This is a genomic window from Plantactinospora siamensis (assembly GCF_042434095.1).
Classification (GTDB): Bacteria; Actinomycetota; Actinomycetes; order Mycobacteriales; family Micromonosporaceae; genus KBS50.
Genome location: NZ_JBHLUE010000011.1, coordinates 44481 through 158668, shown reverse-complemented (window position 1 = coordinate 158668; position 114188 = coordinate 44481). Strand labels below are relative to the sequence as shown.

General features: G+C 73.1%; 98 protein-coding genes and 1 pseudogene (1 of these 99 only partly in view). 33 read left to right on the top strand and 66 right to left on the bottom strand.

Annotated features, from left to right (window positions below; genetic code table 11):
• The 21 genes from ACFFHU_RS13825 to ACFFHU_RS13725 all read right to left on the bottom strand — a co-directional run.
• A protein-coding gene (locus ACFFHU_RS13825; protein ID WP_377338836.1) for a nuclear transport factor 2 family protein crosses the window boundary here: on the bottom strand, positions 1 to 309 show its 5' portion. Its footprint begins 159 nt before the window's first position; 309 of the gene's 468 nt are visible here — the first part of the coding sequence; the start codon lies at positions 307 to 309; its stop codon lies off the left edge, out of view.
• On the bottom strand, positions 309 to 1196 hold the full coding sequence (locus tag ACFFHU_RS13820; RefSeq protein WP_377338835.1) for an SDR family NAD(P)-dependent oxidoreductase: 888 nt from the start codon (positions 1194 to 1196) through the stop codon (positions 309 to 311). The genes ACFFHU_RS13825 and ACFFHU_RS13820 overlap by 1 nt, the downstream gene beginning before the upstream one ends.
• Complete coding sequence (locus tag ACFFHU_RS13815; RefSeq protein ID WP_377338833.1) at positions 1193 to 2368, bottom strand: nucleotide disphospho-sugar-binding domain-containing protein; 1176 nt, start codon at positions 2366 to 2368, stop codon at positions 1193 to 1195. The genes ACFFHU_RS13820 and ACFFHU_RS13815 overlap by 4 nt, the downstream gene beginning before the upstream one ends.
• Before the next feature lie 28 nt (positions 2369 to 2396).
• On the bottom strand, positions 2397 to 3614 hold the full coding sequence (locus ACFFHU_RS13810; protein ID WP_377338831.1) for a cytochrome P450: 1218 nt from the start codon (positions 3612 to 3614) through the stop codon (positions 2397 to 2399).
• Between the two features lie 33 nt (positions 3615 to 3647).
• Positions 3648 to 4160: a hypothetical protein gene (locus ACFFHU_RS13805; RefSeq protein ID WP_377338829.1), complete on the bottom strand. Its 513-nt coding sequence runs from the start codon at positions 4158 to 4160 to the stop codon at positions 3648 to 3650.
• Positions 4161 to 4625: 465 nt separating this feature from the next.
• On the bottom strand, positions 4626 to 5336 hold the full coding sequence (locus ACFFHU_RS13800) for a PIG-L deacetylase family protein (RefSeq protein WP_377338827.1): 711 nt from the start codon (positions 5334 to 5336) through the stop codon (positions 4626 to 4628).
• Positions 5333 to 6655: a hypothetical protein gene (locus tag ACFFHU_RS13795; RefSeq protein WP_377338825.1), complete on the bottom strand. Its 1323-nt coding sequence runs from the start codon at positions 6653 to 6655 to the stop codon at positions 5333 to 5335. Before ACFFHU_RS13795 ends, ACFFHU_RS13800 begins: the two co-directional genes overlap by 4 nt.
• A gap of 289 nt (positions 6656 to 6944) precedes the next feature.
• Positions 6945 to 7901 carry a cytochrome d ubiquinol oxidase subunit II gene (locus tag ACFFHU_RS13790; protein ID WP_377338823.1) on the bottom strand — a complete coding sequence of 319 codons (957 nt, stop codon included), beginning with the start codon at positions 7899 to 7901 and terminating at the stop codon, positions 6945 to 6947.
• Between the two features lies 1 nt (position 7902).
• Positions 7903 to 9192 (bottom strand): cytochrome ubiquinol oxidase subunit I, encoded by a 1290-nt coding sequence (locus tag ACFFHU_RS13785; RefSeq protein ID WP_377338821.1) that lies wholly within the window; start codon positions 9190 to 9192, stop codon positions 7903 to 7905.
• 130 nt (positions 9193 to 9322) lie between these two features.
• Positions 9323 to 11182, bottom strand: a complete 1860-nt coding sequence (locus ACFFHU_RS13780) for an AfsR/SARP family transcriptional regulator (RefSeq protein WP_377338820.1) — start codon at positions 11180 to 11182, stop codon at positions 9323 to 9325.
• A gap of 231 nt (positions 11183 to 11413) precedes the next feature.
• Positions 11414 to 11701, bottom strand: coding sequence for an antibiotic biosynthesis monooxygenase family protein (locus ACFFHU_RS13775; RefSeq protein WP_377338818.1), 288 nt, complete (start codon positions 11699 to 11701; stop codon positions 11414 to 11416).
• A gap of 14 nt (positions 11702 to 11715) precedes the next feature.
• A complete protein-coding gene (locus ACFFHU_RS13770; RefSeq protein WP_377338816.1) occupies positions 11716 to 12015 on the bottom strand; it encodes an antibiotic biosynthesis monooxygenase family protein in 300 nt (99 codons plus the stop codon).
• Between the two features lie 35 nt (positions 12016 to 12050).
• Positions 12051 to 12782: an SDR family NAD(P)-dependent oxidoreductase gene (locus tag ACFFHU_RS13765; protein WP_377338814.1), complete on the bottom strand. Its 732-nt coding sequence runs from the start codon at positions 12780 to 12782 to the stop codon at positions 12051 to 12053.
• A gap of 187 nt (positions 12783 to 12969) precedes the next feature.
• A complete protein-coding gene (locus tag ACFFHU_RS13760; RefSeq protein WP_377338812.1) occupies positions 12970 to 13428 on the bottom strand; it encodes an anthrone oxygenase family protein in 459 nt (152 codons plus the stop codon).
• Positions 13425 to 13889, bottom strand: coding sequence for an SRPBCC family protein (locus tag ACFFHU_RS13755; RefSeq protein ID WP_377338810.1), 465 nt, complete (start codon positions 13887 to 13889; stop codon positions 13425 to 13427). Before ACFFHU_RS13755 ends, ACFFHU_RS13760 begins: the two co-directional genes overlap by 4 nt.
• Position 13890: 1 nt before the next feature.
• The gene (locus ACFFHU_RS13750) at positions 13891 to 14157 is read right to left on the bottom strand and encodes an acyl carrier protein (RefSeq protein ID WP_377338808.1); all 267 of its coding nucleotides are present in this window, start codon (positions 14155 to 14157) and stop codon (positions 13891 to 13893) included.
• Between the two features lie 65 nt (positions 14158 to 14222).
• On the bottom strand, positions 14223 to 15479 hold the full coding sequence (locus ACFFHU_RS13745; RefSeq protein WP_377338806.1) for a beta-ketoacyl-[acyl-carrier-protein] synthase family protein: 1257 nt from the start codon (positions 15477 to 15479) through the stop codon (positions 14223 to 14225).
• Positions 15476 to 15904, bottom strand: coding sequence for a cupin domain-containing protein (locus ACFFHU_RS13740; protein WP_377339757.1), 429 nt, complete (start codon positions 15902 to 15904; stop codon positions 15476 to 15478). Before ACFFHU_RS13740 ends, ACFFHU_RS13745 begins: the two co-directional genes overlap by 4 nt.
• Before the next feature lie 40 nt (positions 15905 to 15944).
• Positions 15945 to 16277: a TcmI family type II polyketide cyclase gene (locus ACFFHU_RS13735; RefSeq protein WP_377338805.1), complete on the bottom strand. Its 333-nt coding sequence runs from the start codon at positions 16275 to 16277 to the stop codon at positions 15945 to 15947.
• 29 nt (positions 16278 to 16306) lie between these two features.
• Positions 16307 to 17944, bottom strand: a complete 1638-nt coding sequence (locus ACFFHU_RS13730; protein WP_377338803.1) for a peptide MFS transporter — start codon at positions 17942 to 17944, stop codon at positions 16307 to 16309.
• An 85-nt stretch (positions 17945 to 18029) separates the two neighbouring features.
• Positions 18030 to 19427: an NAD(P)/FAD-dependent oxidoreductase gene (locus tag ACFFHU_RS13725; RefSeq protein ID WP_377338801.1), complete on the bottom strand. Its 1398-nt coding sequence runs from the start codon at positions 19425 to 19427 to the stop codon at positions 18030 to 18032.
• 215 nt (positions 19428 to 19642) lie between these two features.
• Between ACFFHU_RS13725 and ACFFHU_RS13720 the strand changes: the two genes are divergently transcribed.
• The 4 genes from ACFFHU_RS13720 to ACFFHU_RS13705 are packed head-to-tail and all read left to right on the top strand — an operon-like array spanning position 19643 to position 23440.
• A complete protein-coding gene (locus tag ACFFHU_RS13720) occupies positions 19643 to 21244 on the top strand; it encodes an FAD-dependent monooxygenase (RefSeq protein WP_377338799.1) in 1602 nt (533 codons plus the stop codon).
• A gap of 13 nt (positions 21245 to 21257) precedes the next feature.
• The gene (locus ACFFHU_RS13715; RefSeq protein ID WP_377338796.1) at positions 21258 to 21713 is read left to right on the top strand and encodes an anthrone oxygenase family protein; all 456 of its coding nucleotides are present in this window, start codon (positions 21258 to 21260) and stop codon (positions 21711 to 21713) included.
• Positions 21714 to 21742: 29 nt separating this feature from the next.
• Entirely contained in the window at positions 21743 to 22963 is a 1221-nt protein-coding gene (locus ACFFHU_RS13710) for a cytochrome P450 (RefSeq protein WP_377338794.1), read from the top strand.
• A 42-nt stretch (positions 22964 to 23005) separates the two neighbouring features.
• Positions 23006 to 23440: a SchA/CurD-like domain-containing protein gene (locus tag ACFFHU_RS13705; protein ID WP_377338791.1), complete on the top strand. Its 435-nt coding sequence runs from the start codon at positions 23006 to 23008 to the stop codon at positions 23438 to 23440.
• Between the two features lie 142 nt (positions 23441 to 23582).
• Here the strand turns inward: ACFFHU_RS13705 and ACFFHU_RS13700 are convergent, their stop codons facing one another.
• Positions 23583 to 24761, bottom strand: coding sequence for a nucleotide disphospho-sugar-binding domain-containing protein (locus ACFFHU_RS13700; protein WP_377338789.1), 1179 nt, complete (start codon positions 24759 to 24761; stop codon positions 23583 to 23585).
• Between the two features lie 132 nt (positions 24762 to 24893).
• Between ACFFHU_RS13700 and ACFFHU_RS13695 the strand changes: the two genes are divergently transcribed.
• The gene (locus ACFFHU_RS13695) at positions 24894 to 25604 is read left to right on the top strand and encodes an SDR family NAD(P)-dependent oxidoreductase (RefSeq protein WP_377338786.1); all 711 of its coding nucleotides are present in this window, start codon (positions 24894 to 24896) and stop codon (positions 25602 to 25604) included.
• 17 nt (positions 25605 to 25621) lie between these two features.
• Here the strand turns inward: ACFFHU_RS13695 and ACFFHU_RS13690 are convergent, their stop codons facing one another.
• The 7 genes from ACFFHU_RS13690 to ACFFHU_RS13660 all read right to left on the bottom strand — a co-directional run bounded on the left by ACFFHU_RS13690 (position 25622) and on the right by ACFFHU_RS13660 (position 33741).
• A complete protein-coding gene (locus ACFFHU_RS13690; protein ID WP_377338784.1) occupies positions 25622 to 27649 on the bottom strand; it encodes an AfsR/SARP family transcriptional regulator in 2028 nt (675 codons plus the stop codon).
• Positions 27650 to 27895: 246 nt separating this feature from the next.
• Positions 27896 to 29737 (bottom strand): acetyl-CoA carboxylase carboxyl transferase subunit alpha, encoded by a 1842-nt coding sequence (accA, locus tag ACFFHU_RS13685; RefSeq protein WP_377338782.1) that lies wholly within the window; start codon positions 29735 to 29737, stop codon positions 27896 to 27898.
• 96 nt (positions 29738 to 29833) lie between these two features.
• Positions 29834 to 30697, bottom strand: a complete 864-nt coding sequence (locus ACFFHU_RS13680) for an LLM class flavin-dependent oxidoreductase (RefSeq protein ID WP_377338780.1) — start codon at positions 30695 to 30697, stop codon at positions 29834 to 29836.
• On the bottom strand, positions 30697 to 31719 hold the full coding sequence (locus tag ACFFHU_RS13675; RefSeq protein WP_377338779.1) for a methyltransferase: 1023 nt from the start codon (positions 31717 to 31719) through the stop codon (positions 30697 to 30699). Before ACFFHU_RS13675 ends, ACFFHU_RS13680 begins: the two co-directional genes overlap by 1 nt.
• The gene (locus tag ACFFHU_RS13670; protein ID WP_377338776.1) at positions 31716 to 32633 is read right to left on the bottom strand and encodes an NAD(P)-dependent oxidoreductase; all 918 of its coding nucleotides are present in this window, start codon (positions 32631 to 32633) and stop codon (positions 31716 to 31718) included. Before ACFFHU_RS13670 ends, ACFFHU_RS13675 begins: the two co-directional genes overlap by 4 nt.
• Positions 32630 to 33004 (bottom strand): SchA/CurD-like domain-containing protein, encoded by a 375-nt coding sequence (locus ACFFHU_RS13665; protein WP_377338774.1) that lies wholly within the window; start codon positions 33002 to 33004, stop codon positions 32630 to 32632. Before ACFFHU_RS13665 ends, ACFFHU_RS13670 begins: the two co-directional genes overlap by 4 nt.
• Positions 33004 to 33741, bottom strand: a complete 738-nt coding sequence (locus ACFFHU_RS13660; RefSeq protein WP_377338772.1) for an SDR family NAD(P)-dependent oxidoreductase — start codon at positions 33739 to 33741, stop codon at positions 33004 to 33006. The genes ACFFHU_RS13665 and ACFFHU_RS13660 overlap by 1 nt, the downstream gene beginning before the upstream one ends.
• Positions 33742 to 33918: 177 nt before the next feature.
• Here ACFFHU_RS13660 and ACFFHU_RS13655 point away from each other — a divergent pair, with 177 nt between their 5' ends.
• Positions 33919 to 34770, top strand: a complete 852-nt coding sequence (locus tag ACFFHU_RS13655; protein ID WP_377338769.1) for a PIG-L family deacetylase — start codon at positions 33919 to 33921, stop codon at positions 34768 to 34770.
• Here ACFFHU_RS13655 and ACFFHU_RS13650 read toward each other — a convergent pair.
• Positions 34730 to 35176 carry an Ohr family peroxiredoxin gene (locus ACFFHU_RS13650; protein ID WP_377338767.1) on the bottom strand — a complete coding sequence of 149 codons (447 nt, stop codon included), beginning with the start codon at positions 35174 to 35176 and terminating at the stop codon, positions 34730 to 34732. The genes ACFFHU_RS13655 and ACFFHU_RS13650 overlap by 41 nt on opposite strands.
• Before the next feature lie 80 nt (positions 35177 to 35256).
• On the bottom strand, positions 35257 to 36879 hold the full coding sequence (locus ACFFHU_RS13645; protein ID WP_377338765.1) for a multicopper oxidase family protein: 1623 nt from the start codon (positions 36877 to 36879) through the stop codon (positions 35257 to 35259).
• 163 nt (positions 36880 to 37042) lie between these two features.
• On the opposite strand from ACFFHU_RS13645, the gene ACFFHU_RS13640 reads away from it, so the two are divergent.
• Positions 37043 to 38512, top strand: a complete 1470-nt coding sequence (locus tag ACFFHU_RS13640) for a sialidase family protein (RefSeq protein WP_377338763.1) — start codon at positions 37043 to 37045, stop codon at positions 38510 to 38512.
• A 224-nt stretch (positions 38513 to 38736) separates the two neighbouring features.
• Here the strand turns inward: ACFFHU_RS13640 and ACFFHU_RS13635 are convergent, their stop codons facing one another.
• Both ACFFHU_RS13635 and ACFFHU_RS13630 read right to left on the bottom strand, forming a co-directional pair.
• Positions 38737 to 39399, bottom strand: coding sequence for a response regulator (locus ACFFHU_RS13635; protein WP_377338761.1), 663 nt, complete (start codon positions 39397 to 39399; stop codon positions 38737 to 38739).
• Positions 39396 to 40703 carry a sensor histidine kinase gene (locus ACFFHU_RS13630; protein ID WP_377338759.1) on the bottom strand — a complete coding sequence of 436 codons (1308 nt, stop codon included), beginning with the start codon at positions 40701 to 40703 and terminating at the stop codon, positions 39396 to 39398. The genes ACFFHU_RS13635 and ACFFHU_RS13630 overlap by 4 nt, the downstream gene beginning before the upstream one ends.
• Positions 40704 to 40929: 226 nt before the next feature.
• Here ACFFHU_RS13630 and ACFFHU_RS13625 point away from each other — a divergent pair, with 226 nt between their 5' ends.
• Entirely contained in the window at positions 40930 to 43185 is a 2256-nt protein-coding gene (locus ACFFHU_RS13625; RefSeq protein ID WP_377338757.1) for an MMPL family transporter, read from the top strand.
• Positions 43186 to 43250: 65 nt separating this feature from the next.
• Here ACFFHU_RS13625 and ACFFHU_RS13620 read toward each other — a convergent pair whose 3' ends face one another.
• Entirely contained in the window at positions 43251 to 44864 is a 1614-nt protein-coding gene (locus ACFFHU_RS13620; protein ID WP_377338756.1) for an acyl-CoA dehydrogenase family protein, read from the bottom strand.
• Between the two features lie 312 nt (positions 44865 to 45176).
• Between ACFFHU_RS13620 and ACFFHU_RS13615 the strand changes: the two genes are divergently transcribed.
• From ACFFHU_RS13615 to ACFFHU_RS13575, 9 genes are all read left to right on the top strand, one after another.
• Positions 45177 to 46886, top strand: coding sequence for a fatty acyl-AMP ligase (locus ACFFHU_RS13615; protein WP_377338754.1), 1710 nt, complete (start codon positions 45177 to 45179; stop codon positions 46884 to 46886).
• A 145-nt stretch (positions 46887 to 47031) separates the two neighbouring features.
• Positions 47032 to 47334, top strand: coding sequence for an acyl carrier protein (locus tag ACFFHU_RS13610; RefSeq protein WP_377338753.1), 303 nt, complete (start codon positions 47032 to 47034; stop codon positions 47332 to 47334).
• Entirely contained in the window at positions 47331 to 49499 is a 2169-nt protein-coding gene (locus tag ACFFHU_RS13605; protein WP_377338751.1) for a beta-ketoacyl synthase N-terminal-like domain-containing protein, read from the top strand. Before ACFFHU_RS13610 ends, ACFFHU_RS13605 begins: the two co-directional genes overlap by 4 nt.
• A 5-nt stretch (positions 49500 to 49504) precedes the next feature.
• Positions 49505 to 51310 (top strand): FAD-dependent monooxygenase, encoded by a 1806-nt coding sequence (locus ACFFHU_RS13600; RefSeq protein WP_377338749.1) that lies wholly within the window; start codon positions 49505 to 49507, stop codon positions 51308 to 51310.
• Between the two features lie 373 nt (positions 51311 to 51683).
• Entirely contained in the window at positions 51684 to 52256 is a 573-nt protein-coding gene (gene accB, locus ACFFHU_RS13595) for an acetyl-CoA carboxylase biotin carboxyl carrier protein (RefSeq protein WP_377338747.1), read from the top strand.
• A 34-nt stretch (positions 52257 to 52290) separates the two neighbouring features.
• The gene (locus tag ACFFHU_RS13590) at positions 52291 to 53676 is read left to right on the top strand and encodes an acetyl-CoA carboxylase biotin carboxylase subunit (protein WP_377338745.1); all 1386 of its coding nucleotides are present in this window, start codon (positions 52291 to 52293) and stop codon (positions 53674 to 53676) included.
• Positions 53666 to 54658 (top strand): ATP-binding cassette domain-containing protein, encoded by a 993-nt coding sequence (locus ACFFHU_RS13585; RefSeq protein ID WP_377338743.1) that lies wholly within the window; start codon positions 53666 to 53668, stop codon positions 54656 to 54658. The genes ACFFHU_RS13590 and ACFFHU_RS13585 overlap by 11 nt, the downstream gene beginning before the upstream one ends.
• Positions 54655 to 55431 carry an ABC transporter permease gene (locus ACFFHU_RS13580; protein WP_377338740.1) on the top strand — a complete coding sequence of 259 codons (777 nt, stop codon included), beginning with the start codon at positions 54655 to 54657 and terminating at the stop codon, positions 55429 to 55431. Before ACFFHU_RS13585 ends, ACFFHU_RS13580 begins: the two co-directional genes overlap by 4 nt.
• Before the next feature lie 141 nt (positions 55432 to 55572).
• Positions 55573 to 57075 carry a multicopper oxidase family protein gene (locus ACFFHU_RS13575; RefSeq protein WP_377338738.1) on the top strand — a complete coding sequence of 501 codons (1503 nt, stop codon included), beginning with the start codon at positions 55573 to 55575 and terminating at the stop codon, positions 57073 to 57075.
• Positions 57076 to 57381: 306 nt separating this feature from the next.
• Here the strand turns inward: ACFFHU_RS13575 and ACFFHU_RS13570 are convergent, their stop codons facing one another.
• From ACFFHU_RS13570 to ACFFHU_RS13545, 6 genes are all read right to left on the bottom strand, one after another.
• The gene (locus ACFFHU_RS13570; protein WP_377338736.1) at positions 57382 to 59049 is read right to left on the bottom strand and encodes an outer membrane protein assembly factor BamB family protein; all 1668 of its coding nucleotides are present in this window, start codon (positions 59047 to 59049) and stop codon (positions 57382 to 57384) included.
• 144 nt (positions 59050 to 59193) lie between these two features.
• Complete coding sequence (locus tag ACFFHU_RS13565) at positions 59194 to 60468, bottom strand: cation:proton antiporter domain-containing protein (protein WP_377338734.1); 1275 nt, start codon at positions 60466 to 60468, stop codon at positions 59194 to 59196.
• Between the two features lie 236 nt (positions 60469 to 60704).
• Positions 60705 to 61292, bottom strand: coding sequence for a GTP-binding protein (locus ACFFHU_RS13560; protein ID WP_377338732.1), 588 nt, complete (start codon positions 61290 to 61292; stop codon positions 60705 to 60707).
• A 1-nt stretch (position 61293) separates the two neighbouring features.
• Positions 61294 to 61671 carry a DUF742 domain-containing protein gene (locus ACFFHU_RS13555; RefSeq protein WP_377339755.1) on the bottom strand — a complete coding sequence of 126 codons (378 nt, stop codon included), beginning with the start codon at positions 61669 to 61671 and terminating at the stop codon, positions 61294 to 61296.
• Between the two features lie 112 nt (positions 61672 to 61783).
• On the bottom strand, positions 61784 to 62188 hold the full coding sequence (locus ACFFHU_RS13550; protein WP_377338730.1) for a roadblock/LC7 domain-containing protein: 405 nt from the start codon (positions 62186 to 62188) through the stop codon (positions 61784 to 61786).
• Entirely contained in the window at positions 62185 to 66024 is a 3840-nt protein-coding gene (locus tag ACFFHU_RS13545; protein ID WP_377338727.1) for a nitrate- and nitrite sensing domain-containing protein, read from the bottom strand. Before ACFFHU_RS13545 ends, ACFFHU_RS13550 begins: the two co-directional genes overlap by 4 nt.
• 190 nt (positions 66025 to 66214) lie before the next feature.
• Between ACFFHU_RS13545 and ACFFHU_RS13540 the strand changes: the two genes are divergently transcribed.
• Entirely contained in the window at positions 66215 to 66922 is a 708-nt protein-coding gene (locus tag ACFFHU_RS13540; protein WP_377338725.1) for a uridine kinase family protein, read from the top strand.
• Here the strand turns inward: ACFFHU_RS13540 and ACFFHU_RS13535 are convergent.
• The gene (locus ACFFHU_RS13535; protein WP_377338723.1) at positions 66891 to 67976 is read right to left on the bottom strand and encodes an adenosine deaminase; all 1086 of its coding nucleotides are present in this window, start codon (positions 67974 to 67976) and stop codon (positions 66891 to 66893) included. The two genes, ACFFHU_RS13540 and ACFFHU_RS13535, sit on opposite strands and share 32 nt — an antisense overlap.
• A gap of 94 nt (positions 67977 to 68070) precedes the next feature.
• Between ACFFHU_RS13535 and ACFFHU_RS13530 the strand changes: the two genes are divergently transcribed.
• Positions 68071 to 69024: a putative RNA methyltransferase gene (locus tag ACFFHU_RS13530; protein ID WP_377338721.1), complete on the top strand. Its 954-nt coding sequence runs from the start codon at positions 68071 to 68073 to the stop codon at positions 69022 to 69024.
• Between the two features lie 66 nt (positions 69025 to 69090).
• On the opposite strand, the gene ACFFHU_RS13525 is transcribed toward ACFFHU_RS13530, so the two are convergent.
• The 9 genes and pseudogenes from ACFFHU_RS13525 to ACFFHU_RS13485 form a co-directional block, all read right to left on the bottom strand.
• Positions 69091 to 69771 carry a DUF4272 domain-containing protein gene (locus ACFFHU_RS13525; RefSeq protein ID WP_377338718.1) on the bottom strand — a complete coding sequence of 227 codons (681 nt, stop codon included), beginning with the start codon at positions 69769 to 69771 and terminating at the stop codon, positions 69091 to 69093.
• Between the two features lie 251 nt (positions 69772 to 70022).
• The gene (locus ACFFHU_RS13520; RefSeq protein ID WP_377338716.1) at positions 70023 to 71303 is read right to left on the bottom strand and encodes a thymidine phosphorylase; all 1281 of its coding nucleotides are present in this window, start codon (positions 71301 to 71303) and stop codon (positions 70023 to 70025) included.
• The gene (locus tag ACFFHU_RS13515; protein ID WP_377338714.1) at positions 71296 to 72015 is read right to left on the bottom strand and encodes a cytidine deaminase; all 720 of its coding nucleotides are present in this window, start codon (positions 72013 to 72015) and stop codon (positions 71296 to 71298) included. Before ACFFHU_RS13515 ends, ACFFHU_RS13520 begins: the two co-directional genes overlap by 8 nt.
• Positions 72016 to 72722: 707 nt before the next feature.
• Positions 72723 to 74003, bottom strand: a complete 1281-nt coding sequence (locus ACFFHU_RS13510) for an ABC transporter permease (RefSeq protein WP_377338711.1) — start codon at positions 74001 to 74003, stop codon at positions 72723 to 72725.
• 5 nt (positions 74004 to 74008) lie between these two features.
• Positions 74009 to 75423 (bottom strand): annotated as a pseudogene (locus tag ACFFHU_RS13505) (ABC transporter permease).
• Positions 75420 to 77042, bottom strand: coding sequence for an ATP-binding cassette domain-containing protein (locus ACFFHU_RS13500; RefSeq protein ID WP_377339753.1), 1623 nt, complete (start codon positions 77040 to 77042; stop codon positions 75420 to 75422). The pseudogene ACFFHU_RS13505 and the gene ACFFHU_RS13500 overlap by 4 nt, the downstream one beginning before the upstream one ends.
• Positions 77043 to 77232: 190 nt before the next feature.
• On the bottom strand, positions 77233 to 78297 hold the full coding sequence (locus ACFFHU_RS13495) for a BMP family lipoprotein (protein WP_377339751.1): 1065 nt from the start codon (positions 78295 to 78297) through the stop codon (positions 77233 to 77235).
• Positions 78298 to 78593: 296 nt separating this feature from the next.
• Positions 78594 to 78935 (bottom strand): hypothetical protein, encoded by a 342-nt coding sequence (locus ACFFHU_RS13490; protein WP_377338709.1) that lies wholly within the window; start codon positions 78933 to 78935, stop codon positions 78594 to 78596.
• Between the two features lie 79 nt (positions 78936 to 79014).
• A complete protein-coding gene (locus tag ACFFHU_RS13485; protein ID WP_377338707.1) occupies positions 79015 to 80106 on the bottom strand; it encodes a hypothetical protein in 1092 nt (363 codons plus the stop codon).
• Between the two features lie 94 nt (positions 80107 to 80200).
• Here ACFFHU_RS13485 and ACFFHU_RS13480 point away from each other — a divergent pair, with 94 nt between their 5' ends.
• The 3 genes from ACFFHU_RS13480 to ACFFHU_RS13470 all read left to right on the top strand — a co-directional run bounded on the left by ACFFHU_RS13480 (position 80201) and on the right by ACFFHU_RS13470 (position 82919).
• Positions 80201 to 80812 carry a TetR/AcrR family transcriptional regulator gene (locus ACFFHU_RS13480; RefSeq protein WP_377338704.1) on the top strand — a complete coding sequence of 204 codons (612 nt, stop codon included), beginning with the start codon at positions 80201 to 80203 and terminating at the stop codon, positions 80810 to 80812.
• A gap of 75 nt (positions 80813 to 80887) precedes the next feature.
• Positions 80888 to 82243 (top strand): TrkH family potassium uptake protein, encoded by a 1356-nt coding sequence (locus ACFFHU_RS13475; protein WP_377338703.1) that lies wholly within the window; start codon positions 80888 to 80890, stop codon positions 82241 to 82243.
• Positions 82244 to 82289: 46 nt separating this feature from the next.
• Positions 82290 to 82919, top strand: a complete 630-nt coding sequence (locus tag ACFFHU_RS13470; protein ID WP_377339748.1) for a potassium channel family protein — start codon at positions 82290 to 82292, stop codon at positions 82917 to 82919.
• Between the two features lie 154 nt (positions 82920 to 83073).
• Here ACFFHU_RS13470 and ACFFHU_RS13465 read toward each other — a convergent pair whose 3' ends face one another.
• The 7 genes from ACFFHU_RS13465 to ACFFHU_RS13435 all read right to left on the bottom strand — a co-directional run bounded on the left by ACFFHU_RS13465 (position 83074) and on the right by ACFFHU_RS13435 (position 92142).
• The gene (locus ACFFHU_RS13465) at positions 83074 to 84753 is read right to left on the bottom strand and encodes a protein kinase domain-containing protein (protein WP_377338702.1); all 1680 of its coding nucleotides are present in this window, start codon (positions 84751 to 84753) and stop codon (positions 83074 to 83076) included.
• Between the two features lie 111 nt (positions 84754 to 84864).
• Positions 84865 to 86358 (bottom strand): fused MFS/spermidine synthase, encoded by a 1494-nt coding sequence (locus tag ACFFHU_RS13460; protein WP_377339746.1) that lies wholly within the window; start codon positions 86356 to 86358, stop codon positions 84865 to 84867.
• Between the two features lie 102 nt (positions 86359 to 86460).
• Entirely contained in the window at positions 86461 to 87480 is a 1020-nt protein-coding gene (locus ACFFHU_RS13455) for a coiled-coil domain-containing protein (RefSeq protein WP_377338700.1), read from the bottom strand.
• A 352-nt stretch (positions 87481 to 87832) separates the two neighbouring features.
• Entirely contained in the window at positions 87833 to 88645 is an 813-nt protein-coding gene (locus ACFFHU_RS13450; protein WP_377338698.1) for an inositol monophosphatase family protein, read from the bottom strand.
• Positions 88638 to 89090 carry a response regulator gene (locus tag ACFFHU_RS13445; protein WP_377338696.1) on the bottom strand — a complete coding sequence of 151 codons (453 nt, stop codon included), beginning with the start codon at positions 89088 to 89090 and terminating at the stop codon, positions 88638 to 88640. Before ACFFHU_RS13445 ends, ACFFHU_RS13450 begins: the two co-directional genes overlap by 8 nt.
• Positions 89087 to 90922, bottom strand: a complete 1836-nt coding sequence (locus ACFFHU_RS13440; protein ID WP_377338694.1) for a sensor histidine kinase — start codon at positions 90920 to 90922, stop codon at positions 89087 to 89089. The genes ACFFHU_RS13445 and ACFFHU_RS13440 overlap by 4 nt, the downstream gene beginning before the upstream one ends.
• Positions 90919 to 92142: a PP2C family protein-serine/threonine phosphatase gene (locus ACFFHU_RS13435; RefSeq protein ID WP_377338692.1), complete on the bottom strand. Its 1224-nt coding sequence runs from the start codon at positions 92140 to 92142 to the stop codon at positions 90919 to 90921. Before ACFFHU_RS13435 ends, ACFFHU_RS13440 begins: the two co-directional genes overlap by 4 nt.
• 282 nt (positions 92143 to 92424) lie before the next feature.
• Between ACFFHU_RS13435 and ACFFHU_RS13430 the strand changes: the two genes are divergently transcribed.
• Complete coding sequence (locus ACFFHU_RS13430; protein ID WP_377338689.1) at positions 92425 to 94809, top strand: M28 family peptidase; 2385 nt, start codon at positions 92425 to 92427, stop codon at positions 94807 to 94809.
• A gap of 106 nt (positions 94810 to 94915) precedes the next feature.
• On the opposite strand, the gene ACFFHU_RS13425 is transcribed toward ACFFHU_RS13430, so the two are convergent.
• Positions 94916 to 97186, bottom strand: a complete 2271-nt coding sequence (locus tag ACFFHU_RS13425) for a glycoside hydrolase family 9 protein (protein ID WP_377338687.1) — start codon at positions 97184 to 97186, stop codon at positions 94916 to 94918.
• A 420-nt stretch (positions 97187 to 97606) separates the two neighbouring features.
• Between ACFFHU_RS13425 and ACFFHU_RS13420 the strand changes: the two genes are divergently transcribed.
• Positions 97607 to 97798 (top strand): hypothetical protein, encoded by a 192-nt coding sequence (locus ACFFHU_RS13420; RefSeq protein ID WP_377338685.1) that lies wholly within the window; start codon positions 97607 to 97609, stop codon positions 97796 to 97798.
• 64 nt (positions 97799 to 97862) lie between these two features.
• On the opposite strand, the gene ACFFHU_RS13415 is transcribed toward ACFFHU_RS13420, so the two are convergent.
• Both ACFFHU_RS13415 and ACFFHU_RS13410 read right to left on the bottom strand, forming a co-directional pair.
• A complete protein-coding gene (locus ACFFHU_RS13415) occupies positions 97863 to 98117 on the bottom strand; it encodes a Smr/MutS family protein (protein ID WP_007073137.1) in 255 nt (84 codons plus the stop codon).
• Positions 98114 to 98476, bottom strand: coding sequence for a tetratricopeptide repeat protein (locus ACFFHU_RS13410; protein WP_377338683.1), 363 nt, complete (start codon positions 98474 to 98476; stop codon positions 98114 to 98116). The genes ACFFHU_RS13415 and ACFFHU_RS13410 overlap by 4 nt, the downstream gene beginning before the upstream one ends.
• Before the next feature lie 182 nt (positions 98477 to 98658).
• Between ACFFHU_RS13410 and ACFFHU_RS13405 the strand changes: the two genes are divergently transcribed.
• Positions 98659 to 99063 carry a PPOX class F420-dependent oxidoreductase gene (locus ACFFHU_RS13405; RefSeq protein WP_377338681.1) on the top strand — a complete coding sequence of 135 codons (405 nt, stop codon included), beginning with the start codon at positions 98659 to 98661 and terminating at the stop codon, positions 99061 to 99063.
• 83 nt (positions 99064 to 99146) lie between these two features.
• On the opposite strand, the gene ACFFHU_RS13400 is transcribed toward ACFFHU_RS13405, so the two are convergent.
• Entirely contained in the window at positions 99147 to 99902 is a 756-nt protein-coding gene (locus tag ACFFHU_RS13400; RefSeq protein ID WP_377338679.1) for an ROK family protein, read from the bottom strand.
• Between the two features lie 80 nt (positions 99903 to 99982).
• Here ACFFHU_RS13400 and ACFFHU_RS13395 point away from each other — a divergent pair, with 80 nt between their 5' ends.
• The 3 genes from ACFFHU_RS13395 to ACFFHU_RS13385 all read left to right on the top strand — a co-directional run bounded on the left by ACFFHU_RS13395 (position 99983) and on the right by ACFFHU_RS13385 (position 102940).
• Entirely contained in the window at positions 99983 to 101620 is a 1638-nt protein-coding gene (locus ACFFHU_RS13395; protein WP_377338677.1) for an ABC-F family ATP-binding cassette domain-containing protein, read from the top strand.
• Between the two features lie 153 nt (positions 101621 to 101773).
• Positions 101774 to 102085 (top strand): hypothetical protein, encoded by a 312-nt coding sequence (locus tag ACFFHU_RS13390; protein WP_377338676.1) that lies wholly within the window; start codon positions 101774 to 101776, stop codon positions 102083 to 102085.
• A gap of 132 nt (positions 102086 to 102217) precedes the next feature.
• Complete coding sequence (locus ACFFHU_RS13385; protein WP_377338674.1) at positions 102218 to 102940, top strand: methyltransferase domain-containing protein; 723 nt, start codon at positions 102218 to 102220, stop codon at positions 102938 to 102940.
• A 114-nt stretch (positions 102941 to 103054) separates the two neighbouring features.
• Here ACFFHU_RS13385 and ACFFHU_RS13380 read toward each other — a convergent pair whose 3' ends face one another.
• Positions 103055 to 104122: a LacI family DNA-binding transcriptional regulator gene (locus ACFFHU_RS13380; protein ID WP_377338672.1), complete on the bottom strand. Its 1068-nt coding sequence runs from the start codon at positions 104120 to 104122 to the stop codon at positions 103055 to 103057.
• A 140-nt stretch (positions 104123 to 104262) separates the two neighbouring features.
• Here ACFFHU_RS13380 and arfA point away from each other — a divergent pair, with 140 nt between their 5' ends.
• Genes arfA through ACFFHU_RS13355 form a run of 5 tightly spaced genes read left to right on the top strand, consistent with a single transcriptional unit; the run spans position 104263 to position 110074 of the window.
• Entirely contained in the window at positions 104263 to 105777 is a 1515-nt protein-coding gene (gene arfA / locus ACFFHU_RS13375) for an arabinosylfuranosidase ArfA (protein ID WP_377338670.1), read from the top strand.
• Positions 105778 to 105814: 37 nt separating this feature from the next.
• Positions 105815 to 107152 (top strand): ABC transporter substrate-binding protein, encoded by a 1338-nt coding sequence (locus tag ACFFHU_RS13370; protein ID WP_377338668.1) that lies wholly within the window; start codon positions 105815 to 105817, stop codon positions 107150 to 107152.
• A gap of 5 nt (positions 107153 to 107157) precedes the next feature.
• Positions 107158 to 108126 (top strand): carbohydrate ABC transporter permease, encoded by a 969-nt coding sequence (locus tag ACFFHU_RS13365; protein ID WP_377338666.1) that lies wholly within the window; start codon positions 107158 to 107160, stop codon positions 108124 to 108126.
• Between the two features lie 11 nt (positions 108127 to 108137).
• Positions 108138 to 108965: a carbohydrate ABC transporter permease gene (locus ACFFHU_RS13360; protein WP_377338664.1), complete on the top strand. Its 828-nt coding sequence runs from the start codon at positions 108138 to 108140 to the stop codon at positions 108963 to 108965.
• Positions 108966 to 109015: 50 nt separating this feature from the next.
• On the top strand, positions 109016 to 110074 hold the full coding sequence (locus ACFFHU_RS13355) for a glycoside hydrolase family 43 protein (protein WP_377338663.1): 1059 nt from the start codon (positions 109016 to 109018) through the stop codon (positions 110072 to 110074).
• Between the two features lie 198 nt (positions 110075 to 110272).
• Here the strand turns inward: ACFFHU_RS13355 and ACFFHU_RS13350 are convergent, their stop codons facing one another.
• The 4 genes from ACFFHU_RS13350 to ACFFHU_RS13335 form a co-directional block, all read right to left on the bottom strand.
• The gene (locus ACFFHU_RS13350) at positions 110273 to 111820 is read right to left on the bottom strand and encodes an amino acid permease (protein ID WP_377338662.1); all 1548 of its coding nucleotides are present in this window, start codon (positions 111818 to 111820) and stop codon (positions 110273 to 110275) included.
• Positions 111821 to 112029: 209 nt separating this feature from the next.
• On the bottom strand, positions 112030 to 112938 hold the full coding sequence (locus ACFFHU_RS13345; protein WP_377338660.1) for a GlxA family transcriptional regulator: 909 nt from the start codon (positions 112936 to 112938) through the stop codon (positions 112030 to 112032).
• A 7-nt stretch (positions 112939 to 112945) separates the two neighbouring features.
• Positions 112946 to 113554 (bottom strand): cysteine hydrolase family protein, encoded by a 609-nt coding sequence (locus ACFFHU_RS13340; RefSeq protein ID WP_377338658.1) that lies wholly within the window; start codon positions 113552 to 113554, stop codon positions 112946 to 112948.
• Between the two features lie 68 nt (positions 113555 to 113622).
• A partial coding sequence (locus ACFFHU_RS13335; protein ID WP_377338657.1) for a sensor histidine kinase occupies positions 113623 to 114188 on the bottom strand: 566 nt, incomplete at its 5' end.

The window sequence follows — 114188 nt, the reverse complement described above, 5'->3', positions numbered from 1 at the left end:
CTCGGCCCGGAAGACCAGGCCGTGCACGCCGGCGCCGGTGCCGGCGCCGGCAACCGTCGCGAACGGCTCGGCGCCGTCGCCGGATCCATCGAGCGAGGCCACGTACCGGAAGTTTTGGAAGATCTCCAGCAGCGCGGTCAGCAGCTCGGCCACGTGTTCGCGGCCGACCACCGGACGGATCGTGGCCGGCCGGTGGAAGACCACGTCCGGGGCCAGCATGCCGACCAGCCGTGGCAGGTCCCGCTCCTCGACCGCCCGCCGTACGGCCTCGATGCTCGCGTCGGCTGTCCGCTCGGTGCGCCGGCTCATCAACGTACCTCCCGCTCGTACTCCTGGGTGGTGGCCGGCGGCCCGGCCGGGCCACCCGCCGGCGGCCCGGCAGCGCCGGTCCGTGACCGCACCGCTTCCGCGTTGCGGTGACCCCAGCCACGCTGGAAGATCCAGCGCACGACCGGGGCGGGGGCGTGCCGGTGCAGCCAGACCCGGGCCCGGTACTCGCGCCCCGGTATCTGCACGACCCGCCCGGCGGCCACCGCGGCCAGCCCCTCCCGCACCACCGGCCCGGGTTCGAGCACCGGACCCAGCCGGGTCCGGGCCCCGGTCATCGGTCCGATCCGCACGGAACCGGGGCACAGCGCCGTGACGTGTACGCCCAGCCCGGTCAACTCCAACGCCACGGTGCGGCTGAACGACGTGACGAACGCCTTGCCGGCGCAGTACGCGGCCCCACCCGGCGCCGCCAGGAACCCCGCCACCGACGACAGGTTGAGCACCCCGCCGTGGCCACGACGCACCATCCCGGGGATCGCCGCGCGGGTCAGCAGCACCACCGCCAGCGTGTTCAGCCGAACGCTGCGGTCCAGCTCGACCGGGTCCCGGTTGCCCAGCGGCGTGATGCCGCCGAACTCGCCGGCATTGTTCACCAGCAGGTCGACGGGGCGATCGGGATCGGCGAGCCGATCCCGGACCCGGTCCAGCCCGTCCGGCTCGGTGAGATCCGCGGCCAGCACCTCCACCGCGATCCCGTGGTCGGCCCGGAGCCGTGCGGCGACCTCGGCCAGCCGGTCCGCCCGCCGGGCCACCAGGACCAGGTCGGCGCCGCGGCGGGCCAGCTCCGTGGCAAAATGCTCACCCAACCCGTCCGACGCCCCGGTGACCAGCGCCGACCGGTACGGGTAGCCGCCCCGCTCGCTCATGCCGGGACCGCCGCGCCCCGGCCGGCCGCGGCCAGCTCCGCCAGCACCCCGGCGACCGCGGCCGGCGGCGGTTGCCGCTCGTTCTCCTCGATCAGCCGCTCGTTCGCGCGCCGGAAGGCGGCGTCGTCGATGAGGTCCGCCACCAGTTCCGCCAGTTGCCCGGGCCGGACGTCGAGCCACGGAACGTTGTGCCCCGCCCCGGCGGCCGCGACCTGCCGTCCATTGAGGAAGCAGTCGCCCACCGAGGGCAGCGTGAGCTGCGGCACGCCGCAGCTCACCGACGTCAGCGCGGTGCCCGCGCCACCCTGATGGATGATCACGTCACAGCTCGGCAGGAGCAGGTGCAGCGGCATGTCCTCGGCCAGCGACACCCGCTCCGGCAGCGGGCCGAGCAGGTCCCGCTGGTCGCCGAAGATGCCGAGCAGGATGTCCACGTCCAGCCCCGCGAGCTGGTCCAGCACCGCGTGCACGTGGCTCATGTGGCCGGCCACCTTGCCGATCAGGCTGCCCACGGTGAGGAACACCCGGGGTCGCCGGCCCGCCGCGGGGGCGGTCAGCGGCAGCACCGCCGGACCGGCGTACGGCACGAACCGCATCCGCTGCCGGGGCAGCGATCCGGGCAGTTGCAGGCCCGGTGGGCAGGGGTCGACGGTCAGGTCGCCGTGTGGGCTGAGGTCACCCAGGTCCCACCGCTGCCACAGATCGGCCAGCAGGGGCCGTTCCCGTTCCTCGCGCAACAGGGTGTAGTCGGGCCCGGGCACGAGCCGGACCGCGGGCACGTCCAGTTCGGCGGCCAGCCGCAGCGCCGCGTACACCCGCGGTTCGAACACCACCAGGTCCGGTCGCCAGTCCCGGCCGAAGGCCAGCAGGTCGTCCACCATGGTCTCGGCGCCGACCAGGAACATCCGGAGGGCACGATCGGCCCGCGCCGCCTCGTGGGCCGCCCGGTCGCCGCTGCCGTCGGGGATCGCCGTGAACCCCTGCCAGACGGCGCCGAGATCCGGCTTCGGACCGGTCACCACCAGCGGCAGGCCGGACCGCTCCACGGCCCGCTCGGAACCCGGCGGGCTGGCCACCCGTACCTCGTGCCCGTTGGCCCGCAGGCCCCAGCTGAGCACCACCATCGTGAAGTAGTGCGAGGATGCCGCCCAGGTGCAGACGAGGACGCGCACGATCACCTCCTAGGAATTGGCGGGCCCGTCAGCGCCACCGGACCGGCAGGCCGGCCAGGCCACGGGCCATCAGGTTGTCGCGGTACCGCAGCGGCTCGTCGGTCAGGGCGAGTCCCGGCGCGTTCCGGACCAGCGTGGTCAGGGCGGCCGATCCCTCGAGCCGACCGAGTGGGGCGCCCAGGCAGTAGTGGATGCCGGCGCCGAACGCGAGGTGCCGCTCGCCGCGCCGGCCCAGGTCGAGCCGGCCGGGATCGGCATAGACGGCGGGGTCGCGGTTGGCCGCGCCGATCATCAACAGCACCATGTCCCCGCGCCGCACGGGCACGCCGTCCACGTCGCAGTCGACCAGCGCGGTACGCATGATCATTTGCACCGGCGGGTCGTACCGGAGCAGTTCGTCGACGGCCACCTGCGGGTCCCGGTCCCCGTCGCGCAGCTCCCGTGCGGCCTGTGGATGCCGCAGCAGGGTCAGCGTCGCGTTGCCGAGCAGATCGACCACCGTTTCGTGGCCGGCCACCAGCAGCAGCGTGCAGGTGGCCACCAGCTCGTCGAGGGTGAGCACGTCGCCGCGCTCCTCGATCCGGGTCAGCTGGCCGAGCAGATCATCTCCTGGCCTGGCCCGCCGGTCCCGTACCAGCTCGGTGAAGTACGCGGCGACGTCCCGGAACGCCCGCCCGCGCTCATCGATCTCGGCGGGGCTGAGCACGAAGTCGGGATCGATGCCCCGGACGATGATTCCGGACCATCGCTGGATCAGCTCGCGGTCGCCGTACGGCACCCCGAGCAGGTCACTGATCATCGTCAGCGAGTACGGATAGGCCCAGTTCTCGATCAGGTCGCCCGGTCCGTCGGCCATCGCCGCGGCAAGCTGGCGCCGGGCCAGTTCCGCCGCGCGCGGGGCCAGCCCGGCGACGAGCCGCGGGGTGAACGCGTGACCGATGAGCCGGCGCAGCCGGGTGTGGTCCGGCGGGTCGAGGACCACGAACCACCGGGTCCCACCGCCGCCGCCGGATCCCCGGCGGAACGGCACCGGTCCCCTGACCCCGCTCTGGTGCCCGAACCTCGGATCCCGGAAGATCCGTGACACCATCCGGTGCGCGGTCGCCACGAGCAGGCCACCGGCGGTGCGGAACAGCGCCCCGCGGGCCCGCAGCGCGTCGTACCGGGGGTAGGGATCGAGCCGGAATCCGGGTTCGAACGGGTCGAAGCCGAGGATCTCCGCCGGCTCGTCCAGCACATCGGTCATCGCGTTCTCCTCGCGTGCTCGCCGCCGCGCCGGTCAGTAGAACTCGACTACGCGGTGGAAGCCCTCGTACACCCGTCCCACCCCGGTGTCCGGGTTGCGGTAGAACGACTGCACGCTGTACAGGCCCGGCGGGAAGTCGATGGTCAACTCCGCCCAGTGGTTCGGCGACATGGCCATCAGGCCGCCGACCCGGCTCACGAACGTCGGCTTGGGCATCTGCCCGGAGCGCAGCGCCGCGAAGTACGCCGAGACGTCCGCGTCGGTGGTCCCCGGCACCACCTGGCCGAACACCGCCTCGTTCGGCTGGTGGGTCAGGTTCAGGAACAGGTACGTGCCCTTGCCCTTGAGCCGCTTGGGCATGTCGTACTCGAGGTGACCGTTCCGCTCGACCATCGCGATGACGCCGTCGAACCGGAGCGGCCGGGCCGGTGCCCACGGGCCGGCCACGGTCAGCTTCTGCACATGGCTGACCGTGTCGGGCGGCGGCGACATCGCCTCGAGCTCCGACTTCGCGTAGTAGTCGCCCGGCGTCAGCGGGATCGTCACCGAGATCGGCGCCTTCGTGCCGAAGACACCAGCCCCCCCCGGCGAACTCGACCGACGCGTACAGCTCCCGCAGCGCCGGGATGGCGACCGCGGGATCCGGGCTGACCGCCAGCCGCTCCAACTCCTCGGCATGTTCATAGGTGACTCCGGGGCGTCCCTTCCCGATTCCCCAGTAGTAACCGTCGGGGTCGGTCGTGCTGGCCCGGAAGGTGACGATGCCCGGCCGGCGGGGGTTGGGGCCGGGAATGGTGAAGCCGTCGCTCGAGAGGTCGATCGGCAGCACCGGGGGGCGTGCGCCCGTCCGGTGCGATGCCGTCCACCTGGGCTCGGCCTGGGTGGGGGCGGCCAGTCCGAGCACTGACCCAAGGGTCAGCACCACGGTCACTGCCACCGCTCTGCTGCTGCGGGACATGCGTGCTCCTTTCCACACGCGCGTTCGCGCGTGCTGGACGATCGGGGGTACCGTCAGGACCGGATCAGCGCTGTCGGGTCGGCGACCTGCACCCGTACCAGCTGGAACGACTCGTAGTACTGGTCCTTTTCGACGGCGAACAGCCGGGCCTGCAACGCCCAGAACCGGGCCCGGGCCTGGACGAAGCCCTCATCCATGTAGGGCTTGGCAGACTCCGACTGGAACTGCGCGAGGGCGGCCAGCTTCTTCGGCATCGAGTCGGTGATGTCCACGAAGACGTCGGGTTGGAACCCGGAGATCACCACCGGCGGCTCGGCCTGCAGGATCATCTTCACCGACGGGTCCCGCTTGGCCAGCGTCAGCGCGATCCGGCCGGTGACCTGGTGATCCTGGTGGTCGTCGAGAAACGACGGGTCGGTGTAGTGGGTGATGACCGCGTGCGGCCGGATCCGCAGCAGGTGTTCCCGGACGAAGGCATAGCTGCTGGTGCGCAGTCCCACGGCGCCGTCCGGATGATCACCGACGATGAGCTGTACGCCGATCAGCGTGGCCGAGGCCTGCGCCTCCCGTACCCGGTCGGCGGCCCGCGGCGACACGCTGTTGGCGCCGTTCGTCATCGTGACGACGTACACCTCGTGCCCGGCCGCGCAGAGCGCCGCCAGCGTGCCGAAGCAGGCCAGTTCGGCGTCGTCCGGATGGGCGAACACGGCCATCACCCGGGTCGCGCCGGCGGCGGTGAGGTCGGCTGCTCCGAGGGTCTTCACGCGGGCTCCTTCCGCTCGTTTTCCAGGGCACGGCGGGCGGCGACCGCGGACCGGCTCTCGGGCAACCGGGACTCCACCCAGCCCTCGACGTTCACCTGGCTGACCCGGGCGATCGCCAGGGCGCCCGGCGGCACGTCGCGGGTCACCACGGTGCCGGCAGCCGTCATCGCGCCGTCGCCGAGCCGGGCCGGCGCCATCACCGCCGTGCCGGCCGCGACGAGCACGTCGTCACCGATCACCGCGCGGTGCTTCGCCACCCCGTCGAAGTTGGCCAACCCGGTGAACGCGGCGATGTTGCACCGACTCCCGATGTCGCCGTCGATCAGGCAGGCGAAGTGCGGAACCATCGTCCGGTCACCCACCACCGTGCCCTTCAGCTCGACGAAGCACCCCGCGCCGGCGTCCGCGCCCAGCCGGGTGCCGTGCCGCAGGTACGTCCACGGCCCGACGATCGCCCGCGCACCGATCTCCGCCCCCGTGCAGATCGCGTACCGCACCTCGGCTCCGGCGCCGACCGTGGTGTCGGTGAGCGAGACGTCCGGGCCGATCCGGGCGCCGGCGCCGATGCTGGTGTTTCCGGACAGCTGGGTTCGCGGGCCCAGCACGGCGTCGGGGGCGACGCGCACGCCCGGGTCGACCCAGGTGGAGTCGGGATCGGTGATGACCACCCCGATCCGCACCAGGTCGCGCAGCACGCGGTCCCGCAGCACCCGCGCGGCGTAGCCGTAGCCGGCCGCGTCGGTGATCCGTACCGCAGACCGCCAGTCCCGGGCGACCGCCTCGACGGCTGGCCAGCCGCCGGCGGCCAGCGTGGCGCCGACGCGCCGCACCGGATCGTCGCCGGCGTCCACCGCGGTGAGGGCCGCCCGGACCGCGGCGGCGGGTTCCGGGTCCAGCACCCAGGCCACCGAGCGGCCGTCGGCGTCGGCGTCGGCCAGCGCTTCCCGGCACAGTTCGGCCAGCAATGGCCGGTCCGCGGCGTCGGCCCGGTCGGTCCCGTCCGGCGCCGCCGTGGGGGGCAGCCCGCGCAGCCGGGTCACCGGCGACGCACCCGCGGCGTGCCGGGCCAGCAGCATGTCGAGCTCCGCGGCCGTGATCAGCGCCGCGTCGCCGGCGACCACCAGCACCGGACGATCCTCCGCCGGCCCGGCCGCAGCTGCGGCGAGGCCGGACACGGCGACGGCCACGTGCCGCTCCGGTGCGGAACCGGCCAGCGGCCGGTCCCGCAACCCGGGGGCGACGACGGCCGGAAGCACCAGCACCGGCGCGTGTCCCGGCCCGCCGGCTCCAGCGGCGAGCGCGTCCGCGGCTTGCGACATGCGAGCCCTCCCGTCTCGGCCGAACGCATTGGCCCGAGCATGCGCAGCGCGCATCGCAGGACTCTGGAGCCAAGCTGGTGCCACCGCCAGCGGCGACGCAGCCATCGAGACGGGCGCGGCGTACCGCGGAGAGAGCGCTTCCGCGGACGCCGCGGCGCGGCCGCGAAGGCCGGACGCGGGGCGACGGCGGCCGGGCGGTCGGACCGCCGCGGCCGGGACCCCCAGCAACGGCGCGGCGGGCCGCCCCCGAGGGGCGGCCCGCCGTGCGTGGGCCCGTGTGGCGGGCCGGTCAGAAAAAGGCCGGCGAGCGACCGTCGATCCGGCGACGGAAGGTCCACCAGACCACGAGCTGCACCAGCAGCAGCACCGGGACGACCGGCAGCACCACCACCATCAGGCGGTCCAGTGCCGCCGTGCCGGTGACCCCGGCCAGCAGCCGGTCGGCCACCCCGAATCCGGTGCCGAGCACCGGCGCCGCGGCCGCCACCGCGGTGGCGGCGAAGGCACGCCGATGACCGCCGCGGGCCAGCGACACCCGGGCCACCAGCAGGGCGCCGGCGCCGACGAGAGCGGCGACCACGGCCGGCACGGGATCCGAGACGGCGGCCCGGACGCCGCCCTGGACGGCGGCGGCCGGCACGCAGACCAGCAGCGCGACCGCGGCCGGCAGGGCGGTCCGGCGGGCCACCACGACGGCGGCGCCGGCCCGCTCGGGGGCGAGCCGGGCCGCGGCGAACGTGGCGCCGTGGGTGGCCAGCACCAGGCCGACGGTGACGGCCACGAGCAGCGAGAACGGGTCCAGCAGCGCGACCACGCCGGGACGGCCGGCACCGCCCTGCAACAGGTTGCCCAGCAGGAGTCCCCAGGAGATCACGAACAGCAGGCTGGCCCCGGTGAAGAGAATGTCCCAGAAGCCGCGCCAGCCGGGCCGGGCGAGCCGGCTGCGGAACCAGACCGCGGCGTCCCGCAGCACCCATCCGGCCAGCAGCGCCACCACCAGCGGGTAGTAGGCGCCCAGCAGATCCCGCTCGGCGTGCGGGAAGGCGCCGGCCAGCAGGCCGGCCGCACCGACCAGCCAGATCTCGTTGGCCAGGAAGAACGGGCCGAACGCGGTGAACACCTCGCGCCGGCCGTACGCGTCGCGCGCCAGCCATGGCAGCGTGATGCCGATGCCGAGGTCGAAACCGTCGAGGACGAACCAGCCGGCGAGGAAGAGTCCCAGCAGCAGCAGCCAGAGCACGTCCATGTCAGCTCCTCGCGGTCTCGGGGGTGAGTTCGGTGGCGAAGACGGAGATCGGCTCGCCCTCCGCCTCGGCGAGGCTGGCCCCGAACGCGGAATCCCGGGGGCCGCGCACCGCCACCCGGGCGATCAGGGCCCAGTCCAGGAGCACGAGTACGACGAAGAGGATCGTGAAGACCGTCAGCGACGTTCCCATCGCGGTGGCGCTCATCGGCGAGACGGCGTCCCGCACCGTGAGCACCTCGTAGACCGCCCACGGCTGCCGGCCGGCCTCCCGGAGCATCCAGCCGGCCAGGTTGCTGGCGAACGGAATCGGGAAGACCAGCATCAGTGGGATCAGCAGCGGCCGCCACCGGTCCAGCAGGTTCCGGATCAGCAGCAGCGCGCACACGAGGCCCAGCAGCAGCAGGACGAACCCGACGGTCTGCATGAAGGCGTACGGGACGCTGACCCAGGACGGTGGCTGAAAGTTCCCGGGACCGTGCCGGCTGGCCATCGCCGCCGCGAGGTCTCGGGCCTGTTCGGTCCGGCCGTTCGCCACGGCCATCTTGAGCGGTTGGTTCGGGGTCAGGAAGGCCATCTGCCCGAAGCCGAATCCGACCGCGCCGAGGGCTCCGAACACGCCGACGAGGACTCCCAACCGCAGCGAGCGCCGGAAGAAGTCCCGCTCGGCGGTGCGCCGGAACAGGTGCCAGGCGCTCACGCCCGCCATGAAGAAGCCGCCGGTGAGCAGCGCGGCCGGCACCACGTGCAGGAACGCGAAGATCGTGCCGGGGTTGAACATGAGGTCACGCAGGCTGGTCAGCCGGGCGCCGCCCGCGGTGAGCGTGTAACCGACCGGATGTTGCAGGAAGCCGTTCGCCACCATGATCCAGTACGCCGACAGGTAGGCGGTGAGGGTGACCACCCAGAAGATCCCGGCGTGCAGCAACCGGGGCATCCGGTCCCAGCCGAAGATCCACAGCCCGAGCAGCGTGGACTCCACGAAGAACGCGGTGATCGTCTCGGCGGCCAGCGGCACCCCGAAGACCTCCCCGGTCAACGCGGACAGTCGCGACCAGTTGAGTCCGAACTGGAACTCCAGCACCAGGCCGACGACGATGCCGACCGCGTAGTTGATGACGTAGATGAGGCCCCAGAACTGGGTCATTCGCTTGACCACGGCCTTGCCGCGCAGCGCGTACCGCGTCTCGAGGATCGCCACCAGCGGGGCGAGGCCGAGGGTCAGCGCCACGAACAGGTAATGGAAGCCCGCCGTCAGTGCAAACTGAAGTCGGGCGGTTTCTGTCAGGTCCACGAGACGGGCGCCTTCCGGATCGAGTCACGAGGATTGTGAGAATTGTCGGGGAACAATCTATCCGTTCCCCGCGGATCGGTGGGGAGCCGGTGACGGCGGATGGGGCGCCGCCGCCCGGCACGGGCGTTGCCTACATGGCCAGCCGGCGCTTCGCCAGCCGCCCGGCCGGGGCCGGATCGGCCTCCGCCCGCAACGCCGTCTCCAACCGCTGCCGGGCGAACGCCCGGACCAACCGGTGGAAGCCGTATCGAACGTCCCGTCGGGGCTCGTGCCATTCGACGCGCAGCAGGTGCTGCTCCGCCAGTCGTTCCAGCAGCAGCCGAGCATCTCCCGGCTCGCACCCGAGCAGGCCGGAAACCTCGGCCACCCCGAAGTTGCCCTGCCTGATCAGGCTGAGCAGCCGGAAGGCGCTGCGTTCCCACTCCTGGAGCCGCTGGTAGCTGATCTCGTACCGGGCCGGCACGTCGCAGTTGCTGACCCGCAGCTCCTCGAGCTGGGTCTCCGGATCCCGCAGTCGCGCCGCGAGATCCGCCAGTGGTCGCTCTGGTCGGGCGGCCAACCGGACACCCGCGGCGTACATCGCGAGCGGCAGGCCGCCGCACCGACCGACGATCTCGTGCGCGGCGGCCAGCTCGCGGCGCACCCGGTCGCGGCCGACCATCAGCTCCAACAGCTCGATGCCCTCCTGGGCGGCCAGCAGCGGGACCTGCATCCGGTCGGCCCCCGGCCGCGGATGTCCGCGGGTGGTGACGAGCACGGCACACGAGGCCGAACCGGGCAGCAGCGGGCCGATCAGGGTGGCCGACGGGGCGTCGTCAAGGATCAGCAGAACCCGGCGCCGGGCCACCAGGGTCCGGAAGAGCGCGCTGCGCTCATCGATGGACTCCGGCAACCGGTCGCCGGTGATCCCGAGCGAGCCGAGCAGGGTGGCGAGCGCCTCCGGCACCGGGACCGGGTGCGCCGTGCTGCCGCCGAGGTCCAGGTAGAGCTGCCCGTCGGCGAACCGGGATCGGACGTCGTGCGCCACCCGTACCGCCAGCGCGGTCTTCCCCACCCCGGGCATTCCGGTCAGCGTCACGAGCCGACCCGTGGTGCGCTGCGGAGGCGCCAGCAACGCCTCGGAGAGCCGCTTCACCAGGGCGCGCCGACCGCTGAAGTACGGCGGGCTCGCCGGCAGCTGGGCCGGCGACGTACGGGTCGCGGTGGCGCCGCCACCGCGGACGCCCGGGGCGGGCGGCGCGGAAGCCTCGGAGGTGAGCAGTGTCCGGTGCAGCTCCCGCAGCGAGACCGACGGCTCGGTGCCCAGCTCGGTGTGCAGAACCGCACGCAGGTGCTGGTAGGTCGCCAGCGCCTCGGACCGCCGGTTGGCCCGGTGCAGCGCCAGCATGAGCTGGGCGTGGAATTCCTCGTTCAGCGGGTGTTGCGCGGTGAGGGCCTTGAGCTCACTGATCAGTGTGTGGTGGCGGCCGAGCTCGAGGTCGGCCCGGATACGTAGCCGCAGCGCATCGAGCCGGGACTCCTCCAGGCCGGTCGCCCGGGCGGAGAGCAGTTCCCCGGCGCTGACGTCGGCGAGCGCGGCGCCACGCCACAACGCGAGCGCCTCACCCAGCTTCTGGCTCGCCGTCGCGTGATCGGCCTGCTCGAACGCGGCCTGCCCAGCGGCGGCCAGCCGGATGAAGCGGCGGGCGTCGACGCTCTCCTCCGGGATCACCAGCTGGTAGCCGTACGGGCGGGTGAGCAGCGGGTCCGGCAGCGCGACACCGTGCCCCCGCAGAGCCTTGCGTAGCTTGTAGATGTACGTCTGGACGGTTGGCAGCGCGCTCGGTGGCGGGTCCTCCCCCCACAACTCCGTGATCAGCTCGGACAGCCGGACGACCTCGTTGCATCGCATCACCAGCAGCGCAAGGACCTGGCGGGGCTTGGGCGCGGTAGGCGTGAGGTCCAGCTCGTCCACGGTGACCTGAAGCGGGCCCAGTACCTGGAAACGCATATGAGCACTCCCCGTTTGCTGAGTGGTCACTCAACTAGATTCATCCTGCCCGAGCTATCCACCGGGCAGCAAGAAATATTGACGTTATTTTTTAAGACCTCAGCAAGCGGGTCTGTCCGAATAGGCGGGGCATGTCTGTTTCGCCGGTCGTAAGACGCATCGACGGCGGCGAACGCACCGAAACTCGGTGCGTACGCCACCGCCGGACGGCCGGGACGAAATAGTGACCGCTCAGTAACTGGCCACCACCTCGTAAATCGCAAATGTTCCCGGGTTGGCTCGCTGGTGCGGGCGCAGGGGCGCGGTGGCGCCCCGATGGCCGGCGCCCACCTCCCAGGACCGGAAAGCCGCAAGATCGACCCATTCGCTGACGACCGCATAGTCGGCCGGGTCCATAACCGATCGCAGCAACTGATTGCCCCGCAAGCCGGGCGTTCCCGCCAGATCGCCGCTAATCACGTGGTAAGCACGCTCCACCGCGCTCGGGTCACCCTCCGGCGCGCTCGCGTAGACGATCACTCGGACGGAACCTGTCATCCCCGGGCACCGGCGCCCGTCATGGCGTACCGCACCCGCATGGTGACCATCGAGCCGCCGGAGCGGTAGGGGTGCAGTCGGGTCCGGTGGGCGAGGTGCGCCGCGCTGTGTTCGAATTCCCGGAATCGTTCCTCATCCACCCAGTCGCTCATTACATAGTAGACACCGGGTTCATCCTGGCTCCGCGACAGCCATTGTCCGAGATTTGCCGGATGATCGGTGATTACCTTGCCCACCCGGTGCCATGTCTGCTCGAATTCTTGCTCCATACCGGGGTGGATGTCCATCCGCAACATGACTCGGAAGTGTCCGTTCTTCGACTCCCCGGCCATCAGATTCCACCATCCACGTTGAGCGTCTCGCCGTTGATGAAGCTGGCGCCGTCACCGGCCAGGAAGCGCACCGCGGCCGCGATCTCCTCCGGCCGACCCAGCCGACCCAGCGGGATCATCTTCTGGTAGCGGGCAACCACCTCGGCGGGCACCTCGGCCTCGGTCTCCACCGGTCCCGGCGCGACCACGTTCACCCGGATGCGCCGGCCGCCCAGTTCCTTGGCCATCGACCGGGTGAGCCCGATCAGCCCGGCCTTGGCCGCCGTGTAGTGGCTGCGTAGCGGCACCCCCACCGTGGCCACCTTCGAGCCGATGTGGACGATCGACGCACCGTCCCGCAACACCGGCAGGGCCCGGCTCACCAGCAGGTACGCCGCGGTCAGGTTGACGTCGAGCACCCGGTGCCACTCCTGCTCGGTCAGCTCCGCGAACGGCACGTGGCTGATCACGCCGGCGTTGTGCACCACGACGTCCAGGCCGCCGAACCGGCTCGCCGCCTCCGCCACCAGCCGGTCGATGTCCTCGGACCGCGCCACGTCGGCCTGCAGCACCGCGTGCTCGTCGCCGAGCGCCTTGAGCTCACGCTGCAGGCTCTCGGCCGGCTCGCCGGCGGACCGGGAACAGGTCAGCACGCGGGCGCCGGCGCCGGCCAGGGCCAGCACGACGGCCCGGCCGATGCCGCGGGTGCCCCCGGTCACCAGGGCGTTCTTTCCGGACAACTCCAGGGTCATGTCCTTCTCCCAATCTTTGCCAGGCCACGTGCCGGGCGGGCGCCCGGCACGGCAGGACACGTACCGGGCGGGCGCCCGGCACGGGTGGGCACGGCGCCGGGCGGGCGCCCGGCACGGGTGGGCACGGCGCCGGGCGGCCGGCGCCGGTGCGTCGCGCACCCCGGTCTGGCCCGGGTGCGCGGCCGGCCTACGACAGCGCTGCCGCGGCGGCGTTGAGCAGCAGGGCCAGCAGCGCCAGCCCGGTCCGGAACTGGTTCCACGCCCGCCACCGCGGTCGTGGATCCACCCGCGCCCAGTCGGCGGGCTGGCTGGCCGGGTCGAGCGCCATCACGAACCGGTTCATCGGCACGTTCCGGACCACCGACACGGCCATGACGACCACCAGCAGCCCGCCCGCCAGGCCGAACAGCACGCGGGCCGGGCCCGCGTCGACGGTCAGGGTCAGCACCAGGTCCGCCAGCACGGTCAGCACGTGCACGATCGGCATGAACGGGTCGTAGCGGGGCCAGAGGAACTGGATCGTCTGCACGTACTGGCGGTACGGCAGGACGAAGGTCAGCGGCACGATGCCCAGGACGGTGGAGAGCATGATGCCGGCCGTGAGCCCGTTGGCCAGCAACGCCACCGCGACCAGGACGTCGGTCATGGCCGACCGGCCCGGGCCGCGGCGGCCTCCACCAGGCCCTTGATCCGGTCCATCTGCACCCGGGTGTTGCGGTTCAGGTGCTCGGTCATCCCGGGATCGTCGGTCGGCGCCTGCGGCTTCATGTGAAAGTCCTGCACCCAGCGCATCCGGACGCCGCCCTCGACGGGGGTGTACTCCCAGAAGATGTTCATGTATTCGAACGGCCCGGTCTCGACCCGGTGCGCCCGCACGGTACGGGCTACCGGGTCGGGCGTCCGCTCGGACACCCAGCTCCACACCCGGCCCTCCTCGTCGGGGTGCATGGTCAGCCGGAACACCACCGTGTCCCCCCGCCGATCGAGGATCTCGGCGGCGGCGTACTCGCTGAACAGGCTGGGCCAGCCGGCCACGTCGTTGGTCAGCTCCCAGACCAACTCGAGCGGGGCGTCGATCACCACGGAGTTGTCGGTGTGCCCGGCCATCTCAGCGACCCCCGGGGGCCGGCGCGAGCCGCTGGCCGACGTACTCGGTCACGGCCGCCGGGGTGGTCAGGTGCGCCACGGCGTCGTCCGGCATCGGCACGCCGTACTCCTGCTGCACCCGGGCGGCCAGTTCGAGAACGGCCAGCGAGTCGTACCCGAGATCGCCGAACGGCTGGTGGGCGATGTCGCCGTCCAGCGGGGTCGCCTCGTCCTCGCCGGCCGCCTCCCGCATGATCCGGCGGACGTCCTCGATGGTGAACTCGGTCATTGCTCCTCCGATTTCCGCCCCGGCGGCCTCGCGCCGCCGGGCGCTGCTCAACGTGCTGGTGCCGGTCAGCTCGGCGCGGTCAGCACCATCGCGGACTGGAACCCGCCGAAGCCGCTGCCGACGCTCAGGACGCCACGCACCCGCTGCTCCCGCGCGGTCAGCGGGACGTAGTCCAGGTCGCACTCCGGGTCCCGGGTGTGCAGGTTCGCCGTGGGCGGCACCACCTGGTGCTCGATGGCCAGCGCACAGGCCGCCACCTCGATCGACCCGATGGCGCCCAGCGAATGACCGACCATCGACTTGATCGAGCTGACCGTCACGTCGTACGCCCGCGGCCCGAGGCTGCGCTTGAACGCCGCCGTCTCGTGCCGGTCGTTCTGCCGGGTGCCCGAACCGTGCGCGTTGACGTAGTCCACGGCATCCGGGCCGAGCCGGGCCTGACGCAGCGCCACCCCGATCGCCTCGGCCATCTCCCGGCCGTCCGGCTTCAGCCCGGTCATGTGGTACGCGTTGCTGCGGTTGCCGTACCCGGCGATCTCGGCGTACACGTGCGCGCCCCGCCGCAGGGCGGCCGTGCGCTCCTCCAGCACCAGCACCGCCGACCCCTCGCCTAGCACGAACCCGGCGCGGTCCAGGTCGAACGGGCGCGACGCGCCACCCGGATCGTCGTTGCGCGGCGTGGTCGCCTTGATCGCGTCGAAGCAGGCCGACGTGATGGGCGAGATGGGCGCGTCGGTGGCCCCGGCGATCACCACGTCGGCCGCGCCGTCCCAGATCAGCTGGCTGCCGTGGCCCAGCGCGTCCAGCCCCGCCGTGCAGCCGGTGGAGACCAGCGACACCGGCCCCTCGGCGCCGGCCACGTGCGCGACCTCGACCGCCATCGTGCTGGGCACCATGTAGCCGTAGAGCTGCGGCACGCCGTACCGCCAGTCCACATTCCACATCCGGCCGCCGTCGCTGAGCACGACGTACTCCTGCTCCAGCCCCATCGTGCAGCCGACCGCGTTGCCGATGCTCACGCCGGTCCGCTCGGGCGCCAGCGCGGCCGGGTCCAGGCCGCTGTCGGCGATCGCCTCGCGCGCGGCCACCACCGCGAACTGCGCGGCCCGGTCCATCCGGCGGATCTCCTGCGGCGACAACCCCTCGGCGGCCGGGTCGAAGTCCACCTCCGCGCCCACCCGGGAGCGAAACCCGCTCGCGTCGAACAGGCTGATCGTCCGGGTCGCGGTCCGGCCGGCGGTGAGCAGTTCCCAGAACGCCTTCGTTCCGACGCCACCCGGGGCGACCACGCCGAGACCGGTGACCACCACCCGTCGGGTCATGGCGCACCGCCCACTCGCGGACCAGCCGCGCTCGGGTCGGCCGGCGGCTCGGTGTCGACGTGTCCGAGGTCGGGTCGCGGCGCCAGCGGGCTCAGGTGGAACACGCACCGGGACACGCCGTCGTGGACGTTCTCCAGCCGGTGCCGGACGTTGATCGGCACCATGACCGCGGTGCCGGGATGCAGGGTCAGCACCTGGCTGCCGTCCAGGCGCAACCGCACCGCGCCCTCGACCACGTACAGGAACTCCTCGGAATGCGGATGGTAGTGCTCCCGCACCACCTCGCCCGCGGCCAGCTCGACCGTGCCGAAGAAGCCCGAGGTGGCGCCCACCGTACGGGGGCTGAGCAGTACGCGGATGTCGCCACCGCGCCGCCGGTTCGACTCGACGGCGGACCCCTGGACGGTCCGGACCGGTTCGGTCAGCGGGGTGGGACCCGCCGCCGGGCCATCGGTGAGAGTCTGCTCAGCCACGGTTGGCACCCGCCTCCCAGACGTAGAACGGCTCGGCCATGGCGTCCCGTGGCTCCTTCCAGTTGGGGTCGTACGGCCGGATGTGCTCGGCCAGCTGCCGGTTGATCCGGTCGTACAGGGGATGGCTGCGCGCCTTGTACAGGCTCGGCGAGATGTCCTGGTCGGCCTCGACGAGGTGGAAGTACAGGTCGTGGAAGCGGAACAGGGTGCGCCGGGACACCCCGATCAGGTGGGGTAGATCGCTGGCGTCCGACTCCTTGAAGATGGCGGCGACGGCGTCGCTTTCGGCCGGATCCATCCGGGCGACGATCAGGGTCCGGTGCACGCGGGCCTCCTCGGGGCTCTGCTGTGGCGTCACGGTGACTGCGGGTCATGGTCGGCGGCTCCGCTCGCGGCACGGCGGAGTCGGGCTGGAGTTCGGCGCGGGCCGGCGGTCACCGCAGCGACCTCGACGACCGCCGGCGGAACTGGGCTGTCGGCCGCCCCGGACGGGACCGGGACCGGGCCCTCGGCCGTCCCGTCCGTGCGGGCCGGCGCGGCCCGCAGGCTGGCCAGGATGGACCGGCGGCGGGCCAGGAACAGCAGGCCGACCAGGGTGGTCACGGCGCCCAGTCCGAGGTAGTAGACCTGGTCCGGCAGCACGTCCACCAGGCGGACCAGGCCGCTGCCGAGACCGCCGCCCAGCGCGGCGAACAACCAGTACACGCCGAGGGCCTGGCCCAGGAAGGTCGGCGCCACCACGTCGGCGGTGGAGCTGATCCCGACCGCCGCGACGACCAGCTCGCCGCCCGCGTGCATGGCGTAGACCGCCAGCAGCCACAGCACCGAGACCCGCCCGCCGCCGGCGGCCAGGGTGGCTGCGACGGCCATCAGCAGGAAGCTCCCCCCGGCCAGCAGCAGGCCCGCGGCGAACTTCACCGGGGTGCTCAGCCGGGCGCCGAGCCGCGGAAACTGCCAGGCCAGCACCGGCGCCAGCAGCAGCATGCCGAGCGGCGTGGCCGCCTGCAGCCAGCTTGCCGGCACCAGGAAGCCCAGCACGTGCCGGTCGGTCGAGTCGCGGGCAAAGATGTTCAGCACCGAACCCGCCTGGCTGACCAGCATCCAGAACAGCCCGGATCCGAGGAACAACCACAGCATGCCGCGCAGCCGGCGGCGGTGCTCGGGCGTGAGCGCGGGGTTGCGAACCAGCCCCAGGTAGCAGACCACCGGTAGGACCAGCGTGAGCAGGCCCAGTAGGATGATCAACCGGCCGGCGGTGAGCACCCCCGCCACCGCGCCCGCGGCCAGGGCGACCGCCGCGACGGCGGCCACCGTTCCGGTACGCCGCACCACCCGGCGCCGCTCGTGGGCGGACAACGGCCGCCCGGCCCGGCGGCCCACCGGGCCGAGCGAGGGGCGCCCGAGCAGGAACGCCACGACCCCGAGCAGCATCGCCACGGCGCTGGCCGCGAACCCCAGCCGCCAGTCGACCCGCTCGCCGAGGTAACCGGTGACCAGCGGCGACAGCAGGGCGCTCAGTTGGATGCCGACATAGAAGATGGAGATGGTCGACTCCCGGCGGGCGGTGTCGTCGCCGCACAACATGTTCACCAGCGCCTGCTGGTTCGGCTTGAACAGGCCGCCGCCGACGACGGTCAACGCGAGCCCGACGGCCGCCCAGGCGGGACCGGCCGCCAGCACCAGGTAGCCGGCCGCGATCACGGACGCCCCCACGGCCACCGCCCGCTGCGGGCCGAGCAGCCGGTCACCCAGCCAGCCGCCGGGCAGCGCGCACAGGAACGTCAACCCGATGTACGCGCCGAAGAGCGCGGCCGCCTCACCGGCCGGCAGCCCGAGCCCGCCGCCGGTGGTGGGCGCCACCGCGTACAGCACGAGGATGGCCTGCATGCCATAGAAGCCGAACCGTTCCCACATGTCGGTCAGGAAGAGGGTGGCGAACCACCCGCGGAGCTGGAACCGGCCGGTCGGGCCGGTCGCGGTCGCGGTCGTCATCGTTCCTCCGGTACGGCGGGTGCGGATGGGACGTGCCCGGACGGCGCCGGCGGATGCCCGCGCCGATCGTCCGGGGTCCGGGCGCTCAGGACCGCAGCGCCGGCTCGCCGGCCCGGGCCAGCCCGAGCCGCGGCTCGGTCACCAGGTAGAGGCCGCCGACGGCGTTCGCCGGGTTGATCGGCGCCTGCTTGAGCTCGTGCTCGCGGTTGAGGTTCGCCAGCGGGTTCGGGTTACCGCTCGTCTGTCCCATGAGGTATCCGCTGACCCGGTCGTACGCGGCCTCCGCATCGTGCAGGTCCTCGATGCCGGTGATGATCCGGTCGAACGCCGACTGCAGGTGCAGATCGTCGCGGGACTCCTTGCTCATCCGCTGCGCGTTGTAGAAGTGGTAGTCCTTGCCGCGGTAGCTGTCGTAGAAGACCGACACGAGGACCAGCAGGCGCTCGTACGAGTGCCGGTAGACGGTGCGGAAGAAGTCCAGCGCCTCGTCCTCACCCGCCTCCCCGCGCAGCACGCTGCCCAGGGACGCCGCCGCCAGCATCGCGCTGTACGTGGCCAGGTGCACCCCGGTGGATAGCAGCGGATCCAGGAAGAACGCCGCGTCGCCGCTGATCAGCCAGCCTGGTCCGGCGAGTTGCTCGGTCCCGTACGAGTAGTCCTGCTCGACCCGCAGGTCGGTGGTCCGGGTCGCGCCGCGCAGCAGCTCCAGCACGGCCGGGCTCTGTGCCATGGCCTGCTCGTAGACCGCCTCCAGGCTGCCCAGTTCGGCGCGCTGCCGGTTGAACAGCTCCCGGTTGGTCACCAGGCCGACGCTGTGCGTCCCATCGTGCAGCGGGATCACCCAGAACCAGCCGCTCGGGATCGAGCAGACCGCGATGGCGCCGGCCGGGCCGCGGTCCAGCGGCCGGACGTCCTTCCAGTAACCCCAGGTGGCCACGTTCTTGAACATCTCGTGCAGCTTGCGGCTCTTGAACTGCTGGTTGGCCAGCACACCGGCCCGGCCCGAGCAGTCGATCACCCAGTCGAAGGCCATCCGCCCGGTCACGCCGTCCTCGTCCTGCCAGCGGGCGGCGACCGCACGCTCCCCGTCGAACTCGACGGCGCGCACCCCGACCCCTTCATGCGTCTCCACGCCCAGCTCACGGGCGTGCTCGAGCAGCAACTGGTCGAACTCGGACCGGACCACCTGCCACGCGTTCGGGGCGCCGCCCATGCGGTTGAAGACCACCTCCCACTCGTCCGGACCCCAGAAGAAGTAGGCGCCACCCTTGGGCTGGAAACCGTGCGCCTCCAGCTTGTCGAGCACCCCGAGCTGCGCGAAGATCGGCCGGCAGGAGGGCAGGATCGACTCGCCAATGTGATAGCGGGGGAAGTGGTCGCGTTCCAACAGCGTGACCTGGAAGCCCTGCCGGGCCAGCAGCCCGGCCGCGGTCGAACCCGCCGGGCCACCACCGATGACCAGGATCTGCGTGGCATCGCGCATGGAAATCTCCGTCCTGCTGGATTCGGGATATGCGGCGGCCACGGCCTGCCGCGCCGCAGGGAAATCTGGCAGCGGCCCTTGGAGGACGGCTCTAGCGCCGGTAGTACGTCCGGCCCGGTCGCTGGTCGACCCAGACGAGCGCCCCGCCAGCGGGCCTCGAGCGCGCCGCTCCACGCTCTGCACCCCGGAGAGTCATCGGTGGCAGGAAGGCAGACATGACCCAGATACCCGTACTGATCGTCGGAGCCGGGCCGGTCGGCCTGTCGACCGCGGTGTTCCTCGCCCGGCTCGGCATCGAACCGACGCTGGTGGAGAAGCGGGACGGCACCTCGGTGCTGCCCCGGGCGCCGGGGCTGCAGGCGCGCACCATGGAACTGTTCCGGTCCGCCGGCGTCGGCCCCGATGTGCGGGCGTTGGAGATGGGCAACTCGCACGAATACTTCGAGGGCGGCATCCTCCGGGTCAACACGTTCGCCGAGATCGACGACGCGGTGGTGCTGGAGTCGCCGTCCCTCGACGGCGAGCGGATCAGCCCGGAGCGGGTGATGGGCTGCGGCCAGGACCGGTACGAGAAGGTGCTGATGGCCAAGGCCAGCGAGGCCGGCGCGGACCTGCGGTTCGGGACCCGGCTGCTCGACCTGGCGCAGGACGCCGACGGGGTGACCGCCCGGGTCCAGGACAGCCGTACCGGCGAGGTAAGCGAGCTGCGCGCGAAGTACCTGGTCGGCGCGGACGGGGCCCGCAGCCGGGTCCGGGAGCTGCTCAAGGTCGAGCGCACCGGGCGGGGCAACGTGTTCAACGCGATGAGCATCTATTTCCGCGCCCCCGGCCTGGACGAACTGCTGCGGGGCCGGAAATTCATCCTCTGCTACGCGATGGCCGGTGGCGTGATGGTGGGGCTCTCCCGCCTGCACGGCCGGGATCCGTGGCTGGCAGCGCCGCTCTACCACCCGGAGGACGGCGAAACCCCGGCCGACTTCTCGGACGAGCGGTGCGTGGAGGTGGTGCGCACCGCCGCGGGCCGGCCGGACCTGGCGGTGGAGGTCGTCGCGAAGGTGCCATGGGAGGGCGCTCAGCTGGTGGCCGAGCGGTTCCGGGTGGGGCGGGTGTTCCTGGCCGGTGACGCGGCCCACGTGCACCCACCGGCCGGGGGCTTCGGCGCGAACACCGGCATCCACGATGCGCACAACCTGTCCTGGAAGCTCGCGGCGGCGCTGCGGGGCCAGGGCGGCGAGGCGCTGCTGGACAGCTATGACGCCGAACGCCGGCCGCTGGGCGCCGCCATGGCCGAGCAGGCCATGGTGCGCAACCGGATCCGGCACGGCACCACGCAGCCCGGCGATCACGACCGGATGGTCGACGACATCATCATCACGCTCGGCTACCGGTACCGGTCGACGGCGCTGACCGGCGCGGACTCCCCGGACGTGCTGATTCCCCGGCTGGAGCTGCTCGGCGAGCCGGGCACCCGGGCGCCGCACGTCTGGTTGACCCGCGGCGACGAGCGGCTGTCCACCATCGACCTGTTCTTCGACTCCTGGGTGCTGCTGACCGGCACCGGCGGCACCTGGGCCAAGGCGGCCGAGGTGGTCCGCGAGACGCTGCCCGTACCGCTGCGGGTGTTCCGGATCGGACCCGGTGGCGACCTCGGCGACCCGGAGGGGCAGTGGGCCGCGGCGTACGGAGTCGGCCCGAACGGCGCCGTGCTGGTCCGCCCGGACGCCTTCGTGGCCTGGCGCAGCGCCGACGAACAGGCCGAGCCCGACGCGGTGCTGGCCGAGGCGCTGTCCCGGATGGCCGACGTCGGGTCCCGGTGAGGCGAGGGCGGCCGTGATCGACCGGATTCTCGCGCTGCTCGCGCTGCTCGGCAGCGGCCTGGTGACCGGGGTGTTCTTCGCGGTGGCGGTGAGCACCGTGCCGGCGCTGATGGCGATGCCACCTGGCCGCTACATCTACGCGCACAAGTTGCTCGGCCGCAACTGGGACCCGGCCATGCCGATCATCGTGCTGACCGCCACCTTCGCGGCCGCCGGCTGGGCGATCGGCGCGGCCTCGCCGGCGGTCCGGGTGTCCGCGGCCGTGGTCACGGTGCTGATGCTGGGCGTGTCCGGGGTCTCGCACCTGTGCAACGTGCCGATCAACAAGCGGATGCGGGCGGTCGACCCGGACGCCGTGCCGGCCGACTGGGCGGACCCCCGCCCGATCTGGCGGCGCTGGCACCTGCTGCGTACGGCGCTGGCGGTCGGCGCGTTCCTGCTCACCAGCGTCGCCGCGACCTGGACCTGACGGGTGCCGCGGCAGGAAGGAGCACCAACATGACCGACACCACCGAGGCCGCACCGGGCCGTCCGGGGGCGGATCTCGACCCGTTCGACCCGGCGCACCGCGCCGACCCGTACCCGGTGTACCGGCGGCTGCGCGAGCGGGCACCGGTGTTCCGGACGCCCCGCGGCCACTGGCTGATCAGCGGATATCACGACTGCTCGTCGGTGTTCCGGGATCCGCGGTTCGGCCACGGCACCACCACGCTGCGGAACAACACCTTCCGCCGTCCGGTCGGTGGCCGCAGCCTGCCGTTCATCCTGCTCGATCCGCCCGAGCACACCCGGCTGCGCTCGTTGGTGAGCCGGGCCTTCACGCCGCGGACCGTGGCGGCGATGGGCGAGCGGATCCAGGAGATCGTCGACGGCATGATCGATGTGGCGCTGGAGCGGGGCCGGGCGGACATCATCGCCGATCTGGGCTATCCGCTGCCGGCCACCGTGATCAGCGAGCTGCTCGGGGTGCCGGCCGGTGACCGGGAGGCGATCAAGGAGCTGTCCCGGTTGGTCGCCCGCGGTGTCGACCCGGACTTCCGGCACACGCCCGAGGAGCTGCGCCGCCGAGCGGAGGCCTTCACGACGTTCGACGGCTATTTCCGTGAGTTGCTGGCGCATCGCCGCCGGGAACCCGCGGACGACCTGCTCAGCGAGCTGGTGGCGGTGCGCGACGGGGACGGCCGGCTGACCGAGGAAGAGCTGCTGACCACCTGCATCCTGCTCTATGTCGCCGGCCACGAGACCACCATGGATCTCATCGGCAACGGCACGCTGGCCCTGCTCCGCCACCCGGACCAGCTTGCGCGGCTCCGCGCGGACCCCGGCCTGATCGCGTCCGCGGTGGAGGAGCTGCTCAGATTCGACCCGCCGACGCAGCTCAGCCGGCGGACCGCGTTGGCCGACGCCGAGGTCGGTGGCCAGGCCATCCGGGCGGGTGAGCAGGTCGTCCTGCTGCGCGGAGCGGCGAACCGCGACCCGGCGGTGTTTCCCGACCCGGACCGGCTCGATCTGGGCCGGCGGAACAACCGCCACCTGTCCTTCGACGGTGGCATCCACTTCTGCCTGGGGGCGGCCCTGGCCCGGTTGGAGGGGCAGATCGCGCTCGGCACGCTGGTGCGCCGCGTGCCGCACCTGCGCCTGGCCGGTGCCGAGCTGACCTACCGGGACAACCTCGTCATCCGAGGGCTGGCCGCGCTACCGGTGCTCACCGGCCGCTGACCGCCGGCGCCACTTCCCACCCCGTACCCGAAGGAGCCCGTCATGCCCATCGCCGCCATCACCTACGACATCCGGCCGGACTGCGAGGATGAGATCGCGGCCATCTTCTCCGGCTTCCGGCGGGTCGGCAACCCCGGGGTCACCGACGCGCAGGGCCGTACGGTGGGCCGGATCCTGGGCACCGCGCTGTTCATCCGGGGCGCCACGATGGTCCGGTTCATCGAGTACGAGGGCCGGCTCGAGGACGTGGCCCGGTTCATGGCCGGGCAGCCGGGGGTCCAGGAGGTGGAGCGCCGGCTCAAGCCCTATCTCTCCGCGCCCCGGCACACCGAGACGGTCGAGGGTTTCGTGGCGACGCTCACCGGCAGCGCCATGCGCTGCCTGTCGCAGCTGTCCGTCCGGGACGGCGGCGCGCCGGCGGCCGCGCCGGCCGGGTCGGCCGACGGAACAGCCCGGCCGGCCGCCGCCGCCCACTGATCCGGTCCCGCGCCGGACACCGGCCCCGACCCCGCCTGGGGGTCGGGGCCGGTTCGCCAGCCGGCCCGACCTGGAGCGGCCGCGGGGCCGGATCGCAGCTCGGGCCCCGCTCGCCCCTGCCCGGAGGGCACCGCCGGCCCGCTCAGCCGACGGCGCTCACGAGGCGCCCGGCCCCGCCCAGCAACGGCTCGACCAGCGCGGCCGGGGTCGGCGCGGCGGCCATCACCGCGGCCAGCTCCGCCGCCCGGACGCGGTAGCGATCCTCGGAGACCAGCTCCCGGACCGCCGCGACCACCTGGTCCGGCCCGAACTCGGCGTCCCGGGCGATCTGCCGCGCCGCGCCGAGGTCCGCCAGCCGCCCGGCGTGTGCGGCGTGGTCGGGCAGCTGCGGCACCAGCAGCTGCGGCACCCCACGGGACAGCGCGGTCAGCATCGACCCCGCCCCGCCGTGGCCGACGAACGCCGCGCAGCCGTCCAGCACGAGTCCCAGCGGCGCGTCCGGGACCACCCGTACCCCGGTCGGCAGCGGGCCGAGCAGCCCAACCTGGGGACGGCTGGCCGCCACCAGCACGTCGAAGCCCGCCCCGGCCAGCGCCGCGGCGATCGGCCCTGCCAGCAGGTAGCCGGGGTCCAGTCTGGCCATCGTGTGGCCCCAGCTGACCACCACCCGGGGCCGCCCGGCCGGCCGCGCGGGCAGCACCGGCGCCGCTCCGGGCCCGTTGAAGCCGAGGTAGCGCAGCTCGATCCGGTCCACCAGCGCGGGTACCTGCAAGGCCGCCGGGCACGGGTCGAGCGTCGGGGCGGCGGCCGGGTCGACCGGCGCCAGGCCGTGCCGGTCGGCGATCGGGGCCAGCAGCTCCACGACCACCTCGCGGGCCCGGACGAGCAGATCCAGGCCGTACGCGTGGCGCAGGCTCGGCACCCCGCCCGCCGCGGCCGCGACCGCGCCGGCCCACGCCGTCGGGTCGTACACCAGCAGCTCCGGCCGGTAGGACCGGACGGTTTCGATCAGGTCGGGCGCCATCGCCGCCGCGATGTCGGCGAACACCCGCAGCGCACGCGGCACGGGCCGAGTGGCGCCGGGCGCCAGCGGCGCCGGAGCGGGCCGCGGTCCCCGCCCGGCGAAGCGCCGGAACTCGGCCACCGCGTCGACGTCCCGACCGACCGGTACGGGGGTCAGCCCGGTGGCGACCGCGGTGTCGACGAGCGCGGGCGGCACCGCCACCCGTACGTCGTGCCCCGCGGCCCGCATCGCCCACGCCAGCGGCACCATGGCGTACAGGTGCGACGGCCAGGCCCAAGTGGTGAACAGCACGCGCATGGCTCAGCCCTCCGACGACGGGTTTCGGCACCGTCAACCCTGCCGCCCGACGCTCGTGGACCCGTCGAGGACCGCTCGGTGGCACCGACCGCACACGACCGGTCGTCCAGACCGACCGGGCATGCTGCCGGCATGACCGAGATCGCACCAGCCGCCACCGCCGGAACGCCCCGGAACGCCCTGGTCACCGGCGGAAACCGGGGAATCGGAGCGGCCGTCTGTGCCCTGCTGCACCGCCTCGGCTACCGGGTCATGCTCGCGGCCCGGGACGGCGTCGCCGCCCAACAGGCGGCCGCGGCCATCGCGCCCGACGTCGTACCGGTGACCCTCGACGTCACCGACGCGGGGAGCGTGTGCCGGGCCCGGGAGGTCTGCGGGCCGGTGGACGTCCTGGTCAACAACGCCGGTGTGCTGCTCGACGACGGCGCCCCGCCGTCCGGCGTGGATCTCTCGCTGGTACGGCGGACCCTCGCCGTCAACGCCCTCGGCAGCTGGCAGGTGTGCCAGGTTTTCGTACCGGACATGGTGAGCCGGGGCTGGGGTCGGGTGGTGATGGTGTCCAGCGGCACCGGGGCGTTCAGCAACGGGCTGTTCGCGGGCGCCCCCGCGTACTCGGTGTCCAAGGCCATGCTGAACGCGGTCACCGTCCTGCTGGCCGCCGAACTGGCCGGCACCGGCGTGCTGGTGAACGCGGTCAACCCGGGCATGGTCCGCACCCGGATGATGCCGCAGGCGTCCCGGTCGACCACCGATGCCGCCGGCGACGTCGTGGCGGCCGTCGAGCTGCCCGACGACGGCCCACACGGCGTCTTCCTCCGGCACGGCCGGCCCAGTGGCTGGTAGGTCAGCCGCCTGGCGGGTCAGCCGGCGATCCGACCGGTGAAGGGGTATTCGGAGCCGCCCGCGTCCTCGGGCCAGCGGTCCCAGCGATCGGCGGCGTGCCGCGAGGCGTCCCGGGCGTCGCGGCGGTCCGGCAGGGCGCTGATCCGGCGGGCCCGGATCAGGCCGGCCACGCCGGAGTCGAACAGCAGCACGCCACCGTTCGGCAGCGACGGTTCCGGACCGGTGGGGCGGTCGTGGACCAGCTCGTCCAGCCGGGCCTGCACGTACAGGTGGAGCAGTTCGTCGATCCGATACCGCAACCCCGAGCCGTGCCGGCCGACGGGCCGGAGCAGGAACGCATCGACGAGACCGGTGAGCAGGGTCTCGGCGCCGTCCGGGCGCAATCCGAGCAGCCGTGCCGCTTCGTCCACCCCGAAGTCCCGCCCGGGGAGCGAACCGAGCAGCACCGCCGCGGCCCGCTCGGTCTCGCCGAGCCGGGCCAGCGCGGCGTCGAAGCTTGCCCGCACATCCAGGTCCGCGTACCGCAGGAGGCCCAGCCGGTTACCCGAATCGGCGAGGTGGTCGGCCGCCCAGGACAGCGACCACCGCCAGATCACCGCGAGCCGGGTCCCGACGATCCGCAGCGCGAGCGGTAGGCCGCCACACAGTTCCACGATCCGGGCGGCCGCCGCGGGCTCGGCCGCCACCCGCTCCGCACCGATCATCCTGGTCAGCAGCGACACCCCGTCGTGCCGGCTCAACCGGTCGAGCACGATCCGCTCCCCCGCCGCCGGTATGGTCAGCCGCTGCCCGGTCACCAGCACCGCCGGACCGCCGGCGCCGGGCAGCAACGCCTGTACCTGACGGTCGCTCGCGGCGTCGTCGAGCACCAGCAGCAGCCGCCGGCCGGCGGTGACGCTACGAAGCAGTTGGCCGCGTTCCTCCGTCGTGGCGGGCACCCGCTGCGGCGGCACGCCGAGGGCCCGGAGCAGCCGGTCCAGCACGAGGTGCGGGTCGGCCGGCGACCCGGTGCCGCTGCCCAGGTCGACGAAGAGCTGCCCGGCCGGGAAGTGCACCGCCAACCGGTGCGCCGCGTGCACGGCCAGGGTGGTCTTGCCAACTCCCGGGCCACCCACCACGGTCACCACGGACGTCGATCGCGATTCGCCGACCGAGCCCAGCACCTGAAGCTCGATCCTGGCCACCGCCTCGTCGCGGCCGGTCAGGTCGGGGATGCCGGGGGGAAGTTGAGCCGGCGTCGGAAATGGTCGATCACCGGGGCCGACCAGGATGTGTTCCGGGTCGCCCGCACCGCTCTCCGGCGCCGCGAGCAGCGTCCGGTGCAACCGAGCCAGCTCGGGCGACGGCTCCAACCCGAGCTCGCCGTCGAGCAGTTCACAGACCCGGTTGTACAGCGACAGCGCCTCGTATCTGCGCCCGGACCGATGCAGCGCGAGCATCAGCTTGGCCTGGAACCCCTCGTGCAGCGGGTGCTCCGCGGCCAGCGAGGTGAGCCCGACGAGCAGTTCCCGGTGCCGGCCGAGGCAGAGCTCGGCGTCCACCCGCATCTCCAGGGCCTGCAGCCGCCATTCCTCGAGCCGGGCAGCCTCGGCGCGCAGCACGTTGCCCTGTACGACGTCGGACAGCGCCGCGCCCCGCCAGAGGGACAATGCGGAGTTGAGCAATGTGGCCGTCTCACTGTGCTCGCCACGTTCGTGCAGCTCCCGGGCCTGCTCGACCAGCCGGCCGAACCCGCACAGGTCCAGCTCCTGACCGCTCAGATAGAGCCCGTACCCGTTCGCCCTGGTCCGCAGCAGCCCCTCGCCTCCCTGAGAAGGCTCGGCCGAGAGCAGCTTGCGAAGCTTGTAGATGTAGGTCTGCAGCGTGGCCAGCGCGCTCGACGGCGGGTCGTCCCCCCACAGCTCATCGACGAACTCATCCGTCTGCACCAGCTTGCCGTGCTGCACGAGCAGCAACGCGAGCACCTGGCGCAACTTCGGCGTGGTCGGCGTCAGTTCGACGCCGTCCGCGAGAATCTCCAGCGGTCCGAGGATCCGGAACTGCATCTGCCCCTCCCCCACTCGGTACGCGACGCCGGACAGGGCCGGCTGAGTCCCGACCACCACCGCGGCGTCCCTCCCCCCGTACTGAGACAGCGTCAGCACCATCGTCCCCGCCGATCCGCCATTAGGGCGCGTACCGCTCAGGATCCGGGCGTGTCGGGACGGTCCCCGCCCCGGCCGCTGCTCATCGAAGATTGACTCTGCCGGTGGGCCCTCGTAATCCGCTGGAGTTGCCGGTCACACGCTCCGTCACCGGTCCGGCGCGGCCGTCGAACCGGGCGCAGCCGCCGGCTCGGACCCGCCGGACCGCGCCCCGATGGCCTGGAATCGCTGCCGCCGCTGCGCGCGGAGCTGCTCGGGGCCGAGCCCGGCCAGCCGGTCGAGGGCCGCGTCGAGGACGATCCTGAGCAGTTCGGCGGCCGCCACCGGATCCTCGTGCGCGCCGCCCGGCGGTTCCGGCACGACGCCGTCCAGCACCCCGTACGCCAGCAGCCGGTCGGGGGTGAGGCCGAGCGCCTCGGCAGCCAGCGGAGCGGCGGCCGGGTCCTTCCACAGGATGGCCGCGCAACCCTCCGGGCTGATCACCGAGTACGTGGCGTTCTCCATCGCGTACACGAGGTTGCCCACGGCCAGCGCGAGCGCGCCACCGCTCCCGCCCTCGCCGATCACGACGCTCACCACCGGCACCGGGAGCTCGGACATCAGCCGCAGGTTCTCGGCTATGGCGACGGCCTGGCCGGTCCGCTCGGATTGCGGCCCGGGATCGGCGCCGGGCGTGTCGATGAGGGTGATCACCGGCAGGCCCAGCTTGGCGGCGAGCCGCATGATCCGCGCCGCCTTGCGGTAGCCGGCCGGCGTCGCCATTCCGAAGTTGCGGGCCACCCGCTCGGTGGTCCGGTGGCCCTTGTCGTGCCCGATGACCGCCACGCGGCGCCCGCCGAGCAGGCCGAGACCGGCGATGATGGCCCGGCTGTCGCCACCGATCCGGTCGCCGTGCAGCTCGTGGAAGTCGGTGAGCAGGTAGCTGAGGTAGTCGGCCGTGGTGGGTCGCCCGGCCCGCCGGGCGAGCGAGACGGCCTCCCAGGCCGGGCGCGCCGCCGGCGCCGCAAGGTCTTCCCCGGCGGCGGTCGTCCCGCTCGGACCGGACGGCGCCGGTGCCGGCCCATCGCCGTTCCGGAGCGCCCGATCCGATCCTTCGCCGGTCCGCGGCGCCGGCTCTGGCCCGGCGCCGCTCGGGGACGCCGGCTCTGGCCCGGCGCCGCTCGGGGACGCCGGCTCCGGCCCGGCGCCGGTCCGCAACAGCCGACCCACGGCGCCGCGCAACGCCGCCCGCGGCACCACGTCGTCCACGAGGCCGTTGGCCAGCAGGAACTCGGCCGTCTGGAAACCCTCGGGCAGCTGCTGCCGGGTGGTCTGGGCGATCACCCGCGGCCCGGCAAAACCCAGGTGCGCGCCCGGTTCCGCGAGCACCACATCGGACAGCAGCGTGAACGAGGCGGCCACCCCGCCGTACGTCGGATCGGTGACCACGGTGATCGTCAGCAGCCCGGCCGCGTCCAGCGCGGCCATCGCCTGGCTGGTGGTGGCCATCTGCATCAACGACAGCGCCCCCTCCTGCATCCGCGCCCCACCGGAGGCCGTGACCAGCAGCAGCGGCAGCCGGCAGCGCAGCGCCAGCTGCGCCGCGCCGGTCACGGCCGCGCCGACCGCCGTGCCCATGCTGCCGCCCAGGAAGCGAAAGTCGAGCACGACCGCCACCAGCGGCTGGCCCTCCACGCGGGCCCGCACGCAGACCGCGGCCTCGGCCAGGCCCGTGCCGCGGCGCGCGGCCGCGAGGCTCTGCGGGTACGGGCGCAACGCCGTGAACCGCAGCGGGTCCTCCGGGACGATCGGCTCCGGCAGCGGCCGGACCGAGCCCGGGTCGCAGAGCAGGTCGAGACGTTCGGCCGCGGTGAGCCGGCCGTGCGCCTGGCAGTGCGGGCACACCCGCAGGCACCGCCGGTACCGGGGACCGTAGACCAGCTCGGCGCAGGAGGGGCAGCGCAGCCAGTCCGGGTCGACGGCGGCAGGGACAGGAGCGGTGACGGTCATCGTGCCTCCATGTGTCGGGATCGGCCGCTGCGTCCCGGCGCCGCCGGCCCCCGCGGCCGGTGGCTTCCAGCCAGCGGCCGCGGGGGCGCCCGACGATCAGCCGAGCGCGGCGGCGAGCATCTCCACCTGCGCAGGATCGCTGCGGCAGGGGAAGAAGAGCACCTCGTCGCCGCCAGCGGCGGCCCGCTCGGCGACCACCCGGCGGACGGCGGTGGCGTCCGTGGCGACCGAGGCGAGCACCTTGCCGGCATACGGGCCGGCGTGGGCGTAGTACCGGTTCACGTACTCCCGGGCCGCACCGACCGCGTCCGGACCGAGGGCGAAGTAGCACAGCGACACCAGCCGCGGCCGATCGGTCCGGCCGGCGTCCGTCCAGGCGGAACGCAGCTGGGCCACCATCTGCGGGTAGGGCAGCGCGGCGCTGCCGCCGGCGATCCAGCCGGTCCCGAAGCGGGCCGCCCGGCGCATGGCCGCCGCGGAGTGGCCGCCGACGAGGATCGGCGGGGTGTCCGGCCGCACCGGTGGCCGGGTGGCCGACCCGGGATCGACCGGTTGCGGCGCATCGCCAGCCGCGCCGAGCCGGCTCAGAAAGGCGTCGAGCCGACGGCCCCGGTCGGTGAACCGGGTGCCCTCAGCCGCATGGTCGTCCTCGCGGTTGCCGGCGGCCACCCCGAGCACGAGGCGACCGCCGCTGATCCGGTTCACGCTCCACAGCTGCTTGACCAGCGCGGCCACCCCGGCCCGGTACGCCGGCAGCAGCACGGACGTGGTGAGCCGGATCCGGTTGGTGACACCGGCCGCGACGGCGAGGGCGATCAGCGGCTCCACGTTGTCGTAGACGAGCCGGTCCAGCACCCCGAGCGACGCGAGGCCGTGCCGCTCGGCACGTACCGCCCAGTCCACCAGGGCTGCCCCGCTCACCCCCGGCACCGTGGCCGGCAGCCCGACGCCCACCTCCATCAGGCGGCCGCCGGCTTGCGCGCGACCAGCAGCGTGTCGCTGTCGGCGAGCGGCCGCTCGGTGACCGAGACGAAGCCGGCGTCGCGCAGCCAGCCGCGCGCCTCCTCCGGGCTGTACTCGGAGCCGCCGTCGGTGGTGAGCAGCATGTCCAGGCTCACCACGAGGTTCTCCGGGTGGCTCAGTTCGTGGTCGACCATCGGGTCGTAGATGACCAGGAATCCACCCGGCGTCAGCGCCTCGAACGCCTTGCCGACCAGCATGGCCCGCTCCTGCGGAGACCAGTCGTGCAGCACGTGCCCGATCACCACGGCGTCGGCGGCCGGCAGCGGATCGGTGAAGAAGCTGCCCGGCTCGAACCGCATCCGCTCGGTCAGCCCGAGGGCCGCCACGTGCTCGGCGAACGGTTCGGCGTCCTCCGGCAGGTCGAAGACGATGCCGCTCAGGTGCGGATTGGCCTTGACGACGTGCGACAGCAGGTTGCCCCTGGCCCCGCCGACGTCGACCACCGTCCGTACCTCGCTCCAGTCGACCGCGTCCGCGAGTTCCGGGCCGATCCGGTTCGTCAGCGCGTCCATCATGTCGAGGAATCGGCGCAGGGCGCGCGGGTTCTTGATCATCTCCCGGTAGTCGGCCGCCGACTGCTGCCGGCCGGTGCGCAGCGCCTCGCCGAGCCGGCCCCACGCCGGGTAGAGGTTGTGGTTCGCCCGCTCCAGGAACCCGCCCAGGTAGGACGGCTCCGAGCGGACCAGGTAGCGGTCCGTCGCCGGGCTGTTGGCGTAGCCGTCCTCCGACCGGGTCAACACGTTCATGGTGACCAGCAGGTCCAGGAAGTGCGGCACGCCGCGAAGGTGCAGCGACAGCCGCTCGGCGATGGCCGCGGCGGCCAGCGGACCCGCCTCGTGCAGGTGGTCGAAGAGCCGGACCTCGAGCCCGGTGAGCAGGGCCTTGGCCTCGCAGAAGGCAGTGCCCAGCCGGAGGATGCTCTGCGGGTCCCGGTCGTTGATGGTCAGGGTGGTGGTCATCGGGTGGCTCCGTTCTGCAGCGCTGGTACCGGATTTGCGGTCGTGGTGGGCAGTTCGACGACGACGGCGGCGTCCCGGTCGCCGGCGCCGTTGGCGACGGCAGCCTCGTACCGTTGGGCGGCCTGCCGGGTCATCGGCAGCGGCACCCCCTGCCGCTCCGCGTCCCCCACGGCCAGCCGCATGTCCTTGGCCATCAGGGCGGTCCGGAAGCCGGCCGGCTCGTAGCTGCGGGTCCGCATGAAGTCGGCCCGGAAGTTGAGCACCGGTGAGCGCCACCCGCTCTTCTGGATCGCGGTGAGCAGCAGCTCCCGATCCAGCCCTGCCTGCTCGGCGAAGACCACCGCCTCGGCCAGGCCGGCGGTCTGCACCCCGAGCAGCAGGTTGAAGGCGAGCTTCATGGCGGCGGCCCGACCGGTCGGACCGAGGTACAGCATCCCCTGCCGGGCCATCGCGTCGAAGACGGGCCGCAGGTCGTCCACGTCGGCCCGCTCGCCGGCCACGAACACCCGGAGCTGGCCGGCCTGGGCCATCTCCGGATTGCCGACCAGACAGGCTTCCACCCGCCGCACGCCGATCTCGCCGAGCCGGCGGGCCGCCTCCCGGGCGTACTCCGGGGCGAGCGTGGTCATCTCCACCACCGCCGTGCCGGGCCGCAGCACCGGCAGCATCTCGGTGAACAGCACCTCCTCCACGGCCCGCTCGTCGCTCAGGCTCACCATGACGATGTCGGCGGTCGCGGCGGCCTCGGCGGCGCTGGCCGCCGCCCTGGCGCCGGCGGCGACCAGGGGATCGACCCTGGACCGGGTGCGGTTGAACACCGTCGGGGCCAGGCCGGCCGCGACCAGGCGGCGGGCCACGCCCCCGCCCATGCCGCCCAGCCCCACCACCGCCAGCCGCCGGTCCGGGGCGGTCATCGGGCGGCCGGGTGGGTGTCGACGGAGAGTTGGGAGACGCATCGCATGGTGGCGTCCCGGAAGTACGCGCCGAACCCCTCCGCGCTGCCGGTGTCGCGCTGGTGGGCAAGGTACGGCGCGAGCTGCTCCTCGAGGGTGTGCACACCCGACTGGGCGGCCATGTGGCGGGCGACGGCCGAGAATTCGCCCTCGTAGTGGATGACCCGGACCAGCACATCATCCTTGATGAACACGGCGGTCCCCAGCAGCCGCCCGGCGCCGTCGTCGTTGCGCATCACCGGGGTGTCGACGCGACGGAATCCGGAGAAGATGGCGGCGATCTCGTCCTCGTGCCCGGGCTTGATCCGGTAGGTGATCGCTGCGTACGGCATCACATTCCTCCATCGACGTTCAGAGTGACCCCGGTCACGTACCGGGAGAGGTCACTGCCGAGGTACAACACGGCGCCGGCAATGTCCTCCGGGGTGGCGAGCCGGTTCAGCGCCGTCATGGCGCGAACGTTGGCCAGCACGTGCGGTGGCAGGCCGGTGCCCTCGGGCGGGTCGATCAGACCCGGCGCCACCGTGTTGACCCGGATCCCGCGCCGGCCGAGCTCCTTGGCCAGTGACCGGGAGAGTCCGATCACCGCGGCCTTGGCGGCGGTGTAGTGCACCGCGTCCGGACGGCCGCGCAGCGCGCTGGAGGCGCCGACGTTGACCACGGACGAACCGTCGGCGAGCAGCCCCAGCACCGCGCGGGTCGTGAGGTAGTACGAGGTCAGGTCGAGGTTCACCAGCCGGTGCCACTCCGCGGGCTCCAGGTCGCCCAGGTGGGCGCTCCCGTCCGCGCCGACGTTGTTGACCAGCACGTCGAGCCCGCCGAAGGCCCGCCCGACCTCGTCGGCGAGCCGGGCCACATCGGTCGCCGAGGTGACGTCGGCGGCGACCACGAGGTGCTTGGCGCCCAGATCGTCGAGCTCGCGGCGCAGCGCGTTCGCGGCGTCCTCGTCGTGGTGGTAACAGGTGGCTACCCGGGCGCCGGCGCGGGCGAAGCCGAGCAGCGCCGCCCGGCCGACCCCCCGGGTTCCGCCCGTAACGAGCACCCGCCGGTCGCTCAGTGTCAGGTTCACGGCTCCTCCGCTTCTCCGGCCACACCGGACGGCCGGGCGACGTTATGCTGGCTGCGCCTCCTCGCGGCGGGCTGGAAGCTCGTTCGAGTGGATCTCCGCTCCGCTCCGCCGGAGCCGACGTCTCAAGCCCTTACCTCGCGCGCGCCAAGCCCGGCGACGCCGGCACCGGGAGCAGCGATGCCCAGCGCCCCCTCCGTACTCTGCGTGCACGCTCATCCCGACGACGAGGCGCTCTGGACGGGTGGGCTGCTCCTGCGGGCCGCCGCCCGCGGCTGGTCGACGGCGGTGCTCACCTGCGCCGCCGAGCCCGGCGGTCCGCGGGTGGCCGAGCTGGCCGAGAGCCTGGCGGTGCTCGGCGCCGAGCCGCCCCGGCTGCTCGGTTACGGCGACTCGGGGCACCGGGCCGACGCAGGCCCGGGCTCGCTCTGCGGGGCCGACCTGGACGAGGTGACCGACCGGTTGACCGGTGAGCTACGCCGGTCGCGTCCCGATGTCGTCGTCACCTACGACGCCGGCGGCGGATACGGGCATCCGGACCACGTGCGTACGCACCGGGCCACGCTCGCGGCCGTCGAGGCGGCCGCCCATCCGGCGGTGCTGCCGTCGGCCGGCCCACCCTGGCGGGTCCGGACGCTCCTGCTGGTCACCTGGCCGCGGACGGCGGTGGAGCGGGTGGTCCGGGCGCTGGCGACCGCCGGCGTGGTGCTGCCGCCGCTGCAGCGCGGGATGGGGGTGTCGGACGACGCCATCGACGTGGCCTTGGACGTGCGGCCGTGGCAGGAGGCGAAGTGGCGGGCGCTTCGGTCGCACCGCTCCCAGCTCGCCCGCGGACACGGGCCGGCGAACGTGCTGGCCCTGTCCGCGCCGGACCGGACGCTGCTGCTCGGCACCGAGTGGTACCAGCGACGCGAGTTGAGCCGCCGGCCGGACCGCTGCGATCGCGACGGCCCGGACGACGACGAGTGGCCGGCGCCGCTGGCCGACGGGATCACCCCAGCTGCGCCGGCGCGCCCTGTACGGTCAGCCTGACCTCCACATTGCCCTCCACGGCCCGCGAGTACGGGCACAGCCGGTGGGCCCGGCTGGCGAGCCGGGTCAGCTCGGCCGCGTCGGACTCCGGGTCGGCCAGCCCGATCTCGACGCCGAGGCCCATCCCACCCCGACCGGTCGGCCCGATCTCGATGTCGACCCGCACCGCGCACCGGCTCAGGTCGACGCCGTACCCCTCGGCGACCGCGAGCAGCGCCGACTGGAAACAGGCCGCGTAGCCGGCCGCGAACAGCTGCTCGGGGTTGGTCCCCACGCCGCCGTCGCCGCCCAGTTCGGGCGGCGCCGCCAGGTCGAGATTCAGCTCGCCGTCGTCCGAACACACCTTGCCGGAGCGGCCGCCCTGCGCGGTGGCCCCGGTGCGATACAGAACCTTGCTGATCGTCATCTGCGTCCTCCTCGCCATTGCGGCCGATCCTGCGGGCGGCGACCGCAGATGGCTGGAGCCCGGACGGAGCCCGCCCGGGCCTACTCCACCTGGATGTTGGCCATCATGGCCATGTCCTCGTGCTCCAGGTTGTGGCAGTGGAAGACGTACCGGCCCGGATAGCCGTTCCAGCGGGCCACGATCAGGGTGTCCTCGCCGGGGAACAGGTCGAGGGTGTCCTTCCAGCCGGCATCGGTCGCGCGGGGCGGCTTGCCCTTCCGGCTGAGCAGCTTGAACTGCAGCATGTGCAGGTGCACCGGGTGGTGCTGGTTGGTCCGCAGCTTCCACACCTCGGTGCTGCCCAGCTTGGGATTGGCATCGATGCGGTTGACGTCGAAGACCTTGTCGTTGATCTGCCAGGGGTCGCCGCCGTTGAACTTGAAGTCCCGCGCGACGCTGTCCTCGTTCCCGTGCAGCTCGTCGTAGATGCCCAGGTCGGACAGGGTGGCCGGGATCCGGCTGTCGTCGGTGGCCCGACGCACGACGCGGAACCGCATCACCTGCGCGGTGCCCTTCTCGCCGATCTTGTTGACCAGCGTCACCTCGTCGCCCACCTTGTAGCGCGAGAAGTCGATGATCAGATCGAACCGTTCGGCCTGCGCGATCGGGATCCGTTGATGCTGGCGCGGCCGGTCCAGCAGCCCTCCGTCGCTGCCGATCTGGGTGAACGCCGGCGCACCCGGCGGCGCCGGGTCCAGCTCCAACTCGTACCTGCGGGCGTTGGACGCGTTCAGCAACCGGAACCGGTAGCGGGTGGCCGACACCTCCAGCAGCGGCCAGGGCACGCCGTTGACCATGATGACGTCGCCCAGGACACCCTTCATGTAGCTGTTCTCCACGCCCGATTCGCGCAACAGCGTGGAGTCCAGCGACGGGTACTTGAGCTGACCGTCCTCGTCGAACGCTCGATCGGTGATCATCAGTGGAATTTCCCGGTCACCCCGCGGCAGCGGCAACCGGTCGTCCTCGTCGTCGCGTACCAGGTGGAACCCGGCCAGGCCGCGGTAGACCTGCGGTCCGGTGAAGTCCATCCGGTGGTCGTGGTACCAGAGCGTCATGGCGCGCTGCTTCAACGGGTACGTGTAGGTGCGGCTGCCCCTGGCCACCGAGAAGGCGTCGTGCGGCATCGGCGCGTGCCCCTTGGGGTGCGGGAGTTCGGCGCCGGCCCGCACCAGGACATCGGTGGGGTACCCGTCGCTGTCCGGCGGGGTGTGGCCACCGTGCAGGTGGACGGTGGTCGGCACCGGGAGTTCGTTGCGGTGCTCCACGACCACCCGCCGGCCGCTGCGGGCCTCGATGGTCGGTCCGGGGAAGATCCCGTTGTAGCCCCAGATCCGGGTCCGGTGCCCGGGGACCATCTCGGCCGTCCCCTCCTTGGCGGTCAGCTCGTAGTAGTCGGTCGTGCCGTCGGTCCGGGTCGGCGCGAGCACCGGTGGCACGGGCAGGGCCCGGGTGAAGGGCTGGGGCAGCGGTATGTCGCTGCGGAGGTCCTTGCCCGTCACGGGGCTGCTGCAGCCCGACAGCGCGGCCGGCACGGCGAGGCCCAGTGCCGAGGTGGCGCCCCATTGCAGTACGGATCGGCGGGAGACTCCCATCTCACTCTCCTTGGGGGTGGTGATTGCGGTCGGCGCGGCCTGGCGGGCGTGGAACCCGGTTCCCGCCATCGCGGGACGGTGGCCCTGGTCCCCGGCGGACGAGCATCCGCCGAGCGAGCCTCGACCGATCCTCTGGAACCTGACGGTCCGTAACACCCGGCCGGGAACGAGCCGATCGGCAGCGCCCGGCCGGAGCCTGGATCACACCGCACCGCCCTCGTGAGGAGAACCGATGCTCTGGAAACGATCCATCCCGGCCGTCCTGGCGGCCGCCACCGTGGTGATCCCGGTGGCCGCGCCCGGCCCGGCCTCCGCGCACATCCGGTCGGACACCGTCACACTCAGCGGGCCGAGCCCGCTCGCCGGCTGCACCGCCGGGCCGCCCACCGAGACCGTCGACGTGGGCACCGAACTCGAGCCCTGGCTCGCCGTGGACCCGCGGCATCCCCGGCGGATGATCGCCGCCTGGCAGCAGGACCGGCGCAACTTCGGCAATGCCAACGGCATCGGCCTGGCCAGCACGACGGACGGCGGGGCCACCTGGCACAACAGCGTGGCGCCGGGTTTCACCAAGTGCAGCGGCGGTGACCAGGACCGTACCGGCAGCCCCTGGGTGAGCGTCGGCGCCGGCGGCGTCGCGTACCTCAGCGCCGGCTCGTTCAGTCGGCCGGGCACCTCGCAGGTCCTGGTGGCCCGTTCGACCGACCTCGGCGGGAGCTGGACCGGTCCGGTTCCGGTGATCACCGATGACGTCGCCTCGTACTGGAACGACAAGCCGAGCGTGACCGCGGATCCGGTGGACCCGCGCTACGTCTACGTCACCTGGAACCGGGGCCAGATCCCGATCGCCCACCACGAGATCATGCTGGCCCGCAGCACGGACGGCGGTCGCAGCTACGAGGCGCCGCGGGCGATCTACCGGCCCACGCCGGACGGCGCCGGCACCTTCGGCAGCCAGATCGTGCGGCTGCCGGACGGCACCCTGCTGGACCTGTTCGTGGAGAAGGCCTTCCCGCTCGGCGGGCCGCCGGTGGCCGTGCAGAGCAAGGTCCGCGTCATGCGCTCCAGCGACCACGGCCTGACCTGGTCCGAGCCCATCACCGTCACCGAGCAGCAGATCAACCAGCCCGTGCTGCCGGACACCGGCGCCGTCGTACCGTCGCCGGGGATCAACCCGGACATCGCGGTGGACCGGCGGACGGGCCGGGTGTACGTGGTCTGGGGACAGCAGGGGCTCTCCGCGGCCAACAGCGACGTCGCGCTGGCCAGCTCGGCCGACGGCGGCCGGACCTGGACCGCGCCGGTACGGGTGAACCGCACCCCCGCGACCGCCAACCCCCGCGCCGGCCAGGCGTTCCTGCCGCAGGTCGAGGTGACCGGCGACGGGACGGTGGGTGTGACGTACTACGACTTCCGCGCCGACTCCCCCGGCCCGGGCACGGCCACCGACGTGTGGCTGGCGACCTGCCGGGGCGCCCGATGCGCGACCGGTGGCGATGACTGGCGCGAGGGGCATCTGTTCGGCTCCTTCGACATCGAGACGGCGCTGCCCTGGTCGGGCGGTCCGTATATCGGCTCGTACGTCTCGCTGGGGCACACCTGGCACAGCTTCGTGGCGGCCTTCACCGCCACGACCGGCACGCCGGGCAACCGACAGGACATCTTCCTGGTCAAGGCGCCGGCCGGTCCGGGTCTTCGCTGACCGGAGATGGCCGCCGGCCCGGACGCGTCACCGGACGGGGAACCGGTGGCGCGTCCGGGTGTTCCGGGTAAGGCCTGCGTCGACGCGTCGCGTCCCACCCGTTCATCGTGGCGGGTGGGACCGCGGCCTCCATCCGTCCGCAGGGGGTTTCTGCCGTACGCAAAAGGAGCATGACGGGCCCGATCCCCTGAGCGGGACATCCCGGGCCGGACCGCCGGTACGGGTCAGCCGAGCCAGCCGGGCTGAACCAGCCCGCTCTCGTAGGCCAGCACCACGAGTTGAGCCCGGTCCCGGGCATCGACCTTGGTGAGGATCCGGGTGATGTGTGTCTTCGCCGTCGCCGGGCTCATTCCCAACCGATCCGCGATGTCGCCATTGGACAGGCCGGCCACCACGAGCATCAGCACGTCGTACTCGCGCCGGGTGAGCGAGTCGAGGTCCAGCCGGGCGTCCGGTCGGCGGGGGCGGCGAGCGAAGTCCGTGATCAGCCGGCGGGTCACCGCGGGCGCCAGCGGCGCGTCGCCCTGGGCCACGGCCCGCACGCCCAGGACGAGTGCGATGGGCTCGATGTCCTTCAGCAGGAAGCCGCTCGCGCCGATCCGGAGCGCCTCGTAGACGTACTCGTCCTCGTCGAACGTGGTCAGCAGCACCACCCGGGTCTGCCGCAGCTGCGGCTCGGCGACGATCCGCCGGGTGGCCTCGATGCCGTCCATGACCGGCATCCGCACGTCCATCAGGACCACGTCGGGCCGGTGTTCGAGCGCCGACCGGACCGCCTCGGCCCCGTCCGACGCCTCGGCCACGACGGTGATGTCGGGTTCGGCGAGCATCGCCCGCAGGCCGGCCCGGACCAGTCCGTGGTCGTCGGCCAGGATCAGACGGATCACAGCTGCTCGCGGAAGGGAAGCCAGGCGCGCACCCGGAAGCCGCCACCGGGCCGCGGCCCGGCCAGCACCCGGCCCCCGACCGAGGCCGCCCGCTCGCGCATCCCCACCAGACCGGTGCCGGTGCCGGTGCCGGTGCCGGTGCCGGTGCCGGTGCCGGTGCCGGTGCCGGTGGAGGATCCGCCACCGGGGTCGGCGCCGGCGGATCCGCCGCCGGGGTCGGCGGCGCCGTGGCCAGCGGCGCCGTGGCCAGCGGCGCCGCCGTCGGGCCCGACCACGACCCCGGCGCCGGGCCCGTCGTCGTCGACGAGCACCACCAGTTCGTCGCCCTCGCACGCCACCCGCACGTCCACCCGGCGCGCGCCCGCGTGCCGGGTCACGTTCGTGAGCGCCTCCTGGATGATCCGGAACGCGGCCTGCTCGACCCCGGTGGGCAGCGCCTGCCGCTGCACGTCGACGCTGGTCCGCACCACCGCGCCGGTGGCCTCGGTGCGGCGGGCCAGATCCGGCAGCGCCGCCAGCGACGCCGTCGACGCGAGCGGGTCCTCCCCGTCGGGCCCGCGCAGCAGTTGCAGGGTGCCGCGCAGGTCGTGCAGCGCCTCCTGGCCAACCTTGCGGATCGTTGCCAGGGCGTCGTCGACCATCGCGGGATCGGTCTTTCCGCGCAGCAGCGCCGCACCGGCGTGCATCGTGATCACCGTGATGTGGTGGCCGAGGGTGTCGTGCAGGTCCCGGGCGATCCGGACCCGTTCCTCGGCCACCCGCCGGCGGGCCTCCGCCTCCCGGGTCAGCTCGGCCGCGCGGGCCCGGGCCTCGACCGCGGCCAGATGCGCGCGCCGGCTGCGGGCGTACTCGCCGAACAGGATGACCGCGGCCAGCCAGCCGGCCGCCGGGATCAGGGCGATGGTCTCCACCGGCACCCCGGCGAGCAGATCGACCAGTTCGATCACGAGCACGCAGGCGAGCGCCGCGGCCACCGCCAGCAACCGCCGGCCGGCCACGACGACCTGGTAGAGCGCCACCACGAACGGCACCGGCTCGAAGCCGGGCGGATAGCCGGCCGCGTAGTAGGTGGCGGCCACGGCCAGCGTCACCAGCAGGACGCTCAGCGGGTAGCGGCGGCGCATGACCAGCGCCAGGACGCCGAGCGTCAGCAGCGCCCAACCCGCCGGGCCGGACCCCGGCGTGCCGGCGCGGACGCTGAGGTAGGTCCCGCCGAGCGTCGCGGCGGCGACCGCGGCCAGCAGGAGGACCTCCGCCACCGGGCCCTCGGCCAGGCGGCGCCACCCCTGGTAGTCGAAACGCATGCGACAACGGTAGAGCACGGAGCGCGCTCGCCGACACGACGTGGAGTCAGGCTCGATCGAGGTACGGCACTCTCGGGGTAACGCCGGACCGCACGTACGCCATCGGCGCAGCCGGAAACCGTCCCGGAGGGCGACGGAAGCGGCCATTGATCGATCGAACATGGAACCGGTGCCGTCATGCCGGTACGGCGATCCGTCCGTGCCGCCATCCGGCTGAGGAGGAGCGATGGCTGGAGAACCGCAGACCGACGAGCCGTCGGCGTCCCCCGACCGGCTCACCAGGATCATCGGCCGGGTGTTCGGCCGGCGTACCAAGTGGCTCGTCCTGGTCGCGTGGATCGCCGTCCTCGCCGGGGTCGGGCCGGTCGCCAACATGATCTACAGCTCGACCGACGACGACGCGCTGGCTTGGCTCCCCGCGTCGGCCGAGTCGACCCGGGTGGCCGCCCAGGAGGACCGGTTCCCGGCCGCGGAGACCGTGCTGGCCGTCGCGGTCTACGCCCGCGACTCGGGCCTGACCCCGGCGGACCGGGCGGCCGTCGAGGCGGCCCGTACCCGGCTCGCGCCGTACGCCGAGGGTGGCCGGATCGGCGCGCCCATCCCCTCGCCGACCGGCAAGGCCCTCGCGCTCATGGTGCCGATGCCGCGGGACGCCAACGGCGGGGTGGCGGCCGATCGGGTCAAGGAGCTGCGCTCGGACGTCCGGGCCGGGCTGCCGGACGGGCTGCAGGCCAAGACGACCGGGCCGGCCAGCGCCGGCGCCGACATCGGGGACGCGTTCGCGGGCCTGGACGGCACCCTGCTGATCGTCAGCGTGGCGGTGGTGGCGATCCTGCTGCTCATCACGTACCGCAGCCCGTCGTTGTGGTTGATGCCGCTGCTGGCGGTCGGGGTGGCCAGCCAGCTGGCCAGCGCGGTGGTGTACCTGCTCATCGCGCACGCGGGGCTGGTGGTGAACTCGGCCAACGCCGGAATCCTCACGGTCCTGGTCTTCGGCGCCGGCACCGACTACGCGCTGCTGCTGATCTCCCGGTACCGCGAGGAGCTGCACCGGCACTCCGACCGGCACGTGGCCATGGCGGTGGCGCTCCGGCGGGCGGGACCGGCCGTGGTCGCCTCCGCGGCCACGGTGGCCGTCGGCCTGCTCTGCCTGCTCGCCGCGGACCTCAACTCCAACCAGGGGCTTGGTCCGGTCGGCGCGATCGGCGTGGTCGCCGCGCTGCTGAGCATGATGACCCTGCTGCCGGTGCTGCTGCTGGTGTTCGGGAGGTGGCTGTTCTGGCCGTTCGTCCCGCGCCCGGGCACCGAGTCGCGGGGCGGGCACGGCCTGTGGGAGCGGATCGGCACCCGGGTGGCGCGGCACCCGCGCCGGGTCTGGCTCGGCACGGCCGTCCTGCTCGGCGCGCTCGCGCTCGGCTCGGTCGGGATGACCGTGGGGCTCCCGGCCACCGACATGTACACGACCCGCCCCGAGTCGGTCACCGGGCAGGCGCTGCTGGCCGAGTACTTCCCGGCCGGCTCGGCCGCGCCGGCCGAGATCACCGGCTCGGCCGCGCGGTCGGCCGAGCTGACCGCGGCGGCCCGCACGGTGCCCGGGGTGGCCTCGGTGGGTACGCCGCTGACCTCCACGGACGGCTCGCTGGTCAAGCTCCAGGCGGTGCTGACCGACCCGCCGGACTCCGCCGCCGCGGAGCGGACGGTACGCCTGCTGCGGGCCGCCGTGCACGCCGTACCCGGCGCCGACGCGGCGGTCGGCGGGGCGACCGCCACGGCGTACGACACCGACGTGGCCAACGCGCACGACCGGCGACTGGTCATCCCGCTCGTGCTGGGAGTCGTGCTGCTCGTGCTGATCCTCCTGCTGCGGGCCCTGGTGGCGCCGTTGCTCCTGATCGGGACCGTGGTGCTGTCGTTCGGGGCAGCGCTCGGGGTCGGCTGGCTGCTCTTCAAGCACGTGTTCGGCTTCGCCGGCGTGGACCAGTCCCTGATCATCCTGGGGTTCCTGTTCCTGGTGGCGCTGGGCGTGGACTACAACATCTTCCTGATCAGCCGCAGCCGGGAGGAGGTCGCCCGGCACGGGCACCAGGCGGGCATGCTCCGCGGACTCGCCGTGACCGGCGGGGTGATCACCAGCGCGGGCATCGTGCTGGCCGCGACGTTCGCGGTGCTGAACGTGCTGCCGCTGGTGGCCACCGCCGAGCTGGGCCTGCTCGTGGGTGTCGGCGTGCTGCTGGACACGCTCGTGGTCCGGCCGATCGTGGTGCCGGCGCTGGCCCTCGACCTGGGCCGGCGGTTCTGGTGGCCAAGCCGGCTCGGCGTCCGGCCGGCCGGTGGCGAGGACGCCGGGGACGCCGTCCCGGACGAACCCGGTCCGGCCGGCGGCGCGGCGGCAGCAGACGGTCGCGGGCCGGCGGACGCGCCGGCAGACGGTACGGCGGGGCAGACCGCCGGGGACGCGCAGGAGGCGCCGGCCGGCAGGTGAGGCACCCGGACGGGCCGGCCGCGGGGAAACCCGCGACCGGCCCGTTCCGCTCTGTGGGCCGAGGGTCAGCCGGACGCCAGCGCCGCGCTCGCCGGCAGGGGAACGGGCGTCAGCGACAGCAACCGGTGCTCGGCGACGCCCTCGGTCAGCAGCCGCCACGCCCGGTCCGCGCCGGACGGGGACATCTGCCGCAGCGGGGTGAGCCGTTGGGCGAGCCGCTCAAGGCAGGCGGTCAACAGCTCCTCCCCCGGGCCCGGGTCGTACCGCCAGGTCCGCAGGACGCAGTTCGCCGCGTACAGCACGCAGTGACCGCGGGCCAGCTCGAGGGCCAGCAGCCGGGACCGCGGATCCCGGCCGCCCGGTTCGCCGGCGAACCGGTCCCGCAGGTCACGGTGGGCCGCATCCAGCTCCGCCACGACCGCCCGCAACGGCGCCGGCGCGGTCGCCGAGTCGAGGACCGCGCCGGCGACCTCCGCCCAGCCCGCGGTGATCTCGTCCCGCCCGCCGTTGGTGAGCTGCAGCGCCCGCCCGTCGGGTTGCCACGGCACGCCGGGCCGGTTCCGGTCGAACAACCCGGCCAGGGTCTCCTCGTCACCGGCCGCCGCGGGCCGCGGCAGCACGAACGGCAGCTGGTCGGCGATGCCGGCGAGGTTGACGTGCGAGGTCCCCTCGAAGATGCCGGCGATCGAATGGTCGCGTTGCACCTTTTGAAAGAGCCGGGCGGACAGGCTGTCCCGCAGCCAGCCGCGGGCGCTCAGCACCGTGCCGAGGTCGACCAGGGCCGCGTCGACGGTGGCCGGCAGGAGGTACTTCACGATCGCGGACCACAGGCTGAGCCGACCGGGGGCGGCGCTGATCGCGCGCAGCGCGGGCGCCGCAACGCACTCGCCGATCAGCAGATCGAGGTACGCCCGGACCAGGATGTCCCGCACCACCGGCAGGTCGTGCACCGGCGCCCCGTAGAGCCGCCGCGACGCGGCGTGGTCCACGGTGATCCGCAGCGCCGTGTCCAGGCTGCCGAGCGACAACGCGCCGATCAGCGTGCGGGTCACCTGCAGGGTCTTCAGGGTCTGCGCGATGCCGCTGCCGGGGGTGCCCAGTACCGCGCCGCCCGGCACCGGGCAGTCGTCGAAGACGATGCCGCTCATGTCGTGGCCGCGCAGGCCCAGCGTGGGTACCGGGTCGGTGTTGGACCAGCGATCGGCCGGCAGCGCCGCCTTGTCCAGGAGCAGCAGCGAGAAGTCCCGGTTGCCGGTGCGGGCGTACACGGTGCAGAAGGTGCCCCGGATGGCGTTGCCGATCGGCCACTTCTCGCCGCTGAGCAGGTAGCCGTCCTCGGTGGGCCGCGCCGTGACCATGCACCCGGCCAGGTCGCTGCCGTGGTCCCGCTCGGACATCGCGAAGGAGCCCAGCCGGCCGTCCCGGACCTGCCCGGCCAGCCACCGACGCTGATCCGGACTGCCCCACAGCCAGACCGGATTCGCGCCCAGCAGGGCGGTGCCGAACGAGACCGCGGCCCGCAGGTCCCGGCGGGCCACCACCCGGCACAGCGCGAAGAGCTCGTCGAAGGTCCGCAGCCGGCCGCCGAACTGCTCGGGCACGAGATATTCCGGGAATCCCCAGTCCCGCAGCGCCGCGAGCGCCGACCAGCACATTTCGCCATCCTCGTCGGTACGCACGGAGACAGCGTGGGACATCGGGCCGTCCGGATCATACGGATCGCCAAGAAATTGTTCCAGCTCAATTGCTTTTTGGTTAACACCTGACCGCTCCGCATGCTCAATACGCATTTGTACCGCCTACGTCGAAGGGTGGGATAAGGAAGGCTACCCACGGCGCCGGGCACCAGGAAAGGCGCTCTAGCGCCTGTCCAGCGCCCCGCTAACGCATCGCCCTAGCGTCTGTCACCGCGACGCCGGCCGCCCGGTCTCGCCATTTGGAGGGGAGAGACGACCGTGCCTTTCACACCCCGCTTTTCCACCCTCGTCGAAATGCTGAGATACCGCGCGGAGACCGCGGCGGACCGTGAGGCATTCGTGTACGTCGGCGAGAGCGGAGCGTACGACGCGGAGCAGCGACTCACGTTCGGGCAGCTCGACGCGGCGGCCCGGCAACTCGGCGGCTGGCTCTCCGCGCACCTGCCCGCCAGCGGCGCGGGCCGGCGGGTGCTGCTGCTCTACCCGCCCGGACTGGACTTCCTGGTGGCGTACTTCGGTTGCCTGTACGCGGGCGCGGTGGCCGTGCCCGCGCCGCTGCCCGAGGGACCGCGGATCCAGCAGGAGCGGGTGATGCGCATCCTGGCCGACTGCGGCGCCAACCTGGTGCTCACCGACGCGCCGGACCGGCTTCCCACGCTGCCGGACGCGCCGCAGGTGGTGGCCACGGCCTCGACCGACGTGCTGACCGGACAGTGGCAGCCGCCCCGGCTGCGGCCCGGTTCGCTGGCGATGCTGCAGTACACCTCCGGGTCGACGAGCAGTCCGCGTGGCGTGCTGCTGTCCCACGACGCCATGCTGGCCAACCTGGCGCTCACCAACGGGCGGCTGCGGCACGACGAGGCCAGCCGGCTGGTGACCTGGCTGCCCTTCTACCACGACATGGGTCTCACCCAGGTGCTGAGCATGGTCTACGTGGGCGGATGGGCCGCCGTGATGTCGCCGACCGCCTTCCTGAAGCGCCCGCATCGCTGGCTGGAGCTGATCAGCCACTACCGGGCCAGCACCGCCACCGCGCCCAATTTCGGGTACGACCTGTGCGCCCGGCGCGTCACCGACGAGCAGTTGACGGGCGTCGACCTGTCCTCCTGGACGGCCGCCCTGAACGGCTCGGAGCCGGTCTCCGCGGCGGCGCTGGACGCGTTCACGAAGCGGTTCGAGCCGTACGGCTTCCGGCACGCCGCGCACTACCCGTGCTATGGGATGGCCGAGGCGACCGTCTTCGTCAGCGGTGGGGACCGCGACACCGCGCCGGTGATCCGGCACGTGGTGACCGAGCAGTACGAGGCCAATCGGCTGGTGCCGGCCGAGCCGGGCCAGCACACCCGGCCACTGGTGGGTTGCGGCACGCCCGTCGACTACGACGTGCGGATCGTCGACCCGGACAGCGGCCGGACGCTGCCCCCGGGGGCGATCGGCGAGATCTGGTTGCGCGGACCGAGCATCGGCGCGGGTTACTGGGGCCGGCCGGTGGAAAGCGCGGCCACCTTCGACGCGCGTACGGCCGACGGCGACGGCGGTTACCTGCGGACCGGTGACCTCGGCGCGCTGCTCGACGGCGAGCTGTTCGTCACCGGCCGGCGCAAGGAGATGCTCGTCGTGCACGGCCGGAACCTCTACCCGTACGACATCGAGGCGGAGGTGCGGCGGCTGGACCCGGCGCTCGGGCAGACCGTCGGGGCGGTGTTCGCGGTCGGGACCGACGACCAACGGGTGGCCGTGGTGCACGAGGTGCGCGGGCAGCTCGATTCGGAGCGTGCCCACGAGCTGGCAGCGGCGATCCGCGAGCTGGTCACCCGGAACTTCGGCGTCGCCGTCGGCGCCGTGGCGCTGCTTCGGCCGGGCCAGGTGCCCCGCACCACCAGCGGCAAGATCCAACGCGGCCGGACCCGTGAGCTCTTCCTCGCCGGCCAGCTCGGCACCCTCCACGAGGAGAGCATGCCGGGCCTGCGGCCCGCCGACGACAGCAGCGGCGCCCGCGCCTAGCGCCCGCGCCCAGCGCCCCCGCATCCGGGCACCGACCGCCCCATCGCCGGGCCACCGGCGCCGATCCGCCGAACGCCGGGCCACCGGCGCCCATCCGCCCCCCGCCACCGACAACGTGCCGCCACCGCCGGACCGAGGAGCCGACATGACCGCTGACGCCATTCCGCCGACCGAGGACATCCAGCAGTGGCTGACCGAGCGGGTCGCCCACTACCTTGATCGAGCCATCGCGGACATCGAACCGGACGTGCCGCTGGCCGAGTACGGCGTGGACTCCGTCTACGTGGCCAGCGTGTTCGGCGAGGCCGAGGAGCGCTACGGCGTACGGCTGGAGCCCGCCACGGCCTGGGACCACCCGACCGTCGAGGCGCTCAGCAAGCACCTGCACTCGCTGCTGGTGCTCCCGGCCGCACCTGCGGAGGTGCCGGTCGGGAGGGCGCCGGAATGACCGGCGTCGCGGTGGTGGGAATCGCCTGTCGCTTCCCCGGTGGCGAGGGCAAGGAGGCGTTCTGGCGCCTGCTGCGCACCGGCGGCGACGGCGTCGGACCGGTGCCGGACACCCGCTGGGAGCCGGACCACTACTACTCGGCGGACGGCGGGCCCGGCACCATCAACAACCGCGAGGGCGGCTTCCTGCGCGACGTTGACACGCTGGACAACCGGTTCTTCGCGATCTCCGACGCGGACGCGGCGGCGCTCGACCCGCACCAGCGGCTGCTCCTGGGCTGCGCGTACCACGCCATCGAGGATGCCGGCGCCGATCCGCGCGCGCTGGCATCGGCCGGCTGCGGCGTCTATCTCGGGATGACCGGCAACGAGTGGGTGTGGCGCACCCGGGACGACACCGGGGGGTTCGACGTCCACCAGGGCGCCGGCACGGGTCACCACATGGCGGCCAACCGGCTCTCCTATCAGCTGAACCTGCGCGGCCCCAGCCTCACGGTGGATACCGCGTGCTCGTCATCGCTGGTCGCGGTGCACCTGGCCGCCCGCGCGGTGGCCACCGGAGAGTGCGAGTGGGCGCTCGCCGGCGGGGTCAGCGTGGTCCTCGAACCCGTCAACGGGATCTACTTCACCCTGCTCGGGCTCTCCGCGCGAGACGGCCACTGCAAACCGTTCAGCTCGGCGGCGGACGGCATGGTTCGCGGCGAGGGCGTCGGGGTCGTCGTGCTGCGCCGGCTGGCCGACGCGCGCGCCGACCGGCAACGGATCTACGCGGTGATCCGCGGCGGGGCGGTCAGCCACAACGGCCGGAGCAACGGGATCACCGCCCCCGCCCGGTGGGGCCAGCAGGACGCCATCACCCGGGCATACCAGCGGGCCGCCGTCGCGCCGGCCGACATCGCCTTCGTCGAGGCGCACGGCTCCGGGACGCTGATCGGGGACGCCATCGAGATCAACGCGCTGAAGGCGGTGCACGGCGCCGATCGGTCCACGCCGTGCCTGGTCGGCTCCGTCAAGGGCAACATCGGGCACGCCGAGGGCGCGGCCGGGATCGCCAGCTTCATCAAGGCGGCGCTCGCGGTGCACCACCGGCTGCTGCCGCCGACCACGCACAGCGCCCCGGTGAATCCCGTCCTCGGGCTGGATGGCCCGGTGCTGCGGCTGGCTGACCGGCCCGTCGAGCTGCCGGCCGACCGGCTCGCGGGCGGCGTCAGCGCCTTCGGGCTGAGCGGCACCAACGCCCATGTGGTGATAACCGGCGACGACCGGCCGGCGCGGCCGCCGACGTCGGGACCGGGGGTGTTCACCGTCTCCGCGCCCAGCGACGCCGCGCTGCGGCGCAACCTGCTCGCCCAGGCCGACGCGCTGGCCGAGCCCACCGGCCGCCGGCCCGGCGACGACGAGGACCTCGCCGCGCTGTGCCACACCAGCAACCGCGCGAAGGCGGCGCTGCGGCACCGGTACGCGGTGGTGGCGCGGAGTCGCTCCGGACTCGCGTACGCGCTGCGCCGGGGCGCCCTCCAGCCCGAGGAGTTCCCGCGGGCCGGCCAGGTGCGGGTGGCCCTGCTGCTGGCCGGCCCGCTTCCCCCGGTGCCGCACGAGCTACTGGCCGCCCGGTCCGCGGCGTTCCGCCGGGCGTGGCAGGCCGCCGAGCTGCCGCCGGCGGCCCCGGCGGACCCGGCGGACCCGGCGGACCCGGCCGGACCGGCGTTGGCCGGGCTCGTCGCCGTGCTGGCCGCGCTGGGCATCGGTCCCGCCCTGGTGGCGCCGGTCGGGGACCGGCGGGATGCCGCCGGTCTCGCGGGCGCCGCGGCCCGGCTGGCCGCGGTGACCGGCGCGCCGCTGGCCGAGACGCCCGGCGCCGCGACCCACCTGCTCACCGTGGGGGCCACCGGCGCGGCGCCGGCCGCTCCCGGGCCGGCGCGGTTGCCGCTGGCCGCACCGGACGACCCCGACCTCTGGTACGCGGTGGCCCGGATCGCGGCACTGCTGCACCGCGCCGGCGCGGACGTGCGCTGGGACGAGCTGTACGCGCCCGATCAGCGGCAGGTACGCGAGCTACCGCCGTACCGCTTCGCGCCGAGCCGCTTCCCGCTGCCCCAGCCGCGCCGACCGCGCGCCCACGCCGGGACCGCGCCGACCTCCCCGACCCGACCAACCGAAGGGTAGAGCTGATGACGGAGAACCGGATCCCCGTCCTCATCGTCGGCGGCGGCCTCTGCGGCCTGTCCGCCGCCGCCCTGCTGGCCTGGCACGGCGTGCCGGTGCTGCTGGTGGAACGCCACGACGGCGCCCTCCGACACCCGCGGGCCCGGGTCATCAACCCACGGACCGCCGAGATCTTCCGGCAGATCGGGCTCGAGGAGCAGATCCTGGCCGCCCGCTCCTTCGCACACCGGGAGCCGGCGGTGTTCCTGCGGGCCCGCACCCTGGCCGGGCCGGAGACCGGCCGGGGCACGCTGAGCAACCCCACCGGGCCGGACGGGACCGCCGCGTTCAGCCCCTGCCCGTGGGCCCCGATCGACCAGGACCGGCTGGAGGAGCTGGTCGCCGAGCACGCTCAGCGGCTCGGCGCGCAGCTCCGGTACGGCACCGAGCTGGTCGGCTGCACGCAGGAGGGCGGAGCAACGGACGGCTCGGTCCGGGTGCTGCTGCGCGAGCGGGCCGCCGGGCGGGAGTACGAGGTGGACTGCGCGTACCTGATCGCCGCGGACGGGCACGCCTCCGAGATGCGCACCCGGCTCGGCATCGAGCTGGCTGGATACGGATCCCTGGGCAACCTGTTGTCGCTCGTCTTCGCCGCCGATCTGACCCCGGCGATCGCGGGACGGCAGCTGGACATCTGCCACCTGGACGAGCCCGAGGTCGGCACGGTGCTGCTGCCGCACGACCGGACGGACCGGTGGGTCTTCAGCACCCCGTACCACCCGGAACGGGGCGAGACCGTCGAGAGCATCAGCGAGCAGCGTTGCGTCGAGGCGATCCGCCGAGCGGTCGGCCTGCCCGATCTGGCGGTGCAGCTGTTGCCGCAGCTCGACGACGGCACCTGCAAGCTGGCGTACGCGATCGCGGCCGGGGTGGGCCAGCGGTACCGGTCCGGACGGATCTTCCTGGTCGGTGACGCGGCCCACCTGATGCCGCCGGCGGGCGCGTTCGGCGCGGGAACCGGCATCCAGGACGCGCACAACCTCGCCTGGAAGCTGGCGCTGGTCCTCACCGGCCGGGCACCCGCCGCGCTGCTGGACAGCTACCAGGCGGAACGCCGTCCGGCGGCGCTGTTCACCGTGGAGCAGGCGCTGCGCCAACTGCGCGCCCGCTCGGGTCGGGCGCTGCCCGGGGTGCCCGACGTGCCGCCCGCGGACTACTTCTCGGTCGTCTTCGGCCTCCGCTACCACTCGGCGCTGCTCAGCCTGGACGGTGGCGACGGCGGCGCGGCGGACGGCAGCACGCCGGCCGGCCCGGACGGCGGCGCCGGCACCGGGCCGGACGGCGGATGGTCCGTGGACGGCGGGCCGGCCCTCGGCCGGTCCGATGACGATCCGCTGGTGACCGCCGTGGTCCCGGGACGGCTGCGCGGTCAGCCCGGCACCCGGGCGCCGCACGTGCCGCTCGGCGACGGCGCCGGCGACGTCGTCTCCACGGTGGACCTGTTCGGCCGGGACTTCGTGCTGATGTCGGGCCCCCGGGGCGACGGCTGGGCCGATGCGGCGGCCCGGGTGGCGGTCGACCATCCCGTGCCGCTGCGCGTTTATCGGATCGACACCGATCTGTCCGATCCCGAGGGACGGTTCGCGACCGCCCACGGTGTTTCCGACGCGGGCGCGGTGCTGGTCCGTCCCGACGGGATCGTGACCTGGCGGTCGGTGGCCGGACCAGCCGACCCGGACGACCTGCGCGCCGCGCTCGACCGCGCCACCGGCCGGACGGGCGCCGGTCCCGACGCCGAGATCCGCGCCCACCAGCAGCGCATCCGAGTCTGATGCCGCGGCCCGCCCCGGGTTCCGGCCGGCACGACACCAGCAGGTCGGGTCTCTCTCGCAACGACAGGACGGAGAACACGATGCGCCTCGCGCAGTTGGTCAGGCCGCTTCGGTGGGTGGCCCGGCACCTGCTCCACGGGCTGATCCTGGTGGGCTGGGCCGTCTATCCCCCGGCCATGGTGCCGGGGTGGAACGGCCAGACCCACCCGCGCCAACCCGGGCCGGCCCGGGGCGGCTCCGGCCCTCCGGGAACCGATCGCGACCATCCGCATCCTGGCGGAGCGCCAGCGCCGGGCCCGGAAGCCGGTGCGCCGGCACTGACCCCGGCCGAGCAGGCCTCCTGGGAGCAACTGGTGGAACGGGTGAATCGGTCATGACGAGCGTCGAGCAGACCCTCAACGAACTGGACGCGGTGGCCGTATCGGCCGCCAGAGACGCCGAGGACATGCTGGCCGCCGTGGTGCGGCGGGCCGCCGAGCTCGCGGCGGCCGGCTCGACCCCGCTGGGCCGGGTGCGGCTGCGCGCCGGAGACCTCTGCGTGGAGGTCGAGTGGCAGCCGGACGGCTTGCCGGGCGCGGCGGCCACCGTCGTGGCCGGCCCGGACCGGACCACGCTGACCGGGACCAACGGGGCCGGGCCGACCGTGGTCACCGGGCCCGTCACGGTGCTCGCGGCGACCGAGGGGACCAGTTCGGACGCCGAGGTGCTGACCGCTCCCGCGGTCGGCACGTTCTACCGGTCACCGGAACCCGGTGCCGCACCGTTCGTGGCCGTCGGCGACACCGTCGCACCGGGCCAGCAGATCGGAATCATCGAGGCGATGAAGCTGATGAATCCGATCGAGGCGGACCGGGCCGGTCAGGTCGGGGAGATCCTCGTCGAGGACGGCGCCCCGGTCGAGTACGGCCAGCCGCTGATCGTGCTCACGCCCACATCCCATCCCTGAGCCCCTATGGCGACTTCGCCGCCCCGGAGGAGACATGTTCTCGACTGTCATGATCGCCAATCGCGGCGAGATCGCGCTACGGATTGCCCGTACCTGCCGGGAGTTGGGGCTGCGGACGATCCTGGCGCATTCGAGCGCGGACCGCGACTCGGCGGCGGCCCGGTACGCCGATGAGGTGGTCCAGATCGGACCGCCGGCGGCCCGACGCAGCTATCTCAACCCGGCTGCGATCGTCACGGCCGCGCTGCAGCGCGGCGCGGACGCGGTCCACCCCGGGTACGGGTTTCTCTCCGAGGACCACGACTTCGCCGAGATCTGCACGGCCAACGGGCTCACCTTCATCGGGCCCCCCGCGTCCGTGATCGCGATGCTCGGCGACAAGGCGCAGGCCCGGGAGTTCGCCGAACGGGCCGGCCTGCCGTTGCTGCCGGGCAGCAGGGGCGTGCTCGCGTCGGGCACCGAGGCCCGGGCGGTGGCCGAGGACATCGGCTACCCGGTGATCATCAAGGCGGTGGCCGGCGGCGGTGGCCGCGGGATGACCGTGGTGCGGGAGCCGGGCGAGTTCCTCCGGCAGTACGTGGCCACCCGGCACACCGCGCAGGCGCTGTTCGGCGACAACCGCGTCTTCGTCGAGCGGTACCTCGAGTCGGCCCGGCACATCGAGGTGCAGGTGTTCGGCGACCAGCACGGCAATGTGGTGCATCTGGGCGCCCGGGACTGTTCGGTGCAGCGCCGGCGGCAGAAGCTGGTCGAGGAGAGCCCACCACCGGGGCTGCCCGCCGAGCTGGTGGCCCGGATGGGCGAGGCGTCGGTGCGGATGGCCCGGATGGCCGGCTATGTCGGTGCCGGCACCTTCGAGTACGTGGTGGACGACGACGACCGGTTCTACTTCATGGAGGTCAACAGCCGGATCCAGGTCGAGCATCCGGTGACCGAGATGGTGACCGGCCTGGACCTGGTCCGCGAACAGCTCTCGGTGGCGGCCGGTAGGCCGCTGTCGCTGCGGCAGGAGGACCTCCAGGTCCGGGGCAGCGCGCTGGAGTGCCGGATCAACGCCGAGGACCCCGACCGGGACTTCCTACCGACGCCCGGCCTGGTCAGCGACTATCTGCCCCCCGGCGGCCCGTTCGTCCGGGTGGACTCGCACATGCGGGCCGGCGCGCGGATCACTCCCGACTACGACTCGCTGGTGGCGAAGGTGATCGTCTGGGCACCCGATCGGGGTCAGGCGATCGCCCGGATGGACCGGGCGCTGCACGAGCTGCGCCTGTCCGGCGACGGCGTCCGGACCACCCGGGACTTTCTGCGCGACGTCATCGCGCACCCGCTGTTCCGGGACGCCAAGCACAACACGGGCCTGGTGGAGCAGATGGCGCCGGCCGGCGCGCCAACGGATGGGAGGCGCGTCGATGTCCGCTGACGGCATCGAGGCCGAGGGCCTCGTCAAGCGTTTCGGCAACCTGACGGCCGTGGACGGACTTTCCCTGCGGGTGCCGGCCGGTACGGTGCTCGGCCTGCTCGGCCCGAACGGCGCGGGCAAGACCACGGCGGTCCGCATCCTCACCACCCTCACCCGGCCGGACGCCGGGCTGGCCCGGGTGGCCGGGTTGGACGTGGTCCGGCGGGCAGACATGGTACGGCGCAGGATCGGCATGTCCGGTCAGGTGGCTGCCTGCGACCCGATCCTGACCGGGCGGGAGAACCTGGTCATGTTCGGCCGGCTGCACCATCTCGGCGCCGGTGAGGCCCGGCGGCGGGCCGACGAGATGATCGAACGGTTCGGCCTCGGCGAGGCGGCGGGCCGGTACGCCCGGACGTACTCCGGCGGCACCGCGCGGCGGTTCGACCTGGCGGCGACGCTGCTGGCCCGGCCCGAGGTGCTGTTCCTCGACGAGCCGACCGCGGGCCTGGACCCCCGCAGCCGGCGGGTCATGTGGGAGGTGATCGAGGGCCTTGTGCGGGACGGCACCACGCTGCTGCTGACCACGCAATACCTGGAAGAGGCCGCGGAGCTGGCCAACCGCGTGGTGATCATGGAACGCGGCACGGTGGTGGCCGAGGGCACCGTCGACGAGCTGCGCGGCCGGATCGGCGGCGAGCGTATCCACCTGGTCCTCAGCGATCCCGCGGACCTGGCCAAGGCGGACACCGCGCTGACCGCCGCGGGCGCCGGCGAGGTCACCGCCGAGGACGATTCGCTCCGGTTGACCGCGCCGGTGCGCGACGGCGTACGGGCGTTGACGGCAGTGGTCCGGGAGCTGGACGCGGCCGGGATCGAGCCCGCCGACCTGGCGCTGCGCCGACCGACGCTGGACGACGTCTTCCTGGCCCTGACCGGGCGGCGGGCGGCGGAGCGGCCGAAGCCGGGGCGCCGGCCGGCTCGGGGAGGGGGACGGCGATGACGACCGTGCAGTGGGCCGCCCACGACACCTGGGTGGTGGCGCAACGGCAACTGCGCCGGCTCGTACGCGTGCCACAGGCGCTGTTCTTCTCGCTGCTGCAACCGGTGATGTTCGTGTTGCTGTTCACCTTCGTGTTCGGCGCCGCGATCGAGGTTCCGGACGGGCAGCGCTACATCGATTTCCTGCTGCCCGGCACGTTCGTGCAGACGATCGCGTTCGCGGCCGCCTCCACGGCGGTGGGGCTGGCGGACGAGTCCCGCAACGGCTTCATGGACCGGTTCCGCTCGCTGCCGATGGCACACGCCGGCGTGCTGCTGGGCCGGATCCTCGCGGATGTGGTGCGAAACCTCCTGGTGATCGGCATTCTCACGCTCCTCGGGCTGCTGCTGGGCTTCCGGCCCGGCGGCGGGATCCTCGGGTTGCTCGGCGGCCTGGGCGTGCTGGTGGTGTTCAGCCTCGGCTTCTCGTGCTTCGCGGCCGGCATCGGCCTGTCGGTGGCCAACCCGGAGGTCGCTCAGCTGGCGATGACGGTCTGCGCGTTCCCGCTGGTCTTCGCGTCCAGCGCGTACGTGCCGCTCGGCAGCCTGCCCGGATGGATGCGGGCATGGACACAGTTCAGCCCGATCACCCTCACCGTGGAATCGGTCCGCGGCCTGCTGCTGGGCACCGGAACGCACGGCAGCGTCCTGCCGGCCCTGGCCTGCGCGGCGGTGCTCACCGGGCTGTTCCTGCCGCTCGCGGTGCACCGGTTCCGCACCCGCGACGAGCGCTGAGCGCTCCAGCAACGCTCCAGCGGTTCTCGGCCCCGGACCGCGACCGTGGGGCGTCACCACCCGGCTGCCCCGCATCGCCAGCGCGGGGCGTCACCACCCGGGCGCTCCGGGCCGGACCACCCCAACCAGGAGGGACCATTCATGCTCGACCGTCGAAGTCTGCTCAAATACGGCGCGGTCGCCGGCAGCGCGTTGTTGGCGCCGTCGGCGGTCGTCACCGCCGCCCGCGCGGCCTCGGCACCGGCGGCCGCCGGGTCCGGGGCTGCGCCATCCGCGGCGCCGCAGGGCCACGTGCACGCGCACGGCGCCGCCGCCGTGCCCGTGGACGCGCCCGGCATCACGGCCACGCCGTTCAGCGTCCCGCTGCCGATTCCGCGGACGCTCCGGCCGACCCACCGGAGCCGGGACGCCGATCACTACACGCTCACGCACGCGCCGGCGGAGGAGGAGATCTTCCTCGGGACCAGGACCGCCATCTACGCGTACGGCGGCAGTTTCGTCGGTCCCACGATCCGGGCCCGCCGGGGCCGCGCGGTCACGATCACCCATCACAACGGGCTGGCCGACCCCACGACGGTGCACCTGCACGGCGGTCATGTCCCGGCGGACAGCGACGGCTACCCGATGGATCTGATCGCCCCGGGCGCCAGCAAGACCTACCGGTACCCGAACAGCCAGCCGTCGGCCACGCTGTGGTATCACGACCACGCCCACGGGTTGGAGGCCGAACACGTCTACCGCGGCCTGCACGGCTTCTACCTGCTGGAGGATCCGGCCGAGTGGCGGCTGCGGCTGCCGGGCGGCCGGTACGACATCCCGCTGCTGCTCAACGACGCCCAGTTCGACGCCGACGGTCAGCTCGTCTGGCGGATGAACGACTTCATCAACCGGCGTACCGTGCTGGTGAACGGACGTCCCCAGCCGTACCTGCGGGTGGCGGCCCGCCGGTACCGGCTCCGGCTGCTGGACGCGGCGAACCTGCGGTCGTTCGCGCTCAGCCTGTCCACCGGTGACCCGCTGGTGCAGGTCGCCTCCGACGGCGGGCTGCTGCCCGCGCCGGCATCGGTGCCCGCGGTGTCGATCAGCCCCGGCGAGCGCGCCGAGGTGGTGGTGGACTTCAGCCGGTACGCCCCGGGCACCCAGGTGTTCCTGGTGGACGCGGTGGCGGGGCAGCTGCTCCGGTTCGACGTGGTCGACCATGCGTTCGACCTCAGTCGGGTGCCGGCCCAGCTGCGGCAGATGCCGGGGCTGCCCACCCCGACCACGACCCGGCAGGTCAGCCTCGGCATGGATCTGCCGACCGGCACCTTCCGGATCAACGGCAAGCTCTTCGACATGGATCGGGTGGATGCCGTGATCCAGCGCGGCACCAGTGAGGTCTGGGAGATCACCAACACCGACACGATGCTCGGCATCCCGCACAACCTGCATCTGCACCTGGTGCAGTTCCGGGTGCTGACCCGCAACGGTCAGCCACCGGCGCCGACCGAGGCGGGCTTCAAGGACACCGTGCCGGTCGCGCCCGGTGAGGTCGTCCGGGTGCTGGCGACGTTCGGCGACTACGTGGGCCGCTACGTCTACCACTGCCATCTGCTCGACCACTCGGCCACCGGGATGATGGCGCAGTTCGAGGTGGTGGCCTGAGCACCGCCACCACCCGCTACCAACCGTCCGCCGCCGGCTCGTCCCGGCGGCGGACGGTTTCATTCCGGGCTGCTGCCGGGGCCGACGGATCCGCACCGCCGGCGCCGATCCGGCCAGCGGGCCGGGTCACGCTGAGCGGGGTGTGCGGGCGAAAGCCCCTCGGTCACTCGCCGCTCCCCCGACCGACAATCCGTGAGACAGAACCTAGCCGCCCGACACCCGCCGACCACCACGAGCCGGGCCCGGCGCAGCCCCACCGCCATGGTGGAGTTGCGCCGGGCCCGGCCCGGTACCGCCGCGGCGGCCTCAATCAGGCAGGCTGAAGGCGAGCAGAGCCTGCCCGCCGATGCCGATACCGACCTGATATCCGGCCTTGACGTACAGCGTGCCGTTGGCGATGACGGCGCCGCCGTTTCCGGCGATCGATCCGCCCGGCCCGGACAGCCCGTTGACACCGTCGAACATCCGTACCGTGTCGTACTGCCAGAGCAGCTGGCCGGTGGCCGAGGCGTAGATCCGAACCTTGCCGTCGTCACCGCCCACGTAAACCAGGCCCGGCGTGCTGGACGCCGCGGTGTTGATGCCGGCGATGCAGGACGGCGGGTTGGCCGGCGGGCCGATCGGGATGGGGTTCGCGGCCCCGCCGGTGCTGCACGCGTCGGCCGGCAGCGGCGAGTTCCACAGGACGTCGCCGGTGGCCGGGTCCAGGGCGAAGAGCGTCCCCGGCTGGGCCCGCCAGGTGGCGACGTAGATGCGGTGGCCGTCGTAACTCGACCCCCACTCGATGCCGCGCCATGGCTGGTTGACGGCGGGCACCGACAGCTGCTCCTCCCACACGATCCGGCCGGTCGCGGCGTCCAGCGCGTGGTACACGCCCGACTTCTGACCAAAGCCGACCAGCGTGCGGCCGGGCAGCCGGATCAGGTTGGGCGAGGCGCTCACGTCGTAGTCCAGGGACGTGGCATCGACCGACGGGCACGACCCACCGGGTCCGAAGAAGCAGCGCAGGTTCCAGGTGTCCGGATGGGTCAGCTGGTTCGCCCACCGCAGCCTTCCGGTGAACGCGTCGATTGCCAGCATCGAGTCGCTGTGACCACCCGTACCGCTGTAGTTCTGGCCGGTGCCGACGTACAGCGTGCCGGTCCGCTCGTCGATGGCCGGACTGCCCCAGACGCCGCCGCCGGAGGATTCGTACCGGGGGGCGCCGCTGGGCCAGGTGCCGGCCGGTTGGGCCGGCGGCACGGTCCGGTACGTCCAGGCGATGCGGCCGGTTGCGGCGTCCAGCGACACCACCTTGCCACCAAAGGTGCAGCACGGGTATTTGTCGTCGCCCGTCATCGCCCATTCCCGGCTCGACACGCCGACGTACAACCGGCCCCGGTAGAAGGCCGGGGAGCTGGTGACGATGGCGGCCGGGTGGGTGTCGATCTTCGTCGTCCACCGCAGCTGACCGGTGAACCGGTCGAGCGCGTAGAAGTTGCCCCGGTAATCACCGAAGTAGACGCTGCGGCCGTGCACCGCCGCCCCGTCCCGGACCGGGTTCTTCTGCGCGTCGTCCGTGCTCTCCGGCGCGCCGACCGGCCCACCGTACGGACGCAGATCGAAGCTCCACCTGGTGCCGCCGGTACGGGTGTCCAGGGCGTAGAAGCGCGAGTCCGGCCCGCCGACGTAGAGCGTGTCGCCGACCACCGCCGGCTGACTGGAGACGGTGGCGGTGTAGTTCTGGAAGATGTAGGACCACTTGAGCTTCAGCTTGCCCACTGTGGCCGGTGTGATCCGCCGTTCCTGACCGTTGTACCGGCTGCCCGACAGATCGTGCTGCCAGCTGGACCAGTCGGCGTGGCCGGACCGCCCGCCCGGCTCCGATCCCTGGGCCGCCGTCCCGCCGGCCGGCAACAGGAGCGCGGACACCGCGACGACCGCCGCGGCCAGCCGGCCGGGCCGTCGCCACCGCTGGGTCTTGGATGATTGCATGCCTTCTCCTCCGGGGGTGTCGGCATCGGTTGTCCCCCGGATCCTCCTGCCGGTGGCTCGCACCGGGCTGGAGATCTGATTTACCGCACGCGCGCACCGCGGTGGCCGGCATCCGCTCGGGCTCAGGTACGACGGATCCGGTCGTCAGCGCCGCGACGCGGTGACGCTCACCGGCCGCTGATCCGCCACCGGCCTGGCTGCTCGGGCGCCGGAGCGCTCGATCAGGGTGAGCAGCGGCCCGGTGGCGAGGGTGGTGACCACCGCGTTGATCACCAGGATCGTGTAGAGGGTGGGGGTCAGCAGGCCGGCTGCGGCGCCGACCGCGAGGACCACCAGCTCGGTCAGCCCTCGGGTGCTGAGCAGCACGCCGAGGGTGAGCGAGTCGCGAAGACTCAGGCCGGTCAGCCGGGCCGGGCCGGCCGCCCCGAATATCTTCCCGGACATCGAGAGCACCACCACCACGGCGAGGACGCCGAGGTCGCGCGCGCGGAGGGCGCGGACGTCCACCTGCGTGCCGGCGACCACAAAGAAGGCCGGCAGCAGCAGGCCGCTGCTGACGTCGGCGGCGCGGTCGATCACCATGTCCACAACGGACGGCACGCGCGGCAGGCAGAGGCCCACCATGAAGGGCCCGAAGATGGTGTGCAGGCCGATCTTCTCGGTGAAGCAGGCGGCCAACACGGAAGCCACCAGCACGGCGATCAGCACCGCCTGAGGCGACATCTTGGCGAACGTGCCACGCCGCTGCAGGGCCCGCAGTCCGGGCCGGACAACCAGCAGCATGACCAGCACGAACGCCGTCGCCAGGATCAGCATCAGCCAGGGCGACCGGTCGGTCTTTCCGGCAAGCGCGATGACACCGGCCAGCAGAAGCCAGGCCGCCACGTCGATCACCGCGGCGCAGGACAGGGCGAGACTGCCCATTGGCGTCGTGGCCAGCCCTCGATCCCGCAGGATCCTGGCTAGCACGGGAAACGCGGTCACCGCGACCGCTACACCAATGTAGAGCAGGAACGCGACGCGACTGACCTGGACCGCGTACCACCGCCAGGTCACCAGCGCGAAGAGGATGCCGAGCAGGAACGGCAGCACCGCCGCTCCAAATGCGACGGCCCCCACGGTGGGGGCGCGCCGGCCCACTGTGGCGAGCTCCACCTCGATCCCGACGATGAGCATGAAGATGACCAGACCGAGTTGGGCCAGCAGGGTGAGGTACGGCTTGACCTCCGCCGGTAGCAGCAGGTGGGCCAGCCGCGGTGCGAGTAGGCCGAGGAGGGACGGGCCGAGCAGGATCCCGGCCAGGATTTCACCCACCACCGCCGGCTGACCGACCCGCTTGAGAAGGAACCCGCCGAGCCGGGCGACCGCGACGACGAACGCCAAGCTCAGCAGGACCTGCGACAGCAGCGCACTATTCACGGGCGCGAGCCTGCCCGTACGGCCTCGACGATCCGTCCTCACCGGCTCGACACGCCGCACAGCCTCGCCGCCGGCCTGACGAGCCCCGCCACCTGGATGCGGACACGGCGGACCGCCCGAGGGCCCATGGCCGCCGGGCGGTCCAGCCAGCTCCAAGCGGCGCGGGGCCGGCTGGTCGGTTCGGCGCCGTGGCGCGCCGACCGATCAACGGGGCGCCACCACGGCATGCCGACCGATCAGGCCGGCGCCACCGCGCGGGACCGGCGCATCGTCAGGACGTACTCGACCAGCGAGATGAGCACGTGCTTGGTGGACTCCCGGTTACGGGCGTCGCACGCTACCACCGGCACCTCGTTCGAGATCGCCAGCGCTTCACGCACGTCCTGCGGGTCGTGGTACTGCATCCCGTCGAAGCAGCTGATGGCCACCAGGTACGGCAGCCGCCGGTGCTCGAAGAAGTCGATGGCCGCGAAGCAATCGGCGAGTCGCCGGGTGTCGACCAGGACGACCGCGCCGATGGCACCCCGCACCAACTCGTCCCACATGAACCAGAACCGCGTCTGGCCAGGGGTGCCGAAGAGGTAGAGGATCAGATCCCGGTCGATCGAGATACGACCGAAGTCCATCGCCACCGTTGTGGTCGTCTTGCCCGGCACCTGCCGGGTGTCGTCGACGCCGACACCTGCCGACGTCATGATTGCTTCGGTGGTCAACGGCGTGATCTCCGAGACCGAACCGACCAGCGTCGTCTTGCCAACGCCGAACCCGCCGGCGATGACAATCTTCGCCGATGTCACCCGCCCCGCCATCGGGCGGTGCGACATGTCAGAGCCTGCGAAGTCCACTCAGCACCCTCTCCAGCAGTTCAGTGCCCACCGCGTCAGTCGAGTCGTCGAGGGACGTGGGCTCATGCACGGCGACCATGCCGTCGGCGGCCATGTCCGCGATGAGCACACGGGTAACCCCCAGCGGCAACTGCATCCGCGCTGCGATTTCGGCAAGCGACTGTAGCCGTCCATCGCAAAGCGCGGCGATGTATTGATGCTCCCGACCGTGACCGCCCTTGCCGTTTCCGGCGGTGCGTCCACGCACCGTCGTCTCGACAAGTGCCTCGAGAGCGATGTCGAGCCGGGGCCGGGTCCGACCGCGGGTGACGGCGTATGGCCTGACCAGTGAACCCGTCGGCTCGTCACGCTCGGGCATCATCGCCGCTCACCCCCTTCTTTCCCTACCATCGGCCCTCATATGAGGCGCAACCCGTTCATCCGTACCCGCAAGCGGACCGGCTGGCTGCCGGCCCACCCCGCGGGGTGGTTCAGCCCAGCATGCCCGCGGCCGCGCGCGGCGAGGGCGTCAGCGCCTCACCCACCCGGTCCACGAGCAGTGCCATCTCGTAGCCCACCTGTCCCACGTCACAGGCGCGGGCGGCGAGCACCGCGAACGATGAGCCGTCCGAGATGGACATCAGGAACAGGAACCCATTGTCCATCTCCACGACGGTTTGCAGAACCGCCCCACCCTCGAAGCATCGTGCGGCGCCCTGCGTGAGACTCACCAACCCGGAGGCGATGGCCGCCAGCTGGTCGGCGCGATCCCGGGGCAGGTCCCTCGACGCCGCCAGGAGCAGGCCGTCCGCGGAGACCGCGACCGCGTGGGCGACCCCGGGTACGCGTTCGGCGAAGTTGGCGAGCAGCCAACCCAGATCCTGCGTCGTTGTCATCCTTCATGCTCCTTCTGCCCGCCTCCGGTCATGCGACCGGGACCAGGCTGCGAGGACTGCCGACCAGCCGGAGAGGACTCCGACCGGGCCGTGTTGTCATCGGTTGGATGCGTACGGCCGCGCTGCACGCCGCGGTGGTACGCCGAGAGCAGGCCCCGGACCGCCTCGGGCGTGCGGCGCTGCACCGAGGTGGTCGGCTTCTCCACCCCGCCCGGCACGAGCTGAGCCATCGGCTTCCGCTTCGGCAGACCGGTCGGGGTGGTCTCGTTGACGGGCCGCTCGCTGGCCGCGCTGGCGGCTCGCCACCCCTCGTCGGCCGCCGTTCGCCAGCCGCCCGCCGGCGGTTCCGCCCGGCGGGCCGCCGCGCCGGCGCCGAACCCGGCGGCCGCGCCGAAGCTGGGGGCCGGGCGGGACGGCAGCGGATTGTCCGTACGCCGCTGCTCCGCCGAACCGCCGGTGGGTGCGCTCACCGGCTGCTCCGGAGCGGTCTCGCGGAGCCCGTTCACCCGCTCGGCCGGCATGCTCGGCGCGGCGCTGGCCGCCGACGCCGCGCTGGCGGCGGGCGCGGGGCTCGCAACCGGCGCGGGGCTCGCGACCGGCGCGGGCGACTGCGGCCGGACGCCGACCGGCTGGCCGGCCGCGACGGTCTGCCGGCTCGCCGGCGCGCCCTCGTCGGTGGCCGACCGGCGGGTGCGGAACCAGGCCGACTCCAGCTCCCGGAAGATCGGCAGCTCCATCGTCTCGTCGGCGAAGTGCTGCTGCCGCGAGTCGGTGGCCGACCGTACCGACGGCGGCGCCGACCGCTGGGCCGGGACCGGCGCCGACGTCGGGGCAGGCGCTGACGTCGGGGCCGGCGGCGTGTACGGCGCCGGCGCCGGCTGGGCCGGCTCCTGGCCGGCCGCGGACACCGGCGACATGAAGTGCGTGTCCGCCATCTGCGTCGACGGCGAGCCGGACACCGGCTGGTACTCCTCGACGCGCTGCGGCTCGGGGGCCCGCTGCGCCGGCACGGCCGGCTGAGCGGGCGGGGCCGACGCGGGCCGGGCGGCGGTGCTGCCCAGCTCGGCACCGGACCGTCCCATTCGGGGCAGCTCGGCGGTCATGTCGAGGGCGGCCGCCAGTCGTTGCGGCACCTGCGGCGCCCCGGACTCCCGCTCGGGAGCGGGCGGCCAGGCCGGCGGAGCGGCCGCGGCCGGGGCCACCGGTTGGGCCGGCTCGGGCCGGGCCTCGACCTCCGGCGCGGGTTGCTGCGGCATGGCCTGTTCCGACCCGGCCGGCCCGGAGACCGGCGCCGACGCCACCACCCAGGACGAGGATCCGCCGGGGGGCGCCGAGGAGACCGGCGGCGCGGAGGCGACCGGCGGCGCGGAGGCGACCGGCGGCGCGGAGGCGACCGGCGGCGCGGACATGGGCGCCGCCCGCGGCGGCTCGGCCGGCCGGTGCTCGGCGGCGGGAGCCGGCTGCTGGCCCTGCGGCGCCTCGGTCACCTCGCCCTCGACCGTCCACTGCTGCTCGCTGCGGCGCTGCGGCAGCGGCTCGTTGTCCCGGCCGTTGCGCTGCCGGGGGAAGGCCCCGGTGCCGCCGTTGACCGAACCGGCGCCGGTCAGATCCGACCAGGCCGGTACGCCCCGGCCGGGCGCGCCGCCCTGGCTCGGCGCGCCGCCGTTGCCCGGCGTGCCGTTGACCGGCGCGGCCGGATAGCCGTTGGCGCCATTGGCGCCGTTGCGCGCGGCGGCCGGGGCCCCGTTGGCCGACCGGGCGGGCCGACCCTCCAGGGCGAGCGGGCTGCCGAAGGCGGGTGCCGGCGCGGCCTGCGCGGGCAGCGCGGCCGGCTGCTGGCTCCGGCCGGCGAGCGCGCGCGGCACCAGGACCGAGGGCGGCAGCGTGACGTCGGCCACCGTGCCGCGGTCGGACCCGGGACGCAACTCGACGCGTACGCCGTGCCGGGACGCGAGCCGGGCCACCACGACCAGGCCCATCATCCGGGAGACGGCCACGTCCACCTGGGGCGGCGTGGCGAGCCGGTCGTTGAGCTCGTGGAGCTGCTCGGCGGTGATGCCGATGCCGCGGTCCTCGACGTACAGCGAGGCACGGTCGCCGACCCGGCGGGCCTCGACCATGACCTGCGAGTCCGGCGGGGAGAACGCGGTGGCGTTGTCGAACAGCTCGGCGACCAGGTGCACGAGGTCGTTGACGGCGTGCGCGGCCACCTCGATGTCGCGGTCGATGATGCCGAACTCGATCCGGGTGTAGTGCTCGACCTCGGACTGCGCGGCGCGGAGCACGTCGATCAGCGCGGCCGGCTCCCGCTGCACGCGGGTCGAGTCGGCGCCCGCCAGCACCAGGAGGTTTTCGTCGTTGCGGCGCATCCGGGTGGCCAGGTGGTCGAGCTGGAACAGCTCGGCCAGCCGGTCCGGGTCCTCCTCGCCGCGCTCCAACCGGTCGAGGTGACCGATCAGGCGGTCGACCAGGATCTGTGACCGGCGAGCCAGGTTGACGAACATCGTCGCGACCGAGGACCGCAGGGCGGCCTGTTCGGCCGCGGTGCGGACCGCCTCGAGGTGGACCGCGTTGAACGCCTCGGTCACCTGGCCGAACTCGTCCTTGCTGCGCACCGGCAGCGGTTCGGCGATCTGGTTGGCCACCTGCGCGGGCGACAGCTGCGCCGTCACCTGCGGGTCACGCAGCCGGGTGACGGCCTGGGGCAGGCCGTACTGGGCGATGGAGAGGGCGCCGTGCCGCAGCTCGCGCAGCGACCGCGCCATCGACCGGGCCACCATGGTGGCGAAGAGGATCGACAGCAGCAGGATGCTGAGCAGCAGGCCGGTCTCCAGGATGACCTGGCGCTGGGTGTTGCTCTGGATCCGCGCGGCCTGGTCCACGGCCCGGCCGTCCAGGTCGGCCTCCACGGTCCGGTACTGCCGGCCGTTGCCGCTCAGCGCGTTGTCCCAGTCGTTCGCGTTGAAGAAGCCGGGGTCGAAGCTGGCATCCGGCGCCTTCGTCCGGACCCAGGTGCTGTACTGCTCGACCGAGCGCTGCTCGGAGCCGGCGATGGTCTGGTCGAACAGGTTCGCCTCGTCGTTGTCGGCCGCCGACTTGAAGCTCTGGATGGCCTGCTGCTGACCCTGCTCGGAACCGATGTAGTTGGTCTTGCTGGCCGGCGGGAACCCGTTGTCGGCGAACGCCTGGTGCACGATGACGCGGCGCTGGGAGAGGAACTCCTTGGCCCGCGAGACATTCGCGGCGGCCCGCATCCGCTCACTGAGCGCCGGGTCATTGGCCAGCTGCGCGGCGGAGTCCCGCATATCGAGCAGCTCGCCGATGAGGCTGTCGTACGACTGGCCGGCGGCGCTGCGCAGCACCTTGCCGTTGACCACCTGGCTGCGCAGCCCCGGCAGGTCGGCGAGGTCCTGGTCGATCTGCTTGAGCAGGTCGTCGGTGGTGCCCGGCAGGCCGGTGAGGCTCTGCCGCTGCTCGGAGTAGGCGGCCCGGGACCGCTCCACCTTGTCGTAGAGCGTGGTGTACGTCTTCTTGAAGTTGGCCTGTTCCTGACCGCGGGTGCCGAGGAAGCGGATGGCCATCGTCCGCTCGTCCTGCAGGTTGTTCACCAGGTCGCCGGAGGCCTGGGACAGCGATGCGAGGCTGTGTGCCCGGTTGGCGCTGTTGAGCGTGCTCAGGTGGTCGATCAGACCGCTGGTGCCGACCACGATCGTGGCGATGGTCGGCACGATCATGATGAGACCGAGCTTGGACCAGATCGGCATGTCGCGTAGCCGGCCGAACGGCCGGCGCACCCGCGACAGGACAGAGCCCTCCGCCTGTGGTCGTTCGCTCACGTCACCGCCCTCCCACTTCGGCGCCCTCAGGTCGAACTGGGCACCGCTCAGCGACCGACCCGGCCGGGTCGGACCCCCGAGATTCCATCACGCCGCTCCGGAAGAGGAAAGCCCAGGTTGGCCGTCGGTGAGAGTGTGGTGGGATATTAACGAGATTTGATTGCAAGCCGTTTTCCTGGAGTCACTTACAGTGATTGAGCATTCTGCCGGTGTCATCCTCCTGGCCGGCCCTTCCGGGTCAGGAAAGTCGTACATAGCAGGTCGTACCGGGCTTCCCGTGCTGTGTCTTGACGACTTCTACAAGGATGGTGACGATCCGACCCTGCCGCGGTCCGACGGCCAGGTCGACTGGGAGTCACCGCAGGCATGGGACGCCCAAGCCGCGGTACAGACCATCGCCCGCCTGGTCCGGGACGGCAAGGCCGATGTGCCGGTTTATGCGATCGGCGCGGACCGACGGGTGTCCAATCGGGCATTCAATCTCGCCGACTCGCCAGTCTTCGTCGCCGAAGGGATTTTCGCCGCGGAGATCGTGCCCGAGTGCCGGCGCCTCGGCCTGCTCGCCGGGGCGTACGCGCTGCGCCGGCCGCGCGGGGTGACCTTTGTCCGGCGCCTGCTGCGCGACCTGGCCGAGCGTCGCAAGTCTCCCGGGGTGCTGTTCCGGCGGGGGCTCGCACTGCTGCGCGCCGAGCCGGTCGTGCTGGCCCGGCAGGCCGAGCTCGGCTGCCGACCGGCCGGCGCGCGGCGCGTGCTGCGCGGGATCGCCGCCCTCACCGCGACGGCGAGCCGGCCGCCCCTGCCGGCGCCCCGGCCCGCCGGAGAATCCCGGTCCGCCGGAGAATCCCGGTCCGCCGGAGTATCGGGGCTCAACTCCGCAGCACCGCGTACCCGGGCTTGATGATGTCGTCGATGATGGCCAGCCGCTCGTCGAACGGGATGAAGGCGCTCTTCATGGCGTTGATGGTGAACCACTGCAGTTCCGTCCAGCCGTAGTCGAACGCCTCCACCAGCAGGGCCATCTCGCGGGTCATCGACGTACCGCTCATCAGCCGGTTGTCGGTGTTGACCGTCACCCGGAACCGCAGGTCCCGCAGCAGCCCGATGGGGTGTTCGGCGATCGAGGTGGCCGCCCCGGTCTGCACGTTGGAGGACGGGCACAGCTCCAGCGGAATCCGCTTGTCTCGGACGTACGCGGCCAGCCGGCCCAGCGCGGGCCGACCGTCCGGCTCCGCCGCGGCGATGTCGTCGACGATCCGGACGCCGTGCCCCAACCGGTCCGCGCCACACCACTGGATCGCCTGCCAGATGGAGGGCAGCCCGAACGCCTCGCCGGCGTGGATGGTGAAGTGGAAGTTCTCCCGCTGGAGATACTCGAACGCGTCGAGGTGGCGGGTGGGCGGGAAGCCCGCCTCGGCGCCCGCGATGTCGAAGCCGACCACCCCGGTGTCCCGGTGCCGGACAGCCAGCTCGGCGATCTCCTGCGACCGGGCGGCGTGCCGCATGGCGGTCAGCAGCGTGCCGATCCGGATGGGCCGGCCCGCGCGCGCGGCCTCGGCCACCCCGTCGGCGAACCCCGCGAGCACGGCCTCGACCACCTCGTCGAGGCTCAGACCCCGCTCCAGGTGCTGCTCCGGGGCGAACCGCACCTCGGCGTACACCACCCCGTCGGCCGCGAGGTCGAGCGCGCACTCGGCCGCCACCCGGCGCAGCGCCTCGGCCGTCTGCATGACCGCCACGGTGTGATCGAACGTCTCCAGGTACCGCTCCAGCGACCCGGACGCGGCGGCCGCCACGAACCACCGGCCCAGCTCGCCGGCGTCGGTGCTCGGCAGCGGGTGCCCGATGCCGTCGGCCAGTTCGATGATCGTCTGCGGGCGCAGGCCACCGTCCAGGTGGTCGTGGAGCAGCGCCTTCGGCGCCCGGGCGATGTCTTCGTACGCGATCGCGGCCATGGGATCAGACCCTAGTCAGCAGAGCCGGTCCGCACGTCGCCGACCGGCGGTTCTACGGTTGTCCTCGTGGAGCTGCCGTGCGGATGATGAGCCGATGCGCGCCGACGTGCTGAGCCGGCTGCGCTGCCCGGTCTGCGCCGACCCGCTCGCCGCGACCGGGTCGAGCCTGCGCTGCTCCCGCGGGCACAGCTTCGACGTGGCCCGGCAGGGCTACGTCAACCTGCTCACCGGCCGCTCCCCGCACACCGGGGACACCGCCGAGATGGTGTCCGCCCGGGAGGACTTCCTGGCGGCCGGTCACTACGCCCCCATCGCGGACCTGCTCGCCGCGGCGGCCGCGCCCGAGCTGACCGGCCGGCCCCGGCCGGCCCGGCCGCCGGCCAGCACCACCGGCCACGACGGCAGCAGCGCCACCGGCGAGGGCCACGACAGCAGCAGCGCCACCGGCGAGGGCCACGGCAGCGGCAGGTCGTACCCCGATCTGGTGGTCGACGCCGGCGCCGGCACCGGGCGCTACCTGGCGGCGGTGCTGGAGGCGGCGCCGGACGCGGTGGGGCTGGCGTTGGACGTGTCCAAGCCGGCCCTGCGGCGCGCCGCCCGGGCCCACCGGCGGGCGTCCGCGGCGCTGGCCGACACCTGGCGGGGCCTGCCGGTGGCCGACGGCGCCGCGCGGCTGGTGCTGAACGTCTTCGCGCCCCGCAACGGCGCCGAGTTCGCCCGCGTCCTATGCCCGGACGGCCTGCTGCTGGTCGTCACCCCGGCGGCCGACCACCTCGGCGCCCTGGTGGACCGGCTGGGCCTGCTGCGGGTCGACCCGGACAAGGCGGACCGGGTGGCCGACAGCCTCGCCGGGCGGTTCGAGCCGGTCCGCCGCGACCTCCACCGGTACGACCTGCGGCTGGATCGGCCCGCCGTGCGGACCCTGGTGGGGATGGGACCGAGCGCCTGGCACACCGAGCCGGCCCGGCTGGCCGCCGCGCTGGAGCGGCTGCCCGAGCCGGTGCCGGTGACCGTCTCGGTGGAGCTGGCCGGCTACCGGCCACGCTGATCCGCCGGACAGGTCCGGCTGATCGGACGATCAGGAACACCCGACCCGATGGTCGGGCTCGCGACGTCAGGTGGAGAGATCCACTTCTTCCCAGCCGCCGGGCGGGTCATGGTACGGCCCGCGGAAGATCACCGCCCATTCCAGCGCCCAGCGGCGCTGCCCGATGGCGTTCGCGTCGACCAGGCCTGGCAGCGGGATGCCGGCCTGCTCCGCCTCCAGGAAGGCCCAGTCGAGGCAGTAGTGGTAGTCCAGCAGCACGGCCGCCTCGGCCGCGTCGCGCGGGGCCGCAAGGGTACGGGACCGCCACTGGCGCAGCGTCTCCCCTGCCGCGATGTGCGGCAGCACCTCCAGCAACCGCGGGTCGGTCGGTTCGGTGGGGTCCAGGTGCTTGGTGAGGCCGAGCACCCAGGACAGCGCGAACACGGCGTCGTGGTGCAGCACGAACGACCGGTGATCGCCGACGCTGCCGGTCACGAACTGCCACTCGGGCGGGGTGAGCGACTCCACCAGGTGCGAGGCGAGCAGCCAGCTCATCGCCGCGGACGGCGACATGCCGAAGCACCGGGCGAGGATCAGCTGCAGTACGGCCGTACGGGCCTCGAGCTCCCGGGTGGGCCGCAGCTCCACCTCGTCGCCCGGCTCCCACACCAGCGGGAACTCCGCGGGTGGCACGGGTAGCCGAAGCCGCCGCAGCTCGTCGATGTTGGCCGAGCGAACGGCGTGGGGGTCCGGAGCGGGTACGGCCACGACAAGAATCCCTGCTAGTCACCTTCGGCGGTTCCCCGCCGGACTTTCCCCCCGGCCAGGGAGGATAGTCCCTTCCCCGGCCGCTCGCGCGGCACCCTCCGGCCACCGGCGCGGGCGCGAGCGGGACTCGCGCAGCAGGCCGAGCGCGCACGTCCAGCCCACCGGCGCTCCCAGCCCGGCTCGCCCACCAGGAACGGCCCCGCGAGGGCGCGCGGTCCGCGGCCGGGAACCGGCGCCGGCGGCCGTCCGGATCAGCCGATCCGCTCCAGGATCAGCGGCGCCGGCGTCGCCGGGGCGGCGGCCACCACCACCGCCGCCGCGGCGTCCGCGGCGGCGGCCGGGATCCGCGCGGCGTCGTCGGCCCGCAGCTCATAGAGCACGTCCCCGGCCCGGACCGGGTCGCCGGGCCGGCGGTGCAGCACCACCCCGGCCGCCGCGCTCACCGGGTCCTCCTTGCGGGCCCGCCCGGCGCCCAGCCGCCACGCGGCCACCCCGATCCGGTACGCGTCGATCCGCTCGACGTACCCGTCCCGGTCGGCGCGGACCAGCTCGGTCTCGGCCGCGGTGGCCAGCTTGGCGTCCGGATCGCCGCCCTGGGCCCGGAGCATGGCCCGCCAGGAGTCCATCGCCCGACCGTCCGCGAGGGCGGCCGCCGGGTCGGCGTCGGGCAGCCCCGCGGCCGCGAGCATCTCCCGGGCCAGCGCCAGGGTCAGCTCGACCACGTCGGCCGGACCGCCACCGGCCAGTACGTCGACCGACTCGGCCACCTCGACCGCGTTGCCGACCGTCAGCCCCAGCGGGGTCGACATGTCGGTGAGCAGGGCGATGGTGCGCACCCCGTGCGCGCCGCCCAGCTCGACCATGGTCCGGGCCAGCTCGCGGGCGTCCTCGACGGACTTCATGAACGCGCCGGAACCGACCTTCACGTCGAGCACCAGCGCCCCGGTGCCCTCGGCGATCTTCTTGCTCATGATCGAGCTGGCGATCAGCGGGATGGCCTCGACGGTGCCGGTGACGTCGCGCAGCGCGTACAGCTTGCGGTCGGCCGGGGCGAGCTCGTCGCCGGCCGCGCAGATCACCGCGCCCACGTCGGCCAGCTGGTCGAGGAACTCGCGGTTGGACAGCGCCGCCCGCCAGCCCGGGACCGACTCCAGCTTGTCGAGCGTGCCGCCGGTGTGCCCGAGCCCCCGTCCGGACAGCTGCGGCACGGCCGCGCCGCACGCCGCCACCAGCGGGGTCAGCGGCAGGGTGATCTTGTCGCCGACGCCGCCCGTGGAGTGCTTGTCCACGGTCGGCCGCCGGACCGAGCCGAGGTCCAGCCGCTCGCCGCTGGCGATCATCGCGGCCGTCCACCGGGCGATCTCCGGGCCGGTCATGCCGCGCAGCAGGATGGCCATGGCCAGCGCCGACATCTGCTCGTCGGCCACCACCCCCCGGGTGTACGCGTCGACCACCCAGTCGATCTGGGCGTCCGACAGCACCCCGCCGTCCCGCTTGGCGCGGATCACATCAACTGCCGCGAACTCAGGCACTGTCGCTGTCCCATCGGGTCGGGATCTCGGAGGGCGGCTCACCGTCGCCGGCCCAGAACATCGCACCGCCCGCGTCCACGACCACCACCCGGGGCGTACGGGCCAGCCCCCAGGCCACCGCCTCGGCGGGCGCCGGCCAGGTCGGCCCCTCCTCCAGGACGCCGATCCCGATCTCGTCGCCGGTGCCGGCCGAGCGGTCCCAGTACGCGGTCCAGACCTGCTGCCCCGCGGAGACGTCGGGGTGCACGAACACGGTGCCGCGCCCGCGCCAGGCGGCCAGCTGGGCCGGCACCTCCGGCACCGGAGTCTCGCCGGTGATCGCGTCCAGGTCGGCCACGTCGAAGGCGTGCGGCAGCAGCTCCCGCATGGTCAGCGGGCCGCCCTTGGCCTCCACGAGGCAGTCCGGGCCGCCGTTCTCCCACAGCAGTTGCCGGCACCGGCCGCACGGCATCAGCGGCTCACCGGTGGCGTCGACGCAGGAGAGCGCCACCAGCCGGCCGCCGCCGGAGGCGTGCAGCGCGGTCACCACGCCGCACTCGGCGCAGAGCGCCACCCCGTAGGCGGCGTTCTCCACGTTGCAGCCGACCACGATCCGTCCGTCGTCCACCAGGCCGGCCGCGCCGACCGGGAACTTCGAGTACGGGGCGTACGCGTGCCGCATGACCTCGGTCGCGGCGGCTCGCAGCCGGTCCCAGTCGATCTGCCGCTCCATCACCCCTCCATCCTGCACCGCCGCCCTGGCCAGGCATGGACCAGGGGCGGGTGTTCGAGCCCACCCGGTCGGTCGCCGCGCGGGCCGGGCCCCGACCGACACCCTGCGGCGCGATTTTCCGCACTGCTCCGGCGGGTACGCCGCACTCTCCCACGGCGCATCGGCGCTGCCGGAATCAACCGCGCCAAATCCGGAAACACCGCTGTCCGAGAAGGCGCATCGGAAAGGCGGATTGCGCGCGGTCCACGCCCAGGTTGATCGGGCGTGCACCTCCTGGCCCGATTTGGTTCTGTGATGCGCTCCGACATGCGGAGCATCGCGCCATGAATTCCAGGAATTCGCCGACCACGGCCGAAGCCCCGCCGCCCATCGCGGCCAATGACGGCGCACCGCTCGCCCCGCTGGCACCTGCCCTGCCCAACGTCCGATCTCCCGACACCGGCACTTCCGCGACTTCCGCCTCTCGCTGGTCGATCGGCCGGACTGAGACGTACGCGGCATAGCGAACCCATCGCGCCGGAACCGGACGTCGAAACGCGGCCATGGACGCGGAATCAGGCGACGCAAAACCCGTTGCCTTCGGGGTCCTGCATGCCGACGAGTCCCAGTACGTCGCCCTACCACTCCTCGCGGACAACCGTCGCGCCGGCGGCCACCGAATCGCGCACCTTCTACCAAATCAGTCGTGTCTTGACGCGTCGGCCGGCTCAGCCCTTGACGTACGGCTTGCCGTCGGCAGCCGGCGCTCGGACCCGGCCGACCAGGCCGGCCACCGCGAGGATGGTGGCCAGGTACGGCAGCATGGCCAGGAACTCGCTCGGGATGATGCTGTTGATCGCGCTCAGGTAGGTGCCAAGCTGATCGGCGAAGCCGAAGAACAGGGCCGCCAGCAGGGCCCCGGTCGGCGTCCAGCGGCCGAAGATCATCGCGGCCAGCGCGATGAAGCCCTTGCCACCCACCATGTTCTTGCTGAAGCTGTACAGCGCCAGCGTGTAGGAGGCGCCGCCCACGCCGGCCACCAGGCCGGCCAGGAACACGTTCCGGTACCGCAGCCGCAGCACCCGCACCCCTAGGGTGTCGGCGGCGGTCGGGTGCTCGCCCACGGCGCGGGTCCGCAGCCCCCACCGGGTCCGGGTGAGCGCCAGGTGGATCACCAGCACCAGGACCAGGCCGAGGTAGAGGAAGATGTTGCCGCGGAACAGCGCCGGCCCGATCACCGGGATGTCCTTGAGCAGCGGGATCGGCCAGTCCGGGAAGTGCGGCGCGCTGTTGTACCGCTTCGCGTCGGTCTGCATCAGCCGCTCGTACAGGAAGCCGGTGAGGCCGACCGCGAGCAGGTTGATCACGATACCGATGACCACCTGGTCGACCAGGTAGCGGATCGCCAGCCAGGCCAGCAGCAGCGAGATGAGCGCGCCACCGATCGCGGCGGCCACCAGCCCGATCCAGACGCTCTGGGTGATGCTGCCGAAGAGCGCGCCGGAGAAGGCGCCCATCAGCAGCTGCCCCTCGATGCCCACGTTCACCACGCCGGACCGCTCGCAGAGCACGCCCGCGAGCGCGCCGAAGATCAGCGGCAGGGCCAGCAGGAACGTGCCGCGCAGGATGTTGACCAGCGGCATGAAGTTCTGCCCGGCCGGCGCGTCGGACACCTGCCAGCAGAGGAACGACAGCACGAACCCGACGATCCCCACCCCGAGCAGCGTGGTGAACCAGCGCCGGCCGCCGGTGGCCAGCATGGCCGCCCCGGCCAGCGCCGCGAGGACGCCGAACAGGATCGCGCCGGTCGTGCCGGGGATGGACAACGCCGCGCCGCCGGCGCTCTCGCTGAGGGTGAACCGGGCCCGCTCGGTGGTGGCCAGCGGGCCGAACACCGCCGCGGCCACCGCGCCGGCCACCACGAGGCCGGTGCCGACCTTGCGGCCGCGGGTCCAGAAGCCCTGCGCGACCGGCGCCACCGCCACGTCCTCGACAGCCATCGTGGACATGCCGCTCACCAGCCCTTCGCGAGGCTCGTCTGCAGCCGGGCGGCGCGGGCCGCCCGGAGCCGGAAGGTCGCCTTCACCAGGGCCGGCGCGGCGATGAAGATGACGATCAGGGCCTGCAGCACGGTCACCAGCTCCAGCGAGATGCCCGAGTACGACTGCATCCGGTTGCCGCCGGCCTGCAGCGCGCCGAACAGCAGCCCGGCCGCCAGCACGCCCCACGGCTTCACCCGACCGAGCAGCGCCACGAGGATCCCGTCGAAGCCGATCTGGGCAACCACCTGCGCGGTCACGCGTTGGCCGTGGTGCCCACCACCATGTTCGCGCCGCCCAGGCCGGCCAGCGCGCCCGAGATCACCATCATCAGGACGTACGTCTTCGTGACGCTGATCCCGGCGGTGCGCGCGGCGTCCGGGTTGGCGCCCACGGCCCGCAGCTCGAAGCCGAATGTGGACCGGTTGAGCAGCCAGGCCACCCCGGCCGTGGCGGCCACCGCGAGCAGGATGCCGGCGTGCACCCGGGGCAGCTCGCCGAGCAGCCGGGGTAGCTGCGCGGACGAATCAACCGGCCGGCTGATCGCGTCGGACCGGGACGGATCGTGTACGCCGCGCTGGTTGATGATCCAGGCCAGGAAGTTCAGCGCCACGTAGTTGAGCATGATCGTCGTGATCACCTCGTGCGCGCCGGTGCGGGCCTTGAGGAAGCCCGGCACGAAGCCCCAGATGGCGCCGCCGATGATGCCGGCCAGCAGCGCCACGATCACGTGGATCACCGGCGGGAGCGGCAGGACGAACCCGGCCAGCGCGGCCAGGATGACGCCCAGCGTGGCCTGTCCCTGCGCGCCGATGTTGAACAGCCCGCCGCGGAACACCAGCGCCACGGCCAGGCCGGTGAGGATCAGCGGCGTGGCGTAGGTGAGCGTCTCCGAGATCGGGTAGACCACCTGCTGCCAGCCGGTGTTGCCGCCGCTGAGCCAGTCACCGACCGCGCCCGGATCGATGATCGCGCCCTTGAACAGGTTCGCGTACGCCTCGCTGACCGCCGTCCAGCTCGAGGTGAGCGCGTCCGAGGGCCGGGAGGTGAAGTAGCCGTACGTGGCCAGCACGTCCGGGTCGGACACGATGATCAGGATCGCGCCGATCACCGCGGCCAGGACCAGCGCCAGCACCGTCACCGTGACGGTGTTGGCGGCCCAGAGCTGGTGCAGGAAGGTCTGCGCGAACGAGGGGGCGCGACCGGGGTCGTCCCCGGCCGGAAGCTTGCGGTGGGCGCCGCCGCCGGCCGGCGCGGTCGCTGGCGTAGCGTCGCCGTCCGGAACGTTCCGGGCCGTCACCTTCGCGGTCTCGGCCTCGGTCGCCGGCTCCTTGTCCCGGGACCCGGCGTCCTTGTCCGGGAGCCCCGCGCCCGACGAAATATCGCTCATGATTCTTCCTCGTTAGCCGCCGACTCCGCGGTGCCCGCCGGTCCGGCGGTCGCCTCAGGCCCGGCCGTCGCCTCAGGCCCGGCCGTCGCCTCAGGCCCGGCGGTCGCCTCAGGCCCGGCCGTCGCCTCCGGTTGGGCCGTCGCCTCCGGTTGGGCCGTGGCACGCGGGGCCGATTCCGGCGTCACGCCGGCCATCAGCAGGCCGATCTCCTCGCGCGGGGTGTCCGGGCCGACGACCGCCAGGATCCGGCCGCGGTACATCACCGCGATCCGGTCGGCGAGGCCGATCACCTCGTCCAGCTCGCTGGAGACGACCAGCACGGCCGTGCCCACGTCGCGCTCGTGGATGATCCGGCGGTGGATGAACTCGATGGAGCCCACGTCGACGCCGCGGGTCGGCTGGGCCGCCACGAAGAGCTTCAGCGGCCGGGACAGCTCCCGGGCCACGATCACCTTCTGCTGGTTGCCGCCGGAGAGCGTGCCCACCGGCGCGTCGCCGGACGGCGTACGCACGTCGAACTGCTCGATCCGCTCCCGGGCCGACTCGGCGATGGCCGCCGGCCGGAGCGAGAGCCCCGAGCCGAACGGCGGCCGGTCGTACATGTCGAGCACCAGGTTCTCGGCGACGCTGAACTCCTTGACCAGGCCGTCGACGCTGCGGTCCTCGGGGACGTAGCCGACGCCGGCCCGGAGCACCCGCTTGGTGGACCAGCCGTCGATCCGGGCGTCGGCCAGGCTCACCGAGCCGGCGAGCACCGGCCGCAGCCCCATGATCGCCTCGACCAGCTCGGTCTGGCCGTTCCCCTGTACGCCGGCGATGCCCAGCACCTCACCGCCGTGCACCGTGAGGTCGACGCCGTCCACGGCGCGGTGCGCCCGGTCGTCGTCCACGACCAAGCCCTCGACCCGGAGCACGGGCTCGGCCGGCCGCGCCGGCTCCTTGTCGACCCGCAGGCTCACCTGGCGGCCGACCATGAGCGCTGCCAACTCGTCCTCGCTGTCGCTGGGGGCGGCCGTGCCCACCGTGCGCCCGCGCCGGATGATCGTGATCCGGTCGGCGATGGCCTTGACTTCCTTGAGCTTGTGCGTGATGAAGACGATCGACTTGCCGGCCGCCTTGAGCGACCGCATCACGGCCAGCAGCTCCTCGGTCTCCTGCGGGGTCAGCACCGCGGTCGGCTCGTCGAGGATCAGCAGGTCGACGTCCCGGGTGAGGGCCTTGACGATCTCGACCCGCTGCTGCACGCCGACCGGCAGGTCCTCCACCACGGCGTCCGGGTCCACCCGCAGGTTGTACCGGTCCGACACCTCGGCCACCTGCCGGCGGGCCCGCCGCCGGTCCAGCACGCCGGCCGCGCCGCCGCGCACCTGCTCGGCGCCGAGCATGACGTTCTCGGCCACGGTGAACACCGGCACCAGCATGAAGTGCTGGTGCACCATCCCGATCCCGGCCCCGATGGCGTCGGCCGGCCCCTTGATCCGCAGCGGCTCGTCGTTGACCAGGATCTCGCCCTCGTCCGGCTGCAGCAGCCCGTACAGGACGTTCATCAGCGTCGACTTGCCCGCGCCGTTCTCGCCGAGCAGCGCGTGGATCTCTCCTGGCTCCACCGTGAGGTCGATGTGGTCGTTGGCGACCAGCTCACCGAACCGCTTGGTGATGCCGCGCAGTTCGAGTTTCAGCGCAACCTCCTGATGACGGGCGACGGTGCAGCCTAGCTGCCCGATCGGGAAATCCGGAGCCGGTCCGGGGCTTCCAGACGGACCGCTGGCCGCCCCGAGCGCCGAGGCGCCGGGACGGCCAGCGGGTGGGTCACTTCGGCTGGCTCGGCGACTCGACCTTGATCGTGCCGGCGATGATGTCGGCCTTGACCTTCTCGACCTCGCTCTTGAGGTCGGCCGGGACCTTGCTGTCGAAGTCGTGGTACGGGGCCAGCGCCACGCCGTTGTTCTCCAGCGTGCCGACGAAGCCGGGGTCGTGCTGCAGCTTCTCCCCGTTGGCGGCCTTGGTGACCGCCTCCTTCACCGCGTCCCCGATGTTCTTGGCCACGGTGGTGATCAGCGCCGGGCAGTTCTGCGTGCTCTGGCAGCCGTCGACGTCCACCCAGATGGCGTTGAACTTGCCGCCCGAGGCCTGCGCCGCGGCGGTCGTGCCCAGGCCCGCGCCGCCGGCGACCGGCATGACGATGTCGGCGCCCTGGGCCACCAGGGTGTCGCTGATCTTCTTGCCCTCGTCCTGCTTGACGAAGTCGTTGGTGAACGAGCCGTTCTGGGTGGCCTTGTTCCAGCCGAGCACCTGGACGTTCTTGCTCTTGGCCTTGTTGTAGTACGCCACGCCGTCGGCGAAGCCGTCCATGAAGATCGTCACCGGCGGGATCTTGGCGCCGCCGTAGGTGCCCACCTTGCCGGACTTGGTCATGCCCGCGGCCACGTAGCCGGCCAGGAAGGCCGCCTGCGCCGTGTTGAACTGCATCGGGTAGACGTTCGTCTCCGGCAGCTTGGCGTCCACGATGCCGAACTGCTGGTCCGGGTGCGCCTTGGCGACCTTGGAGGTGGCGTTGCCCATCAGGCCACCCACCGCCAGGATGAAGTCGCACTTCTGGTTAACGAACGCCGTCAGGTTCGGCTCGTAGTCGGCCTCGGCCTTGGACGGCACGTTCTTGATGTCGATGTTGCTGTTGGCCGCCTTGGCCGCCTCCAGGCCCGCCCACGCGGAGGTGTTGAACGACTTGTCGTCGATGCCTCCGGTGTCGGTGACCATGCAGGCGGTGTACTTCTTGGCCGCGTTGCCACCGGAGCTGTTGCTCTCCGGCGCCTTGCCACAGGCGGCGGCGCCCAGCGCCAATCCGCCCACGGCGAAGCCCGCGACGATCCGCATCCCACGCGCAGTGCGCAAGACGGTCTCCTTCCCCATGCACACCGCCGCGCGGTGGCAGACCAGTACCGGCCGCCCAGTCGGGCGGCCGGCGTCTCACGTTACGGACGGGAGAGTACGCGCGCGCATCTCCACTGGCCGACAATCGTGCAGGACCGTTGGCTGCCCGTTACCCTCACGTAACCCTTGCGTGAGGGATCTCACTCCTCGCAGTCGAGACATTGCGACTGCTCGCGATTTAACGCCCGTTTAGTGCGATTCACCCCGGGTTTCCCCAGGTCACGCAGGCCGCGGTCGGCTCAACGCCAGAAGACCGCCACGGCGGCGTTCACCAGGGTCAGCCCGATGATGGCCAGGAAGTGCCCCCGGTTCACCGAATCCCGCTTGCGGGAGAAAAAGACCATGACGAAAATGGCCACCCCGATCAGGGCCTTGGTGATCAACTTGGCCGGGGCCGGCTCGTGCCCGTCGCGCAGCGGCGCCGAGAGGGCGAGCCCGGTGACCACCTGGATGCCGGCGCCCCAGAGCATGGCCGGGTTGATCCGCAGCCGCCCGGTGACGTACTGGGCGATGCCGCCGCCGAGCAGCAGCGCGAAGCCGATCAGATGCAGGTAGAGCAGGATCAGTCGGAGAGCTTCCACGCCGACATCCTGCCCCACCGCCCCCCAGATGCAAGGAAGGGCCCCTTGTTATCGCTTTTTGTATAGCAAGGGCCCCCGGTTAACGGGTTTTGTCGAGTTCGCGCCGGCCGGCGAGCACCAGCAGCAGCCCAACCAGCGCGTACCCGGTCAAGATCAGGGCCGAGCGGGTCCCGCCGGCACCGTCGAAGAAGGCGACCGAGCGCAGCAGCGTGCCGCCCGCGCCCACCGGCAGCCACTGGCCGACCTCGCCCCAGGGCCGGGGCAGCAGCTCCGGGGCCGCGGCCACCGCGGACAGCGGGTTGCCGACCAGGAAGACCAGCAACGCGCCGAGCCCCACGCCGACCCGCCCGAGCAGCGCGCCCAGCCCGGCGACCGTGCCGGCCGCAGCCAGGCCGAACAGGCCGAGGGCGGCCGCGTTGCGCGGATAGTCGCCGCCGAGCACGCCGAGCCAGGTCTGCAGCACGGCCGCGCCGCCGAGCCCGGCCAGCACCCCGTACCCGATGAGGCCGAGCAGCCGCGCCACCCGGCGGCGCACCGCGAGCACCAGGGCGGCTCCGGCGAGCATGCCGGTGAGGGCCAGCGGCAGGAAGCCCGCCGCGAACCCGGTGCCCCGCGGGTCGTCCGGGCCCGCCGGCACCACGTCGACCACCGGAACCGGGCCGCCGGCGCCGAGCCGGCCGGCCGCCTGGCCGAGCAGGCTGGCCACGGTCGGGCTCGCCCCGGAGGCGGTGTGCAGGCTGGGGCCGTCCGGGCCGAGCACGAAGGCCGCGTACGCCCGGCGCTCCCGCAGCGCACGGTCGGCCTCGACGGCATCCGGCACGGTGTCGATGGCGAACGCGCCGGGCTGCGCGGCCGTGAGCCGGGTCCGGAACTGGTCGGCGACCGGGCCTGGCCCGGCCACCACGACCGGGAGGTCGCGCGGCGCCAGGTGGGCGGCCGGGGCCGCGAACAGCGGTACGAGCAGCGCCTGCACGACCACCACGAGGGCGGCCACCAGCAGGGCGGCGCGCAGCGGCGATCCGGCACGGCCGCGGTCCCGGCGAGCGACCCGGTCGGCGGGCGTGGCCGAGCGGCCGGCGCCATCGGGTTCGACCGGCGGGCCGGCGCCCCGGGTCGCCGCCGGCGGCGTGCGGACCGCTCCGCTGGGGGTACGGATCTCGGCGTCGGACATTCTGACTCCTTAAAACGAGCGCTCGTTCTCTTTGGCAGCATCACACCGCCGCGAACCGCCGTCAAGAACGAGCGCTCGTTTTAGAATGTGAGCCGTGCCGCGTGTCTCCGAGCAACACCTCGCCGCCCGTCGCCAGCAGATCCTGGACGCCGCCCGGACCTGCTTCCTGCGCGACGGGTTCCACAACACCTCGATGCAGGACGTCATCGCCGAGGCCGGGCTGTCGATGGGGGCCGTCTACCGCTACTTCCGGAGCAAGAACGAGCTGATCGCGTCCATCGCCGAGGCGACCATCGGCGGCGCCCAGGTGATCTTCGACGAACTGGCGGCACAGCGCCCCACCCCCACCCTCATCGAGGCGCTGGGCCGCACGCTCGAGTACGTGGACCGAGAGGCCAGCGACGACGGCGTGCTGCGGATCGCCATCCAGGTCTGGGCGGAGGCACAGCGGGACCCGGCGCTCGCCGAGTTCGTGGCCGACAAGTACGCGACCTTCCGGCGGCGGTACGCGGAGCTCGCCCGCCGGGCCCGGGACAGCGGTGAGCTGCCGCCGGACACCGACCCCGAGCAGGTGGGCGCGGCCCTGTTCGGCCTGGTGCCGGGCTACTTCACCCAGCGGCTGCTGACCGGCGAGCCGGACCGGCACACCTATCTCGCCGGCGTCCGCTCGCTGCTCGGCGCCCGCCTCCAGGACCCCGGGCGTTAGGAAGGGCCCCTTCCTATACAAAAAGCGATAAGAAGGGGCCCTTCCTTCGGTCCGCCCGTGGTACGACTGACTACCGTGGCGGTTCGCGCGGAGCTTCTCCGCCGGCTCGCGCAGAACCCCGTCCGGGCCGTACCGCTGGCCTTCCTCGGGGCGATCCTGGCGGGCGCGGCCCTGCTGATGCTGCCCGCCGCGCACCGCGGCCCCGGCTCCGCGTCGTTCCTGACCGCGCTGTTCACCTCGACCTCGGCGATCTGCACCTCGGGGTTCGCGGTGGTGCCCACCCGGGACTACTGGTCTCCGCTGGGTCACATTCTGATCATGGTGCTCACCCAGGCCGGCGGGTTCGGCATCATGACCATGGCCACCCTGCTCACCCTTTTGGTCTCCCGGCGCCTGGGCCTACGCAACCGGCTGGCGCTGCAGGCCGAGGGCGCCCGGCTGGGGATCGGCAACGCCCGCCGGGTGCTGGTCCGGATCGCGCTGGTGTCGCTGGTCTGCGAGGCCGCGGCCGCCGTCGTGGTCGCGGCCCGGCTCTGGGGCACGTACGACTACCCGCCCTGGAAGGCCGGCTGGTACGGGGTCTTCCACGCCGTGCAGGCGTTCAACAACAGCGGCTTCAGCCTGTTCCCGGACAGCGTCAAGCCGTACGTGGGCGACGGGTGGATCTGCCTGCCGCTGACCCTCGCCGTCATCGTCGGCGCCACCGGGTTCCCGGTGATCTTCGAGCTGCTGGCCCGCTGGCGCGAGCCGAGCCGGTGGTCCACGCACACCCGGCTCACCGTGCTGGGCTCGCTGATCCTGCTGGCCGTCGGGTTCGCGATGGTGCTCGCGTTCGAGTGGCGCAACCCGGCCACGCTCGGGCCGCTGGACGTGCGGACGAAGCTACTGGCCAGCTTCGTCCAAGGCGCCATTCCGCGGTCCGGCGGCCTGAACAGCGTGGACTACGGGTCGATGCGGGAGACCACCCTCGCCGTCATCACCGGGTTGATGTTCGTGGGCGGCGGCAGCGCCAGCACCGCCGGTGGGATCAAGGTCACCACGTTCTTCCTGCTCGCCTTCGTGATGCTGGCCGAGCTGCGCGGCGAGCCGGACGTGGTGATCGGCCGCCGCCGGATCGCCCCGTCGACCCAGCGCCTCGCCCTGACCATCGCGCTGCTCGGGGTGGCCCTCGCGACCGCCTCCACCCTGCTGCTGAGCGGACTGACCAACGGGCTGCCGCTGTATCGCGAGCTGTTCGAGACGGTCTCGGCGCTGTCCACGGCCGGGATCACCGACGGGGTCACCGCGGTGCTGCCCGCGGACGGCCGGATGCTGCTGATCGTCCTGATGTACCTGGGCCGGGTCGGCACCGTCGCCGCGGCCTCCGCGCTCGCCCTCCGGGCCCGACCGCGGCTCTACCGGTACGCCGAGGAGCGTCCTCTTGTGGGCTGACCGGCGCGACCGCCGGCGCCGGCAGGGCGTCCGGGACATCGCCGTGGTGGGGCTGGGCCGGTTCGGCGGCACGGTGGCCCGGTCGCTGGTCCGGCTGGGTCACGAGGTGCTGGCCATCGACGGCGGGTCGGCCACCGTGCAGCACTGGTCGCAGGTGCTCACCCACGTGGTCCAGGCCGACGCCACGGATCAGGCGGCGCTGCGGCAGCTCGGGCTGGGCGAGTTCGACCGGGCCATCGTGGCCATCGGCTCGGACCTGGAGGCCAGCGTGCTGGCCGTGCTCAACCTGGCCGAGATCGGCGTACCGCAGATCTGGGCCCGGGCGAGCACGGACGCGCATGCCCGGATCCTGCGCTCGGTGGGCGCCCAGCACGTGCTCTTCCCCGAGGCGGCCATGGGGGAACGCGTCGCCCACCTGATCGTCAGCCGGCTGCTCGACTTCGTCGAGTTCGGCGACGACTTCGCGATCGCCAAGACCCGCACGCCGCCCAGCCTGGCCGGCCGCCGGATCGGCGACCTGACCGGGGAGGACTGCCACGGCGTGGTCGTCATCGGCGTACACGGAGACGACAGCCGGTTCGTGCCGGCCCACCCGGACACCGTCATCCCGCCGGACGGGGCCTTGATCGTCGAGGGAACCATCGACGCCGTGCAACGGTTCTCGGTCGCGGACTGACCGGCCGTCACCCTCCGTTGGGCGACGCCGGCTTCGGCCCGGGCGGCTGCGTCTTCGCCGCCGGCTTCACGCCTTTTTTGCCGGCGCCGGCTTGGCGGTCTTGGCCGGCTTCACGCTTTTTTTGCCGGCGCCAGCTTGGCGGCCTTGGCCGGCTTCACGCTTTTTTTCCGGTGTCCTTTCCCTTCGCCTTGCCCTGCGGCGCCGACTTGTGGGGCGCGGCCTTCTTCGCCGCCTTGGCCGGCTTCGGCCTCCCGGCGCTGGCGGCCGGGCCGCGGGCCGATCCGGTGCCGCCGGTGGCCCGGTCGGCGCCTCCCGGGGCGCCACCGCCGGCGGCCTGCCCGCCGGCCGGTACGGAGATCGGCTGGCCGGCCACGCCGGAGACCTGCACCGCGCAGCTCGCGTCGTTGAGCTGGAACTGCGTGGGCAGCGGGTTACCGGCCCGGTACTTCCCGCTGACCTCGACCGCCGCCGAGGCCCCCGCGCCGAGGGGCGCGGCGCCGGGCTGCGAGCGCAGCAGCACCGAGCTGCCCTGCTGCTCGACCATGGCCGAGCGGCCCTCGGTCACCGTCTGGTCTCCCGGGAAGGCGAAGCTGAGCTGCCAGTCCGGCACGACCTCGCCACGGGTATTGGTCACCCGCACGTCGGCGTCGAACCCCGAGCCGGTGTCGCTGCGCAGCCGGTAGATCACCTCGCACGGCGGGGCCGCCTGCGGTTCGGCCGCGGCCGCGGCCTCGGGACCGTGCGCCGGGCTGCCCGAGGTGAGCGCCCAGACCACCCCGGTGACCGCCACCAGCCCGACGCCCACGGCAGCCGCCTCCAGCGGCCGCCGCCGGGACCGCTGGCCCGCCCGGCGGACCTGGCCCCGCCGGCGCGCGGCCGCGCCGGACGGCAGCCGGAACACGTCGGTGGCGGCCGACGACGGCAGGATCGTGGTGCCGGCGTTCGCCAGCTCGTCCGGGGTGTACTCGTAGACGCCGGGCAGCGCGGTGGGCGCCGGCGAGACCGGCAGCACCGCGGCGATGCCGAGCGCCGCGGACAGCTCCCGGGCCACCTCGACGATGCTCGGCCGCTCCCCGGGGGCCTTGGCCAGGCACCGCTCGCACAGCTCGGCGATCCCCTCGGGCAGGCCGGGCACGTCGGGCATCGGTCCCGGCTCGCGGTAGAGGTGCGCCCGGATGAGGTCCGTCTTGGAACTGGCCGCCCAGGGCAGCCGGCCGGTCAGCGACCGGTAGACCAGCAGGCCGAGCGAGTACACGTCGGTGGCCGCGGTGACCTGGCCGCCGTCCAGCCGCTCCGGCGCCAGGTAGGCGGGGGTGCCGAGCACGGCCCCGTCCGGGCCGACGTCCTGCTCACCGACCAGGGCCGAGATGCCGAAGTCCACCACCTTGGCGCCGGTCGGGGTCAGCATCACGTTGCCCGGGGTGATGTCCCGGTGCACGACCCCGCGGGCGTGCGCCGCGGCCAGCGCGGTGGCCACCTCGGCGCAGACGGTCAGCGCCGCGCGCCACGGCAGCGACCCGCCGCGGGCCAGCCGGCTCGCCAGGGACTCGCCGTCGAGGAGTTCCATCACCACGTACGGCACCGTGGCGCCGGCCGTGGTCGACTCCCCGTAGTCGTACACGTTGGTGATGTGCGGATGGCACAGCCGGGCCGCGGCCTTGGCCTCCAGCCGGATCCGGTGCCGGAAGGCCCGGTCGGCCGCCAGCTTCGGGGCCAGCACCTTCACCGCCACCTGCCGGCCCAGCACCTCGTCGTAGCCGCGCCAGACCATCGACATGCCGCCGGCGCCGAGTCGTTCCACCAGCCGGTACCGCTCTCCGAGAAGCCTGGTCACCGGCGCGTCTCCCGCACTCATGTCGACTCTTGTTGCCCCTTGGCAAGGAACTTACACATCGACGGGCCAGATCCGGCACTTCGTTGCGCAGTCTTCACCCCGCGGCAAGCTTCACCCGCGGGCCAGCAGCTGGTCCACCGGCGCGTGGTCGTCGGTCAGCACGGCCGCCCCGCCGACGAAGTCGGTCAGCTCGGCGCCGGCGAACAGCCCCACCGGCTCGGTCGAGGTGGCGGCCAGCCGCTGCTCCAGCGCGGCCAGCGGCAGCGGCGACGGGGAGGCCACGATGACGAAGTTGGCGCCCTCCTGCCCGTCCACCGCGTCCGGCGGGGCCGCGAGCGCCACGTACGTGAACTCGGCGGCCACCGTGGCCAGCTCGGCCCGGATGAACCGGGCCGGCGGATAGTCGATGACGTTCTGCACGTACAGGCCGCCCGGGCGGAGCACCCGGCGAACCTCGGCGGCCATCTCCCGGGTGGCCAGGTGCCAGGGCACCACGAGGTGCCCGAACGCATCGCCGACCACCAGGTCGGCGCTCGCGGCGCGCCGGCCGTGCAGCGACAGCCGGGCGTCGCCCACGGTCACCGTCAGGCCCGGTCCGGTACGCATCCCCAGCTTCCGCCGGTCCAGCTCGACGAGCCCGCCGTCCAGCTCGTAGACGGCGCTGGTCGAACCCGGCCGGGTGGCCGCCAGCCAGCGCGGCATGGTGAACCCGCCACCGCCCAGGTGCACCGCGTCCAGCGGGCGGCCGGCCGGGGTCGCCGTCTCGATGGCCGCCGCGAACCACTGCGTGTAGGCGAACTTCAGGTAACGCGGGTCGGCGAGGTCCACGTACGAGTGCTGCGCCGAGTTGAGCCACAGCGTCCGGCCGGCGGGCCGGGCCGGGTCGTCGGCCGCCACCCGCGCGCAGTGGTACGCGGTCTCCACGTCGCACGGGGTGGGCGCCACGGCGGCCAGGGCTGCGCCGACCAGCCCGAGCACCGCGAGCGCGGCCCGGGCGCGCGGCCGGCCGGGCGGGCCGGCGCCGTACCGCCGCCGCAGGTAGCCGGCCAGCAGCAGGCCGGTCAGCCCGAGCGCCACCGCGAGGCTGACCACGATGGCCGTGGTCGACAGCGCCGCCACCAGCACGAAGCCGGTGACCAGGGTGGCGGTGATGCCGCCCAGCGTGCCCAGGCTGGACAGCCGGCCCACCACCTGGCCGGTCCGGCGCAGGTCGCCGAGCTGGAGCTTGACCACCAGCGGGGTGACCGCCGAGAGCAGCGCGGCCGGGACGAAAACCGCGAGCGAGGTGAGCAGCAGGATGCCGGCCACCGCGTCGCCGCGCAGCCACTCGCCGGCGTAGCGCACCACCGGCAGCGTGATCGCGGTGGCGATCCCGGCGAGCACGAAGGCCGGCGCCAGCAGCGCCCGCGGGTCCCGCTTGTCGGCCAGCCAGCCGCCGGTCCAGGCGCCGTACGCGATGGCGGCCAGCGCCACCCCGATGACCGAGCTGGTCACCTGGAGCGTCACCCCGAGGTACGGGCCGACCAGCCGCAGCGACACGGTCTCCAGCACCAGCACGGCGCCGCTGGCCAGGAAGACCAGCGTGGCCGCGAGCCCGGCGGGCAGCGCGGCCGGTCCGTCCGGGGCGTCCGCGACGCCGGTGGTGGTGCGGGACGGCGATGTGGAGGTCACCGTCGCGATGGTACGCAGCCTGCGCCGCCGGGGTGCCTAATACATCGACAGATGAACGTGGTTCGTGTGATCGGCCGCCGGGCTGCCACCGCCGCTGTACGACTTCCAGCCCGTGCCGGGCAGCCAGATCTGCCGGTACCAGATCACGTACAGCACGCCCAGCCGGCCGGCGTTCTTGATAAAGTACGCGGCCAGCCGGTCGCCGTACGCCCTGTCCCCGCCGGTGGCGCTGCGATCCTCGAACCCGCCGGCGGCGGCCGAGAAGTCGCAGGCCCGCCCCTTGGGGTGCTCGCCCTCGCCGCCGTTGCGGTGGCAGCTCGTATACCGGGTGAAGCCGGCCGCCCGCGCCTGCTGGTAGGCGTGCAGCGTGCGCGGCGTGATGCAGCCCGAGGTGGTGGGGTCGTCCACCGAGCAGGACTCGCTCGGCCAGGAGCCGTCGGAGTTGCGCGGCGCCGGCTTGGCCAGCGCCGAACTCGTGCTGACGAACCCGCCCGAGCTACGCCCGCCGACGGTGGCCAGCGCCCGCTCGGCGTCCTGCTTCTTCTTGGCCATCACCGCGACCTGGCGGCGCTGCTCGCTCACCTCGTCGTCGATGGCCTGCTTGGCCCTGGCGGCCTCGATCCGGGCCTCGGCCAGCGCCCCCAGCGACCGGTCGTCGCGCTGCGCCATCAGCTCCAGCTCCGCCGCCCGATCCAGCAGGTCCTCCGCGGAACCGCTGTTGAGCAGCGCCATCACCGGCCCCAGCCGGCCCATCCGGTACGACCGCGCGGCCACCACCCCGGCCTCGGCCGTGAGCGTGCCGAGCCGGGTCTCCACCTCGCGCAGCTCGGCCGCGAGCTGCGCCTGCCGCTTCGTCGAGGCGTCCAGCCGGTGCTGGGCGTCGAGGTAGCCCCGGGCGGCCGCGTCGAGCGCGTCGCGCAGCTTCTTGGTGCCGCCCTCGTCGTCGGCGCCCGGCGCGGCCAGGGCCGGCGTGGGTGCCGCCACGGCCACCGGACCGGCCAGCAGCGCCAGGACCAGGGCCAGCAGGAGATGTCGTACGACCGGCGTCGCTCGCATCCGCACGCGGATCCTTCCCCTCGGCCGCCTCCCCGGCCGGCGGACCAACCCGCCAGGCGGCGCCCCCGGCAACGCGGACCAGTCCGCCCGCCCACCCGGAGCCGCCGCGCAGCCTACCCGACCCTCACCGGCAAGAAGCGCCCGCAAACCGTCCGCAACCACCCCACCACGAACCGCAGGGTGCGCCCGAAGCCCCACCACCGAGGGTTTCCGCCGACCCCGCCCACGTCGGGATCAAGCCTGACCGCCCAGAGTGGGCGGGGTCGGCGGAAACCCCACCCCCAAACCTGACCGCCCAGAGTGGGCAGGGTCGGCGGAAACCCCCCACGACCAGGCGGAATCCCCGAGCAGATCACTCGTCCGGCAGCAACGCCGCGTGCACCTCGTGCCAGCTCTGCTCGTCGGCCGCCACCAGCAGACCCTGCCGGTCGTCGGCCGGGTGGTACTCGGTGCCGTCGAACCGCCGGGCCACTCCCCCGGCGCAGCGCACCAGCAGCACGCCCGGGGTGTGGTCCCAGGGCAGGGTTCGCCAGAAGAGCACGAACTGCTGCGTGCCGTTCAGCACGTCCAGGTATTCCCGGCCGGCGCAGTGCTGGCCGGGAAGCAGCTCACCGAGCCGGTGGCCGCCGGCGGCCACCTCGGCACGCAGGTCGGTCGGCAGGAACCGGGCCAGCGCCACCCCGCGGGCCTCGTCCGAGGGTGGCCGGTGGGCGCCGGGCCGCACGGGCACCCCGTTGAACCGGGTCGGCGTGCCGGCCCGCGCCACCGCCAGGTCGTCGGCCAGCGGGTCGAACACCCAGCTGGCGGTCAACTCGCCGGCCCGCAGCAGCGCCACCATGATGGCGAACGGCCGGCGGCCCGCGGCGAAGTTGGCCGTGCCGTCGATCGGGTCCACCAGCCAGACGTCGCCGTCCCCGGACAGGTGGTCGAGCAGTTCCGGCCGCTCGGCCACCGCCTCCTCGCCGACCACCACCGAGCCGGGAATGAGCTCGCGCAGCCGTGCCGCGATCAGCCCCTCGGCCTTCCGGTCGGCCACGGTGACCAGGTCACCGGGCGCCTTCTCCTCGATGTCGGCGGCATCCAGCTTGCGGAAGAGCGGCAGCACCGCGCTCCCCGCCACCTCTCGCAGCAGGGTGCTCACCTCGTCGAGCGGGATCTCAGCCACGCGGAGGAAGCTTCACCACGCTGACGAAGAACTCGTCGATCTGGCGAACCACGGTGATGAAGCGGTCGAAGTCGACCGGCTTGGTCACGTACGCGTTGGCGTGCAGCCGGTAGCTGCGCAGGATGTCCTCGTCCGCCTGCGAGGTGGTGAGGACCACCACGGGGATCTGCCGGAGCGTCTCGTCATTCTTGATCTCCTCGAGCACCTCCCGGCCGTCCCGGCGCGGCAGGTTGAGGTCGAGCAGGATGAGGTCGGGCGTCGAGACGTCCGTGAACTGACCCTCCCGCCGCAGGTACGCCAGCGCCTCGTCGCCGTCGGAGACCACGGTGAGCCGGTTCCGCAGCTTGTGCTCCTCGAACGCCTCCTGCGTCATCAACACGTCGCCGGGGTCGTCCTCGACGAGCAGCACCTCGATCGGGCTCCTGCCGTCGGCGGGTGCGGTCATGCCACCGTCTCCTTCGCGTCACCGCTGTGCTGCGCGGGCGATTGCCGCACCGCAGCCGTACCGTCCGCAGCCGTACCGTCCGCTGCCGTACCGTCCGCGGGCTCGGCGCCGTCCGGCCCCGCCTCCGGGTCCCCGGACGCCGGCTTGACCGGGTCGGGCCCGGCCGCCGGCGCCGCCTCCGGGTCCGCGGACGCCGGCTCGGTCGCGTCCTGGTCGGCCGCCGGCGCCTCGGTGCCGGCCGCCTCGGTGCCGGCCGCCTCGGCGCCGGCCGCCTCGGCGCCGGCCGCCTCGGCGCCCGGGATCACCGGCAGGGTGAACCGGATCGCCGTACCCTCGGGCACGTCCGGATCCACCCACACCCGGCCGCCATGGTATTCCACGATCTTCTTCACGATGGCCAGACCGATGCCGGTGCCCGGATATGCGTCCTTCGAGTGCAGCCGCTGGAAGATCACGAAGATCTTGTCGGCGAACTCGGCCTCGATCCCGATGCCGTTGTCCTGGCAGGTGATCTCCCACTCGTCGCCGACCCGGCGGGCCGACACGTGTACCCGGGGCGTCACGTCCGGCCGGCGGAACTTCACCGAGTTGCTCACCAGATTGGCGACGAGGTTGGTGAGCAGCGCCTCCTCGCCGCGCACCACGGGCAGCTCCGACCAGGTCAGCTCGGCGTCGGCGTACTGGCGGGCCGCCTCGGTCTGCACGGCCACATCGCCCAGCACCTTGTTCAGATCGACCTCGGTGAAGCCGGTGGTGAGCCGGCCGATCCGGGAGAACGCCAGCAGGTCGTTGATGAGCCGCTGCATCCGCTGGGCGCCGTCGACCGCGAACGCGATGTACTGGTCGGCCCGCTCGTCGAGCTGGCCCGCGTACCGCCGTTGCAGGAGCTGGCAGAAGCTGGCCACCTTGCGCAGCGGCTCCTGGAGGTCGTGCGAGGCCACGTACGCGAACTGCTCGAGGTCGCGGTTTGACCGCACCAGTTCCTCGGCCTGCTGCTGCAACCGGTCGTTGGCCTCCTCGATGTTGACCCGGGCCGCCCGTACCTCCGCGAGGTCGGCGGCGATCCGCTGGCGCATGGTGTCCACGTCGCCGGCCAGCCGGGCCAGCTCGGGCGGTCCGACCCGGTCGATGGCGGTGCCGTAGTTGCCGGCGGCCACCCGGCGCACCTGGCTGGCCAGCGTTGTCACCGGGCCGATGACCAGGCGGTTCAGCGAGAGCAGCAGGGCCGCGCCGGCCAGCAGCACCACGGCGGCCGCCACGGCCAGCAGCACCACGAGGGCGTTGCCGGTCCGATCGACGTCATCGGCGTTCTGCTGCCGGACGGCCAGGATCGACCGCTGGAGCTCGCCGACCGCCGCGCGCAGCCGGTCGAACTGCTGCCGCGTGGCATCGGTGAGCAGCGCCTGCCCGGCCGCCCGGCCCTGGCTACCGGTGGCGGCGATGACCGGCTGCGCCACCGACCGTCGCCACTGCTCGGCCTGCTGCTCGATGGCCGCGAGCTGGGCCCGGATCGCCGAATTTCCGGCCAGCAGCCGCTGCATCTCGGCGACGCTGTCGGCCTCCTGCTGGCGTCCGGAGTCGTACGGGCCAAGCTCGTTGGGGACCCCGGTGACCGCGTAGCCGCGTACCCCGGTCTCCTGGTTGACCAGGCCGTTCAGCAGCACCTCGGCCTGCACCCGCAGCGGCCCGGTCACGTTGAGGACCCGGTCGGTCGCGGCGCGGTTCTGCGCCGCGACGACGGCCTCGGCCACCGCCAGGCCGGTGAGCAGCAGGCCGACGGTCACGCAGAGGGTGACCACCCGCCGCCGCAGGGACCAGGTGTCCCGCTTCATCTGCCCCTCCCGCGGCTCGCCAGCAGCATGGCCACGTCGTCGGCCAGCGGCCCGCCGTTGATCTCCTCGGCCCGCCCGACCAGCCAGGCCGGCAGGTCCGGCAGCGGCACCCGCCCGGTGGCCGGCTCGCTGAGCAGCCCGCCCAGTCCGGTCACGTCGAGCCGGTCGTCGCCCACGCCGACCCGGCCCTCGATCAGGCCGTCGGTGTACATCAGCAGCGACCAGTCCTGATCCGCGAGTTCCAGCTCGTACGCGACCGGTCGCCGGGGTCGCACGCCCAGCAGCAGCCCACCCGGGGCCGGCACCGGGGCCACCTGACCGCCGCGCAGCAGCAGCGGTGGCGGATGGCCGGCCAGCCGCACGGTGGCCCGGTTGACGTCCAGGTGGAGGCGGGCCGTGGCCACCGTCGCGAAGATCTCCTGCAACCGGCGCTCGCTCATGAGCACCTGCTCCAGCGCCGGCAACACCTCGTCGTCCGGCACGCCGGCCAGCACCAGCGCCCGCCAGGCGACCCGCAGCTCGACGCCGAGCGCCGCCTCGTCCACGCCGTGCCCGCAGACGTCCCCGACGATCAGGTCCACCCGGTCGGGCGCGGTCTGCACCACGTCGTAGAAGTCGCCGCCGATCAGCGCGGCGTGCCGGCCGGGCCGGTAGAACGTGTGCACGGCCACCTGGTCGGTGTCCATCAGCGGCTGCGGGAGCAGACCCCGCTCCAGCCGGGCCGACTCCGCCTGCCGCAGCTCGACCTCGCGCAGCCGCCGGGTGTTCTCGTCGGCGCGCTTGCGCTCCACCGCGTAGCGCAGCGACCGGGCCAGCAGGACCCCGTCGACCTGGCCCTTGACCAGATAGTCCTGGGCGCCCTCGGCCACCGCGGCCACCCCGAGGTGCTCGTCGGACCGGCCGGTGAGCACGCAGACCGCGGCCCGGTGCGACATGTTGAGCACCTGGCGCAGCCCGTCCAGGCCCTGCGCGTCGGGCAGGCCGAGGTCCAGCAGCACGCAGTCGACCCCGCCGATGCGCTGGCGGGCCTGGTTGAGGCTGGCGGCAACCGCCAGCTCGATGGCCGCGCCGGTCTCGGCCAGCAGCTCACCGACCAGGAACGCGTCGCCCTCATCGTCCTCGACGAGCAGCACGCGCAGCCGCTCCCCCTGCGGGAGGGCCGGGTTGCGGCCCAGCCCACCGTGCGGGTAGCCGGACGCCACGACGGACGAACCGGTCATCTCGCCGCCTCGCATCGTCGGACCCCCGGCGTCGGACGGGATGGCTCAGTGCTGATCTCGGGCTCCTTCGCGGTCGGGCGCCGATCGAGCATCAGACGGCACTGGCCGGCTCACATTACTGGCCGTGAACGACGTTCCGCCACCGGGCGGGCACACCGGCGGGCGGGCACGCATCGCGGCCGTCACGCCTCCAGGCTAGGCGACGCCGGCCCCGGCCGGCCTACCCGGCACCGTGCGTGTGCCGGATGATGTGCACCGCCGAACCCCTGGAACGGAGGACCCGTGCCCCTCACGCTGGATCGGCCGGCCGACCGGGTGCTCGCCCGGCCCCGCCGGCGGGCGCTGGCGGCCGCCGCTGCCGTCCTGGCCCTGCTCGCGGTGGCCGCCGCGAGCGTACTGGGGCTGCGCAATCCCGCCCCGCGACCGGTGGGCGCCCCGGCCGACGTGTTCAGCGCCGGCCGCGCGTACCAGCAGGTCCAGGCCGTCGCCACCCGGCCGCATGTGGCCGGGAGCGAGGCCGGCGACCAGGTCCGGGAACGGCTGACCGGCGCGCTCCGGGCGCTGGGCCTGGAGACCGCGGTGCAGGACGCGGTGGCCCCGGAGGCCGGTCAGACGACCGGCGTGGGCGGCGCCATGCTGGGTCATGTCCGTAATGTCGTGGCACGGCTGCCCGGAACGAACCCGTCCGGCCGGGTCTTCCTGGTGGCGCACTACGACTCCGTACAGACCGGTCCCGGCGCCAACGACGACGCCGCCGGGGTGTCGACGGTGCTGGAGGTGGCGCGGGCGCTGGCGGCCGGCCCGCGGCCGCGCAACGACGTCGTGTTCGTGCTCACCGACGCCGAGGAGGCCTGCCTGTGCGGCGCCTCGGCGTTCGCCGGCGAAGCGCCGCTGGCCGCCGGCGGGGGCGTCGTGCTCAACCTCGAGGCCCGCGGCAGCCGCGGTCCGGCGATCATGTTCGAGACGTCGCGCCGCAACGCCAGGCTGATCGACGTGTACGGCGCCGCCGCGCCGCATCCGGTCGGCACCTCGTTCGCGGTGGAGGTCTACCGGCTGCTGCCCAACGACACCGACTTCACGGCCTTCGACCAGCACGGCTTCGTCGGCCTCAACTCGGCGTACATCGACGGGGCCGCCGTCTATCACACCCCGCTGGACACGCCCGCCAGCATGGACCGGTCCAGCCTGCAGGCGCACGGGGACAACGCGCTGGGGCTCACCCGGGCGTTCGGCCGCACCGACCTCACCCGGCTGCGGGCCGGCGGGGACGCCACCTACTTCCCGGTCCCCGGGCTGCTGGTCCGCTACCCCGGCGGGCTCACCTGGCCGCTCGCCGGGCTCGCCCTGCTCGCCGTGCTGGCGCTGGCCGTGCTGGTCCGCCGGACCGGGCGGGCCAGCTGGCCCCGGCTCGCGGCCGGGTTCGGCCTCGGCCTGCTGCCCATCGTGCTCGCGCCGGTGGCCGCCCAACTGCTCTGGCTCGGGATCACCGCCATCCGTCCCGGCTACGCCGAGCTGCTCGACCCGTACGAGCCGCGGTGGTACCGGCTCGCGGTGCTGGCGCTGGCCGCCGCGGTGCTGCTGACCTGGTACGCGTTGCTGCGCCGCCGGCTCGGCCCGGCGGCGCTGGCGGTCGGCGGCCTCGGCTGGCTCGCCGTGCTCGGGGTGGTGCTGGCCGCCGTGACCCCCGGCGGCTCCTACCTGGCCGCGCTGCCCGCGCTGGCCGGGGCAGTCGGCGGGCTGGTGGCCCTCGCCGTCCGCCGGGACGGCCCGTGGGCCGTGCTGGCGCCCACCGTGGCGGCCGCGGTGGCGGTGCTGGTCCTGCTGCCCGCGGTGGTCCTGCTGTTCCCCGCGCTCGGCATGGCGCAGGGTGGCGTGGCGGCCTTGTTCGCGGTGCTGCTCGGGCTGGCCGCGCTGCCGGTGCTGGAGCTGGTCTTCCCGGCGGCCGGCGGTCAGCTCGGGATGGCGGCGCTGCGGGCCCGGCGGGCGGCCGTGGCGCCGGCGCTGGCGGCGGCGCTGGCCACCGTGGCGTTCGCCGGCGCGGGCCTGGCCGTCGACCGGTTCGACGCCGCGCACCCGGTGCCGACCCACCTCATGTACGCGCTGGACGCCGGCACCGGACAGGCCCGCTGGCTGAGCCGGGAGACCGACCCGCAGCCCTGGACGGCGCCGTACGTCCCCGGGCCGGCGGTGTCCCTGGCCGGCGACTTCCCGGGGCTGGGGGACGCCCGACTGCGGACCGGCCCGGCGCCGGCGGCCGCGCTGCCGGCCCCGACGCTCACCGTGCTCGCCGACACCCGCGACGGCGACCGGCGGGCCCTGCGGCTGCGGCTCACCCCGCAACGGTCCGGGGTACGCCTGCTCTCGCTGCACGTGGACGGCGCCGCGACCGTACGGGCGGCCACGGTGGCCGGCCGGGACGTGCCGGTCGACGAGCGGAACACCGCGGCCGGCCCGTGGTCGTGGGGCATGATCTTCCAGGCGCCGCCGCCCGGCGGGGTCGAGGTGGACCTCACGCTCTCCACTTCCGGGCCGGTCCGGTTGCGCGCCATGGACGGCAGCGACGGGCTGAGCGGCCTGCCCGGCTTCCGTCCCCGCCCGCCAACCGTCGGCATAGTCGGCTCGCACACCTCGGAACTGCTCGCCGTGGCCCGCACCTACACCCTGTAAGGAAGGGCCCCTTCTTATCGCTTTTTGTATAGGAAGGGCCCCCTGTTAACGGGCGCCACCGCCGGCGTGCCGGCCCAGCGAGTGGGGCCGGCACGCCGGGGAACCGTTACGGCAGGCGGCCGTGCGCGTCGCCGTTGTCCTGGTCGGCCACGAAGCCGGCCACCCAGGCCAACGCCGAGTTCCAGTTGATCGCCTCCTCGTTGGTGGAGTACGACTCGATGTCGTCGATGTAGCAGAACTGCGGCGCGCAGCCGGCCAGCTTGGCCTGCGCCAGCGGATCCTGGATGCCCGAGTTGGCGCCGCCGGCCAGCGTGCCGACCGGCGGGTTGGGCAGGTCGGCGTTCAGCTCGTGGGCGTACCAGCGGCTGTGCTCGTTGTGCGAGTTCACCTCGCCGTACCCGGTGACGTACGACTGGTTCAGCGCGTTGCGGCCGAGCAGGTAGTCCATCGACTCCAGCACGCCGGTCCGGTACTTCGCCGCGCCGGTCAGGTCGTACGCGGTGGCCAGCACCTCCATGTTGTTCAGGATGGAGCTGTTCGAGCCCCACGCCCACTGGTTGCCGGCCGGGGCGTACGGCACCCCGTACGGCGAGGCGGCGATGATCCCGAGGTACCGGTCGGCGCCCTGCGCCACCGAGGCGCGGACCCGGGCCCGGTCCGGCAGCGCGTTGGGGATCCGGGCCAGGTCGAGCCGGCCCAGCGCGGCCACGCTCTGCCAGCTGAACCCGTCCGGCGCCCAGATGTCGGCCGTGTGCAGCGGCGAGGCGAGCAGGTAGTCCTTGAACTCCTTGCCACCGGTGCTCAGGTACAGCTCGGCGGCGGCCCAGTAGAACTCGTCGCTCACGTTGTTGTCCTCGTACGCCCCGCCGCCGGTGCCGTCCGAGGCGAGGGCGTACACGGCCGGGTGTGCCTTGGCGGCGGCCCAGGCGGCCTTGGCGGCCTTGAGGTTGCGGGCCGCGAAGGCCGGGTCGTACGGCAGGAAGACCCGCGCGGCCTGGGCGGCCGTGGCGGCCAGGTTGAGGGTGGCCGCGGTGGACGGCGCGTGCAGCTCGCGCGGCTGCGGGTCCTGGTCGGGCAGCAGCGGCAGGCCCGTCCAGGCGGCGTCGTGGATCTTGTGGTGTGCCATCCCGGCCAGCGGCTGCCCGGCCGGCACCTGCATCTTGAGCAGGAACTCCTGCTCCCACCGGGCCTCGTCGAGGATGTCCGGCACCCGGTTGCCGCTCTCGGGCAGCGCCAACGTGTTGTCCCAGAGCTTCCACGGCTCGCCGGTGCGGGCCAGCACGGAACGCTCGTACTCGCTCATCACCTGGTGCACGGCGATGCCGCCGTTGACCACGTACTTGCCGTGGTCGCCGGCGTCGTACCAGCCGCCGGCGACGTTCAGCGAGTAGTCGCAGACGCCGGGCTGGCACGGCACGTCCGTGTCGCCCTTGTTGGGCGCCACCCCGACGTGCCCGGCGGGCCGGGCGTACCCGGGCCGCAGGTCGTCACGGATGGCGATGCCGCTGCGCTGCGGGTAGTAGAACTTCAGCGAGTCGGCCCGCAGCTTCTCGTAGAAGTCGCTGCCGATGTCGAACGGGCGGCTGGTCTCGCCGTCGGCGACCAGCGTGTAACCGGTCCCGGCCGTGGCGTACGCGCCGAAGTCGATCGACTGGACGTTCTGCCCGGAGCTGGCGTCGAGCCCGCGCGGGGTGCTGGCGCCGCGGGCCACCACCGCGCCGGCGGCGTTGTGCAGCTCCCACGGCAGCGGATCGGTGGCCTCGGTGACCACCGTGCCGACCTTCGGCCCCTTGGGCAGGTAGCCGACCTGGTTGACCCGGACCCGCGGCCCGGTGTCCGGCATGTACACGTCCGGCGGCGCGCCGCCGGTCAGCGAGACGTTGTCGACGCAGAACCGCCACGGCGCGGCGCTGCCGCCGATCTGGAAGGCGACCTGCGCGTTCGGCAGGTCGACCGGCGAGGTGAAGGTGTACGAGTAGGTGTCACCCGAGACGCTGAGGCTCGGGTTGGCGGCCAGATACTGGGTGTACGGGTCGACCGGCAGCTGGACCAGCGCCTTGACCACCTTGCCCGGATTGGCCGAGCCGAAGAACGAGAACTTGTACGACTCACCGGCGGTCAGCTTGATGTTGTCCTGCCCGATGATCGCGTCCCACGGGTTGACGGTGCCGCCGGGGACGTCCGCGCAGAGCTGGCCGCTGCCGGCGTCGAGGGTGAGGTTGGCGGTCCCCCACCACGGCGCCGAGCCGCTGTCGAAGGTGCCGTTGATGATCTGTTCGGGGCCCTCGGCGTACGCGGGAGCGGCGAGGCCGGCCGCGACGAGGGCGGTGCTGGCGACGGCGGCGAGGGGCACCCGCCACCGGTTTGGCAGGGACACGGGGGCGTCCTTTCGCAGGGGAGGGCGCACCGGCGGAGGACCGGTGGGCCACCGGGGTCAACGAGCAGCCCTCGGTACGGCGGCGCGGGCCACCTGTCCGGACGGCGGCGCGGGCCTGCCATCCGGCGGACCAACCCGCCGCACCGCACTGGAAGCGCTCCCAGACCCGGTCAGGGCGATGTTGCCAGCCGGTTTCAGGCATGTCAATGCAGCGATGGCGGCGAGGTGGATCGCGTCAGGAGACCCCGGTATCTGCTCCGGCTACGAGTATGGCGGGGACGGCGGGTTGGATAGAATCGTCGATGTGACGTCCGGGGGGATCCCGGTGCTGTCCGAGCCGCACGAGACCCGAGGAGGACCGCGGCTCGCTTCGCCGCCACCCGCGACTCGCCCCGACGGTTCGAAAGGGGGTGAGGATCAATGACCACCCCGATGCGCGAAGGCGACGTTCTCGCCGTGACCGTGACCAAGGTGCTGCCGTTCGGCGTGCTCGTCGAGACTCCGGCAGGCGTGCCCGGGCTCGTACCCGGCGCGACGGCCGGCGTCGGCACGCCGGTCGACGTTCGCGTAGGCGAGTTCGACGGCCGGCGGTTCGCCGCCAGCCTGGCCTGAGTGAGGGTGGCCGGGCGCGCGCCTCGACGCCCGCCCGGCCACGCCACCGTAGGAGGCGCGCGTCCTACTTCCAGCGGAAGTGCACGAAGAGGCGGCCGAAGTTCTTCGAGTCCTTCTCCACCCGGTGGTAGAGCTGCTTGACGTCCTTCTGGTCGAGGAAGCGCAGCACCCGCTTCTTGAGCTGCCCGGACCCCTTGCCCGGGATGATCTCGACGAGGGTGGCCTTCTTGGCCACCGCCTCGTCCATGATCCCGCGCAGCGCCCGGTCGATGTCCTGACCGCGGTTGAAGATGTCGTGCAGGTCCAGCTTGAGCTTCACCGGCGCACCCTGCCCTCGACCCGGCGCAGCGCGACCCGGTAGTCCTCGTTGTCGGAATACATCGCGAAGGCGATCCGCAGGTGCCGCAGCGCCTCGTCGGGCCGGCCGGCCCGCTCCAACGTCCGCCCGAGCACGTGGTGCGCGTAATGATCGCTGGGGTTGCGGTCCACCAGGGCCCGCAGCTGCTCCTCGGCCCGGCCCAGCTGGGCGGACTGGAAGTACGACCGGGCCAGCAGCTGCCGCACGGCGGAGTTGTCCGGCTCGGCCTCGATGATCGGCTCGAGCAGCCGGGCCGCCCCCACCGGGTCACCGGATTCGAAGTACATGGTCGCCCGCCGGTAGTCGGCCAACAGATCCATCGGTCCACCTCCCTGCGTACCCGCGCCCGGGGGTTACCCGCGGGCGCCGCCCGTACCGCACCGGGCGCGCGGCCGCGGGCGATCGCCTGGGTACGACGCTGTCACAACATCGCCCGGGCCGCGAGTGTTCCCCACGGCGCAGATCTTGACCTGAAGCGAGGTTGAGGTGCGATGGTCGCATCATGAGCCTCACACCGCAGGAACTCGAGTATCTGGCCGGCCAGCACCTCGGCCGGCTGGCCACCGTCGACCCGCACGGCGCGCCGCAGAACAACCCGGTGGGCTTCCGGTACGACGAGAGCACCGGAACGATCTTGATTGGCGGCTACGACCTGGGGCGCAGCCGCAAGTTCCGGAACATTGAACGGCACCCGCAGGTGGCCTTCGTGGTCGACGACCTGGCCTCGGTCAAGCCCTGGCGGGTGCGCGGGGTGGAGATCCGGGGTCGCGCCGAGGCGCTGCGGGACACCCCGTCGCCCATCCCCGGCACCAGCCCGGAACTCATCCGGATCCATCCCGAGCTGGTGTTCAGCTGGGGACTGGGCGGCGAAGGCATGTCCCGGCGCCGGATCGAACCGACAGCCTGACGCCGGGGCCGCGCGGACCGAGCAGGGTTAACAAGGGGCCCCTGCTCTACAAAAAGCGATAACAAGGGGCCCTTCCTTACCGGTCAGGGGGAGTCGGCCATGGACCAGGCGCGGACGCCGCCGAGGATGCCGGCGTCGTTGGGCACCACCACCACGTCGTCGCCCATCCGGACCAGCTGGTCCGGCCGGATCAGCCGGGAATTGCCGCCGCCGAGATAGAGCCGGTCCCAGCAGAAGACCGGCCGCAGGCCCTCGACGACCCCGCGTACCCGCCGGGACCAGAAGCTGTCCCCCAGCCGGCGGCGTTCGTGCTCGCCGATGTAGGTGTCGTAGCTCATCCCCCACCGCACCGGCGCCTGGGAAAGCTCCAGGTGCGGGGCCAGCCGGCCGCCGTCGAACATGGCGCAGCCCAGCCCGGTGCCGAGGGTGAGCATCAGCTCCAGGCCGGTGCCCGCCACCACGCCGGCGCCGTGCACCTCTGCGTCGTTGAGCACCAGGACCGGCATCCCGAACCCGTCGGCGAGCGCGGTCCGGGCGTCGAACCCGGACCATTCGGCCTCCAGGTCCGGATCGACCCTGGTACGCGGGCCGGAGCGGGTCACGTAGTGCGGGGTGGCCACGACCACGCCGTGGCGGAGCATCCCGGGCATCCCCACGGTGACCCGGTCCGCGGACGGCAGCCGGCCGCCGAGATCGACCAGCGTCTTGACGAACAGGGCCGTCGGCAGCGGGTACGGCGTGGGCACCCGGATCGGCCGGGCCCGCATGGTGCCGGCCGCGTCCAGCACGGAGGCCTTGATCCCGCCGCCCCCGCAGTCGATGCTCAGCGTGGTCATCACGCCCGCCAGTCTGCCCCGGCCGCTGGCCAGCCGGAAAGCCGTTCGGCTCGCCCCGGCCGACTGGCTACGATCGGGACCTGATGAGCGCAACGTTGATCGCCAAGGACCTCACCGCCGGGCACGGCGACCGGATGCTCTTTTCGGGGCTCGACCTGGTCGTTGCCCCGGGCGACGTGATCGGGCTGGTGGGTGCGAACGGCGCCGGGAAGTCCACGCTGCTGCGCATCCTCGCCGGGCTGCAGGACCCCGAGCACGGGTCGGTCCAGCTCAATCCGCCGACGGCCACCGTGGGTCACCTGCCGCAGGAGCCGGAGCGGCGACCGGCGGAGACGGTCCGGGAGTTCCTGGGCCGGCGTACCGGCGTCACGGCCGCGCAGGCGGCGCTGGACGCCGCCACCGAGGCGCTGACCGTGGGGGCGGCCGGCGCGGACGACGCGTACGCGGTGGCGCTGGACCGGTGGTTGGCGCTCGGCGCGGCCGACCTGGACGAACGGGCCGAGCAGGTGGCCGCGGAGCTGGGCCTGGCGGTGGACCTGGACGGACCGATGACCGGCCTGTCGGGCGGCCAGGCGGCGCGGGCGGGCCTGGCGTCGCTGCTGCTCAGCCGGTACGACGTGGTGCTGCTGGACGAGCCGACCAACGACCTTGACCTGGACGGCCTGCGGCGGCTCGAGGAGTTCGTCACCGGGCTGCGCGCCGGCACGGTGCTGGTGAGCCACGACCGGGAGTTCCTCACCCGGACCGTGACCGGCGTGCTGGAGCTGGACCTGACCCAGCAGCAGATCAAGTTCTACGGCGGCGGATACGCCTCCTACCTCGAGGAGCGCGAGATCGCCCGCCGGCAGGCCCGCGCCGAGTACGACGAGTACGCCGACACCCGGGCCGGCCTGGAGGCGCGGGCCCGGACCCAGCGGGCCTGGATGGAGAAGGGCGTCCGCAACGCCCGCCGCAAGGCCACCGACAACGACAAGAACCTCAAGCACTTCCGGGGCGAGACCAGCGAGAAGCAGGCCGCCAAGGCCCGGCAGACCGAGCGGCTGATCGAGCGCCTGGACGTGGTCGAGGAGCCGCGCAAGGAGTGGGAGCTGCGGATGGAGATCGCCGCGGCGCCCCGGGCCGGCGCCGTGGTGGCCGCGCTGCGCGGCGCGGTGGCGCACCGGGGCGACTTCACACTCGGGCCGGTGGACCTGCAGATCGACTGGGCGGACCGGGTGGCCATCACCGGCCCGAACGGCTCGGGCAAGTCGACGCTGCTGGCCGCCCTGCTGGGCCGGCTGCCGCTCGACGCCGGCCACGCCGCGCTGGGCCCGGGGGTGCTGGTCGGCGAGGTGGATCAGGCCCGGCGGCTGTTCCTGGGCGACCAGCCGCTGCTGGACGCGTTCCGCGAGCACGTGCCGGGGCTGAACCCGGCCGACGTACGGACGCTGTTGGCGAAGTTCGGGTTGCGCGCCGATCATGTGCTGCGGCCGGCCGCGACGCTGTCGCCGGGCGAGCGGACCCGGTCGGCGCTGGCGCTGCTGCAGGGCCGCGGGGTGAACCTGCTGGTGCTGGACGAGCCGACCAACCATCTCGACCTGCCGGCCATCGAACAGCTGGAGTCGGCGCTGGCGAACTATCCGGGCACCCTGCTGCTGGTCACCCACGACCGGCGGATGCTGGCCACCGTGCGGACCAACCGCCATCTGGAGGTCGACGCGGGGCGGGTCACCGACCGCTGAGCCGCTCCCGACCGCCGCGCCGGGCTCGGCGCGCGGTGGCGCCGCGAGGCTCGGCGCTGGCTGGCGTCGCGAGGCCGGCGCGGGTCGGCGCCGCGAGGCCGGCCCGGCGTGCCGGGGCTGTCGCGGGGCGCCCCGGCCGTCCACAATGCTCCCATGGTGACGTTCGAATACGCGCTGCTCGTGCGGCGGCGGCTGGCGAGCACGACCGAGGCCGGTTGGGAGATCACCTTCCACTGGTACGGCCCGGACGGATCGATGGCCGACGTCACCGAGTACGGCGACACCGCGCTCACGCACCTGAACCGGGTCGGCGCGCAGGGCTGGGAGCTGGTCACGATGACCGAGGACCACTCGCTGGACGCCCCGAACGAGCTGCACCGCTACCACCTCAAGCGGATGCTCTCGGCCCCAGCGCCCCGCCCCCGGATGGGCCGATCCGGCCGGATGACCCGGGTCGGCCGCTGACCTGTCTGCTGACGCGGCGCCGCCCGCCCGGCCAGAACAGAACAGACCAGACCAAACCAGACCCAGACCGTGCCGAGGCGCCGGGGTGTGGGGGGCGGGGATCGGGGTAGGCCGGGGGCCGGAGGTGCCACCATGGTCGCGCTCAGCAGAACCGCGCTGCCCGGCGAGCGGCTGCGGCAGATCGACACGTACCTGGACGCCGCCTGGACCGATCTCGCCAAGTTCGACGAGCGGCTGCGGGACGTACCGGTGGAGGTGCGATTCGACCGCGGGGTGGCGCACCTGCACGGCCGGGTGGCCGATCAGCGCGAGCACCGGTTGGTACGCCAGTTGGTGGGCCGGCTCGACGGCGTGCTGGCGGTCTGGTCGCGGGTGGCGGTGGACGGCCGCGAGCCGGTGGTGCTCGACCTGGGGTGCGGCGCCGCCAAGCAGTGGCCGGGCAACCTGGGCTTCGACCTGCGCGGGGCGGCGGGGGTCGACGCGGTCGCGGACCTGTCCGGCTCGCTTCCGGTACGCGACGACTCGGTCGACGTGATCTTCACGGTGCACATCCTCGAGCACCTGATCGACTTCCTGCCGCTGGTCGACGAGTGCCACCGGGTGCTCCGGCCGGGGGGCACGCTGCACGTGATGAGCCCCTGGTGGGGGCACGTGAACGCGGTGGCCGACCCGACCCACGTGCGGCTGCTGGACGTACAGACCATCAAGGGCATCTGCACCCGGCCGCCCGGCGCGCCCCGGTGGTACCCACTGCACGCCGGCTGCGACGGCGCGTCGATCTTCGCCGACCTCACCCCGCTGGCCGACGGCGACCCCGCCCCCGCCCCCAGCCACCTCGCCCGCTTCTTCGACTGACCCACCCCACCTGGGCCGGACGGGTTGATCATGAAGTTGACGGGCGCCACGCCGGCCTGTCACCCCGCCAACTTCATGATCGACCGGAGATCCGCGCGGGAGGGGAGGGCGGGGTTAGCGGCCTAGGGTGCTTTCGCGGAGGGCTAGGCGGTAGCCGGCGGAGAGGTCGCGGGAGCCCCGCGGGCCGCGCGCGCCGCCCGGGGAGACCGACGCGCCCGCCGGGACCGCCTCGGGCTGCCGCGCGCCGTCAATGCGGGCGGCCAGCAGGTCGACGGCGAGCCGGGCGATCTCGGCCTTGTCCGGGGCGACCGTGCTGAGCGTGGGGACCGAGAACCGGCCGTCCTCGATGTCGTCGAACCCGGCCACGGCCACGTCCTCGGGCACCCGCAGGCCCTCCTCGTGCAGCGTCCGCAGGGCGCCGAGCGCGAGCGTGTCGTTGAAGCAGAAGACCGCGTCGGGGCGTACCCCGGAGCGGAGCAGGGCCCGCATGGCGGCCGCGCCGTCCGCGCGGTGCCACTGCACGGCGGGCGCGATCAGCCGGTCGTCGCGGTCGATGCCCGCGGCCGCCAGCGCGGCGAGGTAGCCGCGCAGCCGGAGCCGGGCGCTGGCGCCCTGCGGCGTCCGCTGGGCGCCGATGGCGGCCACCCGGCGCCGGCCGAGCCCGGTCAGGTGCGCGGTGATCTCGCGGGCGGCCGCGACGTTGTCGATGGCCACGTGGTCCGCGCCGCCATGGTCGGCGCGCTCGCCGAGCAGCACCATGGGGGTGCCGTCACCGCCGCCGGCCAGGTCGGCCCCGGTGAGGGCGAGCGGACTGAAGATCAGGCCGTCGATGAGGTGGTCGCGGATGCCGGCGGCCACCAGCCGCTCCTGCTCGCGCTTGCCGCCGGTCTGGTCGATCAGCACGGTCCAGCCGTGCCCGGCGGCCTCGCTGACCACGTGCCGGGCCAGTTCGGCGAAGTAGGGCAGGTCGAAATCCGGTACGGCCAGGGCGATCACCCCGGTACGACCCTTGCGGAGGTTGCGGGCCGACAGGTTGGGCCGGTAGTTGAGTTCGGCGATGGCCTCCTCGACCCGGGCCCGGGTGTCGGGCCGGACGTGCAGGTAACCGTTCACCACGTTGGAGACGGTCTTGACCGAGACGCCGGCCCGCTCGGCCACGTCCTTGAGCCTGTGCCGCGCCACCCGGCACCTCCCTCCCGATGGCAGGACTCTATCGCGTAACGCAGTCTTTACATCGTTGCCTACAACGTTGTAGAAAGGCCTTCACGCAGGTGACCGACCGGCGGACGCCGTTGGCCGACCGTAGTCGAAAGGTGACACTGGTGCGCACTGCTGCCCTGACCGTAGACCCGGCCTTCCGCATAGCCCCGGCCGACCGGCGGTTGTTCGGGTCGTTCGTGGAGCACATGGGCCGATGCGTGTACGGCGGTGTCTACGAGCCCGGTCACCCGGCCGCCGATGAGCTGGGGCTGCGTGCCGACGTGCTTGAGCTGACCCGCGAGCTGGGGGTCAGCACGGTCCGCTACCCGGGCGGCAACTTCGTCTCCGGCTACCGCTGGGAGGACGGCGTCGGGCCGGTGGGCGACCGGCCGCGGCGGCTCGACCTGGCCTGGAAGACCATCGAGACGAACGCCTTCGGCCTCAACGAGTTCATGATCTGGGCCCGGACCGCCGGCGTCGAGCCGATGATGGCGGTGAACCTCGGCACCCGGGGCGTGCAGGAGGCCTGCGACCTGCTGGAGTACGCCAACCACCCGGGCGGGACGCGGCTGTCGGACCTGCGTCGCAAGCACGGCGTGGAGGACCCGTACGGGATCCGGCTGTGGTGTCTCGGCAACGAGCTCGACGGCCCGTGGCAGGTCGGGCACAAGACCGCGGCCGAGTACGGCCGACTGGCCGCCGAGACGGCCCGCGCCATGAAGCTGATCGACCCCGAGGTCAGCCTGGTCGCCTGCGGCAGCTCCAACCGCGGCATGCCCACCTTCGCCTCCTGGGAGGCGACGGTGCTCGAGCACACGTACGAGCACGTCGACTACATCTCCGCGCACACCTACTACGACCCGTCCGACGGCGACGTCGACAGCATCCTGGCCTCCGCCGTCGACATGGACCTGTTCATCGACCAGGTCGTGGCCACCGCCGACCACGTCGGGGCCCGGCTGCGGCAGACCCGGAAGCTGAAGATCTCGTTCGACGAGTGGAACGTCTGGTACCAGGCGCGGTTGCAGGCCGACCTGGACCGGCGCGGCTGGGTGGAGGCGCCGGCGCTGATCGAGGACGACTTCACCGCGGTCGACGCCGTGGTGGTGGGCGACCTGCTCATCACCCTGCTCAAGCACGCCGACCGGGTCGGCGTGGCCTGCCAGGCGCAGCTGGCCAACGTGATCGCCCCGATCCGCACCCGCAACGGCGGCCCGGCGTGGCGGCAGAGCATCTTCCACCCGTTCGCCCTGACCGCCCGGTACGCCCGCGGCACCGTGCTGCGGACCGAGCCCGCCGGGCCGGAGTACGACACGAAGCGGCACGGCTCGGCCCCCGCGATCTCCAGCACGGCCGTGTACGACGAGGAGACCGGCGAGCTGGCCGTCTTCGCGGTCAACCGCGGCGCCGACGAGCTGGCCCTGGACCTGGACCTGCGCTCCCTGCCGGCGGCGGCCGGCAGCGAGCACCACACCATCGCGGCGGGCGCCGACCCGGGCGCGATCAACACCCCCGACGAACCGAACCGGGTGGTCCCGCGCGAGCTGGACCGTCCGGCGGTGGACGGCGGCCGGTGCACCGTCCGGTTGCCGGGCCGCTCGTGGAACCTGCTCCGCTTCACCACCGGGAAGAACTGATCAGGTACACCCGCCTTCACCCCCGAGGAGTTACCAGATGATCAACAACGAGATCAGCCGGCGCCGGCTGCTCGGCCTCGGCGCCGGGCTCGGCGCGGCCGGCGCGCTGACGCTGGCCGGCTGCGGCGGCAAGAGCGCCAGCGACACCGGCGGTTCGACCAGCGGCGGCAACGGTGGAAAGGACTACACCGGCCCCAAGGTCAGCCTGAAGCTGTGGAACGGCTTCACCGGCGGCGACGGCGACATCTTCAAGAAGCTGGTGGACCAGTTCAACTCGGAGCACCAGAACATCGCGGTGACGCCCGCGACGTACGAGTGGGCCGACTACTACGCCAAGCTGCCGGGCGCGGTCTCCAGCGGCAACGGGCCGGACATCGCGGTCATGCACATGGACCAGCTGGCCACGTTCGCGGCCCGCAAGGTCATCATGCCGCTCGACGACGTGGCCAGCGCGCTCGGGCTCAGCGAGGGCGACTTCGCGCCCACGGTCTGGAAGGGCGGCATCTACCAGGACAAGCGGTACGGCATCCCGCTCGACATGCACCCACTGGGCTTCTACTACAACAAGTCGGTCATGCAGAAGGCCGGCCTGGACCCGGAGAAGCCGCCGACCAACCGGCAGGAGTACGAGGCCGCGCTGGCCGCCCTCAAGAAGTCCGGCGTGCAGGGCTTCTGGGTCAGCCCGTTCCAGTTCACCGGCGGCATGACGGCGTACTCGGTGATCAACCAGTTCGGCGGGTCGCTGTTCGACCAGGGCGCCCAGTCGGCCACCTTCAACGCCGACCCGGCGGTCGAGGCGGTCACCTGGCTGGTCGACATGATCAAGCAGGGTTACTCCCCGGCCAACGTCGGCCAGGACGCCGACTACCTGGCCTTCAAGGCCGGCAAGAACGCGTTCAACTGGAACGGCATCTGGCAGATCAACGACCTGAAGAAGAGCCCGAACGTGCAGTGGGGCGTGGCCCCGGTGCCGCAGATCGGCAGCAAGCAGGGCGTCTGGGCCAACTCCCACAACTTCACTATCGTCCAGCAGCGGTCCGCGGACAACAACAAGATCGCCGGGGCCAAGGTCTTCATCAACTGGCTCAGCCAGCACTCGCTGGACTGGGGCAAGGGCGGCCAGGTCCCGGCCCGCAAGGCGGTCCGCGAGAGCAGCGACTTCACCGCGCTGCCGGACATCTCCAAGCTCGCGCCCGAGCTGGAGTACGCGGCCTTCCCGCCGGCCGTTCCCGGGCTCGGTGACGTGCTGACGATCTTCTACGACTCGTTCAACGCCGCCGTGCTCGGCAAGCAGCAGCCGAAGCAGGCCATGGACGCGGGCGCGGCCAAGGCCAACAAGCTGCTCGAGGACAACCGCAAGAAGTACGGGAGCTGATCGGCGTGGCCGATGTCATCGAGGTCGAGGCGGCGCGCACCGGCGCGCCGCCCGCGGCCCGGGCCCGCAACGGCGGGTCCGGCGCCGCCGGGGGGTGGGCCGGGCGCGGCACCCCGTACCTGTTCCTCGCGCCGTACCTGGTGCTGTTCGGTGTCTTCGGCCTCGCCCCGGTCATCCTGGGCGTCTGGATCAGCCTGCACAGCTGGGACCTCCAGCTGCCGAACAAGCCGTGGGTGGGCCTGGCGAACTACAAGGAGCTGTTCACCAGCGACTCGCTGGTCTATCACGACTGGTGGCAGAGCGTCCGGGCCACGGCGATCTTCACGGTGGGCACCACGCCGCTGCTGCTGGTGATCCCGCTGGCGCTGGCCCTGCTGCTCAACCGGTCGTTCCCGGGCCGCACGTTCTTCCGGGCCGTCTTCTTCGCCCCGTACGTCCTGGGCGTGGCGGTGATCGGCCTGCTCTGGCGGTTCCTGCTGGACACCAACCTCGGCATGGTCAACCGGGTGCTCGAGCTGGTCGGTCTGCCCGCGCACACCCCGTGGGTCACCGACACGCCATGGGCGTTCATCTCGTTGATCGGCGTCACCGTCTGGTGGACGGCCGGCTTCAACGCGGTGATCTACCTGGCCGGCCTGCAGGACATCCCGGCCGAGCTGTACGAGGCGGCCACCGTGGACGGCGCCTCGGCCTGGGACAAGTTCCGGCACGTCACGCTGCCCGGCCTGCGCCCGGTGGTGCTGTTCGTGCTCACCACCACGATCATCGCGTCGGCCGGCCTGTTCGGACAGTCGCGCCTGATCACCCAGGGCGCGCCGGCCAACGAGACGCGGAGCGTGGTCTGGTACATCGTGGACCACGGTGTCGCGCAGAACGACGCCGGCCGGGCGGCCGCGATGAGCGTGATCCTCGCGCTGATGCTCGGAGTGGTCAGCGTCGCCAACTTCCGCTTCTTCCGCTACCGGGAAGACTGAGGGGTCACCACATGCCCGCACTCCGCCGCCTGAGCCTGTACGCCGTCCTGGTGCTCCTCACCCTGGTGTTCGTCCTGCCGCTCCTCTGGATGCTGTTCACCTCGCTGAAGACGTACCCGGAGGCGCAGCGGATCCCGCCCACGTGGCTGCCCAGCCCCTTATCGTCGTACGGATATCAGAAGATCTTCGCGCCCGGCTCGCAGAACCCGGTCCTGCGCTGGTTCGTCAACAGCCTCATCGCGGCCACGCTGCACGCGCTGCTCGTGCTGGTCACCGCGTCGATGGCCGCGTACGCGCTGGCCCGGCTGCGGTTCCGCGGCCGGACGGCGATGTTCGGGGTCATCGTGGCCACGCTCTTCGTGCCGCCGGCCACGCTGATCGTGCCGAGCTTCGCCATCGTGAGCAGCCTGCACTGGCTGGACACCCTGCTGGTCATCGTGGTTCCGGCCGCGGCCAGCGCGTTCGGGGTGTTCTTCCTGCGCCAGTTCTTCATCTCGCTGCCGCGCGAGCTGGAGGAGGCCGCCGTGCTGGACGGGGCCAACCAGTGGCAGGTGTTCACCAGGGTGGTGCTGCCGCTGTCCCGGCCGGCGCTGGCCACCCTCGCCGTGCTGTCGTTCCTGACCAACTGGAACGACTTCCTCTGGCCGATCTTCGTGCTGTTCAGCACCGACCGGCTCACCATGCCGGTTGGCCTGGGCCTGCTGCAGGGCGCGTACAACACGGACTTCCCGGTGATCATGGCGGGCGCCATGGTGGCCAGCGTGCCCGTGCTGATCCTGTTCGTGCTCGCCCAGCGCCACGTCATCCAGGGCGTCTCGCGCAGCGGCCTCAAGGGATGACCGTTGAAGGAAGGGCCCCTTGTTATCGCTTTTTGTATAGCAGGGGGCCCTTGTTAACGGCCGTCCCGCCGCGCGGCGGGCAGCGGCCGGCCCGCCGCGCCGGCCGGCTGCTGTCGGTGCTCGCCGTCGCGGCCCTCGCGGCCGGCTGCTCGTCGGCGCCCCGATCCTCCGACCCCTCCCCCGGCCCCAGCGGAAGCGACCAGTCCATGTTCACCAACCCGGTGCTGCGCACCGACAGCCCCGACCCGCAGGCGATCCGGGTGGCCGACACCTGGTACCTGTTCTCCACCAACGCGGGCGGCGCCAACATCCCGGTGCGCACCTCCACCGACCTGGTCAGCTGGGCGGCCGCCGGCGACGCGTTGCCCGAGGTGGGCCGCTGGGCGGACGCCGGCAAGACCTGGGCGCCCGAGGTGATCGCCCTGGCCGAGGACAGGTACGTCGCGTACTACACAGCCGCCGACCGCCGGTCCGGCCGGCAGTGCATCGGCCGGGCCGTGGCCAGCAAGCCCACCGGCCCGTACGTCGACGACGCGGCCGAGCCGCTGATCTGCCAGGCCGACCAGGGCGGCTCGATCGACGCCAGCCCGTTCCGGGACGACGACGGCACGCTTTGGCTGGTCTGGAAGAACGACGGCAACGCCATCGGCGCCGACACCTGGCTCTGGTCGCAGCGGCTGTCCCCGGACGGCCTGCGGCTCACCGGCTCACCGGCCAAGCTGCTGCGCCAGACCGAGGCGTGGGAGGGCGCGGTGATCGAGGGGCCGTTCCTGCACCGGCACGACGGCAAGCTCTACCTGTTCTACGCCGCCAACGCGTACGACAAGGCCGAGTACGCCGAGGGGTACGCCGTCTGCGAGTCGCCGACCGGCCCATGCGTGAAGGCCGCCGAGAACCCGATCCTGCGCTCGAACGGCGCCGCCTCGGGTCCCGGGCACGCCTCGATGGTGTCCAAGGACGGCCGGGACTGGCTCATCTACCACGCTTGGCCACCCGGCGCCGAGGGCGCCGTCGACCCCGGCCGGCAGGTCTGGCTGGACGAGGTGACCTGGGCCGCCGGCAAGCCCACCGTGCACGGCCCGACCGCCGCCCCGCAGCGCAAGCCCTGACGCGCAAGCCCTGACGCGCAAGCCCTGACGCGCAAGGAAGGGCCCCTTCTTATCGCTTTTTGTATAGGAAGGGACCCTTCTTAACGCCCCGCCCCGACCCGGCCGGGGCCCGCGCAGACCGGGGCCGGCGCAGGCCGGGGCCCGCGCAGGCTGGGGCCCGCAGGCCGGGGCCGGCGCAGGCCGGGGCCCCGGGGGATCTCAGCCTGCGGTCGTCGGCTCCGGGTCGGTGGACTCGCTCCCGGCCCGCTCCGGATCCGCCCCTGCGGCCCCGGACTCCGCGGCCTGCTCCCGGCGCGCCAGCCGGTTGCGCCGACGCCCGTAGCCGAAGTAGATGATCCCGCCGAGCACCATCCAGACCAGGAACCTCAGCCAGGTCTCCATCGACAGGTTGGTCATCAGGTAGAGGCAGGCCAGCGCCGACACGATCGGCAGGACCGGCGAGAACGGCACCCGGAACGGCCGCTTCAGCTCCGGACGGGTACGCCGCAGGATCGGCACCGCCACCGAGACGATGACGAAGGCGAAGAGCGTACCGATGCTCACCAGGTCGGCCAGCGCGGAGAGCGGGACGAAGCCGGCGAGCAGCGCCACCACCACCACCATGATGGCGGTGATCCGGTACGGCGTACCAAAGCGCGGGTGGATCTTCGCGATGGCCGGCGGGATGAGACCGTCCCGGGAGACGGCGAAGCCGATCCGGCCCATGGCCACGAGGTCGACCAGGATGCCGCTGGTGAGCCCGGCGACCGCGGCGATCGACACCAGCGCCGCGGCCCAGCCCGCGCCGACCGCGCGGAACGCGGAGGCGATCGGCGCGCCCGCGTCGATGTCGGTGTACTTCACCATGCCGACCACCACGAGCGAGACGCCGATGTACAGCACCGTGGAGATCACCAGCGTACCGATCAGGCCCAGCGGCAGGTCGCGGCGCGGCCTGCGGGTCTCCTCGCTCAGGTTCGCGACGGCCTCGAATCCGGTGTACGCGAAGAAGACCACCGCCGCGGCGGTGAGCACCCCGGCGAAGCCGAACACCGACGGCTCCATCCCGAAGATCGCCTGGGTGAGCGGGCGGGCCAACCCACCCTCGCTGGCGTCCGGCTGGCGCGCGGGCGGGATGAACGGGGTCAGGTTGGCGGTCTTCACGAAGAACAGGCCGGCCGCCACGACCAGGACGCAGACGGCCACCTTCACCAGCACCAGCACATTGGTCAGCCGGGCCGACTCGCGGATGCCCGTGATGGCCACGACGCCGAGCAGCACCACGATGGCCATGGCGCCCACGTTGACGACGCTGCCATCCTCGCTGAACCAGGCGGAGGGCAGCCCGACCAGGTCGGCCAGGTAGCCCGACCAGCCCCGGGCGATCACCGCGGCGCCGAGCGCGAACTCCAGCAGCAGGTCCCAGCCGATGATCCAGGCCGCGAGTTCGCCCAGGGTCGCGTACGCGTAGGTGTAGGCGCTGCCCGCCGTCGGCACGCTGGAGGCCAGTTCGGCGTAGCAGAACGCGGCCAGCAGTGCCACCACGCCGCCGATGGCGAACGAGATCACCACACCGGGGCCGGCGGTGTCCCGCGCCTCGACGCCGGTGAGCGTGAAGATGCCGGTGCCGATCACGATGCCGACGCCGAAGCCCATCAGGTCGACGGAGCCGAGCCGACGGCGCAGCCTGCCGCGGTCGTCCCCGTCCTCGGCACCCTGCGCCAGAACGTCCTTGATCGGTTTCTTCCGCAGGATCGATGTCGCCATCGAAGATTGTCCTCCCACCTGGCGACCTCCTGGTCGGGTCGCGCGTGGCGGGCCTGCTACCCGCGGGTACGGCCGCTCAACCGCGTCTCGCCAGGCCGGAGTGCCCAGCACCACACCGATACGCCGCACCGGGGACGGCGGCGGACACCCGAGGCGTTAACAGGGGGCCCCTGCTATACAAAAAGCGATAACAAGGGGCCCTTCCTTCATCAGCGGGCGGCGGAGCGGAGTCGGCGCAGCATGCGGGCGTCGGCGAAGCCGACGGCCCGGGCGGCGGTCTCCACCGTCGAGCCGTGCCCGATCAGGTGCTCGGCCCGCTCGAGGCGGAGCATCTGCTGGTACCGCAGCGGCGTCAGCCCGGTGGCCGAGCCGAACAACCGGGTCAGCGTCCGCGGGCTGACCCCTACCCCGGCGGCCAGCTCGTCCAGCCGCAGCGGGTGGGCGAAACGCGTGTCGATCATGTCCTGCGCCCGGTGCACGGCGTCGCTCAGGTGGGCGCGGTGCCGCAGCATGGCGCTGTCCTGCGGCTCGTCGCCGTTGCGCCGGGCGTACACCACCATCGAGCGGGCCACCCGGGCGGCCGCCCCGGGCCCGTGCCGGGCGGCCACCAGGTGCAGCGCCAGGTCGATGCCGCTGGCGATGCCGGCCGAGGTGACCACCCGGTCGTCGACGACGTACAGGACGTCCCGCAGCACCCGGGCCGCCGGATACCGCCGGGCCAGCTCGGCGGAGAGCTCGTGGTGGGTGGCGCACCGCCGGCCGTCCAGCAGGCCGGCCCGGCCCAGCACGTCGGCGCCGGAGCAGACGCTGGCCACGGTGCCGCCGGCCGCGTGGTGCGCGGCCAGCCGCCCGAGCACCCCGGCGGACACCTCGGGGGCGGCCGCCAGCGTCGGCGCCCGGCATCCGGGCACCACCACCAGGTCGTCCGGGGACAGCTCGGGCCAGTCCGGCTCCGCCCGCACCGGCAGCCCCTGCGCGGTCGGCACCTCCGGCGACTCGGCCACATAGCGCAGCCGGTAGTCGTGGCCGAGGTCGGCCGCCGTCGAGAACACCTGCGCCGGCCCGGCAAGGTCGAGCAGGTGCAGCCGGGGCAGCAGCAGGAACACCACCCTGCTCACGATCCGGTCAGCCTCCCACGACCGCCGGCTCCGACGCTCCGACGACCTCATCCACGGTACGGATCGTCGCGAACCGGCCCGCGAGGGCGTACTCGGTCCGGGCGATGATGTCGGCGGTGCCCAGCGTACGAGGGTCGGCCAGGATCTCCGCGAGGGTACGGCCGGGCGAGGCGTCGCGGTGCTGGATCGGCGTGGTGGCCGTGGCGTCGGTGACGAACGTGACGTCGTAGCCGAGGTCGGACGCCACCCGGGCGGTGGTCTCGCAGCACTGCTCGGTCTGAATGCCGGAGACGATCAGCCGGCGGATGCCGCGCTCGGTGAGCAGTTGCGCCAGGCCGGTGGTGGTGAAGGCATTGTGCGAGGTCTTGGTCAGCCGGGGCTCGCCGGGGGCCGGTTCCAGCCCGTCCATCAGCCGGACGTGGCCGTTCGCCGGATCGAACACGGTGCCGGTGTCCGGTTCGCTGTGCAGCACCCAGACCACCAGGTCGCCGCGCTCGCGGGCGGCCGTCACGAGCCGGTTGACCTGCCGGACGATGTCCGGGTTGGAGTTGGCCGCCCAGATCTCCCGCTGCTGGAAGGACCGCTGGACGTCGATCACGAGAAGTGCTGAGGTCATGCACCGATACTGACGATCGCCGGGGCCGGCCGACAGCCACGTTCGCGACCCGATCCGGAACGATCCGGTCAGCTCGGCTCGACCGGGACGGTGATGCTGATCCGGGTCGGTCCGCCGACCGGGCTGTCCACCCGGAGCCGCGCGTCGATGGCGTCGAGCCGGTCGCCGATGCCGCGCAGGCCGGTGCCGCGGGCCGGGTCGGCGCCGCCCGTACCGTCGTCGGTGACCTCGATCCGCAGCGAGCCGCGACTGCGCTCGAACCGCACGGTGGCCGCGGCGGCACCGCTGTGCTTGGCCACGTTGGCCAGCGACTCGGCGATCGCGAAGTAGACGGCCGTCTCCACGGCCGGGGCCAGGTCGGCCGGCGGCTCGCCGGTCACCGTCACCGGGGTGGCGAGGTCCAGGGCCAGCGCCCGCACCGCGGCGCCGAGGCCGCGGTCGGCGAGCACCGCCGGGTGGATGCTGTGCATGACGGCCCGGAGGTCGTCGAGGGCACCGGTAGCGGCCGCCCGGGCCTCGTCGATCAGCCGCAGGGCCTTGTCCACGCCGTCGGTCTCGCCGCTCCCGGCGACGTCGACGGTGGCAGCGCCGCGGCCGGTGCCGGCCACGCCCCTGTCGCCGGCGGCGCCGGCGC

What these genes read in the sequence shown, in the direction of transcription:
- ACFFHU_RS13510 (WP_377338711.1), bottom strand. Translation starts at nt 74,003, where the DNA reads ATGTCCACGATGGCTGTCGAGGACGTGGCGGTGGCGCCGGTCGCGCAG.
- ACFFHU_RS13555 (WP_377339755.1), bottom strand. Translation starts at nt 61,671, where the DNA reads ATGCCCGAGCGTGACGAGCCGACGGGTTCACTGGTCAGGCCATACGCC.
- ACFFHU_RS13725 (WP_377338801.1), bottom strand. Translation starts at nt 19,427, where the DNA reads ATGCGCGATGCCACGCAGATCCTGGTCATCGGTGGTGGCCCGGCGGGT.
- ACFFHU_RS13665 (WP_377338774.1), bottom strand. Translation starts at nt 33,004, where the DNA reads ATGCCGTACGCAGCGATCACCTACCGGATCAAGCCCGGGCACGAGGAC.
- ACFFHU_RS13655 (WP_377338769.1), top strand. Translation starts at nt 33,919, where the DNA reads ATGCCCAGCGCCCCCTCCGTACTCTGCGTGCACGCTCATCCCGACGAC.
- ACFFHU_RS13650 (WP_377338767.1), bottom strand. Translation starts at nt 35,176, where the DNA reads ATGACGATCAGCAAGGTTCTGTATCGCACCGGGGCCACCGCGCAGGGC.
- ACFFHU_RS13495 (WP_377339751.1), bottom strand. Translation starts at nt 78,297, where the DNA reads ATGCGGATCGTCGCGGGCTTCGCCGTGGGCGGATTGGCGCTGGGCGCC.
- accB (WP_377338747.1), top strand. Translation starts at nt 51,684, where the DNA reads ATGACGAGCGTCGAGCAGACCCTCAACGAACTGGACGCGGTGGCCGTA.
- ACFFHU_RS13600 (WP_377338749.1), top strand. Translation starts at nt 49,505, where the DNA reads ATGACGGAGAACCGGATCCCCGTCCTCATCGTCGGCGGCGGCCTCTGC.
- ACFFHU_RS13390 (WP_377338676.1), top strand. Translation starts at nt 101,774, where the DNA reads ATGGTGACGTTCGAATACGCGCTGCTCGTGCGGCGGCGGCTGGCGAGC.
- accA (WP_377338782.1), bottom strand. Translation starts at nt 29,737, where the DNA reads ATGACCGTCACCGCTCCTGTCCCTGCCGCCGTCGACCCGGACTGGCTG.
- ACFFHU_RS13385 (WP_377338674.1), top strand. Translation starts at nt 102,218, where the DNA reads ATGGTCGCGCTCAGCAGAACCGCGCTGCCCGGCGAGCGGCTGCGGCAG.
- ACFFHU_RS13640 (WP_377338763.1), top strand. Translation starts at nt 37,043, where the DNA reads ATGCTCTGGAAACGATCCATCCCGGCCGTCCTGGCGGCCGCCACCGTG.
- ACFFHU_RS13810 (WP_377338831.1), bottom strand. Translation starts at nt 3,614, where the DNA reads ATGACCGATGTGCTGGACGAGCCGGCGGAGATCCTCGGCTTCGACCCG.
- ACFFHU_RS13535 (WP_377338723.1), bottom strand. Translation starts at nt 67,976, where the DNA reads ATGGCCGCGATCGCGTACGAAGACATCGCCCGGGCGCCGAAGGCGCTG.
- ACFFHU_RS13705 (WP_377338791.1), top strand. Translation starts at nt 23,006, where the DNA reads ATGCCCATCGCCGCCATCACCTACGACATCCGGCCGGACTGCGAGGAT.
- ACFFHU_RS13575 (WP_377338738.1), top strand. Translation starts at nt 55,573, where the DNA reads ATGCTCGACCGTCGAAGTCTGCTCAAATACGGCGCGGTCGCCGGCAGC.
- ACFFHU_RS13570 (WP_377338736.1), bottom strand. Translation starts at nt 59,049, where the DNA reads ATGCAATCATCCAAGACCCAGCGGTGGCGACGGCCCGGCCGGCTGGCC.
- ACFFHU_RS13780 (WP_377338820.1), bottom strand. Translation starts at nt 11,182, where the DNA reads ATGCGTTTCCAGGTACTGGGCCCGCTTCAGGTCACCGTGGACGAGCTG.
- ACFFHU_RS13485 (WP_377338707.1), bottom strand. Translation starts at nt 80,106, where the DNA reads ATGTCCGACGCCGAGATCCGTACCCCCAGCGGAGCGGTCCGCACGCCG.
- ACFFHU_RS13530 (WP_377338721.1), top strand. Translation starts at nt 68,071, where the DNA reads ATGCGCGCCGACGTGCTGAGCCGGCTGCGCTGCCCGGTCTGCGCCGAC.
- ACFFHU_RS13625 (WP_377338757.1), top strand. Translation starts at nt 40,930, where the DNA reads ATGGCTGGAGAACCGCAGACCGACGAGCCGTCGGCGTCCCCCGACCGG.
- ACFFHU_RS13755 (WP_377338810.1), bottom strand. Translation starts at nt 13,889, where the DNA reads ATGGCCGGGCACACCGACAACTCCGTGGTGATCGACGCCCCGCTCGAG.
- ACFFHU_RS13610 (WP_377338753.1), top strand. Translation starts at nt 47,032, where the DNA reads ATGACCGCTGACGCCATTCCGCCGACCGAGGACATCCAGCAGTGGCTG.
- ACFFHU_RS13455 (WP_377338700.1), bottom strand. Translation starts at nt 87,480, where the DNA reads ATGCGAGCGACGCCGGTCGTACGACATCTCCTGCTGGCCCTGGTCCTG.
- ACFFHU_RS13670 (WP_377338776.1), bottom strand. Translation starts at nt 32,633, where the DNA reads ATGACCGCCCCGGACCGGCGGCTGGCGGTGGTGGGGCTGGGCGGCATG.
- ACFFHU_RS13360 (WP_377338664.1), top strand. Translation starts at nt 108,138, where the DNA reads ATGCCCGCACTCCGCCGCCTGAGCCTGTACGCCGTCCTGGTGCTCCTC.
- ACFFHU_RS13645 (WP_377338765.1), bottom strand. Translation starts at nt 36,879, where the DNA reads ATGGCGGGAACCGGGTTCCACGCCCGCCAGGCCGCGCCGACCGCAATC.
- ACFFHU_RS13730 (WP_377338803.1), bottom strand. Translation starts at nt 17,944, where the DNA reads ATGACGACCGCGACCGCGACCGGCCCGACCGGCCGGTTCCAGCTCCGC.
- ACFFHU_RS13440 (WP_377338694.1), bottom strand. Translation starts at nt 90,922, where the DNA reads ATGAAGCGGGACACCTGGTCCCTGCGGCGGCGGGTGGTCACCCTCTGC.
- ACFFHU_RS13770 (WP_377338816.1), bottom strand. Translation starts at nt 12,015, where the DNA reads ATGTTGCGGATGGACATCCACCCCGGTATGGAGCAAGAATTCGAGCAG.
- ACFFHU_RS13435 (WP_377338692.1), bottom strand. Translation starts at nt 92,142, where the DNA reads ATGACCGGTTCGTCCGTCGTGGCGTCCGGCTACCCGCACGGTGGGCTG.
- ACFFHU_RS13350 (WP_377338662.1), bottom strand. Translation starts at nt 111,820, where the DNA reads ATGGCGACATCGATCCTGCGGAAGAAACCGATCAAGGACGTTCTGGCG.
- ACFFHU_RS13615 (WP_377338754.1), top strand. Translation starts at nt 45,177, where the DNA reads ATGCTGAGATACCGCGCGGAGACCGCGGCGGACCGTGAGGCATTCGTG.
- ACFFHU_RS13745 (WP_377338806.1), bottom strand. Translation starts at nt 15,479, where the DNA reads ATGACCCGACGGGTGGTGGTCACCGGTCTCGGCGTGGTCGCCCCGGGT.
- ACFFHU_RS13795 (WP_377338825.1), bottom strand. Translation starts at nt 6,655, where the DNA reads ATGTCGCAAGCCGCGGACGCGCTCGCCGCTGGAGCCGGCGGGCCGGGA.
- ACFFHU_RS13420 (WP_377338685.1), top strand. Translation starts at nt 97,607, where the DNA reads ATGACCACCCCGATGCGCGAAGGCGACGTTCTCGCCGTGACCGTGACC.
- ACFFHU_RS13630 (WP_377338759.1), bottom strand. Translation starts at nt 40,703, where the DNA reads ATGCGTTTCGACTACCAGGGGTGGCGCCGCCTGGCCGAGGGCCCGGTG.
- ACFFHU_RS13405 (WP_377338681.1), top strand. Translation starts at nt 98,659, where the DNA reads ATGAGCCTCACACCGCAGGAACTCGAGTATCTGGCCGGCCAGCACCTC.
- ACFFHU_RS13820 (WP_377338835.1), bottom strand. Translation starts at nt 1,196, where the DNA reads ATGAGCGAGCGGGGCGGCTACCCGTACCGGTCGGCGCTGGTCACCGGG.
- ACFFHU_RS13550 (WP_377338730.1), bottom strand. Translation starts at nt 62,188, where the DNA reads ATGACAACGACGCAGGATCTGGGTTGGCTGCTCGCCAACTTCGCCGAA.
- ACFFHU_RS13395 (WP_377338677.1), top strand. Translation starts at nt 99,983, where the DNA reads ATGAGCGCAACGTTGATCGCCAAGGACCTCACCGCCGGGCACGGCGAC.
- ACFFHU_RS13710 (WP_377338794.1), top strand. Translation starts at nt 21,743, where the DNA reads ATGACCGACACCACCGAGGCCGCACCGGGCCGTCCGGGGGCGGATCTC.
- ACFFHU_RS13675 (WP_377338779.1), bottom strand. Translation starts at nt 31,719, where the DNA reads ATGACCACCACCCTGACCATCAACGACCGGGACCCGCAGAGCATCCTC.
- ACFFHU_RS13690 (WP_377338784.1), bottom strand. Translation starts at nt 27,649, where the DNA reads ATGCAGTTCCGGATCCTCGGACCGCTGGAGATTCTCGCGGACGGCGTC.
- ACFFHU_RS13720 (WP_377338799.1), top strand. Translation starts at nt 19,643, where the DNA reads ATGACCCAGATACCCGTACTGATCGTCGGAGCCGGGCCGGTCGGCCTG.
- ACFFHU_RS13515 (WP_377338714.1), bottom strand. Translation starts at nt 72,015, where the DNA reads ATGGAGCGGCAGATCGACTGGGACCGGCTGCGAGCCGCCGCGACCGAG.
- ACFFHU_RS13410 (WP_377338683.1), bottom strand. Translation starts at nt 98,476, where the DNA reads ATGGATCTGTTGGCCGACTACCGGCGGGCGACCATGTACTTCGAATCC.
- ACFFHU_RS13605 (WP_377338751.1), top strand. Translation starts at nt 47,331, where the DNA reads ATGACCGGCGTCGCGGTGGTGGGAATCGCCTGTCGCTTCCCCGGTGGC.
- ACFFHU_RS13445 (WP_377338696.1), bottom strand. Translation starts at nt 89,090, where the DNA reads ATGACCGCACCCGCCGACGGCAGGAGCCCGATCGAGGTGCTGCTCGTC.
- ACFFHU_RS13680 (WP_377338780.1), bottom strand. Translation starts at nt 30,697, where the DNA reads ATGGAGGTGGGCGTCGGGCTGCCGGCCACGGTGCCGGGGGTGAGCGGG.
- ACFFHU_RS13695 (WP_377338786.1), top strand. Translation starts at nt 24,894, where the DNA reads ATGACCGAGATCGCACCAGCCGCCACCGCCGGAACGCCCCGGAACGCC.
- ACFFHU_RS13590 (WP_377338745.1), top strand. Translation starts at nt 52,291, where the DNA reads ATGTTCTCGACTGTCATGATCGCCAATCGCGGCGAGATCGCGCTACGG.
- ACFFHU_RS13765 (WP_377338814.1), bottom strand. Translation starts at nt 12,782, where the DNA reads ATGACCCTGGAGTTGTCCGGAAAGAACGCCCTGGTGACCGGGGGCACC.
- ACFFHU_RS13790 (WP_377338823.1), bottom strand. Translation starts at nt 7,901, where the DNA reads ATGGACGTGCTCTGGCTGCTGCTGCTGGGACTCTTCCTCGCCGGCTGG.
- ACFFHU_RS13580 (WP_377338740.1), top strand. Translation starts at nt 54,655, where the DNA reads ATGACGACCGTGCAGTGGGCCGCCCACGACACCTGGGTGGTGGCGCAA.
- ACFFHU_RS13700 (WP_377338789.1), bottom strand. Translation starts at nt 24,761, where the DNA reads ATGCGCGTGCTGTTCACCACTTGGGCCTGGCCGTCGCACCTGTACGCC.
- ACFFHU_RS13760 (WP_377338812.1), bottom strand. Translation starts at nt 13,428, where the DNA reads ATGACCGACGTCCTGGTCGCGGTGGCGTTGCTGGCCAACGGGCTCACG.
- ACFFHU_RS13560 (WP_377338732.1), bottom strand. Translation starts at nt 61,292, where the DNA reads ATGTCGCACCGCCCGATGGCGGGGCGGGTGACATCGGCGAAGATTGTC.
- ACFFHU_RS13750 (WP_377338808.1), bottom strand. Translation starts at nt 14,157, where the DNA reads ATGACCGAGTTCACCATCGAGGACGTCCGCCGGATCATGCGGGAGGCG.
- ACFFHU_RS13585 (WP_377338743.1), top strand. Translation starts at nt 53,666, where the DNA reads ATGTCCGCTGACGGCATCGAGGCCGAGGGCCTCGTCAAGCGTTTCGGC.
- ACFFHU_RS13340 (WP_377338658.1), bottom strand. Translation starts at nt 113,554, where the DNA reads ATGACCTCAGCACTTCTCGTGATCGACGTCCAGCGGTCCTTCCAGCAG.
- ACFFHU_RS13370 (WP_377338668.1), top strand. Translation starts at nt 105,815, where the DNA reads ATGATCAACAACGAGATCAGCCGGCGCCGGCTGCTCGGCCTCGGCGCC.